Source organism: Candidatus Nomurabacteria bacterium, assembly GCA_016699365.1.
Taxonomy (GTDB): Bacteria; Patescibacteriota; Minisyncoccia; order Phycocordibacterales; family UBA9973; genus CAZLWF01.
Window position 1 is genome coordinate 173,015 of sequence record CP064973.1, and the last position, 111,848, is coordinate 284,862.

134 protein-coding genes and 12 tRNA genes (1 of these 146 cut by a window edge) are annotated in these 111,848 nt (G+C 35.7%); 53 read left to right on the plus strand and 93 right to left on the minus strand.

Features of this window, described 5'->3' with window-relative positions; genetic code table 11:
* From IPJ63_00920 to IPJ63_00930, 3 genes are all read left to right on the plus strand, one after another.
* Positions 1–374, plus strand: partial view of a hypothetical protein gene (locus IPJ63_00920; GenBank protein QQR76816.1) — the 3' portion only. 10 nt of this gene lie to the left of the window's left edge; 374 of the gene's 384 nt are visible here — the last part of the coding sequence; its start codon lies beyond the left edge, outside the window; the stop codon is at positions 372–374.
* Between the two features lie 106 nt (positions 375–480).
* Positions 481–1,014: a hypothetical protein gene (locus IPJ63_00925; GenBank protein QQR76817.1), complete on the plus strand. Its 534-nt coding sequence runs from the start codon at positions 481–483 to the stop codon at positions 1,012–1,014.
* Positions 1,015–1,097: 83 nt separating this feature from the next.
* Positions 1,098–1,805 carry a hypothetical protein gene (locus IPJ63_00930; protein ID QQR76818.1) on the plus strand — a complete coding sequence of 236 codons (708 nt, stop codon included), beginning with the start codon at positions 1,098–1,100 and terminating at the stop codon, positions 1,803–1,805.
* Positions 1,806–1,852: 47 nt separating this feature from the next.
* Here IPJ63_00930 and IPJ63_00935 read toward each other — a convergent pair whose 3' ends face one another.
* From IPJ63_00935 to IPJ63_00980, 10 genes are all read right to left on the minus strand, one after another.
* Positions 1,853–3,142, minus strand: coding sequence for a glycine--tRNA ligase (locus IPJ63_00935; GenBank protein QQR77009.1), 1,290 nt, complete (start codon positions 3,140–3,142; stop codon positions 1,853–1,855).
* 32 nt (positions 3,143–3,174) lie between these two features.
* Positions 3,175–4,251: a hypothetical protein gene (locus IPJ63_00940; protein QQR76819.1), complete on the minus strand. Its 1,077-nt coding sequence runs from the start codon at positions 4,249–4,251 to the stop codon at positions 3,175–3,177.
* 84 nt (positions 4,252–4,335) lie between these two features.
* Complete coding sequence (locus IPJ63_00945; GenBank protein ID QQR76820.1) at positions 4,336–5,121, minus strand: hypothetical protein; 786 nt, start codon at positions 5,119–5,121, stop codon at positions 4,336–4,338.
* 41 nt (positions 5,122–5,162) lie between these two features.
* Positions 5,163–5,747, minus strand: coding sequence for a DNA repair protein RecO (gene recO, locus IPJ63_00950; protein QQR76821.1), 585 nt, complete (start codon positions 5,745–5,747; stop codon positions 5,163–5,165).
* 34 nt (positions 5,748–5,781) lie between these two features.
* Positions 5,782–6,483, minus strand: coding sequence for a hypothetical protein (locus IPJ63_00955; GenBank protein QQR76822.1), 702 nt, complete (start codon positions 6,481–6,483; stop codon positions 5,782–5,784).
* A 59-nt stretch (positions 6,484–6,542) separates the two neighbouring features.
* Positions 6,543–7,205: a hypothetical protein gene (locus tag IPJ63_00960; protein ID QQR76823.1), complete on the minus strand. Its 663-nt coding sequence runs from the start codon at positions 7,203–7,205 to the stop codon at positions 6,543–6,545.
* A 45-nt stretch (positions 7,206–7,250) separates the two neighbouring features.
* On the minus strand, positions 7,251–7,673 hold the full coding sequence (locus IPJ63_00965; protein ID QQR76824.1) for a hypothetical protein: 423 nt from the start codon (positions 7,671–7,673) through the stop codon (positions 7,251–7,253).
* Between the two features lies 1 nt (position 7,674).
* The gene (locus IPJ63_00970; GenBank protein QQR76825.1) at positions 7,675–8,256 is read right to left on the minus strand and encodes an alpha/beta hydrolase; all 582 of its coding nucleotides are present in this window, start codon (positions 8,254–8,256) and stop codon (positions 7,675–7,677) included.
* 1 nt (position 8,257) lies between these two features.
* Positions 8,258–9,334 (minus strand): class I tRNA ligase family protein, encoded by a 1,077-nt coding sequence (locus IPJ63_00975; protein ID QQR76826.1) that lies wholly within the window; start codon positions 9,332–9,334, stop codon positions 8,258–8,260.
* Positions 9,335–9,342: 8 nt separating this feature from the next.
* Positions 9,343–11,685: a class I tRNA ligase family protein gene (locus IPJ63_00980; GenBank protein ID QQR76827.1), complete on the minus strand. Its 2,343-nt coding sequence runs from the start codon at positions 11,683–11,685 to the stop codon at positions 9,343–9,345.
* Between the two features lie 45 nt (positions 11,686–11,730).
* On the opposite strand from IPJ63_00980, the gene IPJ63_00985 reads away from it, so the two are divergent.
* A complete protein-coding gene (locus IPJ63_00985) occupies positions 11,731–11,943 on the plus strand; it encodes a hypothetical protein (GenBank protein ID QQR76828.1) in 213 nt (70 codons plus the stop codon).
* A gap of 258 nt (positions 11,944–12,201) precedes the next feature.
* Here the strand turns inward: IPJ63_00985 and IPJ63_00990 are convergent, their stop codons facing one another.
* Entirely contained in the window at positions 12,202–12,504 is a 303-nt protein-coding gene (locus IPJ63_00990) for a hypothetical protein (GenBank protein QQR76829.1), read from the minus strand.
* Between the two features lie 65 nt (positions 12,505–12,569).
* Here IPJ63_00990 and IPJ63_00995 point away from each other — a divergent pair, with 65 nt between their 5' ends.
* Both IPJ63_00995 and IPJ63_01000 read left to right on the plus strand, forming a co-directional pair.
* The gene (locus IPJ63_00995; protein ID QQR76830.1) at positions 12,570–12,812 is read left to right on the plus strand and encodes a hypothetical protein; all 243 of its coding nucleotides are present in this window, start codon (positions 12,570–12,572) and stop codon (positions 12,810–12,812) included.
* A complete protein-coding gene (locus tag IPJ63_01000) occupies positions 12,809–13,339 on the plus strand; it encodes a PH domain-containing protein (GenBank protein QQR76831.1) in 531 nt (176 codons plus the stop codon). Before IPJ63_00995 ends, IPJ63_01000 begins: the two co-directional genes overlap by 4 nt.
* 33 nt (positions 13,340–13,372) lie before the next feature.
* On the opposite strand, the gene IPJ63_01005 is transcribed toward IPJ63_01000, so the two are convergent.
* The 8 genes from IPJ63_01005 to IPJ63_01040 form a co-directional block, all read right to left on the minus strand.
* Positions 13,373–13,918 carry a hypothetical protein gene (locus IPJ63_01005; GenBank protein ID QQR76832.1) on the minus strand — a complete coding sequence of 182 codons (546 nt, stop codon included), beginning with the start codon at positions 13,916–13,918 and terminating at the stop codon, positions 13,373–13,375.
* Between the two features lie 102 nt (positions 13,919–14,020).
* Positions 14,021–14,716, minus strand: a complete 696-nt coding sequence (locus tag IPJ63_01010) for a phosphohydrolase (GenBank protein QQR76833.1) — start codon at positions 14,714–14,716, stop codon at positions 14,021–14,023.
* Positions 14,717–14,760: 44 nt separating this feature from the next.
* Positions 14,761–16,476: an arginine--tRNA ligase gene (argS, locus tag IPJ63_01015; protein ID QQR76834.1), complete on the minus strand. Its 1,716-nt coding sequence runs from the start codon at positions 16,474–16,476 to the stop codon at positions 14,761–14,763.
* 53 nt (positions 16,477–16,529) lie between these two features.
* Entirely contained in the window at positions 16,530–17,312 is a 783-nt protein-coding gene (locus tag IPJ63_01020) for a hypothetical protein (GenBank protein ID QQR76835.1), read from the minus strand.
* A 91-nt stretch (positions 17,313–17,403) separates the two neighbouring features.
* Positions 17,404–17,997: a hypothetical protein gene (locus IPJ63_01025; protein ID QQR76836.1), complete on the minus strand. Its 594-nt coding sequence runs from the start codon at positions 17,995–17,997 to the stop codon at positions 17,404–17,406.
* Positions 17,998–18,057: 60 nt separating this feature from the next.
* On the minus strand, positions 18,058–19,221 hold the full coding sequence (locus IPJ63_01030; protein QQR76837.1) for a serine hydroxymethyltransferase: 1,164 nt from the start codon (positions 19,219–19,221) through the stop codon (positions 18,058–18,060).
* Positions 19,222–19,299: 78 nt separating this feature from the next.
* Complete coding sequence (locus IPJ63_01035; GenBank protein ID QQR76838.1) at positions 19,300–20,751, minus strand: FAD-dependent thymidylate synthase; 1,452 nt, start codon at positions 20,749–20,751, stop codon at positions 19,300–19,302.
* Positions 20,752–20,848: 97 nt separating this feature from the next.
* Positions 20,849–21,979 carry a 2'-deoxycytidine 5'-triphosphate deaminase gene (locus tag IPJ63_01040; GenBank protein ID QQR76839.1) on the minus strand — a complete coding sequence of 377 codons (1,131 nt, stop codon included), beginning with the start codon at positions 21,977–21,979 and terminating at the stop codon, positions 20,849–20,851.
* A 95-nt stretch (positions 21,980–22,074) separates the two neighbouring features.
* On the opposite strand from IPJ63_01040, the gene IPJ63_01045 reads away from it, so the two are divergent.
* Positions 22,075–22,599 carry a dihydrofolate reductase gene (locus IPJ63_01045; protein QQR76840.1) on the plus strand — a complete coding sequence of 175 codons (525 nt, stop codon included), beginning with the start codon at positions 22,075–22,077 and terminating at the stop codon, positions 22,597–22,599.
* A gap of 76 nt (positions 22,600–22,675) precedes the next feature.
* Here IPJ63_01045 and rplK read toward each other — a convergent pair whose 3' ends face one another.
* The 7 genes from rplK to IPJ63_01080 form a co-directional block, all read right to left on the minus strand.
* Positions 22,676–23,098, minus strand: a complete 423-nt coding sequence (rplK, locus tag IPJ63_01050; GenBank protein QQR76841.1) for a 50S ribosomal protein L11 — start codon at positions 23,096–23,098, stop codon at positions 22,676–22,678.
* 96 nt (positions 23,099–23,194) lie between these two features.
* Positions 23,195–23,743, minus strand: coding sequence for a transcription termination/antitermination factor NusG (gene nusG, locus IPJ63_01055; protein QQR76842.1), 549 nt, complete (start codon positions 23,741–23,743; stop codon positions 23,195–23,197).
* A gap of 27 nt (positions 23,744–23,770) precedes the next feature.
* The gene (secE, locus tag IPJ63_01060; protein ID QQR76843.1) at positions 23,771–23,953 is read right to left on the minus strand and encodes a preprotein translocase subunit SecE; all 183 of its coding nucleotides are present in this window, start codon (positions 23,951–23,953) and stop codon (positions 23,771–23,773) included.
* 128 nt (positions 23,954–24,081) lie between these two features.
* Complete coding sequence (locus IPJ63_01065; protein QQR76844.1) at positions 24,082–24,558, minus strand: hypothetical protein; 477 nt, start codon at positions 24,556–24,558, stop codon at positions 24,082–24,084.
* A 141-nt stretch (positions 24,559–24,699) separates the two neighbouring features.
* Positions 24,700–25,479 carry an SIMPL domain-containing protein gene (locus IPJ63_01070; protein ID QQR76845.1) on the minus strand — a complete coding sequence of 260 codons (780 nt, stop codon included), beginning with the start codon at positions 25,477–25,479 and terminating at the stop codon, positions 24,700–24,702.
* Positions 25,480–25,519: 40 nt separating this feature from the next.
* The gene (locus IPJ63_01075; GenBank protein QQR77010.1) at positions 25,520–25,903 is read right to left on the minus strand and encodes a two pore domain potassium channel family protein; all 384 of its coding nucleotides are present in this window, start codon (positions 25,901–25,903) and stop codon (positions 25,520–25,522) included.
* A 22-nt stretch (positions 25,904–25,925) separates the two neighbouring features.
* Positions 25,926–26,402, minus strand: a complete 477-nt coding sequence (locus tag IPJ63_01080; protein QQR76846.1) for an FKBP-type peptidyl-prolyl cis-trans isomerase — start codon at positions 26,400–26,402, stop codon at positions 25,926–25,928.
* 54 nt (positions 26,403–26,456) lie between these two features.
* Here IPJ63_01080 and IPJ63_01085 point away from each other — a divergent pair, with 54 nt between their 5' ends.
* Complete coding sequence (locus IPJ63_01085; GenBank protein QQR76847.1) at positions 26,457–26,897, plus strand: peroxiredoxin; 441 nt, start codon at positions 26,457–26,459, stop codon at positions 26,895–26,897.
* Here IPJ63_01085 and IPJ63_01090 read toward each other — a convergent pair.
* The 12 genes from IPJ63_01090 to IPJ63_01145 form a co-directional block, all read right to left on the minus strand.
* The gene (locus IPJ63_01090; GenBank protein ID QQR76848.1) at positions 26,880–27,584 is read right to left on the minus strand and encodes a TIGR00730 family Rossman fold protein; all 705 of its coding nucleotides are present in this window, start codon (positions 27,582–27,584) and stop codon (positions 26,880–26,882) included. The genes IPJ63_01085 and IPJ63_01090 overlap by 18 nt on opposite strands.
* A 1-nt stretch (position 27,585) precedes the next feature.
* Positions 27,586–28,413 carry a restriction endonuclease gene (locus IPJ63_01095; GenBank protein ID QQR76849.1) on the minus strand — a complete coding sequence of 276 codons (828 nt, stop codon included), beginning with the start codon at positions 28,411–28,413 and terminating at the stop codon, positions 27,586–27,588.
* Positions 28,414–28,616: 203 nt separating this feature from the next.
* A complete protein-coding gene (locus IPJ63_01100) occupies positions 28,617–28,778 on the minus strand; it encodes a hypothetical protein (GenBank protein QQR76850.1) in 162 nt (53 codons plus the stop codon).
* A 3-nt stretch (positions 28,779–28,781) separates the two neighbouring features.
* Positions 28,782–29,921 carry a hypothetical protein gene (locus IPJ63_01105; GenBank protein QQR76851.1) on the minus strand — a complete coding sequence of 380 codons (1,140 nt, stop codon included), beginning with the start codon at positions 29,919–29,921 and terminating at the stop codon, positions 28,782–28,784.
* 3 nt (positions 29,922–29,924) lie between these two features.
* Positions 29,925–30,095, minus strand: coding sequence for a hypothetical protein (locus IPJ63_01110; GenBank protein ID QQR76852.1), 171 nt, complete (start codon positions 30,093–30,095; stop codon positions 29,925–29,927).
* Between the two features lie 18 nt (positions 30,096–30,113).
* Entirely contained in the window at positions 30,114–30,857 is a 744-nt protein-coding gene (locus IPJ63_01115) for a M23 family metallopeptidase (GenBank protein ID QQR76853.1), read from the minus strand.
* A gap of 41 nt (positions 30,858–30,898) precedes the next feature.
* On the minus strand, positions 30,899–31,564 hold the full coding sequence (locus IPJ63_01120; protein QQR76854.1) for an ABC transporter ATP-binding protein: 666 nt from the start codon (positions 31,562–31,564) through the stop codon (positions 30,899–30,901).
* 1 nt (position 31,565) lies between these two features.
* On the minus strand, positions 31,566–32,843 hold the full coding sequence (locus tag IPJ63_01125) for an ABC transporter permease (GenBank protein ID QQR76855.1): 1,278 nt from the start codon (positions 32,841–32,843) through the stop codon (positions 31,566–31,568).
* Positions 32,844–32,928: 85 nt separating this feature from the next.
* Complete coding sequence (locus tag IPJ63_01130; GenBank protein ID QQR77011.1) at positions 32,929–33,711, minus strand: hypothetical protein; 783 nt, start codon at positions 33,709–33,711, stop codon at positions 32,929–32,931.
* A gap of 117 nt (positions 33,712–33,828) precedes the next feature.
* Entirely contained in the window at positions 33,829–34,947 is a 1,119-nt protein-coding gene (locus IPJ63_01135) for a nicotinamidase (GenBank protein ID QQR76856.1), read from the minus strand.
* A gap of 30 nt (positions 34,948–34,977) precedes the next feature.
* Entirely contained in the window at positions 34,978–36,891 is a 1,914-nt protein-coding gene (locus tag IPJ63_01140) for a hypothetical protein (GenBank protein ID QQR76857.1), read from the minus strand.
* Positions 36,892–36,916: 25 nt separating this feature from the next.
* The gene (locus tag IPJ63_01145; GenBank protein QQR76858.1) at positions 36,917–37,759 is read right to left on the minus strand and encodes a protein phosphatase 2C domain-containing protein; all 843 of its coding nucleotides are present in this window, start codon (positions 37,757–37,759) and stop codon (positions 36,917–36,919) included.
* A gap of 186 nt (positions 37,760–37,945) precedes the next feature.
* On the opposite strand from IPJ63_01145, the gene IPJ63_01150 reads away from it, so the two are divergent.
* The gene (locus tag IPJ63_01150; protein QQR76859.1) at positions 37,946–38,656 is read left to right on the plus strand and encodes a hypothetical protein; all 711 of its coding nucleotides are present in this window, start codon (positions 37,946–37,948) and stop codon (positions 38,654–38,656) included.
* 24 nt (positions 38,657–38,680) lie between these two features.
* Here IPJ63_01150 and IPJ63_01155 read toward each other — a convergent pair whose 3' ends face one another.
* From IPJ63_01155 to IPJ63_01165, 3 genes are all read right to left on the minus strand, one after another.
* A complete protein-coding gene (locus IPJ63_01155; GenBank protein QQR77012.1) occupies positions 38,681–38,977 on the minus strand; it encodes a DUF305 domain-containing protein in 297 nt (98 codons plus the stop codon).
* A gap of 84 nt (positions 38,978–39,061) precedes the next feature.
* Positions 39,062–39,427 carry a hypothetical protein gene (locus IPJ63_01160; protein ID QQR76860.1) on the minus strand — a complete coding sequence of 122 codons (366 nt, stop codon included), beginning with the start codon at positions 39,425–39,427 and terminating at the stop codon, positions 39,062–39,064.
* Positions 39,428–39,497: 70 nt separating this feature from the next.
* Positions 39,498–40,073, minus strand: coding sequence for a hypothetical protein (locus tag IPJ63_01165; GenBank protein ID QQR76861.1), 576 nt, complete (start codon positions 40,071–40,073; stop codon positions 39,498–39,500).
* Positions 40,074–40,222: 149 nt separating this feature from the next.
* On the opposite strand from IPJ63_01165, the gene IPJ63_01170 reads away from it, so the two are divergent.
* On the plus strand, positions 40,223–40,831 hold the full coding sequence (locus IPJ63_01170) for a hypothetical protein (GenBank protein ID QQR76862.1): 609 nt from the start codon (positions 40,223–40,225) through the stop codon (positions 40,829–40,831).
* Positions 40,832–41,034: 203 nt separating this feature from the next.
* Here IPJ63_01170 and IPJ63_01175 read toward each other — a convergent pair.
* The 4 genes from IPJ63_01175 to IPJ63_01190 all read right to left on the minus strand — a co-directional run bounded on the left by IPJ63_01175 (position 41,035) and on the right by IPJ63_01190 (position 43,065).
* Positions 41,035–41,106, minus strand: a tRNA-His gene (locus IPJ63_01175).
* A 52-nt stretch (positions 41,107–41,158) separates the two neighbouring features.
* Positions 41,159–41,713, minus strand: a complete 555-nt coding sequence (locus tag IPJ63_01180) for a cob(I)yrinic acid a,c-diamide adenosyltransferase (GenBank protein QQR76863.1) — start codon at positions 41,711–41,713, stop codon at positions 41,159–41,161.
* Positions 41,713–42,714, minus strand: coding sequence for a vitamin K epoxide reductase family protein (locus tag IPJ63_01185; protein ID QQR76864.1), 1,002 nt, complete (start codon positions 42,712–42,714; stop codon positions 41,713–41,715). Before IPJ63_01185 ends, IPJ63_01180 begins: the two co-directional genes overlap by 1 nt.
* Positions 42,715–42,717: 3 nt before the next feature.
* Complete coding sequence (locus IPJ63_01190) at positions 42,718–43,065, minus strand: 4a-hydroxytetrahydrobiopterin dehydratase (GenBank protein ID QQR76865.1); 348 nt, start codon at positions 43,063–43,065, stop codon at positions 42,718–42,720.
* Between the two features lie 119 nt (positions 43,066–43,184).
* Here IPJ63_01190 and IPJ63_01195 point away from each other — a divergent pair, with 119 nt between their 5' ends.
* Complete coding sequence (locus tag IPJ63_01195) at positions 43,185–43,580, plus strand: hypothetical protein (GenBank protein ID QQR76866.1); 396 nt, start codon at positions 43,185–43,187, stop codon at positions 43,578–43,580.
* A gap of 35 nt (positions 43,581–43,615) precedes the next feature.
* On the opposite strand, the gene IPJ63_01200 is transcribed toward IPJ63_01195, so the two are convergent.
* From IPJ63_01200 to IPJ63_01235, 8 genes are all read right to left on the minus strand, one after another.
* On the minus strand, positions 43,616–44,005 hold the full coding sequence (locus tag IPJ63_01200; protein ID QQR76867.1) for a hypothetical protein: 390 nt from the start codon (positions 44,003–44,005) through the stop codon (positions 43,616–43,618).
* A gap of 36 nt (positions 44,006–44,041) precedes the next feature.
* Complete coding sequence (locus IPJ63_01205; GenBank protein QQR76868.1) at positions 44,042–44,434, minus strand: hypothetical protein; 393 nt, start codon at positions 44,432–44,434, stop codon at positions 44,042–44,044.
* 130 nt (positions 44,435–44,564) lie between these two features.
* Complete coding sequence (locus IPJ63_01210) at positions 44,565–45,515, minus strand: T9SS type A sorting domain-containing protein (protein ID QQR76869.1); 951 nt, start codon at positions 45,513–45,515, stop codon at positions 44,565–44,567.
* A 108-nt stretch (positions 45,516–45,623) separates the two neighbouring features.
* Complete coding sequence (locus tag IPJ63_01215) at positions 45,624–46,664, minus strand: T9SS type A sorting domain-containing protein (protein QQR76870.1); 1,041 nt, start codon at positions 46,662–46,664, stop codon at positions 45,624–45,626.
* Between the two features lie 386 nt (positions 46,665–47,050).
* Positions 47,051–47,134: transfer RNA gene (locus tag IPJ63_01220), tRNA-Leu, on the minus strand.
* A 174-nt stretch (positions 47,135–47,308) separates the two neighbouring features.
* Positions 47,309–47,734 (minus strand): 50S ribosomal protein L19, encoded by a 426-nt coding sequence (rplS, locus tag IPJ63_01225; GenBank protein ID QQR76871.1) that lies wholly within the window; start codon positions 47,732–47,734, stop codon positions 47,309–47,311.
* Positions 47,735–47,862: 128 nt separating this feature from the next.
* On the minus strand, positions 47,863–48,603 hold the full coding sequence (locus tag IPJ63_01230; protein ID QQR76872.1) for an RluA family pseudouridine synthase: 741 nt from the start codon (positions 48,601–48,603) through the stop codon (positions 47,863–47,865).
* A 185-nt stretch (positions 48,604–48,788) separates the two neighbouring features.
* Positions 48,789–48,860: transfer RNA gene (locus tag IPJ63_01235), tRNA-Arg, on the minus strand.
* Between the two features lie 96 nt (positions 48,861–48,956).
* Between IPJ63_01235 and IPJ63_01240 the strand changes: the two genes are divergently transcribed.
* A tRNA-Val gene (locus tag IPJ63_01240) sits at positions 48,957–49,032 on the plus strand.
* 36 nt (positions 49,033–49,068) lie between these two features.
* On the opposite strand, the gene IPJ63_01245 is transcribed toward IPJ63_01240, so the two are convergent.
* The 7 genes from IPJ63_01245 to IPJ63_01275 all read right to left on the minus strand — a co-directional run bounded on the left by IPJ63_01245 (position 49,069) and on the right by IPJ63_01275 (position 52,426).
* Positions 49,069–49,383, minus strand: a complete 315-nt coding sequence (locus IPJ63_01245; protein QQR76873.1) for a hypothetical protein — start codon at positions 49,381–49,383, stop codon at positions 49,069–49,071.
* A gap of 3 nt (positions 49,384–49,386) precedes the next feature.
* Complete coding sequence (locus IPJ63_01250; GenBank protein QQR76874.1) at positions 49,387–49,923, minus strand: hypothetical protein; 537 nt, start codon at positions 49,921–49,923, stop codon at positions 49,387–49,389.
* The gene (locus IPJ63_01255; GenBank protein ID QQR76875.1) at positions 49,920–50,462 is read right to left on the minus strand and encodes a hypothetical protein; all 543 of its coding nucleotides are present in this window, start codon (positions 50,460–50,462) and stop codon (positions 49,920–49,922) included. The genes IPJ63_01250 and IPJ63_01255 overlap by 4 nt, the downstream gene beginning before the upstream one ends.
* Positions 50,455–51,537: a pilus assembly protein PilM gene (gene pilM / locus IPJ63_01260; GenBank protein QQR76876.1), complete on the minus strand. Its 1,083-nt coding sequence runs from the start codon at positions 51,535–51,537 to the stop codon at positions 50,455–50,457. The genes IPJ63_01255 and pilM overlap by 8 nt, the downstream gene beginning before the upstream one ends.
* Before the next feature lie 41 nt (positions 51,538–51,578).
* Positions 51,579–51,911, minus strand: coding sequence for a hypothetical protein (locus tag IPJ63_01265; protein ID QQR76877.1), 333 nt, complete (start codon positions 51,909–51,911; stop codon positions 51,579–51,581).
* The gene (gene ruvX / locus IPJ63_01270; GenBank protein ID QQR76878.1) at positions 51,908–52,336 is read right to left on the minus strand and encodes a Holliday junction resolvase RuvX; all 429 of its coding nucleotides are present in this window, start codon (positions 52,334–52,336) and stop codon (positions 51,908–51,910) included. Before ruvX ends, IPJ63_01265 begins: the two co-directional genes overlap by 4 nt.
* Before the next feature lie 3 nt (positions 52,337–52,339).
* Positions 52,340–52,426 (minus strand) — tRNA-Ser (locus IPJ63_01275).
* A 190-nt stretch (positions 52,427–52,616) separates the two neighbouring features.
* On the opposite strand from IPJ63_01275, the gene IPJ63_01280 reads away from it, so the two are divergent.
* Together IPJ63_01280 and IPJ63_01285 are read left to right on the plus strand one after the other, a co-directional pair.
* The gene (locus IPJ63_01280; GenBank protein QQR76879.1) at positions 52,617–53,624 is read left to right on the plus strand and encodes a hypothetical protein; all 1,008 of its coding nucleotides are present in this window, start codon (positions 52,617–52,619) and stop codon (positions 53,622–53,624) included.
* A gap of 64 nt (positions 53,625–53,688) precedes the next feature.
* Positions 53,689–54,363 carry an SIMPL domain-containing protein gene (locus IPJ63_01285; GenBank protein QQR76880.1) on the plus strand — a complete coding sequence of 225 codons (675 nt, stop codon included), beginning with the start codon at positions 53,689–53,691 and terminating at the stop codon, positions 54,361–54,363.
* Positions 54,364–54,408: 45 nt separating this feature from the next.
* On the opposite strand, the gene IPJ63_01290 is transcribed toward IPJ63_01285, so the two are convergent.
* Entirely contained in the window at positions 54,409–55,566 is a 1,158-nt protein-coding gene (locus tag IPJ63_01290; GenBank protein QQR76881.1) for a hypothetical protein, read from the minus strand.
* A 108-nt stretch (positions 55,567–55,674) separates the two neighbouring features.
* On the opposite strand from IPJ63_01290, the gene IPJ63_01295 reads away from it, so the two are divergent.
* The 6 genes from IPJ63_01295 to IPJ63_01320 all read left to right on the plus strand — a co-directional run bounded on the left by IPJ63_01295 (position 55,675) and on the right by IPJ63_01320 (position 59,470).
* A complete protein-coding gene (locus tag IPJ63_01295; GenBank protein ID QQR76882.1) occupies positions 55,675–56,244 on the plus strand; it encodes a 5'-3'-deoxyribonucleotidase in 570 nt (189 codons plus the stop codon).
* A gap of 70 nt (positions 56,245–56,314) precedes the next feature.
* A complete protein-coding gene (locus tag IPJ63_01300; protein QQR76883.1) occupies positions 56,315–56,884 on the plus strand; it encodes an RNA polymerase sigma factor in 570 nt (189 codons plus the stop codon).
* Positions 56,881–57,378: a hypothetical protein gene (locus IPJ63_01305; protein ID QQR76884.1), complete on the plus strand. Its 498-nt coding sequence runs from the start codon at positions 56,881–56,883 to the stop codon at positions 57,376–57,378. Before IPJ63_01300 ends, IPJ63_01305 begins: the two co-directional genes overlap by 4 nt.
* Entirely contained in the window at positions 57,362–58,093 is a 732-nt protein-coding gene (locus tag IPJ63_01310; protein QQR76885.1) for a hypothetical protein, read from the plus strand. Before IPJ63_01305 ends, IPJ63_01310 begins: the two co-directional genes overlap by 17 nt.
* A gap of 85 nt (positions 58,094–58,178) precedes the next feature.
* The gene (locus IPJ63_01315) at positions 58,179–58,931 is read left to right on the plus strand and encodes a fatty acid desaturase (GenBank protein QQR76886.1); all 753 of its coding nucleotides are present in this window, start codon (positions 58,179–58,181) and stop codon (positions 58,929–58,931) included.
* Between the two features lie 65 nt (positions 58,932–58,996).
* Positions 58,997–59,470 (plus strand): hypothetical protein, encoded by a 474-nt coding sequence (locus IPJ63_01320; protein QQR76887.1) that lies wholly within the window; start codon positions 58,997–58,999, stop codon positions 59,468–59,470.
* Here IPJ63_01320 and IPJ63_01325 read toward each other — a convergent pair.
* The 5 genes from IPJ63_01325 to IPJ63_01345 form a co-directional block, all read right to left on the minus strand.
* Positions 59,467–60,480 carry a methyltransferase gene (locus IPJ63_01325; protein ID QQR76888.1) on the minus strand — a complete coding sequence of 338 codons (1,014 nt, stop codon included), beginning with the start codon at positions 60,478–60,480 and terminating at the stop codon, positions 59,467–59,469. The genes IPJ63_01320 and IPJ63_01325 overlap by 4 nt on opposite strands.
* Before the next feature lie 183 nt (positions 60,481–60,663).
* Positions 60,664–60,738, minus strand: a tRNA-Arg gene (locus tag IPJ63_01330).
* A gap of 63 nt (positions 60,739–60,801) precedes the next feature.
* Positions 60,802–61,062: a hypothetical protein gene (locus IPJ63_01335; protein ID QQR76889.1), complete on the minus strand. Its 261-nt coding sequence runs from the start codon at positions 61,060–61,062 to the stop codon at positions 60,802–60,804.
* An 88-nt stretch (positions 61,063–61,150) separates the two neighbouring features.
* Positions 61,151–61,402 carry a 30S ribosomal protein S20 gene (locus tag IPJ63_01340; protein QQR76890.1) on the minus strand — a complete coding sequence of 84 codons (252 nt, stop codon included), beginning with the start codon at positions 61,400–61,402 and terminating at the stop codon, positions 61,151–61,153.
* Positions 61,403–61,506: 104 nt separating this feature from the next.
* Positions 61,507–63,048, minus strand: coding sequence for a hypothetical protein (locus IPJ63_01345; GenBank protein ID QQR76891.1), 1,542 nt, complete (start codon positions 63,046–63,048; stop codon positions 61,507–61,509).
* Positions 63,049–63,071: 23 nt separating this feature from the next.
* Here IPJ63_01345 and ruvA point away from each other — a divergent pair, with 23 nt between their 5' ends.
* The 3 genes from ruvA to IPJ63_01360 are packed head-to-tail and all read left to right on the plus strand — an operon-like array spanning position 63,072 to position 65,220.
* Positions 63,072–63,710: a Holliday junction branch migration protein RuvA gene (gene ruvA / locus IPJ63_01350; GenBank protein QQR76892.1), complete on the plus strand. Its 639-nt coding sequence runs from the start codon at positions 63,072–63,074 to the stop codon at positions 63,708–63,710.
* Position 63,711: 1 nt separating this feature from the next.
* Positions 63,712–64,647, plus strand: coding sequence for a bifunctional DNA-formamidopyrimidine glycosylase/DNA-(apurinic or apyrimidinic site) lyase (gene mutM / locus IPJ63_01355; GenBank protein ID QQR76893.1), 936 nt, complete (start codon positions 63,712–63,714; stop codon positions 64,645–64,647).
* 6 nt (positions 64,648–64,653) lie between these two features.
* Positions 64,654–65,220 (plus strand): hypothetical protein, encoded by a 567-nt coding sequence (locus IPJ63_01360; protein QQR76894.1) that lies wholly within the window; start codon positions 64,654–64,656, stop codon positions 65,218–65,220.
* Here the strand turns inward: IPJ63_01360 and IPJ63_01365 are convergent.
* From IPJ63_01365 to IPJ63_01375, 3 genes are all read right to left on the minus strand, one after another.
* Complete coding sequence (locus tag IPJ63_01365) at positions 65,217–65,687, minus strand: TrmH family RNA methyltransferase (GenBank protein QQR76895.1); 471 nt, start codon at positions 65,685–65,687, stop codon at positions 65,217–65,219. The genes IPJ63_01360 and IPJ63_01365 overlap by 4 nt on opposite strands.
* 8 nt (positions 65,688–65,695) lie before the next feature.
* Entirely contained in the window at positions 65,696–66,163 is a 468-nt protein-coding gene (locus IPJ63_01370) for a CPBP family intramembrane metalloprotease (protein QQR76896.1), read from the minus strand.
* A gap of 150 nt (positions 66,164–66,313) precedes the next feature.
* Positions 66,314–66,386 (minus strand) — tRNA-Lys (locus IPJ63_01375).
* A gap of 86 nt (positions 66,387–66,472) precedes the next feature.
* Between IPJ63_01375 and IPJ63_01380 the strand changes: the two genes are divergently transcribed.
* Together IPJ63_01380 and IPJ63_01385 are read left to right on the plus strand one after the other, a co-directional pair.
* A complete protein-coding gene (locus IPJ63_01380; protein QQR76897.1) occupies positions 66,473–66,865 on the plus strand; it encodes a hypothetical protein in 393 nt (130 codons plus the stop codon).
* A 2-nt stretch (positions 66,866–66,867) separates the two neighbouring features.
* Positions 66,868–67,428 carry a disulfide bond formation protein B gene (locus IPJ63_01385; protein ID QQR76898.1) on the plus strand — a complete coding sequence of 187 codons (561 nt, stop codon included), beginning with the start codon at positions 66,868–66,870 and terminating at the stop codon, positions 67,426–67,428.
* 479 nt (positions 67,429–67,907) lie between these two features.
* On the opposite strand, the gene IPJ63_01390 is transcribed toward IPJ63_01385, so the two are convergent.
* From IPJ63_01390 to IPJ63_01415, 6 genes are all read right to left on the minus strand, one after another.
* A complete protein-coding gene (locus IPJ63_01390; protein ID QQR76899.1) occupies positions 67,908–68,633 on the minus strand; it encodes a hypothetical protein in 726 nt (241 codons plus the stop codon).
* A 1-nt stretch (position 68,634) separates the two neighbouring features.
* Positions 68,635–69,105, minus strand: a complete 471-nt coding sequence (locus IPJ63_01395; protein QQR76900.1) for a hypothetical protein — start codon at positions 69,103–69,105, stop codon at positions 68,635–68,637.
* Between the two features lie 44 nt (positions 69,106–69,149).
* A complete protein-coding gene (locus IPJ63_01400; protein QQR76901.1) occupies positions 69,150–71,540 on the minus strand; it encodes a hypothetical protein in 2,391 nt (796 codons plus the stop codon).
* Between the two features lie 28 nt (positions 71,541–71,568).
* A complete protein-coding gene (tsaE, locus tag IPJ63_01405) occupies positions 71,569–72,024 on the minus strand; it encodes a tRNA (adenosine(37)-N6)-threonylcarbamoyltransferase complex ATPase subunit type 1 TsaE (GenBank protein ID QQR76902.1) in 456 nt (151 codons plus the stop codon).
* A 62-nt stretch (positions 72,025–72,086) separates the two neighbouring features.
* Positions 72,087–74,324 carry a hypothetical protein gene (locus IPJ63_01410; GenBank protein QQR76903.1) on the minus strand — a complete coding sequence of 746 codons (2,238 nt, stop codon included), beginning with the start codon at positions 74,322–74,324 and terminating at the stop codon, positions 72,087–72,089.
* A 245-nt stretch (positions 74,325–74,569) separates the two neighbouring features.
* Positions 74,570–75,544, minus strand: coding sequence for a hypothetical protein (locus IPJ63_01415; GenBank protein QQR76904.1), 975 nt, complete (start codon positions 75,542–75,544; stop codon positions 74,570–74,572).
* 189 nt (positions 75,545–75,733) lie between these two features.
* Here IPJ63_01415 and IPJ63_01420 point away from each other — a divergent pair, with 189 nt between their 5' ends.
* From IPJ63_01420 to IPJ63_01435, 4 genes are all read left to right on the plus strand, one after another.
* Positions 75,734–77,431 (plus strand): type II/IV secretion system protein, encoded by a 1,698-nt coding sequence (locus IPJ63_01420; protein ID QQR76905.1) that lies wholly within the window; start codon positions 75,734–75,736, stop codon positions 77,429–77,431.
* A 545-nt stretch (positions 77,432–77,976) separates the two neighbouring features.
* Positions 77,977–78,981 (plus strand): Holliday junction branch migration DNA helicase RuvB, encoded by a 1,005-nt coding sequence (gene ruvB / locus IPJ63_01425; protein ID QQR76906.1) that lies wholly within the window; start codon positions 77,977–77,979, stop codon positions 78,979–78,981.
* 319 nt (positions 78,982–79,300) lie between these two features.
* Positions 79,301–79,717, plus strand: a complete 417-nt coding sequence (locus IPJ63_01430; protein QQR76907.1) for a crossover junction endodeoxyribonuclease RuvC — start codon at positions 79,301–79,303, stop codon at positions 79,715–79,717.
* 110 nt (positions 79,718–79,827) lie between these two features.
* Positions 79,828–79,986 (plus strand): hypothetical protein, encoded by a 159-nt coding sequence (locus IPJ63_01435; GenBank protein QQR76908.1) that lies wholly within the window; start codon positions 79,828–79,830, stop codon positions 79,984–79,986.
* Positions 79,987–80,014: 28 nt separating this feature from the next.
* Here IPJ63_01435 and IPJ63_01440 read toward each other — a convergent pair whose 3' ends face one another.
* A complete protein-coding gene (locus tag IPJ63_01440; GenBank protein QQR76909.1) occupies positions 80,015–81,223 on the minus strand; it encodes a tyrosine--tRNA ligase in 1,209 nt (402 codons plus the stop codon).
* A gap of 69 nt (positions 81,224–81,292) precedes the next feature.
* Here IPJ63_01440 and IPJ63_01445 point away from each other — a divergent pair, with 69 nt between their 5' ends.
* Positions 81,293–83,797 carry a penicillin-binding protein gene (locus IPJ63_01445; GenBank protein ID QQR76910.1) on the plus strand — a complete coding sequence of 835 codons (2,505 nt, stop codon included), beginning with the start codon at positions 81,293–81,295 and terminating at the stop codon, positions 83,795–83,797.
* On the opposite strand, the gene IPJ63_01450 is transcribed toward IPJ63_01445, so the two are convergent.
* The 3 genes from IPJ63_01450 to dnaA all read right to left on the minus strand — a co-directional run bounded on the left by IPJ63_01450 (position 83,794) and on the right by dnaA (position 86,709).
* The gene (locus IPJ63_01450; GenBank protein QQR76911.1) at positions 83,794–84,054 is read right to left on the minus strand and encodes a hypothetical protein; all 261 of its coding nucleotides are present in this window, start codon (positions 84,052–84,054) and stop codon (positions 83,794–83,796) included. The genes IPJ63_01445 and IPJ63_01450 overlap by 4 nt on opposite strands.
* Before the next feature lies 1 nt (position 84,055).
* The gene (gene dnaN, locus IPJ63_01455) at positions 84,056–85,153 is read right to left on the minus strand and encodes a DNA polymerase III subunit beta (protein ID QQR76912.1); all 1,098 of its coding nucleotides are present in this window, start codon (positions 85,151–85,153) and stop codon (positions 84,056–84,058) included.
* A gap of 209 nt (positions 85,154–85,362) precedes the next feature.
* A complete protein-coding gene (gene dnaA / locus IPJ63_01460) occupies positions 85,363–86,709 on the minus strand; it encodes a chromosomal replication initiator protein DnaA (GenBank protein ID QQR76913.1) in 1,347 nt (448 codons plus the stop codon).
* Positions 86,710–86,855: 146 nt separating this feature from the next.
* Here dnaA and rpmH point away from each other — a divergent pair, with 146 nt between their 5' ends.
* The 5 genes from rpmH to IPJ63_01485 are packed head-to-tail and all read left to right on the plus strand — an operon-like array spanning position 86,856 to position 88,807.
* Positions 86,856–86,990, plus strand: coding sequence for a 50S ribosomal protein L34 (rpmH, locus tag IPJ63_01465; GenBank protein QQR77013.1), 135 nt, complete (start codon positions 86,856–86,858; stop codon positions 86,988–86,990).
* 5 nt (positions 86,991–86,995) lie between these two features.
* Positions 86,996–87,325 (plus strand): ribonuclease P protein component, encoded by a 330-nt coding sequence (locus tag IPJ63_01470; GenBank protein QQR76914.1) that lies wholly within the window; start codon positions 86,996–86,998, stop codon positions 87,323–87,325.
* Positions 87,303–87,563 carry a membrane protein insertion efficiency factor YidD gene (gene yidD / locus IPJ63_01475; GenBank protein QQR76915.1) on the plus strand — a complete coding sequence of 87 codons (261 nt, stop codon included), beginning with the start codon at positions 87,303–87,305 and terminating at the stop codon, positions 87,561–87,563. The genes IPJ63_01470 and yidD overlap by 23 nt, the downstream gene beginning before the upstream one ends.
* Before the next feature lie 39 nt (positions 87,564–87,602).
* On the plus strand, positions 87,603–88,334 hold the full coding sequence (locus IPJ63_01480; GenBank protein ID QQR76916.1) for a membrane protein insertase YidC: 732 nt from the start codon (positions 87,603–87,605) through the stop codon (positions 88,332–88,334).
* A 2-nt stretch (positions 88,335–88,336) separates the two neighbouring features.
* The gene (locus IPJ63_01485; protein QQR76917.1) at positions 88,337–88,807 is read left to right on the plus strand and encodes a hypothetical protein; all 471 of its coding nucleotides are present in this window, start codon (positions 88,337–88,339) and stop codon (positions 88,805–88,807) included.
* 25 nt (positions 88,808–88,832) lie between these two features.
* On the opposite strand, the gene IPJ63_01490 is transcribed toward IPJ63_01485, so the two are convergent.
* From IPJ63_01490 to IPJ63_01520, 7 genes are all read right to left on the minus strand, one after another.
* Positions 88,833–90,362 (minus strand): YifB family Mg chelatase-like AAA ATPase, encoded by a 1,530-nt coding sequence (locus tag IPJ63_01490; GenBank protein QQR76918.1) that lies wholly within the window; start codon positions 90,360–90,362, stop codon positions 88,833–88,835.
* A 65-nt stretch (positions 90,363–90,427) separates the two neighbouring features.
* Entirely contained in the window at positions 90,428–90,775 is a 348-nt protein-coding gene (locus tag IPJ63_01495; protein ID QQR76919.1) for a TraR/DksA C4-type zinc finger protein, read from the minus strand.
* 55 nt (positions 90,776–90,830) lie between these two features.
* Positions 90,831–91,742, minus strand: a complete 912-nt coding sequence (locus IPJ63_01500; protein QQR76920.1) for a hypothetical protein — start codon at positions 91,740–91,742, stop codon at positions 90,831–90,833.
* Positions 91,743–91,811: 69 nt separating this feature from the next.
* Positions 91,812–93,971 carry a polyribonucleotide nucleotidyltransferase gene (locus tag IPJ63_01505; GenBank protein QQR76921.1) on the minus strand — a complete coding sequence of 720 codons (2,160 nt, stop codon included), beginning with the start codon at positions 93,969–93,971 and terminating at the stop codon, positions 91,812–91,814.
* 149 nt (positions 93,972–94,120) lie between these two features.
* The gene (locus IPJ63_01510; GenBank protein QQR76922.1) at positions 94,121–94,648 is read right to left on the minus strand and encodes an NYN domain-containing protein; all 528 of its coding nucleotides are present in this window, start codon (positions 94,646–94,648) and stop codon (positions 94,121–94,123) included.
* Positions 94,649–94,771: 123 nt separating this feature from the next.
* Complete coding sequence (gene rpsO / locus IPJ63_01515) at positions 94,772–95,032, minus strand: 30S ribosomal protein S15 (protein ID QQR76923.1); 261 nt, start codon at positions 95,030–95,032, stop codon at positions 94,772–94,774.
* A gap of 70 nt (positions 95,033–95,102) precedes the next feature.
* Complete coding sequence (locus IPJ63_01520; protein ID QQR76924.1) at positions 95,103–95,396, minus strand: hypothetical protein; 294 nt, start codon at positions 95,394–95,396, stop codon at positions 95,103–95,105.
* A gap of 259 nt (positions 95,397–95,655) precedes the next feature.
* Between IPJ63_01520 and IPJ63_01525 the strand changes: the two genes are divergently transcribed.
* Positions 95,656–96,375 carry a tyrosine-type recombinase/integrase gene (locus IPJ63_01525; GenBank protein QQR77014.1) on the plus strand — a complete coding sequence of 240 codons (720 nt, stop codon included), beginning with the start codon at positions 95,656–95,658 and terminating at the stop codon, positions 96,373–96,375.
* A gap of 25 nt (positions 96,376–96,400) precedes the next feature.
* The gene (locus IPJ63_01530; protein ID QQR76925.1) at positions 96,401–97,048 is read left to right on the plus strand and encodes a class I SAM-dependent methyltransferase; all 648 of its coding nucleotides are present in this window, start codon (positions 96,401–96,403) and stop codon (positions 97,046–97,048) included.
* A gap of 28 nt (positions 97,049–97,076) precedes the next feature.
* Here the strand turns inward: IPJ63_01530 and IPJ63_01535 are convergent.
* Positions 97,077–97,149, minus strand: a tRNA-Trp gene (locus IPJ63_01535).
* 305 nt (positions 97,150–97,454) lie between these two features.
* Here IPJ63_01535 and xth point away from each other — a divergent pair.
* The 3 genes from xth to IPJ63_01550 all read left to right on the plus strand — a co-directional run bounded on the left by xth (position 97,455) and on the right by IPJ63_01550 (position 99,743).
* Entirely contained in the window at positions 97,455–98,252 is a 798-nt protein-coding gene (gene xth, locus IPJ63_01540; protein QQR76926.1) for an exodeoxyribonuclease III, read from the plus strand.
* A gap of 73 nt (positions 98,253–98,325) precedes the next feature.
* Entirely contained in the window at positions 98,326–98,880 is a 555-nt protein-coding gene (locus IPJ63_01545) for a hypothetical protein (protein QQR76927.1), read from the plus strand.
* 83 nt (positions 98,881–98,963) lie between these two features.
* Positions 98,964–99,743: an HD domain-containing protein gene (locus IPJ63_01550; GenBank protein QQR76928.1), complete on the plus strand. Its 780-nt coding sequence runs from the start codon at positions 98,964–98,966 to the stop codon at positions 99,741–99,743.
* 33 nt (positions 99,744–99,776) lie between these two features.
* Here the strand turns inward: IPJ63_01550 and IPJ63_01555 are convergent, their stop codons facing one another.
* Both IPJ63_01555 and IPJ63_01560 read right to left on the minus strand, forming a co-directional pair.
* Entirely contained in the window at positions 99,777–100,505 is a 729-nt protein-coding gene (locus tag IPJ63_01555; GenBank protein ID QQR76929.1) for an HD domain-containing protein, read from the minus strand.
* A 10-nt stretch (positions 100,506–100,515) separates the two neighbouring features.
* Positions 100,516–100,764 (minus strand): hypothetical protein, encoded by a 249-nt coding sequence (locus IPJ63_01560; GenBank protein ID QQR76930.1) that lies wholly within the window; start codon positions 100,762–100,764, stop codon positions 100,516–100,518.
* A gap of 164 nt (positions 100,765–100,928) precedes the next feature.
* On the opposite strand from IPJ63_01560, the gene IPJ63_01565 reads away from it, so the two are divergent.
* The 5 genes from IPJ63_01565 (at position 100,929) to IPJ63_01585 (ending at position 104,855) form a co-directional block, all read left to right on the plus strand.
* Positions 100,929–101,693, plus strand: a complete 765-nt coding sequence (locus IPJ63_01565) for a hypothetical protein (GenBank protein ID QQR76931.1) — start codon at positions 100,929–100,931, stop codon at positions 101,691–101,693.
* A gap of 69 nt (positions 101,694–101,762) precedes the next feature.
* Positions 101,763–102,215, plus strand: a complete 453-nt coding sequence (locus IPJ63_01570) for a hypothetical protein (protein ID QQR76932.1) — start codon at positions 101,763–101,765, stop codon at positions 102,213–102,215.
* 78 nt (positions 102,216–102,293) lie between these two features.
* The gene (locus tag IPJ63_01575; GenBank protein ID QQR76933.1) at positions 102,294–103,193 is read left to right on the plus strand and encodes an N-acetylmuramoyl-L-alanine amidase; all 900 of its coding nucleotides are present in this window, start codon (positions 102,294–102,296) and stop codon (positions 103,191–103,193) included.
* A 164-nt stretch (positions 103,194–103,357) separates the two neighbouring features.
* Positions 103,358–103,522: a hypothetical protein gene (locus tag IPJ63_01580; protein QQR76934.1), complete on the plus strand. Its 165-nt coding sequence runs from the start codon at positions 103,358–103,360 to the stop codon at positions 103,520–103,522.
* 82 nt (positions 103,523–103,604) lie between these two features.
* A complete protein-coding gene (locus tag IPJ63_01585; protein QQR76935.1) occupies positions 103,605–104,855 on the plus strand; it encodes a T9SS type A sorting domain-containing protein in 1,251 nt (416 codons plus the stop codon).
* A gap of 41 nt (positions 104,856–104,896) precedes the next feature.
* Here IPJ63_01585 and IPJ63_01590 read toward each other — a convergent pair whose 3' ends face one another.
* Together IPJ63_01590 and IPJ63_01595 are read right to left on the minus strand one after the other, a co-directional pair.
* Positions 104,897–106,381 carry a CCA tRNA nucleotidyltransferase gene (locus tag IPJ63_01590; GenBank protein ID QQR76936.1) on the minus strand — a complete coding sequence of 495 codons (1,485 nt, stop codon included), beginning with the start codon at positions 106,379–106,381 and terminating at the stop codon, positions 104,897–104,899.
* Positions 106,382–106,430: 49 nt separating this feature from the next.
* Positions 106,431–106,501: transfer RNA gene (locus IPJ63_01595), tRNA-Gly, on the minus strand.
* An 81-nt stretch (positions 106,502–106,582) separates the two neighbouring features.
* Between IPJ63_01595 and IPJ63_01600 the strand changes: the two genes are divergently transcribed.
* The 8 genes from IPJ63_01600 (at position 106,583) to IPJ63_01635 (ending at position 110,323) form a co-directional block, all read left to right on the plus strand.
* Positions 106,583–106,654: transfer RNA gene (locus IPJ63_01600), tRNA-Arg, on the plus strand.
* Between the two features lie 621 nt (positions 106,655–107,275).
* Entirely contained in the window at positions 107,276–107,650 is a 375-nt protein-coding gene (locus IPJ63_01605) for a YraN family protein (GenBank protein ID QQR76937.1), read from the plus strand.
* Positions 107,651–107,779: 129 nt separating this feature from the next.
* Positions 107,780–108,187, plus strand: coding sequence for a hypothetical protein (locus IPJ63_01610; GenBank protein ID QQR76938.1), 408 nt, complete (start codon positions 107,780–107,782; stop codon positions 108,185–108,187).
* A gap of 119 nt (positions 108,188–108,306) precedes the next feature.
* Positions 108,307–108,377, plus strand: a tRNA-Gly gene (locus IPJ63_01615).
* Positions 108,378–108,607: 230 nt separating this feature from the next.
* Positions 108,608–108,678: transfer RNA gene (locus tag IPJ63_01620), tRNA-Pro, on the plus strand.
* A gap of 92 nt (positions 108,679–108,770) precedes the next feature.
* Complete coding sequence (locus tag IPJ63_01625; protein ID QQR76939.1) at positions 108,771–109,055, plus strand: hypothetical protein; 285 nt, start codon at positions 108,771–108,773, stop codon at positions 109,053–109,055.
* Positions 109,056–109,122: 67 nt separating this feature from the next.
* A complete protein-coding gene (locus IPJ63_01630) occupies positions 109,123–110,109 on the plus strand; it encodes a hypothetical protein (protein QQR76940.1) in 987 nt (328 codons plus the stop codon).
* Between the two features lie 55 nt (positions 110,110–110,164).
* Positions 110,165–110,323 (plus strand): hypothetical protein, encoded by a 159-nt coding sequence (locus IPJ63_01635; GenBank protein ID QQR76941.1) that lies wholly within the window; start codon positions 110,165–110,167, stop codon positions 110,321–110,323.
* A 99-nt stretch (positions 110,324–110,422) separates the two neighbouring features.
* Here IPJ63_01635 and IPJ63_01640 read toward each other — a convergent pair whose 3' ends face one another.
* Positions 110,423–110,695: an HU family DNA-binding protein gene (locus tag IPJ63_01640; GenBank protein QQR76942.1), complete on the minus strand. Its 273-nt coding sequence runs from the start codon at positions 110,693–110,695 to the stop codon at positions 110,423–110,425.
* 139 nt (positions 110,696–110,834) lie between these two features.
* Positions 110,835–111,608 (minus strand): winged helix-turn-helix transcriptional regulator, encoded by a 774-nt coding sequence (locus IPJ63_01645; GenBank protein QQR76943.1) that lies wholly within the window; start codon positions 111,606–111,608, stop codon positions 110,835–110,837.
* Positions 111,609–111,848: the final 240 nt, after the last annotated feature.

Below are 111,848 nucleotides of genomic sequence, written 5' to 3' on the forward strand. Positions count from 1 at the left end.
TACAGGCTCTTTTAATTCCGGCTTTGATCTCGATCGCCATGTGCAGTTGCACAAAAGAAGAGATTATTGTGGTTGGAGACTATGTGTCTCCTGTTGGAGAAACCAAAATCGAACTCGCAGAATTACCTGTGGGCAAGGTATATGGTTACCTCGAAAACCAGAATGGTGAGGAGTTCATGGCTGAATTCCTCGTACCGGACACATTAATAGCCGGTATTGCAGAAGCCCTCCATAACGGAGAAGAGGTGTTGATAAAATATCTCTCCATCGACCAGTCCTATGTAGAGGACGAATCCGGGATGTTCTCGGAGGAGCACGATATAGTGTTGGCCGAAGGCAACCTCGAAGTGTCCAACTTCAAGGTCATCGAGTAAAAATATTTTAGGACATTGTGAGCCGCAGGATTTGTTTCCTGCGGTTTTTTATTTTCTATATAGCAAAAAATTAAACATTGTGGTATAAAAACAAAAAAGTTACTTAATGAAGAAGATAATAACCCTCCTTACGTTTATTTGCTTATTTAGCGAAGTTATCAAATCTCAAAATTCTATATCCTGCCCTACATTTCTAAAGAGTGAAAAGAGCGGGCTCAGTCCATGGCAGAAATATACAGTTAAAACAGGTCTGGTATTTATTGCTGGAGCAAGCGATGGTGTGAGTCAAACACTAGCATTTCATTACGAATATTTTCAAAATGACTTCCCAGATGCTCCACAAAACTACTGGAATCCAGACAGCAGCTGGTATAACAAGTGGGCAAATGGTGACCCCAACCAAGGTGAGGCGTTTCCAGGAAGCTCCACAATGTTCGTCTGGACAACTGACGGATACCATTTATTTAGAACAATCTCGAAGACCTCGTTGGTTTCGGGAATATGTTTTGGAACAGTGGTAAATGTATATGACCAAAAAAAATGGTGGATATATTTAACGGACTTCGTATTATATTCCGTCGCATATTCCGCAGGATTTCATCTAACATACACACTCATGTTTGGTAAACCAACGGAGTAAAAATAAACCACAGAATTTTCTGTGGTTTTTGTTTTCATTGACATTGGAGACGCTCAAGAGTTTAATTAAGAAAAGACTGTATTATGAAAATAAATTTGGTTTTACTTGCCACAATGGTACTACTTCCCTTTTTGGCAAAAAGCCAAAAAGAAGATTCTTTGAAAACAGAAAAAGTTTATATAGATTATACTTTTGGCCATATTCAAAATAGAACTTTTGTTGGATTGAAAAATGACTTTGACAACCAAAAAATATTTTTTGGTGACAATATTGAAGCTTCCTTCGACCTAAAAAATCCGCATTTTGGAATTGGAGCAAATATGATGGTCTATAAAAAAATCGATGCTGTGTTTTTTGAAACAAAAAAAGAGTTTAGTGTAGCACTCGCAACTTTTACTTATTCTCCTTTTATTACAGAAAACTTTTTAATAAGAGTGGGAATTGGTAGTACTTCAAAACAAGATATTGCGAGCTCTTACTCTGCTAGATATCTGATAGATTCTATATTCCCTTCTGGAAGTATATTTTTTGAAGGAAACGCAGTATTACTAGGCGACGACCTAGATTACAACGCGCTAGCCTTTATAGCTAAAAATGGATATTTCGTTGGAGGGTACTATACAAACAACGGAGTGAGTGGAGTATGCTTTGGGGCGATCGAGCAGTGGATGATGTTAAAGATTGTTCTTTGGAATGATCGAATCGAAGGAAGGAACATGTTCTCAAATGCATTCCAACTAGACCTAACTTTCCCACTAGTTAGAAAAACACCTAAATTGATTTACAAATAAAAAAACCCGCATTCGCAAAATTTAAAGCGAAGCGGGTTTTATTTTTTTTATACCAATCTTTCTTTTATATAAGAAACGAGCTCATCTATTGATACACGTTCCTGTTTGCCAGTATCGCGATCACGAATAGTAACTGTGTTCAATAAATCTGGATTTTCACCTAAAGTATCGAAGTCTATAACAATACACCATGGAGTACCAATCTCGTCTTGTCTACGATAACGCTTGCCGATGTTTCCATTGTCATCGTATGCCACTCTTCCAAATTCCTTCTTCAACATACTGAAAACTTCTCTAGATTTATCTACAAGTTCAGGCTTATTTTTCAAAAGTGGCGATACAGCACATACAATAGGAGCAATACTTGGTTTTAATTTTAAATATTCTCGCACTTCTCCATTCATTTCATCTTCTGTGTACGCAGAAAGTAATACCGCTAAAAATGCTCTGTCTGCACCAAAAGAAGGTTCAATACAGTGAGGTGTAATCTTCCCACCCCCTTCTTCATCTATATATTCAAGTTTATGAGTCTTCAGATCGTAATCAGTTCTGTATGCTAAGCCGAAAAGTTCTTTCCTACCAAAAGGATAATCAAACTCGAAGTCTACAGTTTTTTTAGAATAAAAAGCTCTATCTTCATCGCTTACAAGTAGCTCATGAGTTTTTGCTGTGTCTATCCCAACCTCATTCATCCATTCAATCATAGCGCCTTTCCAAAAATCAAAAGTCTTTTCCCAGTCTTCTTCACGAACAAAATATTCTATTTCCATTTGTTCAAATTCACGCTGACGAAAAAGAAAATCTCGTGGAGTAATCTCATTTCGAAAAGCCTTACCTATCTGAGCAATACCGAAAGGAAGCTTTGGATGATATGCGTCTACTACATTTTTGAAGTTTACAAATATTCCCTGAGCTGTTTCTGGACGAAGGTATGATATAGCAGAAGAATCTTCTGAGGCTCCAACTTTTGTTTGAAACATCATATTGAATTGTTTTGGTTCACTTAATTTACCATCACATTCTGCGCATTTTTCTTTATCTTCTATTTGGTCTGCACGAAAACGTCTCTTACATTTTTCGCACTCAACCATCGGATCAGCAAAATTGTCTACATGGCCTGTAGCTTGCCAGACTTCTTGGCGCATAAGTATTGCAGCGCGAATACCATACATATCTTCACGATTTGAAACAAATTTTTTCCACCAAGAATCTTTTATATTATTCAGAAGTTCCGCACCTAAATGTCCGTAATCGTAAGTCCCCGCAAGTCCTCCATACACTTCAGATCCTTGAAACACAAAACCACGGCGCTTGCAGAGCGAAATTATCTTTTCCATCAAATTGTCTTCTTGTTTATTTTCCATATATATTAAGGAGTTACCTTACCCATTCCAGTTATAAAATTATTATCATTATACAGGGCTGTAGTCAATGCAGAGCGAGAACTACGAATTATTGTGTCAGTAAATGAATCTGTACCCGTAAGAACAGTTTCTAGGATAATTTGTGGAGTAGTATCTATCTGACTAGTAGATGGAGTAAGAGCTATTTTGAAAGAACCTTCTCGAATAGTCTTAGTTAGTCCTGTGCCAGATAAAACATTGCCAAGTTTCCATGTGACTGTCCGGGTTGTATCATCGTATATTATATTTTCACTAGCAGGATAAGTAGCTCCAGCATACTTAACATAAGTAGGCAAAACTGCTTTTGCTTCTGCGCCCGTTACATCAGAGGATGAGTTTGTAACTGACCAAGTTATTGTATAAGTAGTCTCCTGTTCTGCGCGAGGTGGCATAGGCCCTGTGTTTACAAAAGGACCTTGAAAATACAGAGCCTTACCCGCAACTTGTAAATCGGTTGCAACCTTAACTGTTCTTTTTTGAAAATTAGTAACTTCTGTAACTAGCCCACCAAGTGAAGGTTGTTTACCTTTTATACTAATCTCCACAATTATAGAAGGACTTTCAAGTAATGTATTCCCGGAATATAGAGGGACAGAAGATAGATCAAATGAAACAGTTCCACTATCTCCAGGCTCAACAGCTACAAATCCGTTTGTAGTGCTTTTATCCCAAATAATTTTATTATTCAAAGAATCATAAAAACCACTTCCAAGAGTCAGTGAATTCTCGTCATAGGCATTGCCTGTTATTTTTGCAGTCATCTCTAGATCAGTAACACGTGTAGGAAGATTGTTTTTCCAATTTATTTCAAATTCAATATCTTTACCGCCAGAAACTATTACGTCTTCTGAGTTTGATCCGTTTATAAACAACTCTGTTTCAAGAAAAGGTTTCTTGATTAAAATGATATGTGAGAGTGATGTATAGGTAACACCTAAAGAAGTTAAGTTATCCGCGGAAGCTTCTCCTACATAAACCCTAAAGGCGCGCTCTTCGCCATCCTGACCATTTAGAGAACCTTTTATAGTCACAGTCTTTTCCATACCAGAAGATATGTCTCCAAGTTCCCAAACATTGTCTAGTGAGGCTGGCGCAGGAGTGGAGTCACTAAATCTAAATCCTGATGGCTACTCAACGCGCATCAGCATATTTTCAGCACTTTTCTCTGCACTGGAAGCAACTTTCATAACTAGGGTTATGTCTTGATTTGAAGCACTCTCTGTAGGAGCATCAATAGATAAAGTTACAGGGGCAGAATTTATTGTTACGGGGAAATTTATATCTTTCACAAAAATTGCACTAGATCCTTGGATTCTATATTCAAGAGAAACTTTTACATCTTTTATACTACCCTGCTCTCCAAACAAAACTACTTTTATATTTTCTCCGTGTGTGCGTCCAGAATCTATAGTACCTATGTTTATTCTAGGCAACCTCACGATATCACTACCAGAAACAGTCGCTCCGCCTTTTGGATATTCAACCAACAAATCTGCGAGTTCAAGAGGTACAGAATTTCTATTTGTAATTTCAATCTGTAAAGATAGCTCTTCTCCGCCTTCTGCAAACGAATTACCTAAAACTACTATATCTATGTTGTCATTTGAAACAGTCGCAGGTCCACCAAAAAGTTTATATCCAGCAAAAACCAAAGACCCTAATAGGACAATTAGAGAGTAGATAAAAATTTTTTTAAAAAAAGATGGTTTCATTGAATCGGTGAGGGAATTTATTTTTGAAATATTAATTTTACTAGAAACAGGATCCGCGTCACTCCCCCAAGTCGGAGATACGGCAAAATCTTTTTTATGCAACACACTAGAAGATTTCTTGTTTACAACAGAATCGTCTTTTGTATATAAGTGTTTTTCAAGCTCATTTAAGCTATTTGGAGCTTCATCTCTTTTATCCATGTAGAAAATTATAGCACAGTGAAGTATGTGTGGTCGATAAATTAGAGATGACTCTCTTTTAGAGCTCGATTGATCTCAAACAATATAGTTTTCTTTTCAAGCTTCTGATAGATTTCTCTGTTTGGATCAAATACATCATCCAAAATTGGAGCAAATTTTTCGACATCACCAATATACCCAAGATGATGAAGAATGCGCAAAACCAAAACCAATTCCGTTTTTTGTTTGTTTTCTATGCTTAAATTTTCTTGATTATAAAAACGTAGGCCAAAAAGTAGGTCTTCAAAAATTTTTTCATTTTTCTCTTCCCCTGCGCACAGGCGTATAACTAAAGAAGCAATTTGTTTTATCGTAGAAAAAGCCTGTAAATCTCTATAAGTATGACTAAAAGACTCTCTAGCAACGGCTGTTGTTACTCTCCATACATCTTTGCCTCTAACAAGATCGATTTCAGCATATGAATAATCCTGTAAAGCATATCGAAGCTTGGAACTCTCCTTGCGTATACTTTGCACCCTTGCACTAATTAAACCCAGCTCACGTGTATATAAATACAAGGTCTTGTTTGATTCACCAAGATTTTTACTACCTAGAATGATTGCGTGGGTGTGGTGTATATGATGCATATATTAGAAAATAATAATCAGACACAGAAAAATATTACCAGGAATTGTATTTATTGTCTGATTCTTCAAAAGTATCTTCGAGCTCTTTATGATGTGTATCTAAAAAATCTGAAATATTATCTTGATGCAGAGTTTCTCTATCGATATATTTTTCTTTGTCTTTCATATCCCCAAAAACTAAATCTTGTTTCGATTTTGCAAGCTCTCCTCTATAAGCTCTTTCAATTTTCTTTGGGTCAGATTTGTTTAGTGTTTTTAAATTTTCTAATCTTTTTGAATGATGCCTCACTTTTTCTCTCCAACCATCATTGCCACTATTAGGAGCCAGTGGTTGCCTTAAAAGACCCAAGTGAGACGCTTCAATCTTGTCCATTTCTGATAAATTATCGTCGGGCTTAATTTCCTCTTCAATTTTTTCTTTTTCTTCAGATCCAGCTTTTTTAGCATTATAAAAAGCCCTGTCATACGGATCATCCATATCAAGATAATGACCTTCAAAATAAAATGCAGATTTTTTCTGTTCAGTGTTTTCCAAACTTACTCTGTCATCTTCAAGTTCCCCTACATAAATATCTGCATTACTATGAGCACTTAGACCTTCCCCATACCTTTTCCAGGAGTCATCTGCTTGGTCATGAACTTCGTCTATTGGAACATATTTATGTTTGTGGTGTTTCGGTTCTGGGTCTTCCTCAGACTGCTCTGGTAGGAAAGACTTTGAGATAAAATTTTTCATATACCTTATTATATCAGTCAAAAAAATAAAGGAAAACCGCTCATAGAGCGGTTTTTTTATCATACACCTATTGGTTTCTGATCTATTTTTTGAGATTTCTTTTCAGCCGGAACTTTGTAGTTCCGATAAATAATTGTAACTACCATTGCTCCCCAGAGAAATAATATAGAAACAAGATCTAAATTGACATACAAAGAGGATTGCAGTCCTAAAAAGTCTACGAACCTAAAAAATAAAATCATAAACAAAAAGAATACAATCCCAGCAGATAGACTTACTTTGTCATAAGCCTTTCTATTTCTAACACCAAATATTCCGTTGGAAGAAAACCTATCAGATACCCATAGTACAATAAAAGACCAAATAAATATTGCGATCCAGACATTGTATTGTCCTTTTGCTAATTCTCGACCAACTTCGTTGGTATAAATAGTATTCCAACCTTTATTGAAATTGTACGACTTTTCGTATCGTATATTCCAAACTTTTTTTGGGAAAATAGGTAATCCTAAAACTTTGGCGTATTCTCGCTCTCTTTCTACAAAAGTTACGACGAGTTGCTCACCTTGATTTTTGAACAAAAATGCTGCATCTTCTGCCGAAATATATTTTGGCTTAGTCCTGATGATATACCTTGGTACACCATATTCAGGGTCCAATTCTGCCGAAGCAGAAGTAACTAAAAACAGAAAAAATAAGAGGGTTGTTACTGTTTTTTTCATAGTACTTTTTTTATCAAAGTACTCTAAAAAGATATGCTTGTCAATCTATTTGGAATCTATATTTATAGGGTGGTATTTGCGCCAGTATTTTCTCCATGGAGTGTAGAGTAGGAATATGAGTACACCAGCGAGCGCTGAGTATGCACCGAGAATTAGAAAATATAAAAACCAGCAAAGTTCTTTCGCATAAAAATAATAATTGAGTTTGTAATAACAGTGTACATCGGCAATACTTGTTGTCTTTTTCTTGTGCTCTTCCCGCTCCTCGAGGCGACTAGCAATAGATGTGTGACAAAATGTGAAAAATACTGCGAGTACACCGAGCCACTCGATCGGACCTTTTCCTGAAACTGCTCCGACAAAAAGCAGAGCAATCAAAACAAAAGCATATTCAACATGGTATGTTCTACATTTAAAAATAGACTTTATTTCTTCGACTGTCCTGATTAGAAGTGGGGTATGTTTCATACTATTTCATCATTTCTCTTAATACATCTAATGCTTCCGGAAGTTCGCGCACATTATCTAATCCTGTAAAATGACCTCGCTCGTGAAGCGTGATAGTTTCCGCATTCAATTCTTTTTCAAGTAAAATTTTATTTTCTGTGAGCAATACATACGGATCATTGTCGGAAAAAATACCTGCGATTTTATCAGTGTGTATACGGATGTGATTGAAACTGATCGGAGTTTTTAACCAAGGTGTCGCAATATCTGGAGATTCTCCATCATCTAGACTCTCTAAGGTGAATACAAACCACGGTGCAATAAGTAAAATACCTCCGATTTTTATATTCTCTGGGAGAGTTGCAATATATCGAAGCGTCGTCTGACAGCCCACACTGTGTCCGACAAAATAAGTATCTTCATCTGGGAGCCCTACTGAATTTCCTAGTGCAGGAACCCAGTCTTCTATTGTCGGTGTATCAGGATGTGGCATAAGAGGCGCTATGACCTCGCAACCCTCGCTTTCCATAGATTCCCTGATCCATTTGAGCATTGACTCATCAGGACTACCACCCCAACCGTGTGCAATTATGATTCTTTTCATATTAGTTTATTCTAATCTTTTCCTCACCATCTCCAAATGTGATATCCGAAACTCCTGCGGTCTTTTTCAAATCTTCTTCAAACCCTTGAACTGTTTCCTTGTATTCATTTGCAAGCGTAAGCTTAATAACATCACTAGGTTTCAAGCCTTTTTCTTTTCGCATGTCTTGGATAGAGCGGAGTAGCTCACGATAGTCTCCTTCACGTTTTAGTTCGGGAGTTATATTTGTGTCGAATGAAACTTCACTTCCAACTTCAACATCTTTTACATTTAGCTCGTCTTTTATTATTTCTACAAACTCAGAAGATAATTTTTCTTTTACAAAGAAAGTAGCGAGTGGCTGTCTTAGAGGAATATTTAATTTTTTTCGAATAGAATTTCCTTCAGTACAAAGATCTCGAACTTTTTGCATCTCTGATATTATTTCTTTATTTATTTTTCCTGCTTTTGGCCAATCACACAAATGAACTGACTCGACATCACTCTCAAGTTTCAATTTCTGCCACATGTCCTCTGCACTAAATGGTGCAAATGGTGCAATAATTTTCGCCAATGTTTTTAATACAACATACATAGTCATCTTTGCTGAAAGTGACCCGTCTTTCAATCTGTCTCGTGAACGGCGAAGGTACCAAGTCGAAAAGTCGTCGATAAAGTCGCGTGTTGCACGCACAGGTTCGAGAAGCTTGAAATTGTCTAGGTTATTTGTTGAAAGTTCTACAAGCTGGTCTAGCCTAGCGAGAATCCATTGATCCAAAACAATTGTTGTAGATCTAACTTCTTTTTCTGCATCTATCTCAGCATCTCTTTCTCGATAAAGTTCATAGAAAGCTAGTACGTTGTATAGAAGTCCGAAGAACTTACGATGAAGATCAAGCACTGTTTTCTCGTCGAAGTTTTTTGAGTCTCCTGGCTGGTTTACAGAATACATCCACAATCTGAGTGTATCTGCACCATACTTCTCTATCATCTCCCAAGGCTCCACGATGTTGCCAAGTGACTTACTCATTTTCTTGCCCTCTGCGTCTAGGATGTGCCCAAGACAGATTACATTCTTGTATGCCTTGCCAGTGCCCATAAGCGCTCCTATGGCGTGAAGTGTATAGAACCACCCTCGAGTCTGGTCGATGGCCTCACAGATGAAATCTGCTGGATAACCACGAGTCTTTTTGAAGAATCCTTTTTAGGCTGAAAAACATTTTTGTCATTTCCAAATGGATAGTTGTCTTGCGCGAAAGGCATCGCACCAGAGTCGAACCACACATCCATAACCTCTTTTACACGCTTGAACTTTTTACCGTCTTTTTCTAATTCAACAGAGTCGATAAATGGCTTATGTAAGTCGAGTTCAAAGTTTTCGTTGTGAGGAAGAGGAGTAAAATCTAATTTTCTAAATTCTCCATTTTGTAAATATCTATATTCGCTTTCTTTTTGAACTATTCTTAAAGATTCTTCTGGTGTATATCCGCTTGCACCAGAAAAGAGTAGCCATGCTGGCCCACCATGTGTGACTATAAGAATATTTTTTCCAGCATATTTACTATCTAGTTCATACAGAAAATTTGTTACTCTTTTCTTTATTTCATTATGAGATTCCCCTCCAGGCATTTTCTTATCGAAATTTTCTGGTATTTTAGGTAAAGCTTTGTGGAATTCTGACCATTTTGTTCCACCAAAATCTCCAGGATTAAATTCTCCCAGCTCATCATGATAAGAAATACTTTTTTCATCTAACCCTAGAACATCTTTTACAATACTAGATGTTTCTTTGGTTCTGATAAATGGCGAAGAAACAATAAAATCTATTTTTTCAGACTTCAACATCTCTGCATATTTTTTTACCTGCAGCTTACCATTTTCATTTATATGGTCTTTTGCATCTTTATTTACACTTATTGAACCAGTTAGATTATTGTCAGATTCTCCATGCCGCATTACAAAATATTTATTTCCACTTTTCTTTGTATATTTCTTGAGTGTATCGACAGAGTCGACAACTATTCGCTCGCCGTCTTCTGCCTCCCATATCGGAAGTGGGGTTCCCCAATACCGCTCACGAGATATCGCCCAGTCTTTTACTTCACGAAGCCATTCACCAAAACGTCCGTCTTTTATATGACTTGGTTCCCATTTAATACTATCGTTTTCTTTAAGTAATTGATTCCTGAGTTTTGACATTCCGATATACCAAGAATCCCGCGCATAATATATAAGCGGAGTTTTGCATCTCCAGCAGTGTGGATATGAGTGCTCGTATTTTTCTTTCTTGAATAGAAGCCCCCGGTGTGCGAGGTCCTTAATGATATCTATCGCAACTTCTTCATCCTTTACAAATCGTCCTGACAGAAAATCCATACCTTCCAAGAAATGTCCATCTTCTTTTACCAAATGGAACTTCGGCATACCGACTTTTGTTCCGAGTTCGAAGTCTACTTGTCCGTACATGACTGCGGTGTGCACCAAACCTGTTCCGTCAGTAGTTGTAACGAAGTCTGCAGAATGCACTTTGTATGCATTTTTCATATCTATATCTTTTGGAGCAAGATTTTTGAAATACGAATACAGTGATTCATATGATAATCCAACAAATGCTTTGCCTTTCAATTCCTCTATGATTTCATATTCACCTTCGACTATAGAGAGTCTTTCTTTAGCAAGAATCAGAATATCGTTTTCTTTTTTTATTTTTACATAATCGATATTCTCCCCCACCGCAAGACCTACGTTTCCCGGAAGTGTCCACGGAGTTGTAGTCCATGCTAGAAAATATGTATTCTCCTGACCAACAACTTTAAACTTTGCAGTCACCGATAAATCTTTGTCATCTTGATATCCTTGTGCGAGCTCATGCGAAGAAAGTGCAGTTCCACAACGTGGACACCAAGGAAGAACTTTGTAGTCTTTGTATAAAAGTTTTTTCTTTTCTGTTTCTGCCAAAATATTCCACACAGATTCGATATATGAATTGTGATACGTGACATATGGATTCTTGTGGTCCACCCAGTATGCAACACGGTCAGTGAACTTTTCCCATTCGTCGATATATTTCCAGACAGATTCACGGCACTTCTGATTGAATTTCTCTACACCATATTCCTCGATTTCCTTTTTGGATTTGAGACCCAGTTCTTTCTCGACCTGGAGCTCCACAGGAAGTCCATGTGTGTCCCAGCCACCTTTGCGACGAACATGGTACCCTCGCATAGTTTTGTATCGAGGTATAGCATCTTTGAAACAGCGAGGTTCGAGATGGTGCAGTCCTGGCATACCGTTTGCAGTCGGAGGTCCGTCGAAGAATACGAACTCCCCTTCTGGAGAATCCTTTGCAAGGGTTTTACTGAAAATATCTTTCTCCTGCCACAATTTCAAAACTGCTTCTTCTCTTAAAGCTGATTCGGATTTATTTGGTTTTTGGTTTTCTTCTGACATATTGACAAATTATATTATAGATGGTAATTTTAAAAAAAATATTGTATGAAACATATTATAAATTTCATCTTTGGCACAATTGGCGGCATAATAATTACACTGCTTATTGTAGGAGTAACAGCTTTATTTGATGATCAAATGAAAAAAGTTCCTTGGGAAGCAGTCCTCTTTGAAGGAATAATAATGGGTATACTTTTTGCCATATCAAGATACTTTAGTGATAAAGATGACAAAAAGAATGATCCACATGTATTCTAAACAAAAAACTCGTCCTAAAATTACGACAAAAGTCATAATTCAAGGACGAGTTTCTTTTTTTATCCAAGAAATCGTGGTACCACCTCGGTTCCCCTTTCGGGCTTATTACAGCTTTTACGGGCTTGCCCGCTGGGGTCTACTTAATTTCTTCCCAGAGCATTGGAGTTGATATCTCCTAATCGCGCTTATACACTTATACTATATAAAATGAGAAAAAATGCAATAAAACAAAACCCCGGAATTCCGGGGTTTTAAATTTCAATTCAATTTGGGGTAAAGCGAACGCCAAGCTATTTCTGCAGATTTATCAGTAATCAATAAATTGTCATTGTTGTCGAAATACAATTCATGCCACAGATCAAACGCATACTCATCATCATCTGAAGCAAGGAATAAATCAAATAAATGCTTTGCTCCTGGTACGCCAACTGGTTTTTTTAAAAGTTCATATTTTGATTTAAAAAATCTTTTTAAATCTTCAGCAGATAGAAACTGAGCTGAAGTTCTTTTAAATTCTTTCTCGAGCTCATCGATTTCAGTCTGTGTGTATAATTTTTCCATAATTCTACGATTTCCGAAACTATATATCCTGGCGCACATTAAGTCAACAGTGTTACAATAGCTACATGGATCTCTTGTCTTTTTCTCAAAATATACTTGGATATATAACTAATCCTGAAAATATAATTTTTGTTTTTTGGGTGATTGTACTTATAGTTATATTTATATCTCTAATTATGATACTTCATTGGAAACAATATGCTGAAAATATATTAGGCGGTATTGTTTTGTTTACTGTCTACGGAATCGGAGTATTTATATTAATCAGTAATATTTATCAAAAATTACAAACATTTATCGGTGTATGAAATTAAATCCTGGAGAAAAGAAAATAGCAGTATTTCGCAAACATTGGTTTTATCTCGGACTAGAGGCTCTGATGTTTGCACTAATCGCAATACTTCCCTACCTGATGGTATATTTTGGTGGGATATACTTCGATATTTCTATCCCCGAGCGGTTTGTGCCTCTGTATGAACTCTTTTATAGTCTGTGGCTGGTGTTTGTATGGGTTGGATTCTTTGTTTCGATCACAAACTATCTACTTGATATATGGATACTCACATCTGAGCGACTCATAGATGTGGAACAGTTTGGACTTTTTTCTCGTAGAATATCTACTCTGCAGATTGATAAAATACAGGATGTGACCGTAGCTGTATCTGGAATAATTGAGGAGATTATCAGTAGTGGAAATGTTTCTGTACAAACTGCTGGTGAAACTCATGAGTTCCATATACCACACGCTCAGAATCCTGAAAAAATGAAGGAGAGAATACTGACTGTAGTTCGAGTAAAAGCCAACGAAATAAAAACTGTTAGAATAGAAAATTAGAAAAACCACCCATTAAAAAGGTGGTTTTATTTTTTAAAACAGAAAAAGTTCGTACGAGCACATAGAGTTGTAACTATGCGTATCGACAACCTTCTGTTGGTCTTCGAACCCGTAGATTATTCTGTAGCCATATGTAACAGGTGTACTGTTAGATGTTATAAGCATGATTGATTTTATCTTGTGGTCGTTTGTGGCGACAAGATTGTATCGGCGTACCTCATGCAGCATATCATTCCAATAAATATGTTTCTGCGGATTGTCTGTGGTCATGGTAAGTCCATCTGGATGACGAGGATTTTCGGTGTAAAATATCTCGTCTAGAGTGGCCATCACAATCTCTTTTTTTATTTTCGCATCTCTTGCAAAGATGGATTTTTTGAAAAAAATAAGTGTGACTATTCCAAAACCAATAGTTGCAATTATAGGCAACAACAACTGCTGTATATTTTCCGCAAGTGTAAAATTATTTAGGGATATACATGTTAAAACCAGGGCTACTAACCCAATGAAAAGGTTATTCCTTTCATTTTTTGTGAGAGGGTTTTTTTCCTCAATCCGAGCTTTTTCGATTTGATTCATTTTTTGTTTTTTTTGGTGAACTTTATCAGTGTTATATTAACACATAATATGATTTTAGTCCAATATTAAAACCGTCTCACAAATGTGGGACGGTTTTTAGGTCTAATATTCTGTTTCTAGGGGTTCTAGCTTTTCATCTATAATACCCCCTTCGATAAGCTCCTCCTTGTAACGCTCCCAGAAGGAACGAAGGAAAGTAACTCTCTTTTGGGCAAGTCTTTTGCCTTCGTTTGTACTCATTGTTTTAGCTACAACAAAAAGTCTTTTCTTAAACAATTCTATGCTTGCACCAACTTTTTCGGTTACTTCACCTGCACACAGAGGATCAAGCGGATTATAAAACGGCCTGTTCATCTCTCCACCAGAACTAAAAGTACGCATAATAGCAAGAGCTCCAACACTTTCAAGCTTGTCTGCGTCTTGTAAAATTGCGGATTCCCAGGTAGATGGTTCAATGCCGTTTGAAAAAGAGCATTCTTGTATGCAATCTTTGACTCTTTTTATTTTTATCTCTGGGTATCCAGGGACACTTTTTAGTAAGACTTCCGCCAAGTCCGCGCTCTTACTAGGTGCAAGATTGTTCCTTGGGTCATCCTTACGGAAAATTACCGAGTCGTGAAAAATAAGTGCGGGGATCAAAATATCATAATCAGTTACTTGTATTGTCTCGCTCTTTGCTATTCGCATTCCGAGGTTAAATACACGCCGCATATGCTCAAGATCATGAGATTTGTCATGTTCGCCTATGTGAGGCATAAGCAATCTAAAACAATCAATCATCAATTTGTTTTTGTCCATTTAAATAACTTTTTTAGAACAATAACAGATTGTGCCGAATTAGTCTACATTTTTTCTGGAGCTTTTATGCCTAAGATATATAAACCGTTCTTTTGAATTGTCGCAAAGGCACTTGTTATCATGACTTTATAGCCACTTGTTTTGTCTGTGTCATCCACTATCTGAGTCTCGGCATAAAAAGAATTGAAACTGCGAGCAAGCTCTACCAAATATGAAGCAATCGCATGTGGAGCGTATTCTTTGTAAGCCATTGCCACAACTTCTGGGAATCTGTACAACAGTCTTTCTATCTCAAAAATACTTTCTGTAGGACTATCGGCGGAAATTTCTATAGAAGCCGTTTTTGCCTTTTCTATAATTGACCTAGCGCGAGCATGAGAATAGGAAAGATATGGCCCTGAATCACCTTCAAAAGAAAGTGATTTATCAAAATCAAAAATTATATCTCTACCTGTCGCTTGTTTTAAGACGGAATATTTCAAAGCTGAAACTGCAATATCATTCACAAGATTTTTGTCTTCTGCTCTGTTACTCTCTTTCATTTTTTCTGCTACTTTTTCTCCAATATCAGAAAGCAAGGAATCCCCCGTTACTACATCTCCAGTACGAGAAGACATCTTACCTGTAGGAAGACGGAGCATCCCGTGGGATATATGTTTGGTTTTTTTGGCTAAGTCTGGAAATACTTGATTCATTGCTTCGAGTAACACACGAAAATAGTCATTGATCTCATTGCCTGTTACTACGATTGATTCATCGTAGCCGTAAGTATCAAATTTAATCTTTGAAAGACCCAATTCTTTTGCTTCGTATGTTGGAAGACCTTGGGAATTTATAAAAACACGAGTATGGAGTTTTGGGTTATATTTCTCGCCCTTAAAAACAATCGCACCATTTTCACCATTTTCAAAAACCCCGTTTTCTATGTTGGACAAAACTATATCTTTACCAAATTCTCCAGTTTTACTTTCAAAGAAATAAAAATCAAATTTTGTTCCAAGCTTTTTATATATCTCTTCAAAATATTCCAAACTCTTTGCTCTTCCAAGGTCATAGAATCTATTTATTTCAGAATCAGACCTATCATATATTTTTTTATTAAAATCTTTGATTGTATTTTTATCCTCTTCGGTATCCCCCTCAAGTTTTGAACCGAGCGCATAGCAAGAACCCAAGAATTTCGCCCAAACCTCGATTGGAGCCTCTTCACTCGGCAAGCTGTCTTTATTTTCAATCATCCCAAAAATTGCTTTTGCTACATGCAACCCTACGTCACCTTGGTAACACGCACGTTTTATTTCTGCCCCATTCCATTCAATTATGCGAGAAAGTGTCTCACCTATTGTATTGCTCATCAGGTGTCCTATATGAAATTCTTTGAATGGATTTGGGTCTGTATATTCTATTATCACCTTTTTACCAGAAAGAGTATCTGTTTTACCAAAATTTTGATCATTAAAAATATGGTCGATTGATTGTATAAAAAATTGATGGGACAAATAAATATTTATAAACCCAGCACCCGCGACTTCTACCCTGTCTATCTCTTTTGGTAAATCAGACTTTATCGAATCGACAATTTCCTGAGCCACTTCTTTTGGATTCTTACCAACCTTTTTTGAAGCAATTAGAGCTATGTTTGTAGAATAATCACCGTTCGACAAATCTGCCGGGTGTTCCCAGTTTATATCTATAGATTCTATCCCCAAGACCGCTACTCTGGCCTTTATTTTTTCACTTAAAACATCTAGTACTACCATAATCGAGATTCTATCATAAAAAAGAAAAAACTCCTGTTATGGGAGTTTTGTTTTTAAAAAATTTTGACTTTAGGCTTGTCCAGTTTTTTCACCACTTCTTCAATATAAGAAGTTTCGTATTTTTGACTTTCTAGAAAAATTTTTATAACAGATACAGGTATTTTGTTCTTGTAATACTTATATCTTTGGTGTTTAATTTTCTGCCTATCAAATAAATCGACGAGCATTTTGCTCAAAGATTCAATTCGCATTCCAGAAGACTCATCGCCATACTGATCTATTTGAATCGCCTCTTTAAACCGCTCGATTGGAAAAGATTTTTCAATTTCTGGCTTGTATACCTCTACTTCCCTATTGTGATGAATCTGAAAAATAGAATTGCCGTCTTTTTTCTCTTCCAAAGTAAAACCTTCAGATAAAAGATATTCATAATACTCAAAGTCTTCACTCAAAAATTTATCGAGTAAATCTTTCAGTATGAAAAATTCAACATTCCAACTATCAAGAGGATTATACTCTTTGTACTTATTCTTGTAGAAAATCAACATCGAATGCGTACTTCTTGCTTCTTTATCAAATCCCAAAAGAGTACTTATATCCTTCAAAATTAAGACCTTTTCAAGATGCTCAAGCAACTTGATACACAGCAAAGCTCTACACATAACTCTATATTTTGCCCTAGAACCCTTTTTCCCAGAGTACAAAATTTCTGTTTCTGTTATAGAGAGTCTGGGCTTACTGGACTCTACTATGGATCTCAGAATTATACTTGCGAGTTTTCTGTCAGAGTCTTTAAGAATTCTCTTTTTTAGAAAGCGTCTTTTTTTTCTAGCCATTTTGTGCTTTTTTTAACACTATACAAGAAACTAGATAAATGTAAACCATTAAAATACAAAATAAAAATCCCCCGATTTCGGGGGATTTGTTTTACTTAACGAGAAATGGAGAAACTATTTCCCAAATATCATCATGAACTTCTTCGACTGATCTATTGGCATTTACAATACTCCAGTTAAATTCTTTGGCTAGATCCAGGTGTATAAGCCGGATTCTTTCAGTTTTTTCATCGTCTGTTTCAAAACGATGCCCCGCTTCTACGCTATCCATAAATCTCTTGCCGTCGAGAAGAACTGAAACTGTGGGCAGGAGTAGGTGCTTATTTATCTCTATCATATGATCCTTATTGAGGCCGTCACCTGTCCCGTATGCAATACCAGTTCCGGTATACATCTCTGCAATCACAATATCAAGAGAGCTTAACATTTCTTTTAGTCTTGGCTCAAAATCAGATCTATTCTGAACATTTAACTCCTGCAAACCAAGAGCAGAAATATTATTAGGATTGCCCTGTTTCAGACACTTATGTATAGAAGGACCTGTCGGCTCAAGACTATAAATCGGATATTTAACATATGCAAAACTCTTGCCTTTGTTAATTAATTTTTCAGTCAAACGAATAAGTTGAGTAGTCTTACCAAGATTGGTCACACCCATTAAAGTAAAAAATATACCTTTCTTCATAAAAGAGCAGTTTTTGTTTCATAGACATTTATACTACAAATAAACAAAAAGGAAGTATTGCTACTTCCTTAAAACTGTGTTGATTTTTTGGGCGATTTTTATCATATCTTTCTCTGTTTTTCCTATCGTAGTTTCGGCTGCTGTGCCGAGCCTGATGCCGGATGGGTCAAATGGTGAACGAAGTTCAAACGGAATTGTATTTTTATTTACAATAATTCCAGTTTTCTCCAAACGCTCGCTCGCCTCTTTTCCTGAAATACCTTTTCCATTCATCCATGTATCAACCAGTATCAAATGTGAATCTGTACCACCAGACACAATCCTCCAACCAAGTTTCTTTAATTCAACCGCTAAAGCTTTTGAATTTTTTATAACTTGTTTTGCGTATTTTTTAAAACTAGGTGTACTCGCTTCTTTTAGCGCTACTGCGATAGCGGCAATCTGGTTTTCATGCGGACCACCTTGCAAACCTGGAAAAACTGCTTTGTCTATTTTTTCTGCGTATTGTTTTTTGGAAAAAATTATTGCACCACGCGGACCCCGCAATGTTTTATGAGTTGTAGTGGTTACAATATCTGCGTATTTAAAAGGACTAGGATAAACACCGCCGGCTACAAGACCTGCTATGTGTGACATGTCCACCAAAAGTAAAGCTCCGACAGAATCAGCAATATGACGAAATTTTTCCCAATCAACAATTCTTGGATATGCAGTAAACCCAGCGACGATTATATCTGGTTTGTGGAGTGCGGCTTCACGTTTCAAATCCTCATAATCTAAAACTTCTTTATCTTTATCTACTGAGTACGGAACTTGTTTCCAAAAAATTCCTGATGCTGAAACCTTGTGGCCATGTGTCAGATGCCCTCCACTTTCAAGTGACATACCAAATATTTTCCCCCCTTTTGGAACAAGCGCAGTATAGACTGCCAAGTTTGCCGGAGACCCAGACAAGGCCTGAACATTCACTCCCCACTCGTCCTTATTTAATTTAAATAGCTTCAAAGCTCGCTCCTGCGCCAATTTTTCAATCTTGTCTATTGTTTCATTGCCTCCATAATACCTTTTCCCAGGATAACCTTCTGCATATTTGTTTGTAAGCTCACTACCGAGTGCTTCCAAAACATCTTTTGAAACATAGTTCTCTGAAGCAACAAGATTGATTACACTCTTCTGGCGCTTTTTTTCTTCTGATATTAGTTTTCCAATCTGTAAGTCTTTCATTATGTTTTAGATATTAGCATGTAATCAAAAAAAGAATAAGTAAAAAATAAAACCCCGAAAATCGGGGTTTTGGTTATTTTATTTTTCAACAATATCATGCAATCCACGCTTCATATCCCATTCACTATCGGACATCTCTACGTGAAGCTTCAAATCTGGAAACTCTCTCATCATCCACTCTGCACATTTCTTTTCCATATTGCGCACGGTCGGATGTACAGCAAGACCAGTGCGAAGTTCCTGCACAAACACCTCTGAAACCAGATTACGGGAGAATTCGCACGGACACTTGTAGCCCATTGGAATAAAATACTGCAAATCAAATTTTGAAATTTGAGTACTGAGTTCGAATACCAACTTTTCAACCTCTCTCAAAAGAGATATGGCACGATCTTTGAGGTTCTCAGGTAACTGTTTCAAGTACCAGTTTTCAAAACCATATTTAATCGTCAACAACGGAATCTCTGTAATACCATTTCGTTGGCGCTGAATATCTCTGAAAGAGCGATAGTCCAAAAGAGTCTTGAAGTGAATATCTCCTAACTTACCCATGACTTTTGGAAGCTCAGTCTTTTTAGGGCGTGCGTCGATGTATTTTTGATATTTCCTGAAGTCCGTCATGTGTACTGTGCCCCACATTTGAAATTCTGGCCAAGTAGTATCGTCAGGATCAAAGTAACATAAATCTTCTGCACACATCTTCCAGTATTCTTCTTGCTCAGGATAGCTTTTCTTCTTTGTGTATGTTGCTGGAAAATTTGATTTCAGAACATTCAAAATATTTTCCGCTATACCCGAAACTTCACCTGATGGATTGTAAACTAACAATCTTTGCTGTTCATCAATCTGTCTCAGGTTCATATGTATTGAAGCATTGGTGCGGGCACCAGCGGGCAAAAATGCCCCGAGGATATCATACATCTTTGCATTAATAGTCTTCTCGTACTGAGCTTTATGCTCCCCATCTGTTTTATCTGAAGGCTTAGGATCCATAGGAAAACGAGCCTTAAGATATTCAGGTAATACCCTGATGCCTTCTTCGTAGAAATCCATCAGCATATCGATGATCATTCTAGTGTTTTCTAAATCAATAGGGTCATAACAACCAAGCTTGGTCATCGCAACATATCTCGTACTAGTTTCCTGTCCACTATAAAGTGGCCAGTTCTGAAGTTGCTTTGCAGCAATCATAGATATGCCGTCGAGATAAATGGTAACAGTACCACAATCTCCGATTGATTTGTCTCCATAATTTACATAGAAACTTTCCATGAAATCACTTGAGCCTTTGAGTAAAACTTTACGCAAATTCACAAACATACCACCGGAACTTCTGGAATTGAGCGACTGAAGCATCGCACTGTCTTCCGGACTTGGAAGATTAAACAATGCCACTATCGCACCCGTATCTGTCTCTTCGGCAGAGATTGTATGCAATAATTTTTCTACTTCTTCACGTCTTTCCTCTGGAACAGACGCGAGTAAACCATCCATTTTATTCTGGACAATTGGGTTGATTTCTTTTTTCATCTATATTTAATTTTGGTGAAATTTGTCTTATTTCTACCTTAATTCTCTACCCAAGTCAACAAAAGAAAATCCGCCCCAAAATCGGGACGGATTAAATTTAAATAAATTGTTTTGCAAGTTTCGCCTTGATCTGGCGAGTATAATTTGAAGGAATCGAATCGTAGTGTATGTTTGGAATCTCAGCCAAATGCTCATACTTGAGTCGAGCAATCGGCTGGCGATGGCGAACTACCATACTTTCAAAGGCTCTTACTTCGAGCGTAAGCGGTCTTCCGAAACCTTTCCCATCTTCTCCAACACCCCAACCCGGATCAATAAATCCAGCATAGTGTGAACGAAATTCTCCGAAACGATCATCGATAGACGCCATCTCACTTGCATAACCAACCGGAACCACAACGTGCTCATATGATGAGAGAATATAGAATTTCCCAACCTGAAGAATAATCATATTATTCTTGCTTTCAACTGTCTTAAAGAAATCTTCTGTCTTGTAGGTACTCTTGATATCGATCACAAGATCTTTATCATTATTTGCGACATATCCAAGTGGTATATCAGTAGAAATGGCATCAATAGTTAAGATGACCGATCTTTGGTTATCTTTGGCTTGCATTTCTTTTAACCCAATTCGATTGTTTGTATTGGGATCAAAAAGTACACCCGGACTCTGCATCAGAGACTCTAATTCAAATCCCCCAATGCGTGTATCGCTATAACAAAGACGTAATTGGTTTAGAGAAATATTCGGATAAAGTTTTATATTAAAAGATTTTGGCTTTATAAGAACCCACAAATCTCCTTTCCATCCTTTTCTGTAAATAGAGTCGTATGGCGATATACAATCAGCCAATAATCTAACATGCAAATCTAATCTACCGGATGTTGATTTAGGATTTGCATATCCATAAACATTTTGAGGCAAATCCAAACTTTCGTTTAATTTTGCAACATATGTGCGATTTACCCTGATGGGTTTATCGATGGAATGTTTTATATAACCGACTTCATTTATAGTTTCCCATACTGTTTTATTCTCGGGAACCTGAAAAGAATTTTTAACTTCATAAATCTCACCGGATATAGACAAGTCAATCGAAGCTGGCTTTATGTTGTCTTTTTTAAGACCAATAATAAATCTGTTTTCAGCGAGCACGCTTAAGTGCTGTGCGGGCAATGCCCCTCTAGAACTTTCAATATTTTTCATCAAATTTACTGTTTTTTTCACATTAACACAAAAGACCCAAATTGCAATTCAATAGTTTTTTGAATGTATACAAAAGATACATTATGTGGTACTCTCAGCCTAAGAAAATATGTTATATGAAAATTACAATCGTAGCCGCGCTACAGAGTTCGGATAATCCGAAACTCAATAGAGGTATAGGCAAAGACAATAAATTACTCTTCAGGCTTCCACCTGACATAAAGCGTTTAAAAAAATTAACTTTAGGGCATCCAGTGATTATGGGTAGATTGACCTATGAATCATTACCGGATGATTTTCGTCCACTTCCTGGAAGAAAAAATATTGTTATAAGTAAAAACCCACAATTTAAACCACATAAAGATGTGGAAGTTGTGGAATCACTTGCTGAAGCGATAAAATATGCGAGCACACTAAACGACGAAGATGTGTTCATAATTGGAGGAGGACAAATCTACAAAGAAGCTATAAATAGCGGGGTTGTAGATCGACTTGAATTAACTCTAATAAAAGGTAAAGAAAAAGCCGACACATTTTTCCCAGAATTTGAGAACTTTGGAAAAATTACGGATTCGTCTTCCTTTCATTATGAGGAAGGTGACCTGGACTACCAGTTCATAACGATCGAAAAAAATAAATAAAAAAAGCAGTCATCTCGACTGCTTTTAATTTTTTATAAAAAAACACCCTCACATTTGTGTGAGGGTGTTTTTTTATTTATATAACGTCGATTCCTGCTGAGCGTGCTGAACCTTCTACGATTTTCATTGCTCCTTCGATATCTTTTGCATTCAAGTCTACTAGTTTCTTTTCTGCAATTTCTCGAACTTGAGCTTTTGTAATCTTTCCAGCTTTTGAAGTGTTTGGTCTTCCAGAACCCTTCTCGATTCCAGCGGCTTTAAATATAAGTCCTGCTACTGGTGGAGTTTTGATTACGAAATCATAAGTTCTGTCTTCGTAAACAGATATTTGTACTCCGACAATGTCCCCAGCCATACTAGATGTAGCAGCATTAAACTTAGTAACGAAGTCACCGATGTTTATACCTGCTTGTCCAAGTGCTGGTCCAAGTGGTGGAGCTGGTGTCGCCTTTGCAGCCGGCACCTGTAGTTTTACTTTTTTGATAATTTTCTTTGCCATAAATGTTTATTTAAATGCCTATTTTTAGGTTTTTAGGCAACCTTGAAGCTAACGCGTAACGGGTTTAGATTAACAGAAAATACGCGATGTGTAAAGCTATAATTTTTTGACCTGAAGGAAGTCTAGTTCAACCGGAGTCTCACGACCGAACATTGAAACTAGTACTTTTACTTTACCTCTTTCATGATCTATCTCATCTACTCTACCTTCTAGATCTTTGAAAGGACCGTCTGCGATGCGGATAATTTCTCCAACATCAAGATTGATGTTGTGTTTTGCAGTTTTATCAACTTCCATTTTACCGAATAGGGCATTTACTTCATCTTGGTTTAGAGGAACTGGGTTTACACCTGCTCCAACGAAACCTGTAACACGCGGAGTGTTACGCACAACGAACCATGAGTCGTCAGTAACTATCATGTCTACTAAAACATAACCAGGATAGACTTTTTCATCCTGCTCAACTCTTTTGCCACCCTTTATTTTTATCTTCTTTTCAACAGGAACAATAACGTTGAAAATCTTGTCTTGCATTCCAAGGGATTCAATACGCTGCATTAGATTACGCATAACAGCATTTTCATAACCTGAATATGTGTGTATTGCGTACCAGTTTCGTGCACCTTGTGCTTCTTGTTTTGCCATATAGTTTAGTAGATATTATTTAAAAAATTAATAAATTAAAATCTTTTGTAGACCGGAAGAAAATATAAAATCAAAAAATCCAAGCAAATATGCAACAAAACCAGATATAACCAAAACTGCAAGTGTATATAAAATTGCTTGGCTTTTAGTTGGCCAATTCACATGTTTTAACTCTGCTTTTGTTTCTCTTAAATAATTTAGTATTTTCATATATTTATCTAGGGTAGCTTAATTGTATAAAAAATTCTTTATAAAAAAACACCCTTCGGGGGGTCGTTTATTTAACAAGTATATCAGACTCTATCAAAATGTAAAGGCCGGAATATTCCGGCCTTTTTTTACAAAACTAGTATAAAATCGGGGTCCAACCAAAGGTGGTTTATAGTGTCCAACCTTTGCTTGTGAGTCCTTCCATCGCGAAACATAAATTCAAAAACATGTTTCAACTTTTCAATATTTTTACATCCATATTGTCCTTCTTTTAGAACAATATCCAAGTTACCAATCTGCTCGACATATATCATCTTGCTGCCGAAATATTTGTTTCTATTTATTTCATCTGCAATTTGATGAACATTCAATGTGCCGAAAAGAACATGCCACAAAATATGTTTTGTTTTTGGAGCATTTCTGTAAAGATTGTTTTTTTGAGAAGTCCCTCCTATAGAACGAGGACGTCTGTGGTGGTCATTGCGACCTGAAACATTAAAAAATTGGATCGTGTTTTGGTCTTTCTTGATTTTGTACGCGATTGCTTTGTCGATCACCTGTCCTTCATAAGGCAAGATGATCTTGCTGGTACTACCTGGTTCCAAATTGAATTATTTTTTTGATTAGAAAATAGCTTGTTTAATCTATTATACCCTGTGACACAACTATTACAAATATGTTGATAAATAAAAATACCCATATAAAAAACCACTATCTACTTTTACGTGGATAGTGGTTTTTTATAATTAACGTATTTCGTAAGTTATTGATACAGAAGAAGTAAATTTATTTTCTCCCAATGGAACCTCTGGGATAGAAGAAGCATCCTTTTCCATAGCCATAAAGCTATCATTACCCATATAATTATAAGGCATCTCTCCATTTTCTTGAAAGCTAACTATTTGAACCAACTTAACATCTAAATCTTTAGCTAAGATTTTTGCTTTCTCTTTTGCTATATCGATTGCGTTAGCTCTAGCAAGTGCTTGAACTGCATCCTCATCATCTATTGCATAATTTGGACCGTAAACGAGAGTCACGCCATTTTCACCAAGAAGAGCGAGCACTGCCCCTGTCATTGAAGTATCGTGCAATTTTACCTCTATGCTTTCTGAGACTGTATAGCCAATTATTTTCTGTTCATTGTATCTACAAGAATAGTAAGTACACGGAACACCACTATATTTAGGAGTAGACGTATATGATGTTGTCTTTATATCTTTATCTAAAATTCCTAAATCTCTAATACTTTTCAAATTAAGAGCTATCGCTTCTGTTGTTTTATCTTGAGCTTCCTTTACTGACTCTCCGTCATTTGTAATTGTAAAATTAATTAGTGCTACATCAGGTATTGCAAAGGCCTCTCCACTCCCAGATACAGTAATCGTAGAAAATGGATTGTTATCACCCCTACCTAGATCTGAAACTGCATCGACAAACTTTACAAAAACAAACAGGGTCAGTACTACTGACAGTATTGCAACACTATTCATCGCAAACTTCTTTTCATCTATATTTAAATTCATATCTTTTTGCGCAAAGCGCTATTAAAATAATAAAAATAATCTAGCTAACAAACTTATCTTTCGTGCTCTGAATTATCTCTTTGGTCTTTTCATAAGGGTCTACTCCCAAAAGTGTATGCATAGCACCCTCTTTTTTAGCATGTGCTGCCAATATGTTTATAAAGCGCAACATGGTTCCTATACCTAAAAATATATAGACCATTGTAAATATTTTTCCTGCAATTGTTGCAGGGGAAATATTATCGGCCCCTACTGTTGAAAGAGTTGTTACAGAAAAATACAAAGAATCTAAGTATGACCATTTTTCAACCAGGTGATAAAAAATCGACCCAGACAATAATATGATCAATAAAAATACGAGAACACTTCTAACTTCACGCTCACGCAATGCATCACGCAGGGTCCTACCAAACCTAACAAACATCAAAATAAAAATTGAATTCATCTTATTCTACAGCGAGCAATTCAACTTCAAAAATCAAAGTTGCTCCACCTGGTATAACACCCGGGATACCACTTGGACCATAAGCAAGATCACTTGGAATTGTAAGAATTCTAGTTTCTCCTACTTTCATACCAGCCACACCCTCGTCCCAACCTCTAATAACCTGAGAAGCTCCTAGGTTGAAAGAAAATGGTGTTCCACGATCACGACTTGAATCAAATTTAGAACCATTTTCAAGCGTTCCTACATAATGAACACTAACTTTACTACCCTCTGTAGCCACTTCTCCAGTACCGACGACTTTAATTTCATAAGAAAGGCCACTTGCTGTTGTGATTTTATCCATAGATATTTCTGTTGTTTTTATATCTGTATTTTCTGGAGCCTTAACGGAGCTCGGGAAAACACGGAAAATTATAATTAATAAAATAATAAAAACTACTATAATTACTATATTTAAAAGCGTTTTTTTATTCATTTAAATAGTATATCCTACCTTTACTGTATATAAAAGCGCATATATAATCTAATTATGATAGAAACAAATACACTAGCTCCAGACTTTTCACTACCAGATGAAAATGGAGAATTTCACTCATTAGAAGAATATAGGGGATCTTGGGTATTGTTATATTTTTACCCCAAAGATGATACGCCAGGATGCACAAAAGAAGCGTGTTCTTTACGTGACCACGCCCTAGATTATGAACAAAATGACTTGATTGTGGTTGGAATATCAAACGACAGCGGAGAAAACCATCAAAAATTTATATCTAAATACAAACTACCCTTCACTCTTCTTTCGGACGAAAAAGAGAAAGTAATAAACATGTATGGAGCCGGAGGTGCACTTGGAACTAAGAGAATATCCTATCTTATAGATCCTGAAGGCATGGTAGAAAAGGTTTATCCAAAAGTTGATCCTGAAAATCACGCAGGAGAAGTTTTAAAAGATCTAGAATCTCTTAGATAACTCCCCTTTGTGTTTTCTGATTGCATCCAACACCTCTTCATGAGTGTCTAAAACCTTATATATATTTACATCTGTTTTATCTATTGCTTCATGCAACTCCAAAACATTTTCTCTTATGAATTTATCCATTGGACCCCAATAATCTGAACCCATCAAAAATATTGGTGCTTTTGGAATTTTATTGGTTTGAGTGAGTGTAAGTATTTCAAAAAGCTCATCGAGCGTACCAAAACCTCCAGGATAAAATATATATGCACTTGCAGCATATGTAAGAGTGGTTTTGCGAGCGGAAAAATTATTGAAACGTACTGCATCAGTTACGTATTTGTTTACATTCTCTTCGTTTTTAAGTCTGATCGGTAAACCCAAGGATATTCCACCCGCTTCTTTTGCTCCCTTGTTTGCGGCTTCCATAATACCCGGACCTCCGCCAGTTACGACTATAAAATCTAACTCATTAACAATTTTATAAGCTAAATCAAGCGCATCTATATAGTGCTCATTTTCTTCAGTAAATCTTGCAGAGCCAAAGAAAGACACAGAATCCTTGTAACTTTCTATAAACTCAAATCCCTGTTTAAATTCCCTATTTATACTACAAAGACGAGCTGTACTCTTGTCATTTCTGCTTTCGTCTAAACATTCAATCTCTATCTCTTCTGGTGTAAGCCATTTATTTTTATCCATTTTATTTTGTCATAGTTATCGCTTCTTTATAAATCTGTTCTGCTAATTGTTTTTCAATTCCAAATTTTTCATGAATAGTCTTTGGATTAAAAAGTATAATATCTTGTGCAAGCATTATATTATTTTTAGAAAAAATATCTAAAACATCCTTGTCTACTGACGGCAGTACAGTAACTGGAAATAATTTGTTCTTTACAATCATATCTTCTAGACTATCACCTTCTGGGTAATTCCACCCGGTAATTTTTATAGACCTACACTTAGCATACCTTACAGCTGTATCCGTAAATTTGGTGTTAGTGATGACCCACATTTTGTGATCAAATTTATTTCTCTCTTTTTTGTTTTCAGCCTCTTCAATATCAAGCAATCTTGCATAAGCATACATAACAACTGGAACGTGTGTACGTATACCTTGCTCATTGTGATATTTAGCTTCAACCAAAAAATGCGTATCCTCTTTTTCTGCAGCAACATCAACCTCATGTTCTATGCACGCACCCTTCATTATTTGATTTAATTTAGTCTTGTAGCCATATGACTCAAGGATTGTGGCAATATATCTTTCAAATATAAAACCAGCTGGACCAAGAGCTGAAACAGCCTTCCGCAGACTATAAACAGCGGCCAGTGTGAGGTCTTCTTTTATTAAGTAAGATAAGGCTTTTCTGTATATATTACTAGTCGTTATGTCTGGGTCAATCTCAGATGATATGGATTCACAAACTGTTTTTGCCAATTCCTTTGGAGCCCCAGAATGCTCTAAAGAAGAACATAATTTTTCTTTATCAAATAATTCTTTCTCCCCTGTAGATTTTATAACTTGCATATTTTGATTATAACCTGCAATAGGAGCATTACAAAAAATATATTTTGAAAAATAATATCTTTATGATAAAGTCTGAAAATCATGGAAAGAATATGGAAAATATTGATGCTGTTTGGACTTGCGATTATATATCTACCGTCTTTTTTAGTAGTTACACACCTTACAGAAACTTGGTCAGATTTACTCGAAGATTCCCTAGGACTCTAAATACCAATCAGAGCGCTCTCGTATAGAGCGTCTTTTTGTTTATAGTAACTATCAGCGGTATTTATAATTTTTCTTTGAGTGTAGTCAATAATAAATGCAATCAAAAGTGCATTTATTATCAAAAGTGCGTATAAAAATGGGCTTTTGCGATTGTGCATATATTATTGATTATTTTCTCTTCTGTCTAATTCTTTTTTTACATATTCTAATTCACTTTGTTTTGCAAATAGATCAAGCTCTAGATCAGTCTTTATATCTTTATATAAAAGTTTGCGTATTTCTTCCTCGTCCACAAGTCCGTTTAGCACACCTTTCAAAATCTGATATTTCATATTTATATCCCACAAATTTTCTGGTCCTCCAGGTTTTTTATCTTCAGCCCATTTTCTATAGGTAGAAGATAATTTCTCAACGGGCATAACAACAAGCATTATGTCATCTACCTCTCTTTCATGCTTTCTCTTAGACTTACCCTTTAGATTCCTCCTTGATCTTTCAACTTGTTTCTTTTTAAAATCTTCTTTGGCTTTATTTAAAGTAAACTGAACACCGATAATTTTATCGTCTTCAGTTACACCTACAGCACGATTGTGGTTTTTTCTTCTGATTAAAAAATCAATTTTCTGCTCTACGTCCTGATAAACATCAGCTTCTTCTATTTCAAAATCTGCACCTTCAATAGAAAGCTTCGCTAACAGGCCTTTGATCATTTTTTCAGCTAAAAAGCCTTCAAACTTATCTTGATTATCTTTGCTTTTTTTAATCTCAAGATATGCCTTTTGTTTAAAAGTATCCGTAGTTGGACTGGTAGATTCATCTAAAATAATCTGCTCATCCAATTTATTTGCAATTTCCCTTTTTGCCTCACTTAAAATATATTTTTTCTGGACACTTTTTGGAACAGAATTATCAAATCCATAAGTTATACCCCATTCACCATCAGTCAAAATATCAGAAATATCTAAAAAAATTATAGTATCTTTACTGTTAGAATAGTAAAACTTTCCCGAATTTTTATCAAAAGAAACGATTCTTGTCTTTTCTAGTGACTCAATTACACCTCCATTATCAAGCTTTCTAAATTGCTTGTGCATTTTGCGCATTATATTCTGTTTTGATTTTTGTATATTTAAAATTTCTGCTTGAACTTCAGCTGAATTTCCTCTTTTTTTAGAAGATTTTTCTATTAAATTACCGGCTTCTTCTTGCAAAAAAACTCTCTCTTCTTTAGAGATCTTTGTTGCAGTATCTTTGGCGTGAGTATTGTATTCGTTTAAAATTTCTTTGAAATTTTCACGCATATATTAACCTAAAATCCCAAGTGTAAGAGCTAGGGTAAAAGATATTCCTAATATGCCTAGAATTGGATGGATTCTGTATAAAATAATAGAAGCCACAACTAGTATAAAAAACTTCACATAACCAACTACTTCTATCGCGTTTATAATAGGAATCAAAAATGATGGTGTATTCATACAAGAATTATAACACAATCATTTGTTGCTATCCCATATCTTTCTCCAGTCTTGTAAATTATCCTTGTGGTTATCGCAAAAAACTTTAAATTCATCTATAGAAACTATATTTGCACTTATGTTTTCACTATTTTTAATACCAAAAATTCTAGCACCGTCGAGTGCAATTATCTTATCTTTGTAACGCAGTTCTATCTGCAAGTGTAATCTCGGGACCATACCGCGAGTATCTCCACTATTACCAACAGTTCCAATAGAGCGCGTAGTCTTGATAGGAATATTTGGATAGGTATGAAAACTCATTTCACGAAGCATTTTTTGATATCTCGTAAATTTAATCTTATTTTTATCCAAGTGCATATAAATACTCCAAAGTGAGAAACCGTCATCGGTCTTTAGGTCTGGATGAGATACCAATACATATTTTCCATTGGTCCTACTAAAACCTGAATATTCAAATATGCCTGGCAATATAGGATAAACTGGTGTTTTGTAATCGGCTAAGATATCTATACCTATATGAAAATAATTGGCTGTGTGAATTATAGGATGAAACCTAAGACCAAAGTGACCAAAATATTCATCTATTTTTATCTGTTTAGTTTTTATAGGATAGCGTAAGCCTATGATTTTAGACAGTCTATTATAAAAATCTTCCCAAAACTCATCGTAAGTGAGGTCGGGAATATAGTGCTCTATCTTGTATTGATAAGACCCTGGTCTTCTAATAATTCTATCTTCAATCGGTGGTAAAACCTGCATAAAAACAGTATACCGCGAAGGAGCCAAATAGCTAAAATTGATTATTCGGAGATAATTTTTCCGTCTTTTAACTTAAAAATCCTGTCTGCCAAATCCGCATACTCAGGTTCGTGAGTAACCATAATGATTGTTTGCCCTTCTTTGTGTAAATCTAAGAAACATTGTAAAACCGCTCTTGATGTTTCTGTGTCTAAGTTGGCCGTTGGCTCATCAGCAAAAATTATTTTTGGATCATGACTTATGGCGCGAGCTATAGCCACACGCTGTTGCTCTCCTCCTGAAAGCTGACTAGGTAGATTATTTACTCTATGGCCGAGACCAACTCTTTCAAGCGCAGCTTTAGCTTTTTCTGCTGCAACAAATGCATCTACACCCTGCATTAGAAGAGGCAGACTGACATTTTCTATAGCTGAAAGTGACGGGAGTATGGCGTAATCTTGAAAAACATATCCCAAGTAATAAAGCCTGAATCGAGTCCTGTCATCGCTAGATAATTTACCTGTATCTACACCATCAATAACAACCTCTCCGCTAGTTGGATGATCCAAAAGTCCCAACTGGTACAATAAAGTACTTTTTCCAGAACCAGATTTACCCGTAACTGCAATAAACTCTCCTTTCTTTACAGAAAAAGAAACGTTATCGAGAGCAACGATTTGAGTATCTCCACTATCAAACTTTTTAAATAAATTTTTTGCTTCAATCATATTATCTTCCAAGTATTGCACTTAATGTATTTTGTCTTATTACAATCCTTGCAGGTATAAAACCAGCAATTATTGTAGCAATAAAAAGTATAAAAGCTCTTATAAGAGTTCCAGAAATTGTAGCCACCAATATTCCATCACTAAATGGAAAATTAATTGGATGAGCAGCAATAAAAGGTTTTAGGAATCCAAATATAATCAACATCCCTAAGCCCACTCCTGCAAAAGAATAAAAAAGCGATTGAAGTACATAAGAAAAAAGTATGGCTGATTTAGTAATACCAATACCTTTTAGTATTCCAATATATCTACGACGAGTGATTGCATTCACAAATATAACAATAAAAATTGTTATTGAGGCAACAGCAAGTCCTATAGAACCTATAACGTTACCCAACAATGCAAATGTAACCTTTATATCTTTCAAAAATTTAGGTTGAGCCTCGATCCATGTTTGAACCCGAGCAACATCACCTACACCACTTGCAATCAAAGCCGCTTTTGCGCTATCAGCCATGGAGGGATCCTCCAGCGACACAACGATCTCGTCTACATTCAAATCTGTTCTACCAATCAATTTTCGCAATTCTGAATCAAGCATGTAAATTCTAGAATCTACATCACCAACTTTCGACAATACAACACCTTTAACAACAAACTCTCTTTGATTACCATTTATGGTCAATTTTACCTTAGACCCAACCGTAGTATCTTTCAAGGTTTGAAAACCTGGTGACTCAACTGGAGTATATTTAAAAAGCAGACTACTTCCTATAAGAATAGAATTACTATCACCTGGCTCTAAGTACGAACCTTCTTCAATCAAAGTTGATAATCCCGTTACCTTATCTTCTTGAATTGGATCTATACCTGCAACCAAACCACTTGCAGAGCTGATAATTTGATTTGGCTCTAGAGTTTGTCGATAATTTTCTTCTACCTTACCCCCTTCAGTATAACGAGCTGTGTGAGCAACGTATCCTGGAAGTGTCTCAATTATCTTTTCAACATCTCTACTTTGTTCGATGTATGCCCTATCTAAAAATGGTGTGATTATAATATCTCCTGTGTAATGTGTTTTATTGGCCTCTTCTGATCCTTGGATAAGCCCAACTAAAATTCCAGAAACAACATTTAGATTTAGAAAAGTTAGGGTCATCACAAACATAATCAAAAGAGTTGTCCATTTGTTTGATTGTTTTATGTCTCTTGTCGCAAGAAAATACCCAACCCGCATTGAAGTTTTAATTTTTTCAAATTTTGTCTGATTTATTTCCATTTATCTCCCTACTATACCAGAAATTTTGATTAGACCTAAAATAAAAACGGCGAATATTTCGCCGTTTTGAAAAAGAATAAAAGAACTATCCACCAAAACCACCCATCGCAGTTTGACTGAAACTGGCGGCATTTTGGCTTGCACGAACTGCACTTTGTGAGAAAAGCTGGAAAGCTTTTCGAATTTCACTTTCAGTATTACCGGGAGTGAGTATCCACTCATCTGGTATCCCCATCTCGCTAAATACTTTTCGAAAATCTGTGCTTCCGTCATCGATCCCCATTGCAGCCACAATGTGATTTTCGGTTTTAAGTAAACTTTCCACAACCGATTTAACACTCTTAGTTGTCTGCTTTTGCGAGTGAACATCTGCACCATCAGTTACAATCAGAGTAATACTTCGAACCGGCGTTCCAGAAAGGGTCTCAAATTCCTCAGCTTTTACAGCCAAAGTTCCCAAAAATACTACGGACTCATCATAAAGAGGGGTTCCGCCATTTGGATTGTAATTTTGACTATCCATCAGGATCGCCTGGTCAATTGGTATCCAAGGATGGAGCATTGTGCCGTTCAAATATCTGGTCAGAGCTAGCACGCCTTTACCTTGTTTTGATTTTTTAACAGAATCAATCACAAGGTTATGACCTTTTCGTACAAGATCTGCATTACCTGCCATTCTGATTGAACCGGAGTCATCCATTAGCATTCCAATGAGTACAACCTCACTTGCATCAACATCATCAATCGATATTCCCATCGCATTTTGAAGCTCTGCTCCCATATCCTGAATATTATTGATCGCATTTAATGCTTCTGGAGAAAGATTCCCTGAAAGTTCGGCTTGTTTCAACAACTCCTCCGGAGTCATTGAATTAATATTTGTTTTCGAGTTCATAAAACTTATTTAATTTTTTGAAATGAACAATTTTTTGATTTTTTTAGGAAGCACATTACAAAATTTATAATGTGCTTCCGTTTTTTTTGATTAACCGAGTAAATCATGTGCAACACCTGGCCAAGAAGCAATATCATCGGTTGATTTAACGATATGCATACCGGAAGCTCTGAAGCGATCCATCGCTGCATTTGCTTCATCTGTAAAATCAGCCAGGAATCCTCCATTCCCATCAGGCACAGCTACCGCACTTGTTCCATCTTCTAAGATGTAAATCTTTTCAGCGAGTTTTGGATTTGTATTCAAAATCTCCTGTAAAATATCATCTATCGAAGATGCTACGCAGTGACTTGAAGCCTGACCGGCAATAATTACAATATCGTCTTTCAATAAATGATCGAGGAATTTTGTATTTCTTTGCAGGTTTGAAGGATTTCCATCAAAACGAGTCAGAACCTCCGGCTGAACTATCGAATAGTTTTCCGAAAGTGGGTGACCACCTTTGATTTCAATCGCAGGTTGGCTTGATCTTGCATACGCATGGAACATTCTGGCTTCGTTTACAACTCCTACAAGAGTGTGGCCAATCGTTCCAATCATGCAGTGTTCAGGCCATAAATACAGTGTGTATTTTTTACGACCACTGTTTGGATCTTTCAATTGTTCACAATAGTAAACACACTGTTTGTACAACCAATCAAGTGATACACCGAGCTCAAGTGCAACGCGTGGATTCGGCATAACAAAATCATTGATCATATTGCCTGCGAGATCCATGTTGATGAGATATTTTTTACCAGAAACTTCTTTTACATCGATAAGTGTGTGCGGATTAAGTTCCATACCATTTTTATCAACAAAAAAGTTGGAGAAAAATATCTGCAAAGGAAAGTGTGTATCGAGCGTAACTGTTGTCTTTGTAATCAGGTCTACGTTTTTATAAATGAATTCAGCGATGCGCTTCGAATCTTCGATAGCACCTACACCACTTCTTCCACCTACATAGAGTGTACCTTCGGGATGACAAAAGTCTCTCTGCGCATCGATCAGAAGTAAATTGATCTTCACTTTGTCGCTGGCAGATGGCTTCAAGTTTACACTTTTTGCAAATTTAAGAGCCTCACTCTTAACTTGTGCCAAATTTTCATTGTAGAAAAAATTGGCTGCATTGTCCGGATTGTAAAATCCGGGATTTTTTACATTTTTCATAAAAAACAATTTTATTTGTGAGAAAAAAAATTACTGTGTACTGATAGTTAATTGCCATATCTCTTTTTTAGACACAACAATTATTCCACCTTTTCCTGGATATAGTTCCGAAGTCGAATCGACAAATGGCGCTGTATCAGGAAATTCTTTTTTAATTTGAATTGTATTTTGTTCTTGCGCTACTCGTACAATTCCTTCTTCAGTAGCCACATATAGAGTGTTGGCAATCGCCAAAGATCCACGGATTCTACCAAGCCATGAACCATCACCGAAAAGCGCATTGGCTTCAGCGAGAATTTTACCTGTCAGGTCGAGAATATATGCACGATTTATACGAAGAGAACCTTCTACTGTAGATATGAAGAACCATATATATTCGCCTGAAAATTCACAATTTACATCGATTATTTTTCCGTTAATTTTAGGAATTGAAATATTATCATTTATTCCGACACCTGTTGTGTTAAAGATAAAAAATCTCTGTATTTCTTCTCTTCTGTAGAAGCCGAAACCAACTCTTTCACCTGCCCATATATGAGTCGCGTCTTTTAAGACCGAACCTATATATGTTCTATTTAGAGAACCAAGGATTTGATCAACTCTGTAAAGCGCACCCCCTTCCGTAAAAAAAATATTTTTGGAATTTGTTGCAACTGAAGGTAATCCGTTTGGGTTATCAATTGCAAATGTATCTTTCGATGCATTTTTTGAAATAATATTTATTTCATTATCTTTTCCAAAAAGAGTTTCTTTGTTAGTAATTCTATATCTAATCTTTTCGATTTCGGATCCACTTTGTACAATTGTCTTATCTTCGCGAACATATGCATTTCCATCATGATATAGATAAATCAAATTTTTACCATTGTAGCCAACCCGAAGTATTTTTCCTGTAGTAGTAAATAATTTTTCAGCCACAACAGAACCTCGTATTGTAGCAATGATTGCATTTTTATGTACCCCAAAACATTCTGGACACATAGACCTTGCGTGAACCGTTCCACACTTTGTGCATGTTGTGAACCTTAGGTTATTTACAAGTTTAAATGGAAACAACCCACGTTCTTTTTTTGCAAAAGTTTTGTTAAAGAATTCAAGCAAATCATCTGGTAAGTACCGATAATTCCTAGCCTTCTTAGGGTATATAACATCATCCTGAAAGACACTGATCGCTTCTATAGGTCTTGTGTGATGAGCAACTTTTGGACCAGATTTTGGTCTATAAACTCCTCCGTATGGATGCACAGAAAGCAGTGTTTGAAAAAACATAACTGTAAATGCATACCAATCAGACATTTCACCATGAGACGATACCTGTACCAGATGGCTTTTCCCATCAGGACATAATTGTGGGTGATTTATAGGATTTGCCAATATACACAAAAGTGGATCGACAAATCTTTCATCAAATGTAGAACTTGGAAAGCTTCCAAATTGATAACTATCAGCATCTATGAACCAAGGTGTTGATTTGTTTGTAATCAAAACATTCAAATCATTGAAGTCTCCAATAATAATATTTTTACTATGGAGGTCTTCTACGGTTTTATGCATTGAAGCAAAAATTTTAATAAGCCATTCTTCTTCTAAACCAAACATATAAGATGCTGGTTGGCTAAAAGTAAAAATTGGCTCAGGATTTTTCAATAAATTCATTGAATAACCCCTAATCAATCCTTTTGTGTCATAGGCCAGTTCGTTTGGAACAACTACATTTTGCGGCAGATTTTTCGGAAATAAGGTAAGCTTAGCTTGATGAATTCTCAATCTGTCTTCTGCTCCTTTTTGAGCAAATACGTTTCCTTGATAATCTATATGATCTTTACGCTTAAAAAGTTTCAAGGCCTTACCATTACCAATATCAAATATATCTGCTTCACCTCCTGAGCCTATTTGTTTTAAGTTTCTTGTCTCAAAATCATGAGAGTTAATAATAATTTTCATAATCACTTTTTTAAATTGTGAATTTTTAGATTCTACGCAAGACTATTAGAGTAGTGTCATCTTTTAGTAAACCATGTGCAATGCGAGGGTGTTTATACCCCGTATCAAGCACTGCTCTTTCACGATTCATCAAAGCAAGTCTACCCCTAACTGCATCAGAATTTTTGAAAAAAATATCTTCTTCCCAAAATTGAGAAATTGGACCAACAAATCTTTCTTGGCCGGGTATTCTTTCATTTTCTGAGGAGATTACGTACCTGAGGCCGTCGCTTGCAATAAGTAAATGCTTCACTTCATCTGTATCGTATTCCAAAACTTTAAATTCTAAATCTTCTCTAGAAGAGATAGAACTATTGGTTAATACGAGACTAGGGTAAGGTGGCGCATTATTTGCAAATGGCCCCCAGGTGACAAGATTGTCGTTTACTGCAGTATATCCATCACCTATTACAAAAACATAAGTCTTATTTTTTGTAACCATAAAACCTACTAATGTAAAAGAGAAATAATCTCTTACTAGGTTTGACATACTATCCCCCATACCTAGAGCAAGTACTCTAAGGTGAGCTAACATATCTTCTCTAACTCTTTTAAAAAAGAGTGGTTCAGATTTACCGACTAAAGTAAATGGATATCTTTTATATTGAGTTATGATTGCATGCATCAATAAGTTTACACCCACATGCGCACCAACCTCACTCGCATAAGCATCAACACTTCCGCACCCGTCAGCAATAATACCGATTGTTATTTCTTCGTCGCTATGTGTCACATAAGCATCTTGGTTATTTTTCCAGCCAGGTCGCCCTGGCATTGTATGGTCTGTACCTGGTACAGAACCACCAGCAATAGAAAATTGTTTTTTCATGAATTTCTTTTTTTTAGTCTTTATATTCAATATTTTCAAAGATCTTTTTTAGTGTATATCCTACACTATACTTAGTGTATAATATACACATATAAAAAGCAAGCACTGTGTGGATAAACCTCCCTACCCCATATTTAAAAGTAGTAGGGGTCGCAAAAACAAGCCGAAAATGATATAAATTAAAATATGAAAAATACAAATCAGTTAGTTATCGGGATCGGAGAGGTTGGGAGTGCAATCTCTTTTATATTAAAATCTGATAAACACGATCCATTCAAAGGAATTCAAGCGCCAAAAAATAAATATGATGTATTACATATTTGCATACCATTCAATCCAAAATTTGCAGAAAGTGTAAAAAAATACCAAAAAGAATTTAAACCGAAATTTATAGTAATACATTCTACTGTTCCGATTGGAACTTCTAGAAAACTTGGAGCAACTCACTCTCCTGTTCGTGGAGTGCACCCACACATGGTCAAGGGTATAAAAACTTTCGTAAAATTCTTTGGTGGTAAAAATGCAAAAGAAGCTGCGGGTCTATTTGGAGCACGTGGTATAAAAACACAAATAACACCAAACTCTGAAACAACTGAAGCACTAAAACTCTGGGATACTACACAATACGGCATAATGATTACACTTCAAAAAGAAATTCATGATTATTGCAAGAAGAATAAAGTTGATTTTGATATTATTTACACACTTGGAAACTCTACTTACAACGACGGGTACCGTAAGCTTGGTAGACCGGAAGTTGCTAGACCATACCTAAAACATATGGATGGGCCAATAGGTGGCCACTGTGTAATACCAAACGCACATCTAATAGATTCTCCTAGTGCACGTGAACTCATAAAGAAAAATAAGGGTTATATGAAAAAGAAAACCGCATAATTGCGGTTTTCTTTTTTGCATATTTTAATACCAAGACTCTAACCAACCCTGCATCATTTCTATCTCACCTGTCTGTGCTTCGATTATGTCCCCCGCTAGATTGATAAGTTCAGGACGTTTTGAAGTAGACAAGACAAGTTCTGCCATATCTATCGCACCCTGATGGTGTACGATCATCTCTTCCAAAAACTCTCGATCAAACTCGTCTCCTGTTTTACCTATAAGACCTGCATTCATTTCATTCATCATGTGATCCATATCCATCATCACATCACCACCAGGCATTCTATGTACACCACCAGTGAGTTGTCTATTACCCATAGTGTCTGCACCCCAGAAAAGCCAACCTATAAAAATACCAACTGCCAAGAAACCTACACTGTAATAATTTTTCATATCTTTAAATTAACTTTTATCAGATTTATAAATATAAAATAGAGCTAGTGGTGCTGCCCAGTTTGCCCATCTCTCTATAAAATCCCAAATTGGTTCACCTACGATAGGGCGAAGTAGCGCTGTCCAAAGACCCCACAATGCCATCCAAAGCAATATTGGTCTAATAGGCTTGATGAGTACTAAAATACCGAGTATTACATCTAAAACACCAACAGCAAGCATAATACTTGTAGCCACTCCGATTTCTACCCCAAGTACCTGTTGAGTCCAAGCTATCCACTGAGCTTTACCTTGTAGAGCAAAAACACCGTGACCAATAAATTCTCCCGCGACACCAATCCTCAAAATCCATTCTATTTTCTTTTGATTAGTCATAAAAAATAAAGATTATTTCTAATAACCTAATTATATCACTTAAGTATTTTTGAAAAATATATTTATGAACTTATTTTAGAGGCTGAACTGAGTATTTAAAATCACTTGGATGTGTTTTGATTATCAAAATCGGCTTTAAAGACTCATGAGATATAAACTGCTCTTCCATTTGACTGGGTGTTACAGGCGAGAAATTTTCTTTTCTAAATAAATATAAGTACCCATCATCCATTACACTACTTAGATCTTGATCTGCAGAAAAAATAGGTATTCTTTTATTGTTTATATACTTTACCCCAGCACCCCAATGTATAGATTTTTTCTGCTCATGTATTTTATCGTTTGAAACAATACTCATATAGATAGCGATTGCTGGTAAATCTGTTGCGTATATGGCAAAATGTTCATTTTCTGGAACACTATTGGCGTCTTTAGCAGGATGAGGCTTGGCTGTTTCAAAAAATTTAGATGATCCATGAATAACAAAACCAAGTGAAACAATCTTCTCTAGAAAATTTTCCAAATCAAACTCTTCTATACTTTTATAAATTTCATCTCTTTCGACAACAGACCCGTCACTGTGCTTTGTTGTCAAATCTTCTAAAAAAGACTGTATTTCAATTTTCTCATTTTTAAAATTTTCCATGTATGTAGATTATATCAAAAAAACTTATAGTTTTTTGTGTTGGGAGAATATTGGGAATCTTTTCCCTACGGGAACAGTATACATTGCAATTATTAAAGATTCATGTTTTAATACATTTAAATTTTCTTAACGTTCTAAATTGAAAAACTATGGTAAAAGCTGCAACAAGCGGTCAGGCCCGTGCTTTCAATGCGACAATAATTTCTCGTATTGACGAAGAAGCCTTAAAACAAATTGATGGTGAAAAATTACAAGAAGCCATCGACAACCCAGAGGGGTTAATTCATAACTTTATAAAGTTTATAAACAATGATTGTCGTTTTTTGACCGGACCACTTATTATTGATCTAAATAGTGAACCTAAGTATAGAAAAGATCAAATCAAAATCAAAAGTCACATATTCTATGACAATTTAACATTTGAACATGGAGGGTTTGACTTGGTTCGAAAGCATAGAGAAAACCAACATATTTCATTATTTGAATACGAAAAACGTATCAATGAAGATCCTTCGTGTAGTGCTGCAAATGCAAATATAATTGATTTTTTTGAAGATTATCAATTCATTCCAATTGTTGCAGAGTTTCTAAAACCATACAAAGGAGAGCGCTTATACCAAATTGGCACGGTATTTATTGCTAACCGTGAATTCGTTACTTTTATATATTGGAACGGAAAAAAGTGGTGTTCTGGTATAGAGAATTTTGATGACAATTGGATCATAAAAGGCTATGTTTTTGTAATCAACTTTTTGTAATCAAAAAATAATTGAGTAGCTATATCACCCAAAAAGGGTGATATTTTTATTGGGAAAGTTTGGGAATCTTTCCCTACGGGAACAGTATACCTTTTCGCTCCAATAAATTGGAGCCCGAAAAGCTTTTCGATTCCCGAACGCAAGTGAAGTGATTCACTTGCTTAGCCCCCAAAGTAAAAAACCGCTTTCGCGGTTTTTTCTTGGGAGGCTATCGGGAATCGAACCCGAATCGAAGGTTCCACAAACCTCAGTGTTAACCGTTACACCATAGCCTCCATAAACACTTGGTGATTAAACCATATTTAGACTTATTTTTCAAGCTAAAATCTATTTATAAGATGGCTTGGTTTCTTCTATACCAGCCTGGTGGTTTGCTAGTCGAGCTATTGCATAAAACAAACTTGAAAGCCTGTTTATGTAGGCACAGGTATTTGGACTTACTTCAATCGAGTTTTCTTTAGCTCTTAAAATAGATCTTTCTGTTCTTCGTGTGATTGTGCGGGCAAGATCTGAAAAAGCCGCTATTTCTGTACCGCCAGATATAAAGAATGTTTTTATCTGGGGCATCATGCTCTCAATATTAGAAATTATTTCCTCACACTTTTTCAGCTTATCTTCTCCGATACTCATCTTGGAGCCAGCGAGCTCAGCTTGAATCACAAACAAATTTTCTTGAACTTCATGAATCAATTCTCCCACTAGTATGTTGTTTTCTTTTATATAAAAATCTTTACACTTGATTTTTAGTATTCCTAAAAAAGAATTCAGTTCATCCACTGTACCAAGTGCTTCAAACACCATGTGGGTCTTGGAAAGCCTCTCCCCGCTTGGAGTTGTAAAAAGCTTACTTGTTCCATTGTCGCCTTTTCCAGTGTAAAGCATTATACTTCTTCTTTATTCTTTCTGATTAAAAAGTGCTCAAACACCTGACTTCCTATTACAGCAATAACCAATAGCGCTATATAGCCCAAAAATAGATCTGCAAATTCTACCTTTACTCTGCGAATTGCTCCAAGTACAAATATAAAATACCAGCTTGTTATAGATATCGCTCCCAATGCAAAAGATAATTTACGAAGTACATGGAGCTCACCAGGCTTGTGTGGATGTGGTTCGTTGAAAGATATGTGCACTAGTCTAGGCTGGATCAATAAATTCAAGAAAAATCCATTTATGATCAATACTCCTACGCCGATCATTTTAACAAAGAATTTTGGTGAGTTATTCAATACACCACTTTCTGGAAGATATAGCCCAAAACCACTAACTACTAATATCCCCAACGCAAACCAAATAACATGTGAAAGGGTTTTCATAATATCTGCTTCTGGTTCTGTAATTCTGTAATTTCTTAGAAATTTAAAAAAGAGAATGTCTGTGATTGTTGCAGCACCTACTCCAAGAGCCATTCCAAAAAGATGAAGTACTATTAGAAGTTTTTTATACGTTACCAATATAGGCAGTAGAGATATTGGTAGGGTCATAAGTGTTATTGAAAAAATCAGTACACAAAGAGTCGCAGAAAAAATACACCATGTGCACCACTGACGCAATACAAAAGCCTGTATTGATATAAGATAAGCTGAAAAAAGAAAAGCTACGAAAGAAACTAGAAGTGACACAACAAAAAATTCTGCACTTGGTGTGTGAGATAGGGCTAAAAACACACCATGAACTATGGCTATAAATGCATAATAAAACATACCTAGCAACTCAACTGGAATACCCATGAAACGTGAGTAATCACTGTGTACCACTGATTCACAACTTGTACGAAGTGGGCAGACAAGAGGTTTTTTCTCGCGCTTTTTAGTGTATATATAAAAAGCCAACAAAAAACCAGTGAAACCAATAAATATTAGTAGAATATCTGCTATATGCATAATTTAAATTTTACCAAAATTTGATACCGCGTCTACACGAGCAGCTACAATAAAATCATTTTCGGACAAACCACCGATCGAGTGAGTAGACAACTCTACTGTTAAATTTTTGTATCCAAAAAGCACTAAGTCTGGATGATGGCCTTCTTCTTCAGCAATATCGGCAATCTTGTTTATAAGGTCCACAGCTTCAACAAAATTTGTAAGTTCGAAGGTTCTTGATATTTTGCGTCCACTCTCATCTATCTCCCATACAGGTATTTCAGTGAGTAATTTTTTGGCTTCAGTTTTTGTAAGCGGTTTCATATCCTTGTCTTCGCAAGGTATACAATGTTTTTTGATTAAACTCATATTTCGATTATATCAGAAAATACTTTTTAGACCGATTTTTATATATTTTTTATTCTTTGACAAAACAAACCAATATGATATAATGTTTACAGTAAAAAGTTCACCTAAAAATAAATTTTATGAAGATTTTGTTAGTTTTTTTATTGGGATTCACTTCCCTTGTGGTTGGTGCCCAGAGCACACAACCTTGGACCTTGTCGTACTCTACGACAGAAGAATTAAAAGATATTTTTTCACTCGGACCAAAAGACAGCATACCCGACACGATGTTCACCGAGAAAAAAAACATCATCATATATGATGTCGCAGAGGAAACAATAAACTTTCTGATTAAGTCCGGTGTAGTTATGGAAACAAATCTCGAAGGAGAGGTGGTATACGCGTCTAAAGAAGGATTCACATACTACTTTGACGAAGACGGAGAAAAAGCTACTGACGGAAAAAAAATCCTGACTACCGAAGAAATCAAGAAATACATGATTCCACTCATAATCGAAGTGGAACATATAGAATAAACAAAAACCACCCTCACTTGGGTGGTTTTAATCTTTTATTCTGATACTTCTATCATTGCTTCCTCACTTTTTGGTCCGCCGTAGTCTATATCTACAACCCCAGGCATTCCGATTTCCCATAAGTTTCCAGCTGCATCACGACAACCTTTTTGACTTCCGTCTTCATTGTAAACACTTGTTCCGTCAATAAAAGATCCGTTAGATAATATGACAGTACAAGTTCCTGTACCACCCCAGAAAATTATTTTTCTAGCATTTGATCCAGGGTTTTCGTCTGTATTTTTTTTATTAAAAAAAGTCTTACCAGTCTGGTCAATTCCACGATTTGTATTATTTGAAAATACAAAATATCCTGAACCGACTATTAAGACCAGTAATAAAACAACTTTTATAGAATTGTATTGTGGGTTTTTGAAAAAACTCATAAATTTAAAAATTAAAAATACTAATAATAAACTTTTTTACTTAATAGACTCTTCTATTATACTAACTTCTTTTGGTCCACCGTGTTCAATAATATCTTCAACTCCAACAGTTCCTGGTGTGACAGTAGTTCCATCTGACAGTAAGCATCCAGTAAAGTTTCCACTTGCATCATACTGACTTGTACCATCTGCCCAAGTTCCATTATCATAAACAACAGTACACTCGCCTGTATTTCCCCATACTATTATTTTTCTTGATTCAAGAGAAGAATCTTGTACTTTATCTTTCTTGTTGAAAAACACTTTACCTGTTTGGTCTACTGATCGATCAGTGTTGTTAGAAAAAACAAAATATCCGGTTCCAACAAAAATGACTAGAAGTAATAGGACCTTTATAGAATTAAATTCTGGATTTTTGAAGAATGACATATATAAAAAATTAAATTAAAAAAATAAATCGACTTATGCTTGTACAGACATCATACTACACAAAACAAATCGTGCACAAGGTAAAAGAAAAACCCCGTATAAAACGGGGGTTTTTGTATATTAAATTTTTTTATTGCTTCAAAATCATCTGGCTGTGAATTCTCATGCCTGCATTGTTATACAGTACCAGAAAATACATCCCTCTGGGTAAATCTCCCAGGTAGACTTTTCCATCATTCACTTGTGATAAAACTTTTTTACCACTCAGATTATCTACTTCTACAAGAGAAGCGGAATTCGATACTATGAATACGAAGTCATTTACAGGATTCGGATACACAGATGGTCGATTTGATATTTCTCCTTCTTTGAAAATATTCCAACTACACTCATCAATCAGAGCATACATGTTTAGTGAATCCATACCTTCATCACTTTCAGCAATCATCCGGACATATATCCCGACACCATCGTATAGTTCCCCATCAAATGTCAATTCAGGCCCTCCTTCATAATCAGGATTTGCCGGAGCAAACTCATGATCCGCTAAAGTGTCGCCCGTGCTTGTCCATACTTGAAATCCAAAATGAGAAGGGGCAAGGTCGGCCCGCATCTCTAGCTGAAGTTTAAGCTCACAATAACCTTCTCCTTCTTGGAAGTTAACATCCACATCGGGTGGGTATGCGTTCGGATTCACGTAATTGAACACTGCAGAATCTGAAATTCCTGTTTCAAGATTCGTCGCCCACAAATGTAGTCTGTAGCTCCATGAAGGATCAGCATAGTCTTCGAGAGTTCGTGAAAATGTAAAAACTTTCTCATCAGTAATAAATGTCTCTCCAGGATCAACAATTTCACCCGCAGGATCTCCTGTATACTTTGTCAGCCACCATTTTATTTCGGTGACTTCATTTCCAGTATAAGTTTTACTTTTAAAGATGAAGAAATCTTCTCCTACTTCAAAGTCCCCCATGCAGATATTCGGATACACATCGGTATCTATATCCTCCCACCAGCAAAACTGCGCTTGGGAGATAAATGGCACTGCAATCATGCATAATACGAAAAACATCTTTCTCATAAACATATTTATTTAAAATGAACTGAATTTGTGAGCTTATATAATACCACATTTTTATTAAAAAAGCAAGTATAAGAAAAACCCCCGTATAAAACGAGGGTTAAGAAATTACTTAATTACCTGTATCTGCTGGCAGAATTTACTGTCATCTTCTGATATAACATTCAGGTAATATGTTCCGGTATTTTGAATATAAAAATCTGTTCTTTGATCTTCGGACCGGTAAACCAATCTTCCATCAACTGAATAGACCCTTATTTCTTTTATTCCGGAAATATTGCTTATATGAAAGTTTCCATCCGATGGATTTGGAAAAATAAGAATTTCTTCTTCTGTCTCCATTTCTTCTGACTCATTGTCTGTGCGTAACAAAGGATTAGAAAACAGACTGGAGTTCAAATGGAAAATTTCATCTTCCAATAAGACCACCTCTCCATATTCTGGCCAAGTGTCATCATTTATTTCTCCTTCCAATTTAGTTTTCACTTTATAGTAGCCCGCAGGAAAGGCAAAATAAATAATCTGCTCTTCCGCACGGGAGGCTACATCTTCCAAGTGTCCAAACGTTGCACTGGCCAAGGCTCCACCCGCTTCCATCTCGCTTGATATAGAAGTAGTGATTTCCATGTCCTCTGTAAAATTTCCACGAGCAACACTGACTCTCGCCAAACCGGGCTGGACTTCATCAACATCTATATCTACATCCGGAAATCCCATTTCCGTCTTACCGCTCTCGCCTTCAAAAGCGTAAGCATAGTAATCGTAGGAACCGGTGTTTGGATAATCGTCATCGATGTCGCAACCAGAAACGGTAAAATTGGTTGAAGTGACTGGTCCACCTGCGAACTTTGTCGCAAACTTATACGAACCATCAGGTATTGCGATAAAAAATTCGACTTCGCCTGACCAGCTTTGTAAATTAGCTGGTAAGTTGTCAGAAATGTTAAATACTTCCGACGCCGGAGCCGATGTCCTTTTCAAGACAAACTGAATTGTTTCGTCCATATACAATTCGTCTTCAAAAGAGACGGTTATATGGTAGAGGCAATCATCTATCTCTGTCAGAACAAAACTCTGGATGGGTGTTTGAGCAGAAATTACCAGCGGCATCGCGAATGCCAATAACGCAATAAAAAAAGCTTTTTTCATAAGCAATTTGTTTGTTTTTTTGAAATGAACTGATTTTTTTAGACTTATATAATAACACATTTTTTGTATTATTGCAAGTACTAAAGTGTTTAACGTTCCCAATCCCTTTTCTGTGACAAAAAGGGTTTTTCCTGTGGTCAGGAATATTTTGTTCGTCGACACTCACAAAATTTCCCGACCCGGACTCGCGATTTTTTAAAAGTCGAAGATTTGGCTATTAGAAGCCCGGGTACTTTTCCACCTCGCTCCGCTCGTACGGAAAAGTCTTTCAAATCTTCACGCAAGCGCAACCCAGTAGGTCATTTTGCTAAATGAGCAGTTTGCTTGCTTCCTAGCTTACAAGCAACAAAAAACACTGACAGTGAGCCAATGTTTTTTGTTGCTTGTGCGCGGGAGAAGATTTGAACTTCCAAGCCCTTGCGGGCGCTACCACCTCAAGGTAGTGCGTCTACCAATTTCGCCACCCGCGCATATATCTAAACAATATAAATAAACTACCCGCATGGCGGATTGCACTACCTTTGTAGTGCGTTCATACTTCCCTCAAATTTCGCCACCCGCGCATATATCTAGAAACCCACTATACAGAAACAAGCATTTTATTTCAATAGATAAAACAAAAACCCTTTCGGGTTTTATGTTTTTTATTCTTCAGATTTTACTTCTACAGTTTCTGCTTCTGGTTCACTTTCTGATTCCTTTTCGTTCATTATATAAGCTTTTGCTGTCTTCATCTTACGGCGAATATCTCTAACTGCTTTTTCACGAACATAGTAGAGTTTACTTCTTCGTGCACGAGCTTGTTTTACAATCTCGATTTTATCAATCATTGGAGAATATAGTGGAAAGATTCTTTCAACACCAACACCGTTTGAAATCTTACGAACTGTAAAAGTCGCACTTGGAGTTGTGCCATGCTTTCTCGCTAGAACCATTCCTTCAAATGCCTGAAGGCGGAACTTGCCTTTATCTTCGATTTTTGACCAAACACGGATAGTGTCTCCAGTCGAAAAACCTAGATTCTTGCGTTCTTCAACTTTTACTGGCGTGAATTTAAATGCTGTTGTCATAATTATTAAAAATTTATTTTGTAAATTAAATATCAGATATTTTCCTTGCTACTTGCTCTACCTTTTACGAGATAAATACTAGATCTCAAGTGAGATTGGGTACGGAGGCAACTTTAGCACGTTTTTTATTATAAGACAAGGGCTTTGGCTGATTCAAATTCTTTGGGTAGAGGTGCTTCAAAAAGTAGATCTTTCTTGTCTGGGGTGTTGAATTTTAGACTTCTAGCATGCAGAGCAAGGCGATTGAATCCTAGAGCGTACGGATGCTCAGGAGAATAGAACGTATCCCCTAAAACAGGATGGTTTTTGTATTTCATGTGCACACGGATCTGGTGAGTTCGCCCTGTCTTAATAACAACATCTAAAAATGAAAAAGTGCCTTCTTCGTTTTTTATCACCCCAAGAACTCTGTATAAAGTAAGTGCGTCACGCTCTACCCCACGTTTTCCGCGACCAGCTTGATACTTTCTAAAATCAGCCTTGCTTCGTGCAATAGGCGCATTTATCATTCCACTTTTTTCTGGGAAAACTCCCCAAACTATAGTTGTGTAGTGCTTCTCCGCTTGTCTATCATGAAATTGTCTTTTTAAATATGAAAAAGATTTCTGTGTTTTAGCAACCACCATAACCCCAGAAGTCTCTCGGTCTAGACGATGAACTATACCAGGACGAGGAATTATCTTTTCTACACCCGCATCCATAAATCTATAAGGTTCCCCTATTTCACTAAGTTCAGGGTGCTCTTTGACAATCATGTCTGCTAAAGTTGTTTCTGTGTTTTTCCCATCACCATGAACCATCAATCCTGATGGTTTATTGAACACAAAAACATGTTCGTCTTCGTAGAGAGTTATATCTTTTAGCTTCATAATAATAGTATACCAGTACGTTAATTAAATCTTTGGTCACGAGTTACTAAGCCTACTGGTATAAGCACACACTCTGCGGACCAAGTACTCGCGACCTCGACTCGGTATTGCTGCGCAATATACCTGTGTCTCACAAAAGCGAAAAAGAATAGAGTAGTTTATTCTTTTTTAAATTCGCGCTTTTGTGCCCCCGCGAGGAATCGAACCTCGAATAACGGCTTAGAAGTCCGCAGTTATATCCATTTAACTACAGGGGCAAATCCAAATTGGACGTGCGCGGATTATAACATAATATTTGCTTTTTTCTAGTAATATTGAAAAAAATAATGTTTTGATGTATTGTTTAAGTTGTCGCGCGATTAGCTCAGTTGGTAGAGCAACCCGTTTACACCGGGAAGGTCGCAAGTTCGAGTCTTGCATCGCGCACCAGAATAAACCCCCTTGCACAAGCAAGGGGGTTTATTTTTATAAAGAAGGGTCAGGTAATATTAGAGGAGTGGACAATATTTCATCTGTTTTTGTTTTTCTATTTTCAAAATACTCCAATACTTTATTTAATTTTTCACGAGAAAGTATTTCAGGGGAGGCTTCTTTTACCACTGGTTTGAAATATTCATCTTTACTAACTTTATTGAAGAAAAAAACACTTCCTGCAAAAATTAAAACCAATAGTACAAAACTAGATACGAGTAAAAATATCCATCCATCAAATTTTTTAGATATTTTTATTGATTGATTATTTGTATCAGTATTTTTATTGTGACTTAAAGTAAATTTCATATTTTATAGCTGTAGGTAACTTATAAGTTTTATGGTTATGTTTACCTCCCAAAGAGAATCTTCTGAACCATCTTCTAAAGTTTTACTCTGTGAAACAAACGCAAAACTCTGCACATCTATTCTATACGGCATATTTTCTATAAGTTTAGAGAATCTAACCAAGTCTGAATATGAGCCTGTTGAGCCAATACTGACAACAACCGAATTACCGTCTTTATCCAAATCTACAGCTTTTATAGAAGCATCTGTATTTGTTATTTCACCCAAAGATTCTAAGTATTCCAAAAAAGCTACTATACTTTTGTCTGTTACGAAATATGTCAGAAGTTTTGCTCGATCTTCTTCTGTAGCAGAAATTGTTTTCTTTATTGTACTTAGTTCAGAATTCTTCTTTACTATCTCCTCTGTCTTGCTCATTATTTCACTAGTTTTTTGTGTGGTATTTTGTATAAGATTTATTCCATACAAGAAAACACCCACCACTGCAAGTATCCCTATTACACTAAATATCAGAAATTTTATATGGGAATTCTTTTTCATATCTGTATTTTAAAACTAACTGAAAAATCAATATCTTCACCCGGCACATAATCTGAAATAGGAAGTAAGACATCTTTAAAATCAGGTACCTCTTCTAGCGAATTAACAAAACGAAGCAAAGTATCCCTGTCTGGAGACTGACCCCCAACTTGGACCATGATGTTATTTTTATCCTGATGGGTAATCAAAAATTCAGTCAAAGATAGCTGAGATGGTTTCAATTTAACAACCGGTAAAATTATTTGATCAACAAAAGACAAATCTTTTTCCTCTAGGGCAATTTTATCTACCTGAACATTTATATCTTTTATAATATCTGAAAGGGTCTCGTCATTTTTAAAACCCTCAGTCGATTTTATACTTTCAAGATTATTCTCTGCTGCTTTTAATTTTGAATTCACAACAACAAAAGATGGAATAAGGAAAATAATTGCCACTAAAAGTAGTATTGTTATAAAAAATATAATAACAACAACGAAACGCATCTTGTAGTTATGTTCTATCAGATTCCTTTGTTCAAATGGAAGTAAATTAATCATTTTCGTAATGTCCTAAAGCTAAGCCTATTGCTGTAGCAAATCCGACAGCATCCCGCGCATTCATAGGGGGGACACCGTGCTTGTATCCACCTACATTTATCCAAGGATTTCCAAGTTCTACTTTCATACGTAGACTTTGTGATAAGTACTCTGACAAACCATTCATGTTTGCATTACCTCCAGATAAAAGTATTTTTTCAACCTGTTTTCTCTCTTTTCCATCTTCGTCTTTGTGTGTCTGCCAATATATAAGATGCTTGTTTATCTCATCTCTTAAAACTGAAACACCGTTTATAAGTACACTAAACAAATCTGTATTATCTTTTGCTTTGTGTAAACCATATGTTCGCTTCATTATTTCCGCTTCAGCAAAAGATATATTGAGGCTTTTTTCAATCATCTTTGTAAGACCGTAACCTCCTATGTCTATAGTGGACGTAAACAAAACTATTCCACCACTAACTATAGACACACCTGTGCGTGTTTCTCCAAAATCTGCAATTAGATAAGTCCCTCCGTCACCCTTTAATACAAGCGCTCTTGCCAGAGCCGCACCTTCAAGTTCAAAAGATAGGGGCACGAGTGATGCTTCGTTAAAAATATCCACATAACTAGAGACCAAGGTTGTCGAAACTGCTGAAACTTGAACATATAAATTATCTTCGCCTTGACCTATTATTTTAAAATCAAAAGTTGCATCAGATGCACTTATTGGAATATGCTCCTCTAGTGATAGCTCAAGAGTATTTCTGATTTCTTTATAAGGGACTATGGGAATAATTTGTCTAAAAGAATATATTTGTTCTTCGGGCAAAGAAACTCTTATGTAGTTTAAATTTTTCTCTTTCTTAAGTTTTTCCAAAATAGAAACCAATTTAATCTGGTCTACGATTTTACCAGAAGAAATCAAACCCGAAGGGATATTGGCTGACCCATACACACCAAGTTTCAACCCGTGCTCAGAGCGAACAAGTTCTACGTATTTAACTGATTGATCAGAAACATCAAAACCAACCGAACGTAAAGTTAAAAATGTTGGTGGTGGAAAAAATGATCTTATAAAATGAGAACGCATGATTTATATTATACGTTATCTTTTATAATTTTGGGAGTATTCTAGTGTGCCTTAGTTCCTACTGGGATAGATTCGTTTGGTTCAAGTAATGAAAAACCGCCATCATCAGTCGAAAGTGCAAAAAGCATTCCATTTGATTCTAAGCCTTTTATTGTGCGGGGTTCTAAGTTCGTAACAAAAAGACACTTTTTACCTACAAGAATCTGTATATCAGGAAAAAATTCTTTAATACCTGAAACAATCTGGCGAGGACCCTCAGATTCAGAAAAATCTACTGACAACTTAAGCAACTTGTCAGTGTCTGGGACAATTTCCACAGACAGTATTTTCCCAACAGAAATCTCTACTTTTTTAAAATCATCAAATGTAATCATATTTTTATATTACGTGAGTCTAAATATCTCTGCAATATTATAGCTGCTGCTTGAGCATCTACGTCGACTGGTCTTATCATCTTTTGTTTTCTGGCATTCAAATTTTCTTTACCTGTATTTTCTGAAAAAACACTAAAAGAACTGAACCTTTCATCCATCATATGAGTGGGTAGATTGAATTCAACCTGGAGATCATCTGCAAATTTTTTTGCTTGAGCAGTTGCTGTAGTGTCTTCCCCGCCAGTATCTGTCGGGAGACCTACAACTATTTCAGAAACTTCACGACCCTCTATTATGTTTCGTATATTATTAAAAGCATTTTTATCATTTAAAATAATACTTTCCGGAAAAGCCAAAGACCCACCATCATCTGATAGTGCAAGCCCTATTCTTTTTGTCCCAAAGTCTACTCCCAAGATTTTCATCTGCGGAGGCGGTGAGATTCGAACTCACGGTACAGTTTCCCATACGACAGTTTTCAAGACTGTTGCCTTCAACCACTCAGCCACGCCTCCAATATACTTATGTATTGTCGCCCTTCGGGAAGCGTGACTGAGTGGTTCGGTCACTTACGTGTACCGACTCGAAATGAAGCAGTTCATTTCTCGTCCATCTCAGCCACGCCTCCAATATACTTATGTATATGCAAGGGCATAATAGCAAAATGACGGCACTAACACAATATAGTATGATAAAAATACCGTTATGAATGAATTTAATGAAAACAATCCAATAAATAAGAAGTCTGGACCAGAAAACAAGGATTACTGGTGGTCTAAAAAAATAGATTCACTTCCATATGAAAATCCTGAAATGTATATACACAGAGTATCCGAATATATATCCTCGGCTGTACTTATTAGCAAAATAAATCTCGGAGGAAAGGATGAGGAAGAACTAGAAGATAATTGGGATATTATAGAACCTCTAATTTGGGAGGAGGTTAAACGTATAGAATCCAGAACACCTGAAAAAATGCCTTTAATGCTTTTAAACCAGGAACTTAGACATCTAAATGAATCCATAGTACAGATGTCAAACCCTATAGACGATCTTGATAAAATAAAAGACAGAGAAGAATATTTTGACAGAACAGAAATAAACAGAGATTTTTCAAAAGAAGTCTCTGGTAAAAAACGCCCGTTAATTGAAAGTTTATTTGACTTAGGCTCTCTAAACGAAGAACACAAAAAAGAAATATTAAAAAAGACTCTTGATAATAAAAAAATAATTTTACTTGGGGGTGGAGATTCAATAAATGATCTGATTACAGAATCTGATATTAAGCCAGCTTCGGTTGTGAATATAGATTCGTTTATAAAATTTGAAGATAAGGAAAAAAATCAAAGAAAAAATTATTCATCCATTGTACTAGGAGCAGAGAGTGAGGAGATAAAAAATTTGAAAATAGAAAAAGCAGATGAAATATGGGCAACATGGTCTGTTCCTATGTATCTTGAAACAGCAAAAGATATTGAAAATTTATTTGAAAATATAGACTACCTTCTTGTACTCAACGGAGTCCTTAGAATTCACCCGTTATATCTTCTTGATTTCAAGAAGGATGGACATGAAATGTTTGATAGAGCAGAAAAATTTGAAAATAGAAAAAGCGCTTGGATAAAAGCTGTGTCTAACTTACTAAAGACTGATCGTTACAATATGTACATCATGAACAACTCAACAATGTTTCTACAAAAAATTTCTGAATAAAACGGAACATTTAGAGTATTAAAATCCAATATGTTTACACCTTGATAAATGCTATAATTAAAGCATGGAAACACTAAAAAACAATTGGACATGGATTCTAGGTATAGCACTCGTGATTTTCTCTCTTGTGTTCTTTTTATCAGCTCGTAATTTCTCTAAACAAGGCTCGTATGTAGAGGTAAAAGGCCTTTCAGAGAGAATCGTAAAGGCAGACACAGCCATTTGGTCCTTGAGCTTTGAGGTTAAATCAAACAACGTAGATACACTATATTCTGATATAGAGAAAAATATAGCTACAATCAAAAAATTTCTTATAGACAAAGGGTTTGAAGAAACTGAGATAAATGTCGCCCCTGTAAATATCTACCAAGACACTTACAGAGATGCTGCATTTAGATACAACTCGACAAACCAAGTCGCAGTCTATACCAAAAAAGTAGACCTAGCTAAGAGCGCATCAAATGAAACTCTGTTACTAGTAAAAGAGGGTGTTGTTTTAAATCAGAACTATATCTCATTTGAATTCTCAGATTTGAATAGCATCAAGCCAGAGATGCTTGCAGAGGCTATAAAAAACGCTCGTGATACAGCTTCACAGTTTGCTGAGAATGCGGGAAGCAATGTAGGCAGAGTAACTCGTGGTAATCAAGGAGTATTCGATATCACTGACAAAGATCCTGGATCTCCTGAATACAAGAAGATTCGTCTCGTTTCAACGCTCCGATTTTTATTGAAATAACATATTCGCAAAATTAAAACCCCGCAGTATTGCGGGGTTTGATTTTTATCTTACAGTGCCGAGATAGTACGGTGGCTCTATGAGTTTATATAATTCACTTCCTTTATCGAGTGACGAATATTGTTTGATTGTATTTTCAAACCCATTTATCTCTATATCATGAGTAAGTTGCAAAGACCCTGCGTCTTCTGGGTTTTTATACAGATAAAGCGCCGCGAGGCCTGATGCAAGATACGCTGGAGACCTTCCATTTTCAAGTGCAATCAATGCAGGCATCATGAATCTTTCTCCATTTTTCGCTTTTCGCATCGGATCTCTTGCAACACGCAGAATTGGATCATTAAGATTTTTATTCTTAAATCTCATCAAAACATTGTCGGCGAATTTTTTTTGATCATCGCTTTTTATGCCGTATCTTGCAAGTACGAATTCAATTTCATTTAGAACTCCGTTTACAAGTGAACGCACACGAGTATCTTCGATTGCCTCGTGTATATACATGTACCCAAAATGAAATCCATAATACGCAATCAGTGCGTGAGTAGCGTTTACTGTGAAAAGTTTCTGCTTCTTCACTGATTCCAGATCCTCAACAATATTTACACCGACAGGTATAACCGGAAAGTCCAAATTTGTTTTTTTGATACAAAGTTGAAAATATTCTTCTACGTTTACTCTCAGAGGATCATCCTCGAGCTCCAAATCACCTGGCAATATAGATACACGATCAATCATACAGTCTGGTGCAAAAAGATTTCGGGTAATCAGTTCTTTTTTAGAATCTTCGAGATTTTCAAAGATCTTTTCTTTCAAAAAAGAACTGTTATGCTCTGTGGCATTTTCGCATGCGACTATAAAAAGTGGGATATTCCCTCTCTTTTCCACCCTATACTCTAATGCTCGTGCGAGCACTGGCGCAATATATGGAATAGACTGCATACCAACCGCAGTCAAAACCAGGTCGGCATCTTTTATGTGCGAGCATACACTTTTTTCATCCTTGCCAGAAATAGCAATTATATTTCGCACTGTTACTTCTTGGGTATTTTCTCCAAGTATCGACATACCAAATTCTCTTCTTGAATTTATTGTTTCAATCAGAGACTGGTTTACATCCACAAATACAGTTTGAAATTCTCTATAAAATACATGTGCGAGCATCCTACCTATAGGACCAGCTCCAAATATTACAAGTTTTCTCATTTATATAATTTTAATTTACTTCTATCTTTGTATAACAATAATAAGGCAATAGAGCAAGAAATTTGATTTTTCTAAGTTTTGTGGTAATGTGCGGACAAATAAAAGAATATGTACATACACAAACACTTGAAACTATACTTGATTGATCAAGATGGAGTACTGGCGGATTTTGAAACAGGTTTTCTAGAAATATGGGAAAAGGTATGCCCAGAAGAATACAAAGACAAACTCAGGGACAGACAGAGTTACTTTCTAGAGGATAGTTTTCCCGAAGAAATGAAGCAAGAAATAATTTCAGTTTACTATCAAAAAGAATTCTTCAAAAAACTAAAACCAATTCCTGGAAGTATCGAAGCTGTAAAACTTATTGAGAGTAGGGGGCACGAAATAATGCTATGCACTGCCCCACTAAAATACGCCGGTCATTCGCTATCAGAAAAACACGAGTGGATTGAAAAACATTTGGGTAAAAAATATACAAAAAAAGTTACCTATGCCTATGACAAAACTATAGTAGGTGGCGACATGCTAATCGACGACAGGCCAGATATCACGGGTCTTCGCGAGGTGCCAATATGGGAACATATAGTCTATGACACCTCCTACAACCGCCATCTGACGGAAAATAAACGAATCCGCTGGGATATGGATAATTGGCAAGAGGTATTGGGAATTTAATCAATAGAGGCTTTTAGCCTCTATTTTCTTTTGGCGTAAAAATCACAAAAAGCTATACTATACGTTATATATGGTAGATAAATCGACAGGTAAAAACATGGACCCAAAAGAACTAATAGAGCTTGCAAAAGCTGGGAATAATGAAGCGTACGGGAAGCTATACGAGCTTTTCTACACACCTATATACCGATACCTATACTTTCGACTTAAAGACAAAGAAGAGGCGTCTGATCTATCTCAAACTGTTTTTCTAAAAGTTTACAAGGTACTAGATACAGTTGAGGTGTCCAAAAATGAACCTCTAGCTTACTTCTACACTGTAGCCAGAAACACTCTGATAGATTACCGGCGCAAGAAAAAAGATCTGTATATATTAGACAATGAAGAAATGCCAGATATCCCGTCCTCTGAAATAGGAATCGAGGAATCGATAGATAGTCAGATAGAATTTGCGGGAGTCGAAAAGGCTATGCAAAACCTAACCGAAGAACAGCGAGAAGTAATCACCATGAGATTCATTCATGATATGTCCTACAAAGAAATCTCTGAAACACTAGGCAAGCGCGAAGATGCAATAAGACAACTCCAATCAAGAGCTCTCAAGATTCTAAAAGAAAATTTAAATAAAAAAGATATATGAAAAACATCGACAAAAACAAAATAGAAAAAACTGATTTAGAAAAAGAACTAAATGAGGTCTTTTCTGTGGAAAATAAAAGCGATGAAAGCATGAGTGAGCTTGTTTCTTTTTTTGAATCTGCTCGAATTTTAGAAAATTCTATTGTAGCCCCAAAAGAAATATTGAACTCAATTTTGGAACAAATACCAGAAAAAGAGATTTTCTACACAAAAGACGCGCACCAGCCTGTTAAAAACTCTTGGTGGAAGATGGGTATGATCTTGGTGCCTAGTGCCCTGCTTTTAACACTAGTGCTAATACCCGAATACCAGCACGCACAAAAAATTGCACTACCTACACAGATCAAAGAACCTATTGTCACAATCGAAGATTCACTGTATAGTATTGAAGATGACTCGGATTTGTTTAAAGAAGAAGGTTCTTTTACCTTGGCTTTAGCAGAAAGTGATATAACGAGTGATTTTAATCAACCATTTTATGAACAAGATATATAAAATAAACATTACAATATTGAGTTTGTTTGCATTGTTCTTTGCTACACAAACTTTTGCGGCAAGCCCTTTCGACAGGACAAGTATTTTTTGCTCCGAGTGGAATGAAATAGATGCAAAAATATCTAGCAAAATCACTGAACGTGAAACTATGTTCGAAACAAAAAAAGAAAACCGTATGACAGATCTAGGCAGTAAATGGACTGAAATAGATGCGAAGCGTGAAGCAAAAAGACTTGAGGCTGATACAGTGCTTTCAACTCAAATAGCTAGTTTAAATACAAAGGCAACAACTGATGCTGAGCGTCAGGCTATAGCAAAATATGAAACATCAGTAAAAAACGCATTGGAGACTCGCAGATTAGCGATTGATGAAATAATACAAGACTATAGAAGCAACATAAACATAGCAATAGAAAATAGAAATGAGATAGCTGGAAGTGCTGTGGATGAATTCAAAAATAGCGTTAATTCTGCAATAAGTGAAATCAGTATACAGTGTGAAAATGATGTATCAACTAGAGATATTCGTGAAAATCTAAGATCAGCTATGGAACAGGCTCGTGAAAATCTAAAAAATACAATAAAATCACAAGACCCTAAAACTTCTATTGAAATGTATGAAATAGAAAGTGCAGAGAAAATGAAAATTATCCAAGAACAATTCAAAAACTCTCTAGAACTTGCTCGCATAGAACTAAAACAAGCTTTCGAGTAAAACCTTAAAATCCATCACGCTCGTGAGGGATTTTTTGTTTACTATGATAGACTAGCCCTCAGATAGAACTTTTAAACAAAAACGTATGGAAATATTGAACGACATTTTACTTGTCTTATTTATTTTTATTTTACACTGGGAGTTATCTTTGGCAGTACAAAGTATTTTTATGCACAGGTACTCAGCGCATAAACAATTCGAAATGAAACCTGGTGTAGAAAAAATTTTCTGGGTTATGGCTTTTTTATTTATGGGGCCGTCTTACTTATCAGCGTATGTATACGGAGTCTTACACAGACTACATCATGCGTATTCAGACACAGACAAAGATCCTCACCCAGCAGACCTATTCAGTGGCCCATGGGGACTTTTCAAGCTCATGTGGCGAACCAAGGTTATATATTCACAAATCTCAAAAGGAATATATCCTGTAAATGAAAAGATGAAAGAGGGTGTACCCGAATGGAGGAGGTTTGATAGATTCGCAAGTTCTTGGTGGTGCAGGCTTGCATGGGCAGGAATATATATATCCATATACATATGGATTGATCCGCCGATTTATTGCTACTTGCTAATACCCTTTCACCTAACGATGGCACCGGTACACGGAGCAATCATAAACTGGTTTGCTCATAAATACGGCAAAGCTCCAAACGATACAGGAGATTCATCAAAAAATCTTTTTGAAAATGATATTCTGATGGGCGGAGAAGCCTATCACAATGACCACCACAAATTTCCAAGTCATGTAAATTTTGGTGCCCATGGACAATTTGATCGTTATTATAGATACATAATTTTTTTAGATAAAATAGGAATTTTAAAAATAAAAAATTAGTTTTTAAGCCCGGAATACTCCGGGCTTTGTATTTTTTTATATTAGTTCATGCTAAAATTTAAAACATGGATGAACAGGGTAAAGTTAGTGCAACCTGGCAAGCACTTGAATATGAATACCGTGAAAGAAAAGTAGACTGGTATTGGGCTCTTGGTATTATTGCAGTCTCTACATGCATTGCGTCTTTTATTTTCAAAAATTATCTTTTTGGAATTTTCATAATACTCGCAAGTGTAAGTATTGCTATTTTTAGTGTAAAAAAACCTGATTTAGTAACTTATACCATAGACGAAAAAGGTATTCGCATTGGAAGTTATTTTTTCCCATACCACAAAATCAAAGCTTTCTGGATTGGTGAACACGAAAGCCACAATGAACTCATAATACACATAGACCGGGCCATACTCCCCCACATTACGATATTGATTCCTGAAAATGTAGACACCGACGGACTAAAAGAATTTTTATTGAAATATATGAAGGAGGAAGAGCTCCATGAACCAGGACTTCATCGGATTTTAGATAGGTTGGGGTTTTAAAACTTACAAACAAAAATCTTCGGATAAATATAAGCTCCTACTACCGTTGAGACCTTCAGGTCAAATAATTTAATGATCTTAAACTTTGACTTATCAAGTATAGACGTCAAAAGTTTATGCTCCGTTGTATACACAACAAGTGTTCCTTTTGAGTTTAAAAATTCTTCGCTATATTCTACAAAACATTGATATAGCTTTTTCAAATCTTCATCTTTTGAAATTTGCATACCAAAAGGCAAATCAGACGCAATAACATCAAAACTTCCTAAGTCTGGCTTGTTGAAAATATCAGCTGTTTTTAGTTGTATTAGTTTTATAAGTCCAGCCTTCTTGATATTCTCAACTGCCAATGCATTACTCTTTCCATTACTATCAAATCCGACAAGTCTTAGATTCTTGTTGATCAACCCCGCTTCAATGAGAAGAGTTGCGCTACCAGAAAATATGTTTAAATATGAATGGGCAGAATCAAGTTCGCAAAAACTATTCATTGCATAAGCAACAGTAGGATTTAGTCCACCTTTAATATTTTCTACTCTATAATCTCGAAGAGTTAAGGGTCGTGAAGTTAGACGTACTCCTACTTCCCATGAACTATTTGCCTTACCTATAAATATATCTAAATCAGCTTCATTTTCTGAGGTTAGTTTGTAGGTTTGAATAATAAAATCTTTGATTTCTTTAACTTCTTTAGAATCAGATCCAGCACAACTAAGTCTGAATGTTTTAAATTTATCAGTACTTCCTTTCAATACAATATCGATTATTTCCCCCAAAACTGATTTGTGTTTAGAAATAAAATATGGGTTGAACTCATCACTCCTTTTAATCACATAAATATTTATAATACTTTTCAATTCCGTCAGAATTTTAAAATCACTACTCAAATCGAGATATATTTCTTCATCCCCTTCTTCATATATTTTAAGTTTTGGATATCGAGACATTTCATGCAAAACCACCTCTTTCAGTCCTGATATAAAAGTCACTTTTATTAGCATATTGTTCATGAATTTCTATAGTATCATTTTAAGAAACCACCTCAAACGAGGGTTTTTGGTGGTCACGAATATTTTACTCGCCGTCGCTCGTAAAATTTCTCGACCCCGCCTCGCGGTTTTGCATACTTGCAAAACATCACTGCGCCCGTCACCAATACTAAAAAGACTGGAGCAGTCCAGTCTTTTTAGTATTGGTGACCCCGCCAAGAATCGAACTTGGATCACAAGATCCGCAATCTTGCATTCTATCCGTTGAACTACGGGGCCGTAGCAGATTGCAATATACTGTATTTTCGTTGATTTGTAAACCAAAAACACCTTTCGGTGTTTTTATTCTCCCTTCGCCCAAGATTTGAGAGCTTCGTATTCTGCTTCACCACAAATAGTTTTGCCTGAGTCTGTGTTTATGAAAAAAGGTACTCCTCCGCAGACACCCTTATCGAGATCTTCAAGCTTCTTTAGATTCTCTTTGTTGTGCCAAACTTCTATTTTTTCTACTTTTATTCCCTCTTCTTTCTCAAGCTTTTCTACCACAGTATGCATATGTTGGCAGTGTGGACACTCCTCTCCGTAAAAATTTATTAGTGACATATTTCTTTTGTTTAATATTAACTTACCTAGTGTATCGCAAAAATAAATTTTGAGCCAGATAGCAAAATTGCCCCGGAGGGGGCAATTTTTACTTTGTGATTTTTGATAGACGAGCTTTCTTGCGAGAAGCGTTGTTTTTCTTGATAACACCGCGCTTCATAGCTTTGTCGATTGCAGCGTATGCAACAGGTAGCATTTTCTTCGCATCGGCTTTCTTGTCCTTTGCTAGCTTTTCTACACGCTTGATTGTGTCTTTCATGATCTTTGTGCGTCGGTCATTTATAACCTTTTTGCGCTCTGAACCACGAAGTGCTTTTTTTGCTGATTTTGTAATTGGCATCTTTTAGATTGAAATTAATTATACTTTTGAACAAGAGAGCATCGAGACACAACACTTTTCTTGTGCTAATACTATAGCAAAAAATGAATTTTTGTAAAGAGTGCTCAATTCTTGTTTTCTCCTGACACATATAGACTATTTGCATTTTCATCTGTCCATTCGATATCAAGATGAACTTGGCCTGTTTTGTCATACCTTGCTTTCATATCTTTTACACTAGTAGGAATTTTAGGTGCCACAACTTCGGCATTGTAAGTTCTTGAAAAGTTATCGATTAGCCCCTTGTCTGCTCCAGTAGAGCAAGATATCAGAGCAATCGTAGGTTTTTCTACAAAAAACTTCTCTACTTTTTTAACTCCTTTGCCTAAAAAATCATGTTTGAAAATATAATTTTTATCTGACTTTCCTACATGTGGCGCAATATGGCTACCGAGATTGAGCAATTCTCTCTGACCATGCCCTCCCAAGATTAGATACGAAACTTTGTTTTGCTCGCCATATTTTTTATCACATTCCAAAAATATTCTAGCCACATCATATTTACTAGAAGCTTCATATATTCTCATTAGATGTTTGTTTTTAGTGTCCAAAAAGACATTATACAAACTGTTCCCAATATGATTAAAGGCTCCATTGTAGTCAGAGCGTGGAAATATTACCAAACCATAAGGGGCTTGGTCTTCTTGATGATCCAACTGAGATACGAGCATGTCATATGAATATCTTCTAAATTCATGGATATTGTATTTTTCATTCAATTCTTTTACTCCACCAGGATACACATTCTCAACCAGGCTCATCTCGTCTAAATTTTCTCTTATACTTCCGTATTGATAGTTTAGACCTTCTGCAAAACCTTTCTTGGTAATACCGAATTCTTTTTCAAAAAGATTGTTAAGTAATTCAAACACCTTTTTCTCAACAGATGTCCTGCTCTCACGTCTTAATATATTTTCAAAAGTTATATAATTACTCTTTTTTATTTCTTCTTCTAAAAAAGCATCTATCTTTTCTTTTGCACCACCTCCCTCTTTTTGGTACATCCTAACTAGTAAAAATGCTGTACCACCTGGGTCATCACTATAATGATAGAAGGCGGTAGATATATTGTCTCTATAATTAAACAAGGCTTTTTCTGCCAGATCCATATAATTTGCCATACCTCCACCATATCTTTCAATCATGGAGAAAAAAGAAAACAAATCATTTGCTACCAATACTGGATTCCCGATTCTGTCTAGTTTTATATCTATGTTATCAAAATCATACCTATCGCTGTTTTTGTATAGGTCCTCCTGTAGACCATGAACAATAGTCCCGATATGTCTGTATATCTCTTCTAGGTTTTGGTCGTACTCGGGTGAATATCCAAATGTAGGTATTTGAGTATAGATAGAATTTATATACCGGATTGTTTCCATTCTATGATTCTGGTTACTCAAAATTTTATTTATGTCTATGCTGTGAATATTGTTTACAGCTTTTTCTATTTCTAGTCTCGTGTCAAATATTTTATCTGAAACAATTTTTTCGGGGTTATTGAGTAAGCTGTAAATTCGCAAAAGATTACTCTCGATTTCGGAGAAATTTTTTTCTAGATTTTCTGTTTGATTTTGACCAAAAGATGAATAGCTTCCATTTTCCATAATATAAAGTATATGTTCAATATATGATTCTGGCAATTTATTCTTTCTTTTTAAAAAATGAATCTTTAAGTTATACTGGGAAAATGATTGCAAGACTAGAAGGTTCGGTAATAGAAGCGAGCGAGAAATGGGTTATTTTAGACGTAGCTGGAGTTGGCTACAGGATTTACTGTTCTCCAGAAACCCTGTCTATTGTCACCAAGAAGGAGTCTATAGCCCTCTACACATACCTGTCAGTGCGCGAAGACGCTCTAGATCTATATGGCTTCATAAGCTCAGAAGAACACGACTTCTTTGAGATGTTGCTCTCTGTGTCAGGCATTGGACCCAAGTCTGCTCTCGGCGTGCTTTCAGCTACAACTATAGACACATTGAAACAAGCCATCGGATCAGGCGACACTTCATATCTAACTAAAGTTTCTGGTATTGGACGAAAGACTGCAGAAAAAATCGTGATAGAGTTGCGCGATAAACTTCGCGCACATGTAAATGTAAATGATACCCCAGGAATGCTCCGCGCAGAAAGTGATGTTGTAGAAGCTTTGAAGTCACTTGGGTATTCACAAAACGAAGCTCGCGACGCACTAAAGGAAATCGACAGTAGTATATCCGGCACAAGTGCCCGCATAAAAGAAGCCCTCAAGATTTTAGGAAAAAAATAAAATGCCAGAACTCCCAGAAGTACAGACCACAACCATGGGTCTATCAAAAGTACTCCCAAAACTCACAATCACAGATGTGTGGAGTGATTTACCACGCATGAAAGTAACAAGAAAAGATTTTGTGGGAACAATAAAATATCTCCCATATTTCAATGAATTCAAGAAAAAAGTCGTAGGGCAAAAATTTATTTCAGCAGAACGTCGAGCAAAAAATATTCTCATAAATATATCTGGTGGAAATACAATTTTGGTCCACTTGAAAATGACTGGGCACCTCATGATCGGTAAATACAAATATGATAAAAAAGAAAATTCTTGGTCACCTGATGAAAGTGAGGAGAATTTGGCTTTGTCGGATTCATACAATAAATTCATCCATGTAGTTTTTTCACTTTCAAACGGCAAACATCTAGTTTTTTGCGACTCTAGAAAATTTGGCACAGTGAAGATGATAGAAACTAGTGATGTACACACTAAAAGTCACATCTCGAAACTAGGCCCGGAACCACTCGAAAAAAGTTTCACATTTGAAAAGTTTATTGAAACATTGAGTGTGAAACAAAAAGGGAAAATAAAACAAGTTTTAATGGACCAGGCAGTGATCGCAGGTATTGGTAATATTTATTCAGATGAAATGCTTTGGCTCTCAGGTATTCACCCACTTTCTGTTGTCTCCAAAATACCAAAACCACAAATGAAACAACTTTATGTGGCAATGGGAGAGGTATTGAAAAAGGGCATAGACTTCGGAGGAGACTCTACGAGTGATTATAGAAATATAGAAGGTAAAAAAGGTGCGTTTCACCATCACCACAATGTATACAGAAAAAAGGATGAGAAATGCGGCAAGCGCGGATGCAGCGGCAACATAACCCGCATAGTCGCGAGCGGACGAAGTGCACACTTCTGTCCTAAGCATCAAAAGGTGTATAATTAAAAAATCATGGATGGAATGAAAGAACTAAAATGGTTTGGGAGCCTACTAGCAGTACTATTTTTAGCATGGTTTATTAGTGGTGGCCCAGAGAGATACGATCTAGAAAATGACAAGCCGTTTATAAAACCACCTTCTCCACTCAACACAGGTGAAATATATGGACCAGAAAATACAGCTGTAAATCCAAATACTCCAGTTGGCTGGAAGTCTGTTTCAACAAAATACTTCTCTGTTGCACTGCCTACTGATTGGGCTTTCAATGAATCCGATTCTAGTGTATGGAATTCATACAGAGGCGAATTTACAAACGGCAGCTCAACAATCTTTTTTGAATACGGACCATATGCAACAATACCGGTTCCAACAACAGACGATCGTCACACATTTACATATGAAACAGTTGCTTCGTACTATGCGACAATGATAAAACCAACAGGCTTCATGGGAAATACGACTGGCATGTTCATAGACCGCGCCCCAGCACTAGAAAAATTCTCCATCTCGGGATACAACCTAAACCCTAGTGCTCAAAACACAGCGTTTTCTATTTTTAGAACTTTAGAATTCTATTAGACTCCGAGTATTCTAAATAGTGCAATTCCAGCTGAAACAGAAACATTCAGAGATTCCTTGTTACCCTGCATTGGGATTTCGGCTATGATATCTGAAATATCTAAAATATTTTTTGATATTCCGTCTGTTTCAGAACCCAATATGAAAACCACCTTTTCTTCGGGTGAAACTTTTTTATAATCAGTAGAATTTTCTGCGAGCTCAATCGCGATTATCTGATATCCATCTTTTTTAAGCTTTTCTACCTCAACCAGAGTCTCATTCGCATGTCTCCAAGATATTGTTTTCTCTGCACCGAGAGCAGATTTTGCTACTTTAGGATTTGGTCTTCCAAAGCGATCAATCGGATCTGGGGTTGTACCAGAAAGTATTATTTCCTCTATTCCTACTGCATCACATGTACGGAAAATCGCACCTACGTTTTCAGCACTGCGAATATTGTCTAGGATTAGGATTTTATTTTTCATAGATAGCTTTATTTTTTAAAATATTTATTAAAAACATTAATTAATATATTGTGTGCATAGTGTACAATCACCGCCATCCATATAGTTCCTGTCCACAAGGTAATCATACAAGCTATTGGCCCAAAAATTATTCCAGTATATAAAACTTGATGAATAGTATCTTTTTTAGATTGCCACTTATGATTTTTCAAATGCCATAGACCAAACAAAATGGAAGATATAAATACTGACCAAACTACTGGAAGTACGTACATCAATCCGAACAATACAATACCTCTAAAAATTATTTCCTCGTAAGCACTAGAAAGGAAAGTAGAAATTCTCCATGGATATTTCTCCCAAGTAAAACCGGTTTCTTTATACTGTTTTCTCTGAATACTTAGTGTGAGTATGAACAAAAGACAAATAAGTGCTATTTGTATGGCTGGTGTAAAAGAGTCTATTTGTTTGAAACTCAATGATTCGAGAATGATCATATTTGTTTGAATTAGTGGGAATCTTTCCTTACAGGAACAGTGCACCTTTTCACTCCAATAAAATTGAAGCCTGAAAAGCTTTTCGATTCCTACACGCAAGCAAAGCAGTTTGCTTGCTCGGGAGGACAAAGCCTCGCTTCGCTCATTTTGTCCTCCCGGTAGGAATCGAACCTACGACCCTCTCCTTAAAAGGGAGCTGCTCTACCGACTGAGCTACGGGAGGATTTAACTTATTGAAAATAACATATTTATAGCTTTTCGGCAAATATTTTTCTTTTTAAAACCAATCAAATATGTTACAAATAATACATGAAACCAAAAACAAAAATAATCATCGCAGTGGTACTTGGTATTTTAATACTAGGATTTACAAGCTTTTTTATAAGATCAAAAGATTCTGTAAAAATCCCTACTCCACAAGAGGCCTTGGCGCAATGCCTAAAAGACAATGGCGCAAAGTTTTACGGTACATTTTGGTGTCCTCATTGTCAAAAACAAAAACAAATGTTTGGAAGATCTGCTTCAAAACTACTCCCTTATATTGAATGTTCTACTCCAGACGGTAAGGGTCAGCTCCAAATATGTACAGATAATCAAATAGAAGGATACCCTACTTGGGAATTCTTGGATGGATCAAGACTTACTGGGGAAATACCTCTATCTACACTCGCAGATAAAACTGGTTGTGTAGCACCAAATTAAATATGTCTATAGAAACATTCAACATAATAGCGACCATCGGGTCTATGCTTATAGGGATTTTTGGTATAACCGCTATTTTTCTATCTTTTTCAAACAAGAAAACACAATTTAGTGCTTTTGTTTCAAAAAAAGCTTATTTAATTGGCTTTTTGATTACACTTGGTGCGGTTATTATGAGCCTAATATATTCTGATATATACAAATACCCTCCTTGTGTACTATGTTGGTACCAAAGGATATTTATATACCCTCAGGTTGTTTTATTCGGACTTGCTATGATAAAAAAGTATCCAAAGTTTTTAGTAGCTCAAATTAATTTGGCACTAACTACAATTGGAGGTGCATTTTCTCTATATCATGTGATTATTACATACACGAACTTCAATCCGATCCCTTGCCCTGCTGCTGTATCATGCACTCAAAGATTCGTATTTACATTTGGATTTTCAACTATTCCACTAATGGCAATGTTTCTATTTGTTGGTCTACTGGGTGTGTATTTTATGCTTAAAAGACAGAGTGATTCTGACTTATCCACAGATACTAAACAAAAGACTTTTTAGTTGTGTATAATATATAGGAAGCACATAAAAAATTGCACCCAAGATTTCCCATTTAGGGATAAATATTTAAGGGATAGCAAAAAAATATCGAAACAGTTCATTATGTACGGAAATTATTATTATCCGTACCGGTTCTCAGTTTTTCTGTTCTTTAGGATAGGAGAAAGGGTCTCATGCATGTTGCGTAAACTTTACGCGCCATACACGAGGCCCTTTTTTTATTGTCTTTTTTAAATACCTTTAAAATCCCCAAAGGGTATTTTAACTTTTTATAATATAAGCCAAGGCGAGGGCCCAAAGGATTTTGAGTTCTTAAATAGCCTTACGCAGGCGGGTAGCCGAGCAGAGCAAAAATCCAGCAGGATTTTATGCGTGCTTTTTAAAAGTGATGGATAAAATAAAAGTTTTCCAGAAACTAAAGTCTGTATAACCACATACATGATATGGGTTACAAAAAAAACAAAAACCCTTGCGGGTTTTTATGCCAAAGCCTTTAATATAAATAGTTCCAAATCTTTATCTAAATCCCTATTCCCACTTCTAGCCTCGTGATATATATGATTGAGTGATTCTAGGAAATAAGATAGTTCTATGTCAGAAAATTTATTTGTCATAGAGAGCGCTTTTTTATGGACAAATGGTGATAATTTTGTACTTTCAGGACTTAGTTTGTTTTGTTGTTGTTTATAAACAATCAAAGCATTTTTAATGGCCCAAAAAAGAGCAGGTATTATCTCCTCTGCAGAAACATTGTCATCTCGCATTTTTCTAAATATAATCCAAGCATTTTTCTTATCTCTAGAACCAAAACTATCTGTAAAAGAAAATATAACTGGTTTTTCTGCGACTTTCTTTTCTGTTTTAAAAAATTCTATTTCTGCATTTGCATGCTCCAGGTCTTTTAAAACTGGTTTTTTTAAATCAGTTTCCACTATGATAAACAAATTTTCTGAATCAGACATTTCAGAAATCTTTTCCAAAACAAAAACACTTTTTTCTTCATTGTCTATCGAGTGTTTTAAAACCAAGGCTGTTTTGCTGCCAAATAAGTTAGAGCAATAAATTATAGAAGATAGAGACTGTGGAGATATGTCACTATCTGAAAAGTACTCAATATCAAATTGATCTTTTTTCAACTTTTCTAAAAAACGCTCAAGTGCTTTTGTGCGTTTTTCTATATCATTACCATAAAAAACATGTAGCATACTAGAATTTCACTATTTTTTTATAATCTTCGTATGCCTTACCATACTTTTTTTCAAGAATTTTTTCTTCTTGAACTACGAATATATATCTTGTCACCAAGAAAGTTACCATTGCAGTACACACAATGATTACAGAATTTGAAAGAAAACCAAAACCTAAAACAAGGAGCGCAAGCCCCATATGAGTAGGACTTCTGAGATACACATATGGCCCCTTGCGAAATTCTTTTGCGGTTAAGTTTTCTGGGTCGAGTCTGTGTTTTTTTGTTCTATCAGAAGTCTTTTGAGACCAGAATATTAGAACCGTAGCAAGTATTAATAGTAGAGGGCCTATAGAAACCAATGTAGAAGACATAACTCTAAGTGGGTATAAATAGTCCAAAAAAAGACCTAAAACCAACGCTGTAAAGTATGTTAGGTAGGAATGGGCTAATATTTCATGAACTGTTTTTGGGACTATATTTTTATTCATAAAAAAAGTGTAGCACGGGTGGTAATTTTGTGAAGTCTTTTTGATTATTTCATCTCTCCCCAATTTTTTCCTACAGATATATGCACGTCCAATGGAACAGATTTTTTATCTTTCAGAAATTCATCAGGTATCACATTTTTCATAGCTTCTATAACTATTTTCTTAACTTCTTCTATTTTTTCTTTTTTTACTTCGTACATCAACTCGTCATGAACCTGAAGTATGAGTCGGGCTTCGTTTATAAGGCCATTTTTTTCGAGTGCATCATGAGAATTCTTAATAGCAATTTTTATTATATCTGCAGCAGTCCCTTGAATAGGAGCATTTATAGCCATACGTTCTGCCATTGCTCTTATAAAAGGAATCTTAGATTTCAAACCAGGAAAATATCTTCTGCGACCAAAAAGTGTTTCTGTATAACCTTTTTGCTTTGCTTCTAAAATAACAGAGTCTAGGTAGCCTTGTATACTAGGAAACTCTGCAAAATAATTGTCATAAAACTTTTGAGCTTCTGCTCTATCTGTTCCAAGATTTTCTTTCAAGGCAAGTACGCCCATGCCATACAAAATACCGAAGTTTATTACCTTTGCTCGTCTGCGCATTTCTGATGTTACTTCTGATTCCTGAACTCCAAAGACTCTCATCGCAACAGCAGAATGTACATCTCTATTTTCTACAAACACATTGCGCAAATACTCATCACCAGACATAAGTGCTGCTAGGCGTAGTTCTATTTGTGAGTAATCGAAAGAAACAAGTTCATATCCATCTTTCGCAACAAAAGCGTTTCTTATATTTTTACCGAGCTCAGTTTTTGTTGGAATATTTTGTAAATTTGGATCCTGTGAAGAGAATCTTCCTGTGGTTGTACCTGCCTGTTTAAACTTTGCGTGCAGTCGTCCGTCCTCTGAAACAAGAGATGGAATCGTGTCTATGTACGTAGAAAGTAGTTTTTGTAACTCTCTATAAAAAAATATTTCATCTATTATCGGACTGACCCCGCGCAATTTTTCTAGTTCACTCTCGCGGGTAGACCGAGCACCACCTGCGGTTTTTTTCATCCTACCTGTTTCCGGGATCAGCTTCATTTCATCAAAAAGTATTTCACCTAATTGTTTTGGAGAATTTATATTGAATTCCCTGCCTGCATATTCCCATATTTTCTTCTCATGTTTTTTCAATTCAGTATGGTATTTGTCTGAAAGATCTTTTAAATAAAGAGTGTTTACCATAACCCCTGTATCTTCCATTTCTTTTATTATAGGTACGATCGGCAATTCAATATTTTCATAAACATATGAAAGTCCTTCTTTTTCGATTCTGTCCAAAATATTTTTCTTGGCTTCTTGTAAATTTTTTGCTCCTCCAAATGACAGGATATCTTCTTTTGGTGCATCGGCAATTTCAGAATTCAACAACCAATACGCTATACGCAAATTTACTTCTTCGTTCGCGGGAATATCTTCTGAAAAAAGTGGTTCATTTTTAAAAGTAGCACTATCTGCATAACCAAGCACTGATCGAGCCCTGGTAGTTAAAGACTTAAATTCAAATTCGCGAAGTGTATTTTCAACTAAATCTACATCGATTGATTCAATAAATTTTTTCTCAGGCAATTCAAATTTAATCGGAGCATCTCTTCTTATTGTTGCAAGAGTTTTAGAAAAAATTGCTTCTTCTTCACCTTCTTTTATTAGATTAGAAATTCTATCCGAAAGACCTGCATTTTTTAATACATCTGAATCTTTTTTAAGGTCTTTGTACATTTTTTCAAGTGTTCCAAATTTCTGAATCAATATTTCAGCAGTTTTTTCACCTATGCCTTTTATTCCAATAATATTGTCCGATGGATCACCGCGCAGACCTTTGTAATCAGGTAAAAATTCAGGACGAAAACCAAATCGCTCAAACACTTTTTCTTCATCGTATAGAATCGTATCGTTTATGCCTTTTTTCAAAGTGAATACTTGCACGCGCTTGTCGTCCACAAGTTGCAGTGTATCCATATCTCCTGATGCGATCACGATGTCTATTTTTTTTTCTTTTTTAAGAGTCTCGGTTATTGTTCCAAGCATGTCGTCCGCTTCAAACCCAGGAGCATCGTACATAGGAATCGAAAGTGCTTCAAATATTTTTCTAGAACTTTTTAATTGCGCGACTAGAGCGTCGTCTGTTTTTGCGCGACCAGCCTTGTAATTGTCATATGCTTCGTGGCGGAAGGTCTTTTGTGGTAGGTCATAGCAAGCAACTATATAATCAGGCTTCAGATCAGTAATGATCTTGAAAAGCATAGTCAGGAGGCCGTATATAGCTCCTGTAGGCTCACCCTTGGACGAAGCGAAGTCTGGGAGGGCATGATAGGCACGGTGAACAATCGCGTGTGTATCAAGCAAAATAAGCTTACTTCGAGTTGATTTATCAGTCTTTTTTGGCATTTGTAAGCCAATTATATCATTAAAATACTTATTGTTTTGAGATTTCTATTTCTCTAATTCTTTCTCCTTTGTGTAAGATTTTTACATGAATAGCACTTTCGGGAATTATTCCACTTACCTTCTCTGGCCACTCAATCAAAATTAAGTTTTTATCATTTTTTAATATTTCCTGCCAGCCAAGAGTTAACAGCTCTTTTTCATCTTCTATTCTATAGGCGTCAATGTGTATCAAATGCTCAAAAATCTTACCGAGTTTTTTATCATCAATTTTGTATATTCGCATCAAAACAAATGTTGGCGATAGAACATCTTCTTTGATACCAATTCCGCGTGCAAATGCCTGTGTAAGTGTGGTCTTACCTGCACCAAGCTCTCCTGAAAGCGCTACAAGTGTCGCGGAATTATTTTTAGCGCTTTGTTTTACTATATCTAAAAGCTCGTCAGCAACTTCTTTTATTTCATCAATCTCAAATACTCTTTTCATAAGACGGATTCTAGCATAAACAAAACCCACTCTCTAGGAGTGGGTTTTGTTTATTTACTTCTTTAGTTGAAGTTTGGAGTTGGTCTACGTGTATATACTCTGCGTGCTAGATAAACTAGTGCAAATATAACAAGTATTAACAGCAACCATCCAAGTAATGTATTCGGGAAGAATCCAAGACCTGAGAAGAATGCCAAACCTAGAAGCGGATTTCTACTTGTAGAAACACGATTCATCTCGTATGCAATAGCTTCTTGCTGAGCGCCTTTCGGGTCAGTATAAACTAGACTTGCAGTTGTAACGAGCAACTCACCTAGGCGCGCACTGTTTGCGACAACCCCTTGAATGTAGAACGTACCGGTCTGATTTGGAATAAGTGTACCGAGTTGTATTGTTAGGGCGTGGTCAGCAAGTGAGTAATCACCTATTGAAGAATTTCTAAAGTTAATATTTTGTGGGAACAGAACACGAAGTGTTGCGTTTTGAAGTGTCTTTCCACTTATATTTTTGTAGATAAGTGTGTAGTCTACTATGTCTCCCATATAAACGTTTTCATATCGAGAGTCGATAGTAAGCATAATGTCTCCATTACCTGTACCTGTAGAGATAGTTGTACCTGTGTTGATAACAACTGGAACTACTGGAACTGAGTATGAGAGTGTTCGGAATGTTAATACTTGTCCGTACTTCAATGTTCCATCATCTGCACGAACTACAGCTCTGTAATAATAAGTTGTATTAGCAACTAAGCCTGTAGCAGTATTGAAGTATGAGAGTGTTGAATTAGTACCAAGTAATTGCTGTGATGAGTATAGACCCATGTAAGTTGTTGGTCCATATTCAAACCATCCTGTAGGATTATCGTTTGATGTGTTGTAAACGAATCCAGAAAGTGTTGCAGATGTCTGTGTGATAGATGTAGCACTAACAGTAGAAACTGTTACGTTTGAATAATCAATATCTGGATTATCATTGTCGTCACTATCTGTAGTGAAACTCATGATAGATCCACAATCTTCTCCTAGATCACTTTCAGCACATGCGCGATAGTAATAGTCTTCATCTTCATCCAAACCAGTGATAGTCTCAGAAAATTCTTCTGTATCATCACTTGATATTGAACAAGATACATTTTCAGTTTCATCCAGGTCGTCGATTGCATCATTTGTACCCCATTCAAACCAACATGAATCAACTGAATCATCATTTGCATCTACTTCACCTCGAAGCGTTGCAGAGTCTTCATCCACGTTGTCTTCTGAAAGAGTAGTAACACTTGGTTCTTGGTCAGATCCTGTGTCTTCTGTGCTTGTTTCAAAATGTAGAATAGATCCACAATCTGTACCTTCAGCATTTTCAGCACACGCGCGGTAGTAATAATCTTCACCATCACTTAGACCTGTAAGATTTTCAGAAAATTCTTCTGTATCATCGTCGCCGATTGAACATGATGCATCTTCTGTATTGTCTAGGTCGCCAACTGCATCATTTGTGCCCCATTCAAACCAACAGTTATCTATACTGTCTCCGTTTGCATCAGCCTCACCACGCAATACTGCAGAATCTTCATCTACATCAACTGCTGATAGTGTAGTTGTATTTGGTGCACTTGCATCATCACCTCCATCATATGGAGATTCTGAATCATCGTAGATACTGTCACAACTTGGATCATCCATGTCTGTATATCCATCTCCGTCGTTGTCTTCATTGTCATCACATTGTGCATCTCCGTCATCAGTGTTTCCACTAACTTTGAATTGAACACGTAGGTGACCTTGACTAGACCATCCTGGTGCAACTGAACCAATGTTTATTCCACTAGAAAATAGTGAGGAGTCACTGATCGCAGAACCAGTAGTTGTTTGGTTTGGAAACCAAGTAGCAGAGTTGTCGATGTATGTTAGAGATTGTGAACTTGAAAGTGAAACACTAACAGAGTCTGAAAGACCTCCGTATCCATCGGCAGAGATACTACCAGTAAATGTATGTGAAGTACCTGTTCCAGTAGATTCTGGAGATACTTTCAATTTCACATTGTTTGCTGTTGTATTGCCAGTGTTGTGGTAATAAATATCAAAAGATATTGTCTCACCTGCATCTGCACTAACAGTAGTAGATATCCAATTCGTACCGTTTGGATAGTCTGAAACGTTCATGCCACGGAAAGTAGCATAGTCTTGTGGGTCATTGTTGAATGCCACAAAAGCAGCTGCCTCTGTAGGAAGTGCTGCAAATCCTAGACCTAAAAAGGCTAGAAAAGAAAATGTGTATGCGATTTTTTTAATAAAGTTTTTCATAAATTTGTTTTTTAATCTCTTAATAATCTCTTAATACGACAACTAATAATAGGTATTATATAACATTTTAGCTTAAAAGTCAATAAGATTCCCTTCCACCCATATTCGGGAGGATTTTTGATAGGAGATCTATATTAAACTGCTCAACTACATGTTTTAGGCCTCGATTCTAGCATAAACCAAAATCAAGAACTAAAAAAGTAGTACGACCTGACTGTCAGGTCGTACAAAAACATTACTGCAAATTAATCAGGGAATCCACCACCTACATCAACCGGACCACCAGTAATATCTACAGGGCCACCTGGACCAATGGGGTTTCCACCATTGATATCAACCGGACCACCAGTAGGACCACCGTAGTAAGTCCCACCAGATGAAGATCCGCCACCAATCCATTGATTGATAAGATAGCCTGCAGCAACACCAGCCCCTGCAGCCAAAACATAGCCCCATGGAGATGCTTTTTTGCATTCCGGGCAATCATCGGTTTGGTGTGTAGGACCTGTGGTGTAAACCACTGGAGGTTGCTGATAAACAACCGGTGTAGGGGGTTCGTAGCGTGGTGCAGGAGGTTGATAAACAACCGGCGCAGGCGCTGAAGCGTCTACTGCATTGTCTGCAGCAGGTTGAACTGCTAAAGCAGTTGCATTACCACCATTACCATTACCATTGTTGTTTCCTGCAACAATATAGATGTTTATCGGCTGACCAGCGTTTGCTGTTACTGTTTCTTTTTTAACCACACCTGTTGAAGGTTTATGGTTTAAGAATTCCTTTTCGGGCAAAAGGTTTTTACACCAATCACTCCAAAGTGGTTTTCCGTTAAAAGTCCCAGCTTTTTCGTCAGTATAATTTGCCCTGAAATCAGAATATTTCATACCACCACTCTCGGCATACGAAACCAATCTGCTTCCTTCACTAAACACAACTGGCTCAACTGAGCAAACACGCATTGCTGCGAACAGTTCAGCGTCTGTTGTAATAGGGTCAAATCCCCAAGCATAATACTCAATCGCCCAATTAAGGACTTTTTTGTATTCTGCTTTAATTGTTTCAACCGGAAGATTGAAAATCCCGTCAGGATCTCCTTTATCCAAAGCAGTAATAAACTGCTCGTTTGAAACCTTTCCACACATTTCGCTCTTCAGTACAGGTTGTCCTGCTGAGAGGATAAGTGTCATTTGCAATAAAACTAAAAATAACAATGTTTTTTTCATATCTTTCGGATTTTAGCGTTTCAGAAATATTTTCTTCATCTTATCACATTTAAGGCAGATTGTCAATCCCACAACAGGACACTGCCGCCTTTTGGTCTGTTTAATAAAGAGCGGGTTTTAAGCTTTGTTTTTAGCCCAAAATCCCTTGTTTTTCTTCTTATTTGCCGATTTTGGTGTATTATTATTACAATGATTCAATTTGATGAAGATAAGCAAAATAAACGACTTGAAGACCTTAAATACCAAGAAGAGGAGGACTTGGTTCGTATTCTTTCTGCAGCTAAATACAATATTCCCTATATAGATCTATCTACAACAACTATTGAGAACGAGGCCCTTCGCATTGTTCCTGAAAAAACTGCTCGTGCAGTTGAAATTGCGCCATTCAAAGTGCTTGGAAAAAATCTACACATTGCGGTTAGATCCCCTGTTAGAGATGACTTATCTCAAGTTATTGAAGATATAAAAAGTCAAAATTATAATCCAATTTTATATATGGCTTCGCTTGCATCGTTAGAAAAAGCTTGGTCTAGATATGGAGAAATATCTTTTGCATCTGTGTCACGTACAGGTGGATTAGATATTTCAGCAGAAGCCCTGCTAGATATTGCAAATAAAGTTCACAATATAGATGATGTTGCAAAAACAGTAGAAGATGCGTCGACTGACAACAAAACCCATAAACTATCTCACATGCTTGAGATAATACTTGGTGGGGCTATTGCTATAAAAGCATCTGATATACATATAGAGCCAGGAGAACAAAATGTCCAAGTTAGATTTAGGTTAGACGGTGTTTTGCAAAACATACTTACATTCCCCCACGAAACATACAAGCTTGTAAATTCTCGTATAAAACTTATATCTGGACTGAAGCTCGTAATAAAAAGTGTTGCTCAAGACGGTCGCTTTAGTATATTCCAGTCTGATGGGACTGAGATATCAATGCGTGTTTCAATTATCCCTGGAGCATATGGTGAATCAATTGTAATGCGTATACTTGATCCAAAATCAATTCAAGTAAAACTAGATGAGCTTGGAATTCCAAAAAAACTTCTATCTCTTATGGAAAATGAGATTGCAAAACCAAACGGACTCATACTTATCACTGGTCCAACTGGATCTGGTAAAACCACAACACTATATGCATTCCTGCGAAAAATATACTCTCCAGAAATAAAAGTTATTACAATCGAAGACCCTATAGAATATCACCTTGCTGGAATTACTCAAACACAAGTTGAAAAAAATTATACATTTCTAGAAGGACTCCGTTCTGCACTTCGCCAAGACCCAGACGTAATAATGGTTGGAGAAATTCGTGACTCTGAAACTGCAAAAATCGCAGTAGAATCAGCTCTAACCGGACACTTGGTTTTCTCTACACTACACACAAACAATGCAGGTGGTGTGATCCCTCGTCTTATAGACCTAGAGGTAAACCCAAAAATTCTTGTGTCTGCACTGAGACTTTCTATTGCTCAGCGTCTTGTTAGAAAACTTTGCCAGAACTGTAAAGCAGAAGATGTTCTATCTCCTGAAGACGAAGTTTTAATTAGAAAAATTCTCACTGGAATAAATACAGAAGGTAAAAAAGTAGAAGAATTTAGCATTGACCCAAACCAACCACTGAAAATATGGAAAGCTGTTGGTTGCGACAAATGCAATAAAACTGGATACAAGGGGCGTATGGGAATATATGAAGCAATTCAGACTGATGAGTCTATAGAGAAAATAATTCCTGAAAATCCGAGTGAGCGCGAAATAAAAAGAGTTGCTCATGCACAAGGAACACTCGACATGAAGGAGGATGGAATAATAAAAGTACTTACTGGTATTACAAGTTTATCTGAAGTGAAAAGTGTGGTGGAGTTGGATGAAGAATAAAATTTAATCTCAGAAAATCCCCAAAGGGGATTTTCTTTTTATTTTAATTATGGATAAAAAAGGGTTTTCCAGAAACCAAGCTCTGATTAACCGCAAACTGAATTGAAGTTATAAAAAGAAAAAACCCACTCTGTGGGTTTTTTCTAAAAGTTTTTTAAAATAAAAAAAGAATACAAATCTCTAAACAATCCTTAAAAGGCTAGGCCTAGTAAGTAACATATTTTTGAAGGATGGCTCCAGTGGTCTATAAATAGTACCAGAACGTCCTACGCAAATACATATAGAAATTCATCTGATTGCTTAGAGATTTATATCCTCTTTAGTAATTGAACGCTTTATAAGTATACGTATACTTATGCACTTGCCTAGACACAAAAAATATCGTCTTGTGGACATTGTGTGGACAACGGTGCAAAAATAAAAAGCCCTATATTTAATCGGCTTTTATATGCTTCCTGCACGACCTAGATCGTTACAACTGAATACATCTTAGCATATTAGAATTTTTTTGTCAACTACCAGGCTTATAGGGTATACTTACAGGCATGGAAGATAAAATCCAAAATACAGACACTAGGCTTGATCTAACACTGCGGCCCAGAAACTGGGAAGAGTACATAGGCCAAGAACAGATCAAAGAAAATTTGAGGATTTTACTTACAGCAGCAAAGGAAAGAAACCACCCAGCGGAGCATATATTGTTTTATGGGCCACCTGGACTTGGAAAAACAACACTTGCACATCTAATAGCAAAAGAAACTAATAGGCAAATAAAAATAACATCTGGCCCAGCCATAGAAAAGGTTGGTGATCTTGCTTCTATACTTACAAATCTTTCTCCTGGTGATATTTTATTTATCGACGAAATACATCGACTAAACAAAATGGTTGAGGAGGTTCTATACCCTGCTATGGAATCTGGGATACTAGATATCATAATAGGTAAAGGTCCATCTGCTCGCACAATACAACTTGATCTGCCTGCATTTACACTTATCGCAGCAACAACTCGCATTGCATTACTATCTGCTCCACTTAGATCAAGATTCTCCGGAGGAACATTTAGATTGGAATTTTATAAAGAAGAAGAGATATCAAAGATAATATATAGATCTGCAAAAATACTTGGAGTAACACTAGACGATGAGGCTGTATCTGAAATTGCAAAAAGAAGTCGTTTTACACCTCGCACAGCAAACTATTTTCTAAAAAGAGTTAGAGATTACGGACAGGTCCATAAAAAAGATTTGGACAAAAAAACTGTTTTTTTAGCACTTTCTCTACTTGGTATAGATGAACTTGGTTTATCAGAAGTAGATAGATCTGTACTCACTACTATTATAGAAAAATTCGACGGGGGGCCGGTTGGTCTAAATACAATTGCAGCAGCAACAAGCGAAGAAGACGCAACCATAGAAGAGGTTGTAGAACCATATCTAATACAAAGAGGTTTACTTGATAGAACACCACGAGGAAGAGTTGCTACAAAAAAAGCATATGAACATTTGGGTTTTGAATATAAAGAAATAGATCAGGGTAAGTTGATATAAAAAAATAGAGAGTTTCCCGTTTCCAGAAAACCCTCATTTTGTTCAAGTATGAAAAGAACAATTTTTTTCAAAAAAGAATTTATTCTTTTTTGAAATTATTTTAAATTTAAGAACTTTTTTATAAAAATCTTCAACCTCCACGCCTTCTTTAAGGGCGCTTCGGTTGAAGAATCCCCATGAAAACACACCCTGTAATCTAACAGGATGTGTTCAAATTGTCAATTAGTAAATTTGGTATCAATAAATCATAATCTATATATGAGAATATTGGGAATAGATCCGGGTTTTGATCGATTAGGAATAGCTATAATAGATAAAAATGAAAAAGGAAAAGAATCCTTGGTGTATTCAGAGTGTTTTGAGACAAATAAAAAAGATTCTTTCTCGGAAAGACTTTTTTGATTGGAAAACAGGTCGCTTTTTTAAATATAAACCAGAATATTTAAGTATTGAAAAATTATATATGACAGTTAATCAAAAAACAGCCATGAATGTAGCTGAGGCACGTGGCGTAGTCATATATGAATCACAAAAATCCAATATTCCCATATACGAATTTACTCCTATGGAAATAAAGATGGCGGTAACAGGTTTCGGCAAGGCCACAAAAAACGATGTAGCAAAAATGGTCCCTAAATTAATAGTTTTAGAAAACAAGAAAATGAAAGATGATGAAATAGACGCTATTGCAATAGCCCTAACCCTGTCTGCAACAATTAGATATAGAAATATGTAAGTTATCCACAAAATGAGTATTTTTTTCTTGCAAAGACAAATCGCATTTGATAAAAATACCTGAGGCACACAAGTGGTGTGATCTAATTTATAAATTTAAATTAATTGTACATGTACGACGAAGAAAAAGACTTAAATGAAGAAGACCTTCTTGAGGTGTTAGGTGGAGATGATGTTCTAGATGACACAGAAGATCTTCTATCTATAGATGATGTTATTGCTACAGAAGACGGGGGAGATACTGAAGAGGAGGAAGACGAAGCATATTAAAAAAATAAAAACCCACAAGCGTGGGTTTTTATTTTTTCTGGACAGTTATGTGAATAAATCTTTTTTTACCTATTTTTATAGCACCATCACCCTCTACTAGTGTTTGAGGATCAATTATTTTTCTTTCTTCTGTGTTTACAAAAAATTTTATTGCACCCTCTTCAATAAGCCTTCTGAATTCTGATTTTGAAGATACCATGCCGTTCTTGATCAAAATATCAACAAGAGGCATTTTTATTTTTACAGTGACTTTTTTTATATCTTCTGGTATTTCTCCTTTACTAAAAGTGTTTTCAAAACTACTTTCAGCTTTTTCTGCAGCTTTTTCTCCATGATAAAAACTTACTATTTCTCTTGCGAGTATTTTTTTATATATCATTGGGTTTGCTCCATCTGAAACAGCTTTTTTCATCTCCTCTATTTTATTCATTGGAACTCTTGTTACGAGTTCAAAATATTCAAATATTACAGAATCAACAATAGACATTATTTTTCCGTACATTTCATTTGGGTCTTCTCCAATTGCAATAAAGTTTTGTAAACTTTTCCCCATTGGTCTTCCGTCACTTCCAACCAAGAGCTTCATTATTAAAGCAGATTGTGGTTTCATGGAAAAAGATTCCATAAGTCTTCTCCCTGCTAAAAGGTTGAAGGTTTGGTCTGTTGCTCCAATCTCTACATCGCACTTTATTGCGACAGAATCATATCCTTGCATAAGTGGGTATAAAAATTCATCTAAACCTATTGGTTTTCCAGAATTGTATCTAAGTAGAAAAGTTTCTCGGTCAAGCATCTGAGATACAGTAAATTGTTTTGTTAGATTTAAAACATCTTTAAAAGTAAGTTTTTTAAGCCAATCTGAGTTGTTTCTAATTTTTGAAGATTCTTTTATGATTGTTTTATAAAACTGCTTCTCCCAACCTTTTTGATTTTTTTTTATTTGCTCTTCGGTTATGTCTGCTCTCATATCAACCTTATCAGAATGATCTCCAACCAGCGTTGTAAAATCACCCACAATTAAAGTTACTTTATGTCCTAGTTCTTGAAAATCCCTAACTTTTCTATGTAAAACAGAGTGCCCCAAATGTAAAAATGCTCCAGTTACATCTGTACCGAGTTTTATATGCAGTTGTTTACCGCTCATTAATTTATTTTTTAGATCTTCTTTTGTAAAAACCTCATGAACTCCGCGGCTTAATATTTCATCTATTTTTACTTCATCTACTATAACTTTCATAGAAACACTTTATCATATTTGGGTGTTTTTGTCTTTATGTATATAGATATTGTGTTATGATTGCTAAATATGAATAAACTCCATATAAATCATAAAAAAAGAAGTATTTTATTTATAACCGCGACATTTTTTGTGCTCTTTTGTTCTATTGGAGCGATTTGGCTTTCTAGTATAGAGTTACCAGACTTTAAGTCTTTTGAGGAGCGTAAAATTGCTCGATCTACAAAGATATATGACAGAACCGGTGAAATTCTATTATATGACGTACACCAAGACTTTAGACGAACTGTTATACCTTATGAACAGATGGGTGAGAATGTAAAAAACGCAACTATAGCAATAGAAGACTCTTCTTTTTATGAACACAATGGAATTAGACCTACATCTATTATTAGAGCAGTTATTGCTAATATTTTTAGTGGAAATTTTTCACAAGGAGGTTCTACTATAACCCAACAGGTAATAAAAAATACTTTACTTACAACAGAAAAGACAATAACTAGAAAATTCAAAGAATGGATTTTGGCTATAAAACTCGACGGGGTTATGAGTAAAGATGAAATATTGGCTGTTTATCTAAATGATGCTCCTTATGGGGGAAGTATTTATGGAGTACAAGAAGCTTCAAAAACGTTTTTTAATAAAAATCCTATAGATCTTACATTGGCAGAAGCTGCTTATTTGGCTGCAATACCAAAAGCACCTACTTATTATTCACCTTTTGGACAACATAGAGATAAATTAGATGCTAGAAAAAATACTGTTCTTTCTAGAATGTTGGAAATAGGAATGATAGATGAGACTGCTTATCAAACAGCAAAAGAAGAAGTCGTTGAATTTAAAATATCAGAAGGTAAGGGTATAAAAGCACCTCATTTTGTGTTTTTTATAAAAGAATATTTAGAAGAACAATATGGACAAGATATTGTAGAAAATGGAGGCTTAAAAGTTATTACTACACTAGATTATTCTCTACAAGAACAAGCCGAGGAGATTGTTAAGAGAAATGCTCTAAAAAATGAAATTGATTGGAATGCTAGTAATGCGAGTATGGTTGCAATAGATCCCAAAACAGGCCAAATACTGGTTATGGTTGGCTCAAGAGATTATTTTGATAAAGAAATAGATGGGAATTTTAATATAGCTACAGCACAAAGACAGCCAGGGTCATCATTTAAACCTTTTGTGTATGCAACAGCATTAAAAGAGGGATATACAGCAAATACAGTTCTTTTTGATGTCCCAACTGAATTCCAAGGTGGTTGTAATGCATACGGAGTTGCTTTATCTGGAAATAGTCAGTCAGATTGTTACAGCCCGGACAACTATGATGGTAAATATGTTGGGCCTATAAATCTTAGAAATTCACTTGGTCAATCAAGAAACGTTACCTCTGTTAAGCTTTTGTATTTAGCGGGCGTACAAGACTCTATAACAACAGCTAGAACTATGGGTATAACAACACTCACAAATGCTAGTGTTTATGGCTTAACGCTCGTACTGGGAGGCGGAGAGGTTAGTTTACTTGATATGGTCTCAAGTTATGGAGTTTTTGCAAATGAAGGTATTAGAAACCCTTACAATGGAATATTGAAAATAGAAGATCATGATGGGCAGGTTTTAGAAGAATTCAAAGAAAACCCAACAAGTGCGCTTGATAGTAATGTAGCACTTACTATTTCAGACATATTGGCAGATAATGTTGCAAGAACACCTCTTTTTGGCTCAAATTCATTTATGGTATTCCCTGGTTATGAAGTAGCAGCAAAAACAGGTACCACAAATAACAATAAAGACGCATGGTTAGTTGGATACACACCTTCTATAGTTGTTGGTGTATGGTCTGGAAACAACGACAACACTCCTATGAAAAAAGGATCTTCTATATCTGGTCCAATGTGGCATGAATTTATGAATATAGCTTTAAAAGCTATTCCTCAAGAAGATTTTGAAAAACCTATAATCGAAAATGACCCTAGTGTATTGAAACCAATACTTAGAGGTGAGTGGATGGGTGGAGAAAGTTATACAATCGACACTATATCAGGTAAATTAGCTACAGAATTTACACCCCAAGAAACAAGAAAAGAACTTGTAGTTACAAATGTTCACGATATATTACACTGGGTAAATAAAACTAATCCTAGAGGACCTATACCAGAAAATCCTAGTGATGATTCACAATACATACGCTGGGAAACAACAGTGCAAGATTGGTGGATAAAAAACAAATATTTATATAACAGTGTTTCTATAGATGAAATACCTACAACCTATGACAATATACATACAGAAAAAAATATTCCTGAAGCATCTTTTATAAATCCTAAAAATGGTGTTCAATATTCTCAAACACTACCTTTAAGTGTAGGTTTGGATTATAAAGGAAATTATTCTTTTCAGAAATTTGATATTTTTATAGATAATATATTTTTAGGATCTAGTACTACAAAAGATTTTACATTTATACCTTCAGAAAATAATATCTCAAAAGGAAATCACAATTTAAGAGTAGTTGTTTATGATACTGTTTACAATAAACAAGATTTATCTATTTCTTTAGATATAAATTAGTTTATATCTAAAACTTCAATTTTGTAATTCAAATCTTTAATATTAGATAGTATTTTATCTTTTTTTATTAAAATTTCTTGTTTTCTAATAGGGTTTGTCTTAATAAATAAAATTTTGTTTTTTATACTTATTTTCTTTTCAGATATTTCAATACCTGTATTTTCTTTAATTATATTAGATATGTTTAATAAAAAAGCATTGTGTGCTACAGCTGGTCCTAGTCTTTTTAATAAAAAATCTCCAATATTATTGAACATTTTATCTATTCATAGGCATAACTAAATATATAAATGTTTGATCACTACCACCTTTTATAATAAGAGGTTTATTGGTTCCATTGAATTTCAAAGTTATACTATCTTGGTTTATAGATTGAAAACAATCAATAATATATCTGTAATTAAAACTCATAGAAATTGATTCACCTTCTATAGTCGCATCAATTTTAGTTTTATTTTCTCCTATATCATTATTTCTAGCATTCAATTCACATATTTTATTTTTAGGATCTATATTGAAAGTTATTTGATTAAATTTATCAGAAAAAATATTTGATATTTTTAAAGCATTTAGGAAATCTTGTCTCAATAAAACAACTTCTGTTGTAAAGTTTTTTGGAATTATTTGTTTATAATCTGGGAAAACACCATCTATTATTCTTGAGGTTATATAAATACCATCAAAAATAAAAGATATTTGATTTTTACTAATAACACATTCTACATCCTCGTTTGTAGTCTCAAGTATTCGCACTATTTCATTTATATTCTTAAAAGGTATAAGAATTGGGGAAAAATCTGTACTATGTTTTGATTTTATCTTTTTTTCTGCAAGTCTGAATGAGTCTGTGGCAACAAAAACTAAATTTTCATCCTCAGAATATATATAAACACTAGCCATTTCAGGTTTTATATCAGATGTTGAACAACTATAAACAACAGCTTTTATACCTTCAACTATTTTCTTTGAATTTAAAGTGTGTTTATCCCCAGAAACAACAGGTATTGTTGGAAAATCCTCATATGAGCTAGATTTAATCAATAATTGGTTATTTTTAGTTATTATTACCAAATTATCATTTTCTTGTTTTAGTTCTATATCTTCATTGTCTGAAACTGTTGAGAAAATCTGCGATAAAACATCACCTCTTACAGCTACAACACCTTCTTTGTTAACCTTTACAGGAATATCAACCTCTATACCTAAACTTAGGTTTGTTGATCTAAACTTAAGTGTTTTACCAGAAGCAATTATAAGAATAGAACTTAAAATAGGTAAAGTTAGATTTTTACCTGTAATTCTCTCTGTTAATTGGATTGCTTGTTTTATTCTTTTTGCACTAGTAGTTATATTCATAGTATTTTTTATTTATTTAATTAAATACTTATATTAGTCCTGTGGATATGTGGATATCTATGTTTTATGTTGGTATATAAAGTAATTTTGAATTTATTTATTATATTTTTAAGTTAATTTAAATTCATTTAATTTTATATCTAACAATAAACTAAACTTTATATATACTTATTAATTATTTATGTACACATTTCAGATAGTTATTAACATTATTTAAACATAACTCTTATCTGTTCTAATTCTTGTACAAGAGTTTGGTTTGTTTTTAAATCTTCTTTTATCTTCAAGAATGAATGTATAACTGTTGTATGATCCTTACCGCCCAATTTTTGACCTATTAGAGGATATGAAACATTAAAATCCTCACGAAGAAGATACATTATCATCTGTCTGGTTTTAACAATCTCTTTTCTGCGTGTTTTTTCATAAACTGTAGCTTCATCTATATTGTAAAATTGAGTAACAATCTTAACTACTTCATCTATAGAAACACTTTTCTTAGGTCTAATGTTGTTTTTTATTAGATTTTTAGCTTCTGTTAATGAAATCTCTTTATTTTTCAACCTAGTTTGACAAACAATAGCGTTCAAACTTCCTTCAAGTTCTCGAATAGATCCATTTATAGATGAAGCTATAAAATCTACAACATCGTCATTTATAGGAACACCCTGATCTCTTACCTTGGCTTTAAGTATAGCTAGTCTTGCTTCATATTCTGGCTCACCTATATCAATAATCATTCCAGCTTGGAATCTAGACTTCATACGATCTTCTAGACCAGGAATATAGTTTGGATGTTTATCTGAAGAAAATATTATTTGTTTATTGTTCTCGTAGAAAGTGTTAAAAGTGTGGAAAAGCTCTTCTTGGGTCTTTTCCATCTTCCCTACAAACTGAATATCATCAATTATTAAAACATCATACTTCCTATATTTCTCTTTGAAAGAGTTTGCTTTATTTGTTTGAAAAGAAGTTATTAAATCTGTGGCAAATTTTTCAAGGGTTATGTAATGTACTCTTTTTTCAGGGTATTTTGTCTTTATTGTGTTCCCTATTGCTTGAATTAAGTGTGTTTTACCAAGCCCTGTTCCTCCATATACGAAAAATGGGTTATAACTTGTTCCTGGTTTACTTACAATAGCTTGTGAAGCAGCAAAAGCTAATTCATTGAAACCTCCAACTATAAAACCATCGAATATATACCTAGGGTTTAAATTATCCTCTTTGTTTATATAAAGATCTGCTAAAGGCAATTCTTTATTTAACATAGATTTTTGTTCAACCTCTTCTATTTTTTGTCTTATATCGTGTTTTACTATTACAAATTCAACACCTCGAACATGTTCGGAGTGATTCATAAGAGTTTTTAATATCAATTTATGGTATTTATTGAAAAGCCAATCTTTAACAAATTCATTAGGTACTCCAACATAAGCAGTTCCCGAATCTTGTTTAGTAATAGAAGTATTTTTAAACCAAGTGCTGAAATTAGCCCTAGAAACAGACTGTTCAATCTCAGATAGGCATGTTTCCCAAAGTTGTTTATTTTCTCCCATATGTTTAGTTAGTCTATTATAGTCTACAGATACATAATAAAAAGCCCTTAAATAAAACTAGAATTGTGTATAAACTGTTAATAATATCTAATAAAAAATAAAACAGATTCTTGCCGAAAAAAGCCTTTTAATGTATGATGCAAGGCATGTCACAAACATACCAACCAAAGAAGAAAAAGAGAGCCAAAACTCACGGTTTTCGAAACAGAATAAAGTCAAAAAACGGTAAAAAAATACTTACCCGAAGACGTCAAAAAGGCAGAGCAAAGCTAACTGTATAGTAGTAATGTTTCCTAAATCCCAAAAGATTTCAAAAAAATCCCCTATTTTCAAGGAAAAATCAGGTTTTTTTGGTCTTTATAATAGAATTACTATCAAAAATAGCCTTAATTTAAAGGCCAAAATAGCTATTGTTGTATCTAAAAAGGTTTTAAATAAAGCTGTAGACAGAAATAGATTAAAAAGAATAATATATCACTATTTAAGGCCTAAAAATAAGGATATTTCTAATAAAGAGATCGTTATTTTCATAAAAGGCCCAATACCAGAAAAACCTAGTGTTTTACTAGAAGATATAGAAAAAACCCTTATAAATGCACTTAAAAAAGCAAAATAAAGATAGAATTATCAATATAATTATTGATTTTTATCAAAAATATATATCCCCCGACACTGGCTTACCTCATAAAATAGGCTTAATAAATAGACCTGTATGTGTTTTTAGCCCTACTTGCTCAGAATATACAAGAATAGCAATTATTAAACATGGTCTGGTAAAAGGCTCTTTTCTAGGCCTAAAACGTATACTACGTTGTCATCCTTGGCAAAAAAAACACTTTGATCCAGTTCCATAAATAGATTGCAATTTCAGTGTTTATATATACAATTGACTAATGCTATCAAATATTTGGACAACTATATTTTACGAGCCGTTATATAACGCACTCGTATTTTTTACAGGCACTTTCGGAGGTATAGGACTTGCTGTTATAACTCTTACTCTAATAGTAAAGATTATAATGTTCCCTCTTACAAAAAAATCTATATTAAGCCAAGCAAAAATATATGCACTAAATGACGATATAGAAAAAATAAAGAAAGACTATCCAGATAAAACAGAACAGTCTAAAAAAACACTAGAATTATATAAAAAAAACAATGTAAACCCATTTTCTAGTTGTTTGGTTATATTAATACAATTACCTATAATCATAGCTCTATACCAAGTATTTCTAAGAGGGATAGAATCTAGTACTGGGGTTCTATATTCTTTTGTTCATATACCAGAAAACCTATCAACTATGTTTTTAGGTATAAATCTAGAAGAAAAAAGTATTATATTTGCAGTTCTTGCTGGTATTACACAATTTATACAAATGAAAATTAGCACATCTATGATAAAACCAGCGGATCCAAATGATGTTTCTTTTAAAGGTCAATTAGCAAAAAGTATGCAATTTCAAATGAAATACATATTACCATTCTTCATAACCTTTGTGGCCTACAGTGTTTCTGCTGCAATAGCTCTATATTGGGTTGCTAGTAATATTATTACAATAATTCAAGAGCTTATAATTAGATCAAGGGCTGGTTTGATAAAAAAAGAAGATCTTTTGAAGATATAAAAATGAAACCGGATGATTTAAAAAAAATAATAGGAGAAATTATAGAATTAATAAACATCCCTTTTGATGAAGTAGATTTTTATTTAGATGAAGAATCTGGGGTTTATTGGTTTAAGATAAAAACCAAAGAATCTAAGCTTTTAATAGGTAAAGATGGTGAAACTCTAAAGGCTATAAACTATCTTTTCAGAAAGATTGTGGAATCTAAAAATCCAGAAAATATACAGTTTTTAAATGTTCTAATAGATGTCAATGATTATCAAAAGAACAGAATAGAAAACATAAAAACAATAGCTCATATGATGGCAGAAAGGGCAAGATATTTTAAATCAAGCGTAGAAATAGACCCAATGAGCTCTTTTGACAGAAGAATAATACATACATTTTTAGAAAATAAATCAGATATAAAAACAGAATCTACTGGAACCGGACTGAATAGAAGAGTTGTAATAAAATACGTAGGAAATATATAACATAAAACACCGATCTGTCGGTGTTTTATGTTATTCTTGGGCGATATTGTATCGCTTCTAATATATGTTTACTATCAATTTTTTCACTATCATCTAAATCTGCAATAGTACGAGCAAGTTTTAAAACCCTGTGATACGCGCGGGCGGATAAATTTAATTTACTTGCCGCTTGATTTAAAATACCCTCAACATCTTTTTCTAAAGAAATATATTTTGATATATCCTTAGCTCCCATGTCAGAATTTCTGTTTATCTTTTCATTCTCCCCACTAAACCTAACAAACTGCTTTTTATAAGCTTTTTCTACCCTATTACGAACAGATTCTGTATTTTCGGATAAATCATTTTTACTATTTAATTTATCGTATTCAATACTTCCAACTTCAACCCAAATATCAATACGATCCATTATTGGTCCAGATAATTTTCTTTGATACCTGGCTATATCCCCCGCCGTGCAAACACACTCTTTATTTTTTGATCCTCTGAAACCACAAGGGCAAGGATTCATTGCTGCAATAAGTATAAAATTTGAAGGGAAAATAGCGGTTCCTTTTGCTCTAGATATTGAAACAAAATTATCTTCAAGTGGCTGTCTCAATGATTCTATGACTCTTTTATCAAACTCTGGAAATTCATCCAAAAAAAGAACCCCTCTGTGTGACAGTGTTACTTCGCCTGGTTTAGGTGTAGCTCCCCCACCAATAACTGAAACATAAGAAGATGTGTGGTGAGGTGATCTAAAAGGGGCTTTTGTTATAACAGGTGTTTTTAGATTTCCTGCAATTGAATATATGCTAGTTATTTCTAGTGCTTCGTTTTTTGAAAGACTCGGTAATAATGATCTAAAAGCTCTGGCAAGCATTGTTTTTCCGGTTCCTGGTGGTCCATACATAGCTATATTGTGCCCTCCACTAGCTGCAATCTCCAGTCCTCTTTTCGCACTTTCTTGACCTTTTATATCTGCAAGATCAACAGAAGATTCATCATTTATATCCTCTATCGGAGTAATAGGTTCTTTTATTATGGATACGTTTTTATCTGTAAGGTGTGTAATCAGTTCTTTCAATGTAGAAACCCCATAAATATCAATACCTTCTATTAGAGCTGCTTCTTTTGCATTTTCTTTTGGAACATAAAGCTCTTCAAAACCTTCAGATTTGGCCAACATAACCAAAGGTAAAACACCTCTAATAGGTAAAACATCCCCATTTAAAGATAATTCTCCTAGAAATATTTTTTTATCAACATTAAATGATATATCCTCACTCGCCAAAAGATATCCAAGAGATATAGCAACATCAAAAAAAGAGCCCTCTTTCTTTGTATCTGCAGGAGAAAGAGAAACGACAATTTTTTGATTTTTGCTTTTAGGAGATGTAAAACCAGAGTTTTTTATAGCAGAACTTACTCTGTCTCTAGCTTCTTCGACTGCCTTGTCAGGTAGTCCTACAATTGAAAAAGCATGTAAGCCACTTGAAATATCAACTTCTACATTTACAAGCTGACCTTTTAGTAGATTTATTTGTGCTGTATATACACGCGCAAAGGACATTTATTAATTTTAAAATCATTTTTTAAAAAAGTAAACAAAAAAACGCGATATATCGCGTTTTTTTGTTAGTTATTTATGTGTTTTATACAAGTTGGAGCAGCTGCGTTTGCTTCTAATCTTTCTTTTTCTATATCTTCTCCACAAACTTCACATTTACCAAAACTACTTTTCCCGATTTTACCCAATGCATCCTCAACATCATGTAGGCGATTTTTCAACGTATTCACCAAAGCTGTTTTTTCTTCATAATCCTCAGTCCTGTCAGCTCTGTCGTTTTCATCTGCTTCAGGTACTGATTCTTCTGGAATCGCGTCCCAGTCATTTGTTTCAGGGTTTCTAATAGCACCTAGTCCCTTTAATTCGCCCAATAAATTTGCTTGTTCGCCCTCTAGTTTTTCTTTAAAATATTTCATATCTATTTTCATTGTGAACGTATAATAACATGCTTAAATTTAATAGTAAATCAACCTATTTTCCAAATCCAGCATCCAGTCTATTTATAATCTCCGTTACTGTTTCTACAGATTCTGTTATAAGAATTGAATCGGTGTTTATAAATACATACATAAGCACAGGTTTTCTATCTTTATCATACAAAACCCTGGCATCTCTATTTTCGATTACAATGTCATTAAACTTTTCAGAAAAAAGATAATTATTTTCTCCGCTTGGTGTTATGCCAAGTATTCCATAAAAATTATCAAACATTTTATTCTCCCACTCAAGCATTCCTGCCAGCGCAGTTTCTCTAGATGTTGTTTTTAATATCAAGAAGAACTCACTTTCTGTTTCTCGGGTATGTATCCCAAACATATAACTGTTTGTTAGTGCTCTAATAAAATACCCTTCCACATCTCCTTCCATTTTTTTTATTAACTCTTCTATTGTTATAAGTCTGCTCCCAGTATCTGTAGGATTTGTGAATATTATATTAACAATACCATTCACCCTGTCGCGCTCTTTTAGAACAGATATAGAATCAGAAAATTGTTTTGAAGTTAAAACATCTTCCACCCTCACTTCTTCTGTTGATTCAGAAACTATTATAGATTGAATAACTGGTTTTTTGTCTACAACAACAACCTCGTTCTTTTTACTTAAAAATGCATAAAATACAATACCTACTCCAAGAAGTATCATTAGCACACTTCCTATTATTAAACCTCGGTTTTTTTTAGACACTGGAGAAATATTTTCAAAATCAGATTCTTTCTTTTTATGTTCAGCCATGGCTATCTTTATTACCGAACCCTGTTGGTCGTTTAAAGCTTTTGCCATATCGCTCGCATATGTCCTTATTGTTTTTAGGTCAGAATAAGAACCTGTTTGTGCAGGGTCTTTACTCAACTCCTTTTTTATTTCGAGTGGATTTATTTCCATTTACCTAATAGTATCTTATTTTATTCAATTTAAAAACCAGATAATTTATCTGGTTTTTAAATTGATTAGTTATTCTTTTTTAGGTTCAACAGGAGGATATGGGTTTTTTATAAAATTTCTATCAGCTTCTTTTATAGATAAGCTTATTCTTCCTCTTTCCTTATCCACTCCCACAACCTTAACTGGAACCTCCATATCTTCTTTCAAAACATCAGTTACCCTGCTTACTCTAAATGGGGCTATTTCTGATATGTGTACCAATCCTTCACCTCCGCCATTATTGAATGAAACTATTGCACCTACTTCTATTATTTTTATTACCTTAGCTGTGAATGCTTCTCCGACCACATATTCGTGCGTCATCGCTTCTACTATATCTCTCGCTTTTTCTGCGGCACCATTTTTTCCTGTTAAGAAAACTGTTCCGTCGTCTTCAATGGTTATTTCAGCTCCAGTATCTTCGCGGATCTTATTAACTGTTTTACCACCTCCTCCAATAACCATACCTATTTGATCTGGCTTTATTTTTGTTACGAGAATCTTTGGGGCATTTGGTGAAATATCAGATCTAGGTTTTTCAATTGTTCTGTTTATTTCTTCAAGTATTGTTTTGTGAGCAGCCCTTGATTGAGTTAGAGATTCCTTCAATATTTTTACTGGAACTCCATCCAATTTTATATCAAGCTGTATTGCTGTTATTCCATTTTTTGTACCAGCAACCTTGAAATCCATGTCTCCATAATGATCCTCGGGTCCTTGAATATCAGTAAGTATTTTGTACTTAGTGCTGTCTTCTGCAGATAGCATCAATCCCATTGCTATACCAGCAACAGGAGAAGATATCGGAACACCTCCATCCATCAGCGCTATCGAAGATGCACAAATTGAGGCCTGTGATGTTGATCCATTTGACGCCATAGATTCAGAAACAACACGTATTGTATATGGAAAGTCTATTTTATTTGGAATAACAGGAGTGAGTGCTTTTTCTGCTAAAAAACCATGACCCATTTCACGACGATTGATTCCACCCAATCTACCTGTTTCACCGGCTGAATATGGAGGAAAATTGTAATGATGCATGAAACGTTTTTCACCTTTTACTTCCATTCCATCTTGAACGAAAGCATCGTCTGGTCCCCCCAGTGTTAACACTGAAAGTACATGAGTTTCTCCTCTGTAAAATATTCCTGTTCCGTGTAACACACTTGATACACCTCCTGCTTCACAGAATAGGGGTCTAACTTCATCCATACCTCTTCCATCAGCGCGTTTATTTTTGTTGATTGCACCATCATGCAACTCCTGGTCTACTTTGTCAGAAAAATAGTCTTTTGCTATTGATACAACATCCTTATTTTCATCAGCGCTTCCGTATTTTTCATCGAGTATTTTTATCCAAGTGTCTTCAAGTTCGTGAATTGTCCTTTTGCTATCTTTGTTGAACAAGCTTGCCTCCATCTTGTCTTCTATTTGGTTGTGAAACATATCTACTATTTCTTGTGGAACAACTGGTTCAGAAAAAAACTTCTTCTCTTTGCCGATCTCAGAAACAATTTTTTTCTGGAAAGATTCAATTTCTGTTATATGCTTCATTGCTAAATCAAGTGCATTCCCAAGCTCTGTTTCACTAACCTCACTTGCCATTGCCTCAATCATTGTTACATGAGCATCTCTACCACATACAGTTAGATCAAGATCATATTTATTGTCTCCATCTGGTGCGATATATAGATCAACCCCCACATCCTCTGTTCCTTTTGGTTTTCCAATGTGCACACATCCCACAGGTCCACGCCATGGTATATCAGAAGTGGCTATTGCTAGTGAGGCCGCATTTACTCCAAGTATTGTTGGGTCTGATTTTCCAACCGCAATAACTGTTACGATTACTTGAACTGCATTTTTAATATGATGAGAAAAAAGCGGTCTAATAGTTCTATCTATAACACGTGACGCAAGTATCGCCTTATCTGAAGGTTTGCCTTCGCGACGAGTAAATTGGCTTCCAAGAATTTGCCCAGACGCATAGAACTTCTCTAGGTACTCAACTGTGAGATTGAAGAATCCTGGATTATTTTTGCCATCTTTACCCATGACTGCTGTAGCAAGCACGACCGTGTCTTCGCATTTGAGCATGACTGAACCATGTGCTTGGTCAGCCAAATCGGAGAATATTGCTACGATTTCCCTGCCTGCAATATTCAATTTGTATTCCTTTTTGTGCATATATTTTTTATGAACACCTCCAAACTTTAGTATGGAAGCAGGCGCGCTTTCATTACTACATGTCTGAAGATATTCTGTTATTTTCTAATATATTTAGACTAACAAAACTTTGATAAAAAACAAAAGCCCTTTCTGAGGGCTTTTGTTTTTTATCTTCTCTGTCTTCCTAGACTTCCGATAAGATATTTTCTTGGGTTTTCTGATAGATCCATAAAGTCGTCTACTGCTTCCTTTAGTTTCATTGAAGATGATTTACCAAATGATACAACTTCTACCTGTACACCAGAGTGTATCTGTAGATATTCTACAAGTGGTACATAGTCTCCATCACCAGATACGATTATCACTGCATCAAGTTTTGTAGCCATAGTGATTGCATCTACTGCAAGGCCCACGTCCCAGTCGCCCTTTTTAGCACCATCAACGAATATCTGGAGATCTTTGGTTTTTGTCTCAATGCCCATTTTAGTAAGTGCGTCAAAGAAATTTTTCTCGTCCCCTGCTTCTGTGTTAATTACATATGCAATTGCGCGCACAAGCTTGCGACCTCCTACTGCGTCTTTTAATATTGCACCGAAGTTTACACGTGCTTTGTATAAATTTTTTGCACTATGATATAAATTTTGCGTATCAATAAATACTGCTACGCGCTGTTCTAAGTGTTTAATAACTGCCATAAAATGTTTTTTCTAATTGTAATAAAATATTCAATGCTCAAAGTTTGCTACATATAGTGTAGCAGAATGTATATAAATAAGGAGTGTATAAAAAATATCACTCGATTTCTCGAGTGATATTTTTTATTCTTTTATCTTTTTAACAGCTGCAGCGTGGCGTGTCTTATCTTTCTTCTCGAGGTATTTAAGATGTGATCTGCGGTCTCCAACCATTTTGATGAGTCCTCGTCTTGAGTGGTCATCTTTCTTGTGTTTTTTAAGATGAGTTGTAAGTTCGTCAATAGAAGCCGATAGGATAGCTATCTGCACTTCTGGTGAACCAGTGTCCTTTTCATGAACCTGGCTCTTTTTTATAACTGTTTGTTTTTTCTTTACTGTAAGCATTGTGGCTATATAGTAGCATATTTATCTATAAATTGCAAGCCCCCGAGGATATCGGGGGCTTTTGGCCATTTTAGGCTGGTTCTTTGTCCTCATACACACTGGAATCCATAAAGATCATTTGTCCTATGAACAACAGGGCAAGTCCAATATCTCTCCATGAGTTATTCCTACGAATCATTATTAGCGCAGAAACTAAAACCGTAAAAAGAGACAAGCTTATACCGGAAATCCATCCAAAATAATTTAGCAGGAGGTATATAGGATAAAAAAACAAGGACAATATGAGTATTCCTTTCAAAGCACGTATGGTGAATTGAATAATTATAAATAACCAGTCCAAAATAAAAACAAATATTTTTTTCATAACAAACAATTTTCTCTATTAAATACGAAAAGTCTCTAAAAGTCAAAAATGCTATAATTTGAACATGTCTGAAGTCGAAAATCTAAAACGTCAATTTTTGGAATATATGGAAATTGAACGTGGAGCAAGTCTTAATACTGTTTCAAATTACGATAGATACTTGTCTCGGTTTTTTGAGTTTATAAAATCTGACAATATAAAAAACATCACAGATGATTCAATTCGTGAATACAGACTATATCTAAATAGGCAGCCAGGTATGCATGTTCGTGGGCAGTCTAGCTCTACAATGAAGAAAAACACTCAAAACTATTACTTAATAGCGCTTCGAAGATTTCTAAAATACCTGATGAAGCGCGGAATTAGTGCAATATCCCCCGATGCAATAGAGCTCGCAAAGATCAAGGAAAGACATCTAGATCTTATAAGTGTAGATGAGCTAAACAGACTCTTGAAAGCTCCAGACACAGAAGAAATCGGTTCTCTTAGAGATCGTGCGATATTGGAACTTTTTTTCTCGACAGGTCTTCGCTTGTCAGAGTTATGTTCTTTGAATCGAGATTTAGATTTATCTAAAGATGAATTTTCAATTCGAGGTAAAGGTGAAAAGGTTCGTGTGGTTTTTCTGTCCGATACTGCAAAATCTGCAATACGTGCTTATTTAAAAAAGCGCGTTGATACAGATGAGCCAATGTTCGTTCAGCACGCTCGCAATAAAGGTCAGGGTGGTGGACGTTTAACACAAAGGTCAATTGAAAGAATTGTAAAACACTATGCAATAAAGGCCGGTATTTCCAAGAAAGTTACTCCGCACGTAATACGTCACTCTTTTGCAACAGACCTACTCTCAAACGGCGCTGATATTCGCTCTGTGCAGATGATGCTTGGGCATGCAAATATTGCTACAACTCAAATATATACACACGTAACAGACAAACAACTTCGAGATGTACACAAAAAGTTTCATTCAAAGAAATAAGTTGGATGTTGTATGATATAAGATAATGGACTATAAAACACAAAAAGAATATTTCGAGCGTGCGTATCGAACTGGTAGCGATATCTGGACTCACACCCCATATGATTTAAAAGGTAAGGATCTAACACCCTACTTACCACCAAATGCGATGATTCTTGATTTAGGAAGCGGTCGCGGGAGATTCCCTTTTGAATTAGTAAATCTAGGATTTAGGGTTATTGGTCTTGAATATGTAAAAGAAATAGTTGATAAAAATAACGAAGAAATAAAAATAAATAAAATATCTGACAAAATCAGATTTATAGAAGGAGATGTTTTAGATGTACCTTTTGCAGACAATAGTTTTGATGGTGTTGTAGATTTTGGATTACTTCAGCATTTGGATAGAAGTGACTGGCTAACCTATATGCAAGAATCTTTAAGAGTTTTAAAAAGTGGAGGTTATTTTTTACTAGTTTTATTATCAAAAGAAACAGAGCAGTATTTAACATGGAATCCTAAAAAAGATTTAAATGGAGACTTTGAAAACGAAGGTGTTTTATATCATTTTTTTACACTAGACGAATTGATAAAATTATTTGGCGACAATGCTACTCTAGAGCATCAGAAAATTGATTATATAAAAGACAAAGAAAATCTTGCGTATATAGTCACCTTGTTTCGTAAAAAATAAAACCCAAGAACAAAGTTCTTGGGTTTCGCGCGAAAGGTGGGACTCGAACCCACGACCCTCGGTTTTGGAGACCGCCACTCTACCAACTGAGCTACTATCGCTTATGTTTATTTTTTACATTTTTGAATAAAAAAGGGCCGGATTCCGAAGATTCCGACCCATATTGTTGTGGCATATAGATCTTTCGATTTATATGTTGCAAGGTCATCTTGACCAGCACGTTTGCTTCGGGAGCGAACGAAACTAGCTACTCAGCTTATAAGGCAGCGAAACCCATATCAAGCTGATACCTTGCGCACAACAATTTAGTTTACAGAACAGGCTAAGAGCTATATTATTCCTGAGTTACTTTTTTGTCAATATATACCAAAAACGTGAGTTTTGTTTTTCCTGATATAATCATTTTATGAAAATTATAAGTTGGAATGTAAATGGTATCAGAGCAGTTCACAAAAAAGGATTGTTTGTTCCGTTTATAGAAAAATACAAGCCAGATATTATCTGCCTACAAGAAACAAAAGCACAAGAGCACCAATCAGAAGTTGATCTGCCAGAATATGAAGAGTATTGGAATTCAGCCGAACGTCCAGGTTATAGTGGTACAGCAATTTTCACAAAGATAAAACCAATAAAAATAATTAATGGTATTCCAGATAAAATAGCAAAAAAGTTTGGGTTAAAAGATGATTTATACGGAGATCCAAATTCTGAAGGTCGTGTAATTGCTGCTGAATTTAAAAAGTTTTTTGTAGTTACTGTGTATACACCAAATTCAAAAGATGACCTATCGCGTATTCCTCTCCGATACAAAAAATGGGATCCGGCATTTCTAGCTTTCATAAAAGAACTAGAGAAAAATAAGCCTGTTATATTTTGCGGGGATTTAAATGTTGCTCACACTCCCCTCGACCTTGCTCGACCGAAAGAGAATGTTGGTAAAAAAGGTTTTACATCAGAAGAGAGAGAAGGAATAGATAAAATAATCAAAGCGGATTTCATAGATACTTTTCGTATTTTTAAAAAAGATTCTGGTCATTACACATGGTGGAGTCACTTTGCGGCTGCTCGAGCTAGAAATATTGGTTGGCGCATAGATTATTTCTTTGCTTCTAAAAAACTTGTTTCAAAAATAATTTCAGCAAAAATATTAGACGAACAAATAGGTTCTGATCACTGCCCTATTTTACTCGAAGTAAAAGACTAGTTTTATTTGACATTTAGCTTAAAATGTGATATTGTATATATTCACAAGTTCATTTCACAAAAAAATTATACATATGCATTCATGGGACAAAAATGTTTTGTTTGATTGGGACTGGTTAATGTATGGTGCTTCTGGTAAAGAAGTGTACCGCACGCTAACCGATTTTTTTGAACAGCAGCAGAAGCGAGCCGAGAATCGCAATGGTTCTGTTCCAGCACCAAAAAGTGATGGGCGAGATAAGTTCAAAAACACCCTCGGGAAACACGTTTATCACCCAAGGGTGATGAACAAGCTTTCATACCTAGAACAAGATGAGATCGACGATCTCTACCTGGAATATGCAGGTACTGCAATGACCGAACATATTAAACAAGTCAGAAAAGAATGGCTTAAAATGTCCGAGCAAATGCAAGACATCGCTCTCGCTGAGCAGATTGAAGCTCTGTATGAATACCCCACAAAGGTTTCAGACAAAGCGGAATATCTACGAATGCAATTTTATGCATTCCCGCTCGCCGGACTTTTTGGTCATACAAAAGAGGTTGTAAAAAACTTGATCGAAAAAGATGTTTCCTGGTTAGAGCCTCTTGAGGTTGTGATTCAGGAAAGATCTCGAGCCACAGTGTGAAATAAAAACCCCTGACTAGTTCAGGGGTTTAAATTTTGCAATATTGTAAATACCATGTTAATTTCAAGAAAGAATTGTAAAATATGCAGACAAAAGAACCAAAGTATTTTCGTATTCGCGCAAACGAAGAGAAAATCAAATTCATTATTGAAAAAACAGATATCTCAGCTGAGATTATTCTAAAGGCTCAGAAAGTTGCCGTGCAAAACCCATATCATGGATTTGGTCATGAGCTCGGTGTGACTGAGAGTGGGATTATGATCGCAGAAGCATGTGGTTGCAATAGATATGACATAAATACTATTGCCTTAGCTCTACTCTTTCATGACGCTGATCATAGAGGGATTCACAATCCAGAAGATGAAGAACGTGCTGCTATTGCAATGATGTCTTCTCTATCAAAAAAGGATTTGAAGATTTGTGGAGTATCACCTATTCTTGCTCAACAAAGGATTCGTGACTTTATACTCTCTACCAGATTCTCTGTTCATGGGAAATCTGGAGACTTGGGTGTGTGTATTGTTCAAGACGCAGACATTGCTTCTATTGGAAGAGGTCCGGAGTATTGGCTCTGGGCAACTATGGGGTTGGTCGATGAATTCAACAATCAACATGAAAAACCCATAACACCTTTTAATTTTATTCACACAGAGCAGGTTAAGTTCCTTGAGGTTTTAGAAAGTTCTTCTATCAATGGAGAAATATTTCTCACAAGTGGAGCTAGAAAAATATTCTACGATCCATACGAATCCCTTGAGATCATGCTCTCTTGGCCAGAGGAAGCTATAGATTGGGCATATTCTGTTCGCTTTGAAGATCTGACCTTCGAAGAATTCCAAGAAGGATTAAATAAAATAATATAAAAATAAACCCGCAAATATTTGCGGGTTTTACTATTACCAATCACACAATTCTCCAATTTCTTTCCACTTCTGGTCATCCTCTTGTTGTAATCTTTTTTCTGAATCTCCTACTGTTTCAATTTCTAGACGCTTACATTCAGTAGTAATTTTATGTAAAAGTTTTTCCTTAACACCATCTACTCCATTAATTTTTCTGAAAAGTGGTAAATATACTTCTTTTGTTTCTTCCAAAGTTCTCTTACTTTTTTTGATAACCGCTAAAGTATCTGATCCGCTTGTCCTAAGGTTATGAAGTCTATCTATGGCTTTACAACGAAGCACTTTTTCTTCTTTCATAATATTCGACAGATAGTACTCCCCTGTTTCTTTTTTAACGAAAAATCTAATACCATCAACTTCCGGTTTTGTAAGTGCGATCACTATTTCTGCGACATTTTCGTTAAACATTCTACTGATACGATATGTTGCAGTGCTTACAAAACTATCCCAACCTGCGGTTCTGTTGCCAAATATTGGAGAATCTTCTCCTGCGTCGTGCAAGAACAATGCGCATATTACATCTCTGTCATACCAACCAAGTTCATCAAGAGCGATAATCACCAGGGCTCTAGGGTGCTCAAAATATCTTTCACCGCTATCACGAGTATGAGTTCTGTGAGCTTCTTTGGATACATCATATGCAAGCATAATCATGTCGACATCGAAGCTACTCGCACTATGTCTTTTCAATCTTTCAATAAATGTTTGTCTGTTTTCTATCATAATCTGTTTTTTAATAGTTGAATGCTCTAAATTCATTTAATTGACTTTCCATATCCTTGGACAGGTTGTAGACTTCCATGACTTTTTGCATGTTTTTGCCATTGTATTCACTTTCCACTTCCTTAACATTTTCGTTACTTTCTACAAATACAGGATAGTCATCATGGTCAAATGTGTCACAAACAACCACGAGGTGAGTTGCTCCTTGTTCGATTCCTCTTAAGAACCATTCTCTGATTTCGTTTTTTGTAGTCGCCATAATTATTTAGTTTTAAATGAAATGAATCTACCTTGACTATACAGACTCGAAATAAAAAATGTAATAGATTTTTTACTATTTTTGCTCACTAGTATATAGCCCTTTACTTATTGACAAAATACACGTATTTTAATAGGATTAAATTGTAAATAGAATTTTACAATATGAACTATACAAATGAACTAATTCGCATAGGACTCACCCGAGAGCAGGCTCTCATATATGAAGTACTACTCGCTTCTCCTCTTTTACCTGTACGCAATATTTCTAAAAATGCTGGTGTGGGCCGCGAGCTTACTTACTATGTACTAGATCAACTCACTATTCTCGGCTTGTGTGAAAAAGTGGAACATGTCGGCAAGGTAGCACTATGGCGCGCAAAGCATCCAGAGAGTATCAAAAAAGTTGCCGAAGAAAAGAAACTTCTCGCAGATGAAGCAAGCTTAGCTTACGGAAAAGTCATCGAGCACCTTGTAAGTGACTTCAATACCCTTCACTCTCGTCCGCATGTAAAATTCTTTGAAGGTTTCGATGGACTCAACGAAACATATGCTGATATTTTAAAAAATGCAAAAGAAGTTTTTGTATTCCGCTCCCTATATGATCATGAGAACTCTGAACTTCGCGCGCTCGTAAGCGAGCAACTAAAAAAGCAGTCCAAGGCTGGGATTCGTTCGTATGTGCTCACTCCAAAACTAGAGCATATGTCTAATGTTGTATATTCGCATGATTTAGAGCGCAACATAACTCGCAAAATTATTCCAAAAGATAAGTTTGTTTTACCGGCATATATCTTGATCTACAAAGGTAAGGTTAGTATCACTTCTGTTAAAAACAAAGACTCGATGGTTACAACACTTATTGAAAACTCAGATATTGCAGATACATTTCTGACACTATTCCAATTTATGTGGGATTCCATTGAATAGCTTGACATTTTTATATATTTATATTATAAAAAACAAGTAAATAAATAAGTTCATCAAAACAAAATAGATATGAGAAGAAATTTTTTCATTTTCACACTGCCTTTGTGGCAGACAGCTATTTGCTTAATATTTGTAGCTTTATTTTTTTCACCCATAGAATCAATGCCGATTTTACTCATATCTTCGGTACTGTGTTCTGTATGGTTTATACACACAAAGCTTTCTCTCTATAAAAAAGAAACAGAGGCGAAGTCTGTGTCGACTAAAAATGACTACAAAAGGTTGGCTTTTTTGACAACAAGCTCGTTTTTTCTTTGGCTTGTTGTATTAAACTCTGTGGGTTTTTTGGTTAACAAAATCAATCCGCAGGCACAAAACATTACTCTATTCGCAGAAGATGCAAATATGAGTTTGGTTTTGTCGTTCCTGATATTCCCGCTTATTTTTATAAGTACATCTATGATGCTAGTTTATTTACATTTAAAAAAACCAGCACAAAAGTTGGAAACAATAAAATCTTGAACAAAGACCCGATAACGGGTCTTTTCTTTTTATAAAATTAGTTGATACACTACAGTTAGAACTTTTAAAACTACATATATGAAAAAAATTATTTTTTGTGTAATGTGTGTAGTTTTATTACTACCACTTTATGCGCAAGACTTTGTAATTCACGATGAACTTAGTCGTTTCAACAAAGATGCCGTTCCTCGTGAAAAAACTATTGGAATCATAAATCATGACACCCAAGGAGATTGGCCCGGAACAAGAACTTGGGTTCAATGTCCAAACTATGGCCCACCGCTTACAAATTACTTAATCAACCGTGCGGGTAGGATTGAGTTGATATGTGATGATTGGCGAGAAGCTGATCATGCAGGAGATTCTTATTATGCGGGTGATACTGGTGTATCCAGATTTTTTATAGGAATTGAATATGTTGGTTTCTACAATCTAGAACTTACTCCCATCCAAGCTGCTGCAGGTAAATGGCTCAACGATTCCCTTAAAAGAAAGTATCCAGATATTATTGATGAGCGTATACTCCCACATACTTTTGTAGCCTGTTGGTATCCAAATGACCCAAAGAATCCTCATCCTGGATTTTATACTCGAGGCAGAAAAAGTGACGGGATTCGTTTCGTGGAGCCCTATTGGATGGACAAACTTGGCCTCAAAGCAAAACCACTTTATGATATTGACCAGGTTATGAGTGATAGTGTATATGCAAGCGATGCATTTAATAGGAAATGCTACGGTAGGACATTTTCTAAGTCAGATCTACTTGCAATACGTAAGTCATTAATTCCAGATAGAGACACTGCTTTGGCTCTTGCTTCTATTGAAGTACTTCCAATTGAATGCATACCAGTAAATGAGTATTTAGGATATATTGTTTTACCAAATAATATCAAAAGTATTTATTACGAACATCAATTCCTTTATCCATCTGGAGATGCGGTCTTGTCTAGAAATAAATTTTTTAAAAAAAGATCTTAACCCGACTCATATGAGTCGGGTTTCCTTTATTTTACAGGCTTTTTAAGACTTTTGTCACAAAATAACACTTGATTCGTCATATATGCCAGATGGGTTACGAATATATGCTTTACCTATCTCACCAAAATTAAATCTTTTTTCTAACTTTAAACCAAAATTAAATTATGAAAATTATTGCAGCACTTAGCATTGCAGTATCTGGATTCGTTATTGCAGCAAAAACAGGAGAATACCTTTTTGCAGTAGGGTCTATATTGGTAGTACTTGTTCTCGGCTTCCATGAAGCTTGGGAAAAAACTTCACCAAAGAGCGACAATAAATACGCTTAAATCTACAAACCTCGATCATATGGTCGAGGTTTTTCTTTGATAGATTTTATTTTGTGAGATAATTTTAAAAAAGCTATTTGAAATGAAAAAAATACTTATATTTTTATTTTTTATATTTCCTAAATTTATTTTTGCACAGAACTTTGTTCCTGTATGGGAAGACACCTATCTTCCAGATCAGGAAGCTGGTTGTTATGTTTCATCTTTGGATTTACAAAATGAAACGATTTTTATCGGACGGTACTGTGGGGCAGAAGACGAGATTGTTTTTGGAGATATTTCCTCAGAAGAGTGGATGGAATGTGATATTCCCGACTCCCTCGGAGAGATTTCTTCTGGTGGTGTAATAGAGGGTGTGTTCTACGTTTATACAGAATCAAACTGGATACTGTCAGTAGATCAGTTGTGTGAAACGGAGGTGGTCGCCAAGAGTGATGGCTGGGCCAAAATATTTTCCGAGGACGACACCCTTTATGTCTTCGGCTCTAGTGTCTATATAGACGATACCTTGTCCCCTCCTTTTGTTCACTCTTTTGTTCCTGCGACGAACACTTGGGAGTCATTCCCAAATCCAGAATCTGAATCTGTGATCGGTCTGACAATTTTTCAAAACAAAATGTTTTGCGTTGGACTAGATGATGGGATTCAAAAGATTTTCCAACTAGACGATTCTCTTTGGAATGTCGTTTATGTTTTTCCAGAAGATGAGCATTTCGTTTCTTGGGAACCTGTCGAAGATAGGATTTATGTTTCCTCGACTAACTTCGCTCCCCCACTTGAGTACGGAATATTTTCTGAATTCAAGGACGGAGATATGGACTCGTTGTTTTCAAGTGATGGAAATATTCTCGACATTTCTGCGAGCGACTGCTTTGTAACTGTTGTTGGTAATTTTACAAATTTTGGAAATTGCGATGCAGAGAACCTGGCGATGTTTGATCGATCTACAAAAGAGATTGTTCAGACTGACCGCGGACTTGATGGAAATGGATATGCCGTAGTTGAAAGCGACGAACTATTTTATGCAGGCGGTGCGTTCACCTATGGAGCAGATATTTATTCACCCGGAATAATATCTCTTCCCTCTTGTTATGAAGTTGGTATCGAAGATATTTCAGAAAACGAGATAAAGATTTTTCCAAACCCAGCAACAGATTTCCTTTCAATAGAAAACGGTGTTGGAAAAGTTGTTAGAGTATTTTCTTTATCAGAGGAAATATATTTGATGGCAAATGAAATTGAAAATAGAAAAGTTTTCGATGTTGTGAATCTTTCATCCGGAACTTACTATGTTTTGATTGAAGGAAAAGTTTTTTCTTTTATAAAAATATAAAAGTTCTACCCACTCAAAAGCGCCCCACCGGAGCGCTTTTTTTACTTTTTTACATTATGTTTTTTGTGTATTTCCCCAAGCTCCTTTTCTTCTGCCTCATCTTTTGTTTGTTTTGCTTTCTCTCCGAGTTTTTTCAATTCTTCATCTGACAACTCGTTTAGCTCCCCTACTCTCTTGTCCAAGTATTCACGTGTATTTTTTTCTGGTTCATCGAGCACTTCTTCGAGAAGTGAATTTAGAATCCAACCCATGCGAGGTCCTGCTTTTACACCAAGTTCTTTCATTAGAATATTTCCATCCACTACAAGTTGCGATACAGATATCGGATCACGAAGTACTTGCTCGATCATCGCATGATATTTACGCAATCGATAAGGAGCCTCAACTTTTGCCATACCAACACGATCGCACTCGCGCACATTCATAAGAGTCCAGATATTTTCTACACCTACATTGCGCACAACTCTTCGTACAGCAGAAAGTGTAATCTGTTCTGTGTCAGAGAAGAACATGTGATATCGCACAAGACTCGTTACAAGCTCGATTGTATCTTTCGGAAACCTCATCCGCTCCATTATCACGCGTGCCATACGAGCACCGACGACTTCGTGTCCATAGAAGGTATAAGCTTTCTTGATCCCCTTTCTTCGAGTCTTTGGCTTTCCGATATCGTGAAAGAGCGCAGAGAGTCTGATCTCAAGTGGCCATCCTTTGTCAGCTGAATGCTGGAGAGCCTGTAGTAAGTGTTCGTATACGTCGAACTTGTGTGCACCTCCTTGCTCACAACCAATCCCCTGTTCAATTTCTGGAATTATATATTTGAGCATGCCAGTTTTTTGAAGCATTGCTATTCCAACAATTGGTTCTGGTGACATGATTATTTTTATAAATTCATCACGGGTTCTTTCTGCAGATATTTCTGAAATACTTTGGGCAGTTTCAACAATGGCTTGTAACGTATCGCTTTCGATCGCAAATCCAAGTTCACAAGAAAAACGAATTGCTCTAATCATGCGTAGAGCGTCCTCAGAGAACCTGTCTGAAGAATTACCAACGGTGCGTATAGTTTTGACCTTTATGTCCTTTATACCCTCAAAAAGGTCAATTAATTGGCTTTTAGATGGGTTGTAGGCCAGTGCGTTGACCGTGAAATCCCTTCTGGATAGGTCGTCGTTTATATTTTTGCTAAAGGACACAGTATCTGGATGTCTTTTGTCTGAATACTTACCTTCAGTGCGGTATGGTGTTATTTCAATTTGCTTAAGTGTCTTATCTTCTGTATTTTCTAGAATAATCGCAACAGTACCGAAATTATTTTCGTATACAGTTTTTTCATATAAAGGAATTATTTCTTCGGGTACTGCATTTGTGGTTATGTCCCAATCTTTTGGTTTACGATTTAACAATAGATCACGTACACACCCACCAACAAGAAAAGCCTCAAAACCTGCTTTTTCTAAGGTATTCATTACTTCCAAAATTTCGCTTGGAATACTTTCATTTTTTATTGTCTTTTCAGGGCTCATTTGAGCTTTTTAGTTAGTAAACATAAGTTTATTAACCTATTGTATTTTGTGCGGGATAGGAGAATCGAACTCCTGTCTCATCCTTGGCAAGGACGTGTTCTACCACTAAACCAATCCCGCAGCGGTTATTGATATAAAAGAGATTATAACAGCAAAAGCTTATTTTGCAATTTGTTATATAAAGCTTATACTGACCTTACTGCACCCATAGTGAAATGGATATCATACCGGTCTTCGGAACCGTTGTTGGGGGTTCGAATCCCTCTGGGTGCACATGCGAGGAGGACTATTGTCCGACGATTCATGTACAAGGCGCAGAGATACTTCAAGTAGCAACTTGAAGTATCGAGCCAGGGGCGCGAAATTTTCTGCGCGACGGCGAAGAAAATATTTGTGACCACTAATGACCAAATAGAAACCAATGTCCTTTACACCCTGTCTTTTACACACAAAAAACCCTTATTTTTCAACAAAATGTGGATAAGTGTGTGTACATAGTTCATAAAGGACAGGTTGTTGGTATAAAGGAAATGGGCGTATATCGCTATTTTAGCTTAATTTATAAGGGTTTTTATCTAGATTGACTGCAATAATGCTTTTTTGTGTCTTATAAACAGCCTATATGTTTCACGTGAAACATATAGGCTGTTTATATATTAAATTAACCTTTTTTGTTACACATGAAACAAGAAATATCATCCTTTTGTATGTAAGCACACCAATTTGTGTTTTATTTTTCCAATTGCACATAATTTGGTTTCATGTGTAACAACGAAATTTATAAATAGCTAATCTTGTTTTTGTTTCATGTGCAACGTTTATATGTAGGTGTATTTACATACTTTTGTTTTTATAATCTCTGTGTAACAATAAAAATACTGTTACACATGAAACATGCCTAAAGTATTTACTTCAAAATCTCAAAAGAAAGGTGAATTGGGAGAGGATTTGGCCTGTAGGTTTCTCATGAAACATGGTTATTATATTGTGGAGCGTAATTACACACGAAGACTTGGTGAAATAGACATAATAGCCGAAAAATACGGCGTGATTCACTTTATAGAGGTTAAATCAGTCTCTTTTTATGCAACCATTAGGCCTGAAGAAAATATGCATCCAATGAAATTAAAGAAAATATATAGGACAATAGAGGTTTATATCCAAGAGAGGGGTATAAAGGACAAAGACTGGCAACTCGATCTAGTGTGTGTCCTTTTGGATGAAGTGGGGAAGAGGGCTAAATTTAGAGTTATTGAAAATATTGTTTAATTTAAAAATAGAAAATTATTTTTATAAAACTCCACGCAATTTAAGTGTTGTCAAAAAAAATAAAAGGTGTAATATTTACTTTGTTCTTTAAACCAATTTAATAACACACAAAAAAACAGCGATCTGATTATGAGTAAAACCTCAGCCCACTTCTTGGAAATGGAAAAATTTCTAAGATCGAAAATCATCCAAATGAAAAAAATGGGTGATGAACAAAAAGACAAAGAATTCAAGGCCCTAGCTATGGGAATTGAAGAAGCTGTTGAAGGTCCAAATATGCGGAACTTCAGTCACAGCTTTCATTTCTCAAAAGCGGTAAATGCGGTAATCCATCGCAAGGATTTGAATCCACTTTCTCTCGAAGCGACTAAAATTCGTACCGAGGTAAACCTAAAATACAAGCCCGATAGCCTTTCTCCTACAGAGAAAATTGCGATTGAACTTGTATTGGCTCTGTTAACTTTTTACATACTCGGTAAATACACTGAGTGGGTTGAAAGATTGTTTGAGCGTGCGAATGAAGAGGCATTTGCCTAAAATTTTAAACCCTGGGTTACCGGGGTTTTATTTTTGCAAAAAAATGATTTTGGTGTTAATATCGCATAGTATTTAAGTGCTGTAGAAAAGCGGGCTTGTCCGCTACAGCTTTAACAGAAGCGGGATTAGTTAAATGGTATAACTTCAGTTTTCCAAACTGAAATCAAGGGTTCGATTCCCTTATCCCGCACATAAAACACACGGCTCGGACGCGAAAGCGTTCGGGTCTTTGTGTTTTACTGCGGTAAGGGAATCGAAAGACGGAGACGGTATACAAGACGAGCGAAGCGAGTGCTTGTCGCCGAGTCGGGGTCGCAGAATTTTTTGTAATAAAATATCTGTGACCGATTCCCTTATCCAATACAAACAAACTTGAAAATTAAGGATATCTCGGCTATACTGAGCGCTCAGGCAAAACATCGGGGTGTAGTATATCGGTAGTATACTTGTTTTGGGAACAAGAGGGCCGGGTTCGATTCCCGGCACCCCGACAAAGAATAAAAACGGCGTAATGCCGTTTTTATTCTTTGTTATCAAACAAATAGACTGTAACAGAATAATTATTTAGGTATATAATCTAGATATGGAAAATATGAATCCACCAGAGGGTGAAAAAGGGAGAGAAAGATTTGTTATTGGTAGTATTAGAAAGTCTCCAATAGAAGAACAAAATAAAATACTCGATGATATAAAAAAAAGAATCGAGAAAAGCAAAGAAGATAAAACAAAGAAAAAAGAAGGAGGACAAAATGATCCAGAAGGCTCACCAGATGAAGATGAACAAAAAATTATTCCCGGAGAACAAAACAAAGAGCCATATTCAAATCCACCAGATAATCCAAATGAAAAAATAGAAAAAGAACCTTAAGAAGGTTCTTTTTCTATTGCTTGCAATTTACTTTAGATAAGAGTAAAAATAACCAAACACTTGTTCAATGAGAGTTAAAAATTTTTGGGATTATAAATCTTATTTTTCTAGCTTACTTTTTTGGAGTACGGTGCGCCGCAATATTTATAGAATATTGTGGCGTGTAATCTTATTTTTCATCCTGTCTTTTTTTGGAGCTTGGATACTAGTTGCCTTGTATGGTTTTTTATTTGAAAGAGGGGAGTACGATCTTTCCGTTGAAACATTTAGTCTACTTTCTCCAGATGCATCAAATTATACAAGTGGGGACCCTGAGACAGACATGATTGTAAACTATTATGCAGGTAAACAAGATATAAGCAGAGAGTGGAAGATCATGCAATTCTATCAAGACACTTTATTTAGACTTGAATTGTCTATCTACGGAACAGGAAAGGTAAGAGATAGTATCAAAAATGTAATAAAAAAAATCGAGTCTATGTCGTACGAGGAATTTGATATTGATTTGATAAAGAGAGGTATTGATATAGAAGAAAGATTTCATTTTGCGCCTGATAGCCTAAACAGTACGGCAACATATCAAACAATATGGAAAATATATTTATCGCTTGGTGCGCCCAAGTTAAAATATTGTCCGAACTCGAAGTCTTTTCCAATGCAGTACGCAGATGCTTTCTATGACCCAATAAATAATAGAATATTTTTGTCCAAACTCTTAGAAAGGAATGGAGATTCTTTGAAGGTCAATAGATATTATTGCTATACGTGGAACCCTGACCTTTTCTTGGAGGAGCTTGGGCACGCAAAGCAGTTCAAAGACAAGCCTGCGAGCTCACTGTCAAAATACTTATCTGGAATGGCAAACTCTAGGTTTGTATCTTTCTGGTCTTTTGTTTCTTTTGAGAAAAACAAAGATTGGAGCAGTGCATATAGTTTGGAATATATCAGAAGAGGTTCATTTGAACGAGAAGCTCATTTGGAATTGGGAGGGTTGTATAAACAGATGTTTTATTCTGTTGTATTTTCTACTCCATATGAAGATATTTTTTATTAGAAAAATCCACCAATTTATTGGTGGATTTTATTTTTGTTTGGAGTATAGTCTAGATATGGAAAATATTTTAAATACTGAAAGTCAAAGTTCTCACGAAAGCTCTATTCCAAATACTGCTCCTGACACTAGTGGGCAAAGATATGATGGGGGAGAGCGCGAAAGTCATCGCGACCATACTCCGTCGAGTGCACCAAGTACTCCAGAACAAAAATAAATACAAAAGAAAAAACCCGGGGATAGGACCGGGTTTTTTCTTATATATACATATACATTTAAATTTTCTAGACCTGCCTGCGCAGGCAGGGAAAATCTATTATTTAACTGCGTCCTTGAACGCTTTTGCTGCACGAAACTTTGGAACTTTTGTAGCAGCAACTTTTACTTGCTCACCTGTCTTTGGGTTGCGAGCCATACGAGCTGCACGATCTTTTACAGAAAAGATTCCTAGACCTGCGATTGAAACTTCACCTCCTTTTTTCAAAGTACCGATGATTGCGTCAATCAATCCGTCTACGATTTCTTCAGCCTGCACTTTTGTGCCGCCAACTTTTCCATGAACCCATTCAACCAATGCTTGTTTATTCATATATAGTTTTAGTGGTAACTAAGTGGTAATAAACGACCCGCCTCAAGATCCCCGCCATGAGGGAATCATTATGCGCTTGTAAATAGTATAGCTCCCACTCAAATTTACGCAAGCAGGTAAAGGGATTTTGGGGTTTTAGCTACTTTGCCTGCTCCCAAGCAATTTTATACAAAGATTTTAGAAGCGAAGCTATCTTACTGTTTTTGATAGTTATTGAATGCAGTCCACTATCCCAAACAGTAAAACAAGCAGTATCTCCAAATATAGATGCTTGAACTTCTGGGTTATATATTTCCCTTGGAAGAGAGCGAACTTCTCGTCCTTTGCCGATTGCGTCCAATTTTTCACTGTCTGTCATAGGAGAATCTGGCATCAAAATCATGGATTTTATACCTTTTTTCATACGTAATTTACGGTAATCAGCCAATCTGTCACGAGCAACAGTAAATTTCTCCGGATCTCCACCTAGTCGTAACACTTCGCTATGTTTTCCTTCTAGAGAAGAATAAAAAGTTTTCACAAATCCGTCTTCTCCATGAAGTTCTTCGACCACTATAGGTTCTTCGCCTTTTTCTGTAGCAAAAATAGCATTTAGTTCTGGAAGTGTTTGTTCTAAGATACTTTTTCTTTCATTTAGAATATTTTGATCAAACTCAACAAGAGATCTAATCCTTTCTGGGGTGTCTATATAAAAAAGTCTTCGTTTGCCTTGCTTGTGCACTAAGACAACTCCACGTTCAATAAGTTCTTCGGTTGCTAGGTGGACACTTGAACGAGGAAGACCGACTGATTTTGCGAGATCTTGAATAGACAGAAGTCCTGCACCAAGTAAGCTAGAGAACACTTCAACTTGTGTCCTGTCTAAACCCGCTTTACGAAGAGAAGATTTAAATTCTTGAGATAATTGTTTCATAAAATGACAGAAATCTTTGACAAAATATTATTAAATCCAACAAAACCCATTATATACTTGATTTTACTGGAATACAAGTAGTATAAATCATTGACATTTAACTTCAGTCGTGTTACACTATCTCCAGATAAGTTCGATGAAGAAATCCAATCGAGGTGAGATTACCGGAAGTTGCGTGGTTGCCATTTCTGGTAACCTCCCTTCGATTAGGGAAAAGATTCACGTTGAATAGATTGCTCA

Coding starts and splice junctions, on each gene's coding strand:
- IPJ63_00925 (QQR76817.1), top strand. CDS start 481: ATGAAGAAGATAATAACCCTCCTTACGTTTATTTGCTTATTTAGCGAA.
- IPJ63_00930 (QQR76818.1), top strand. CDS start 1,098: ATGAAAATAAATTTGGTTTTACTTGCCACAATGGTACTACTTCCCTTT.
- IPJ63_00935 (QQR77009.1), bottom strand. CDS start 3,142: ATGGAAAAGATAATTTCGCTCTGCAAGCGCCGTGGTTTTGTGTTTCAA.
- IPJ63_00940 (QQR76819.1), bottom strand. CDS start 4,251: ATGGAAAAGACTGTGACTATAAAAGGTTCTCTAAATGGTCAGGATGGC.
- IPJ63_00945 (QQR76820.1), bottom strand. CDS start 5,121: ATGGATAAAAGAGATGAAGCTCCAAATAGCTTAAATGAGCTTGAAAAA.
- recO (QQR76821.1), bottom strand. CDS start 5,747: ATGCATCATATACACCACACCCACGCAATCATTCTAGGTAGTAAAAAT.
- IPJ63_00955 (QQR76822.1), bottom strand. CDS start 6,483: ATGAAAAATTTTATCTCAAAGTCTTTCCTACCAGAGCAGTCTGAGGAA.
- IPJ63_00960 (QQR76823.1), bottom strand. CDS start 7,205: ATGAAAAAAACAGTAACAACCCTCTTATTTTTTCTGTTTTTAGTTACT.
- IPJ63_00965 (QQR76824.1), bottom strand. CDS start 7,673: ATGAAACATACCCCACTTCTAATCAGGACAGTCGAAGAAATAAAGTCT.
- IPJ63_00970 (QQR76825.1), bottom strand. CDS start 8,256: ATGAAAAGAATCATAATTGCACACGGTTGGGGTGGTAGTCCTGATGAG.
- IPJ63_00975 (QQR76826.1), bottom strand. CDS start 9,334: ATGGGCACTGGCAAGGCATACAAGAATGTAATCTGTCTTGGGCACATC.
- IPJ63_00980 (QQR76827.1), bottom strand. CDS start 11,685: ATGTCAGAAGAAAACCAAAAACCAAATAAATCCGAATCAGCTTTAAGA.
- IPJ63_00985 (QQR76828.1), top strand. CDS start 11,731: ATGAAACATATTATAAATTTCATCTTTGGCACAATTGGCGGCATAATA.
- IPJ63_00990 (QQR76829.1), bottom strand. CDS start 12,504: ATGGAAAAATTATACACACAGACTGAAATCGATGAGCTCGAGAAAGAA.
- IPJ63_00995 (QQR76830.1), top strand. CDS start 12,570: ATGGATCTCTTGTCTTTTTCTCAAAATATACTTGGATATATAACTAAT.
- IPJ63_01000 (QQR76831.1), top strand. CDS start 12,809: ATGAAATTAAATCCTGGAGAAAAGAAAATAGCAGTATTTCGCAAACAT.
- IPJ63_01005 (QQR76832.1), bottom strand. CDS start 13,918: ATGAATCAAATCGAAAAAGCTCGGATTGAGGAAAAAAACCCTCTCACA.
- IPJ63_01010 (QQR76833.1), bottom strand. CDS start 14,716: ATGGACAAAAACAAATTGATGATTGATTGTTTTAGATTGCTTATGCCT.
- argS (QQR76834.1), bottom strand. CDS start 16,476: ATGGTAGTACTAGATGTTTTAAGTGAAAAAATAAAGGCCAGAGTAGCG.
- IPJ63_01020 (QQR76835.1), bottom strand. CDS start 17,312: ATGGCTAGAAAAAAAAGACGCTTTCTAAAAAAGAGAATTCTTAAAGAC.
- IPJ63_01025 (QQR76836.1), bottom strand. CDS start 17,997: ATGAAGAAAGGTATATTTTTTACTTTAATGGGTGTGACCAATCTTGGT.
- IPJ63_01030 (QQR76837.1), bottom strand. CDS start 19,221: ATGAAAGACTTACAGATTGGAAAACTAATATCAGAAGAAAAAAAGCGC.
- IPJ63_01035 (QQR76838.1), bottom strand. CDS start 20,751: ATGAAAAAAGAAATCAACCCAATTGTCCAGAATAAAATGGATGGTTTA.
- IPJ63_01045 (QQR76840.1), top strand. CDS start 22,075: ATGAAAATTACAATCGTAGCCGCGCTACAGAGTTCGGATAATCCGAAA.
- rplK (QQR76841.1), bottom strand. CDS start 23,098: ATGGCAAAGAAAATTATCAAAAAAGTAAAACTACAGGTGCCGGCTGCA.
- nusG (QQR76842.1), bottom strand. CDS start 23,743: ATGGCAAAACAAGAAGCACAAGGTGCACGAAACTGGTACGCAATACAC.
- secE (QQR76843.1), bottom strand. CDS start 23,953: ATGAAAATACTAAATTATTTAAGAGAAACAAAAGCAGAGTTAAAACAT.
- IPJ63_01070 (QQR76845.1), bottom strand. CDS start 25,479: ATGAATTTAAATATAGATGAAAAGAAGTTTGCGATGAATAGTGTTGCA.
- IPJ63_01075 (QQR77010.1), bottom strand. CDS start 25,903: ATGTTTGTTAGGTTTGGTAGGACCCTGCGTGATGCATTGCGTGAGCGT.
- IPJ63_01080 (QQR76846.1), bottom strand. CDS start 26,402: ATGAATAAAAAAACGCTTTTAAATATAGTAATTATAGTAGTTTTTATT.
- IPJ63_01085 (QQR76847.1), top strand. CDS start 26,457: ATGATAGAAACAAATACACTAGCTCCAGACTTTTCACTACCAGATGAA.
- IPJ63_01090 (QQR76848.1), bottom strand. CDS start 27,584: ATGGATAAAAATAAATGGCTTACACCAGAAGAGATAGAGATTGAATGT.
- IPJ63_01095 (QQR76849.1), bottom strand. CDS start 28,413: ATGCAAGTTATAAAATCTACAGGGGAGAAAGAATTATTTGATAAAGAA.
- IPJ63_01100 (QQR76850.1), bottom strand. CDS start 28,778: ATGCACAATCGCAAAAGCCCATTTTTATACGCACTTTTGATAATAAAT.
- IPJ63_01105 (QQR76851.1), bottom strand. CDS start 29,921: ATGCGTGAAAATTTCAAAGAAATTTTAAACGAATACAATACTCACGCC.
- IPJ63_01110 (QQR76852.1), bottom strand. CDS start 30,095: ATGAATACACCATCATTTTTGATTCCTATTATAAACGCGATAGAAGTA.
- IPJ63_01115 (QQR76853.1), bottom strand. CDS start 30,857: ATGCAGGTTTTACCACCGATTGAAGATAGAATTATTAGAAGACCAGGG.
- IPJ63_01120 (QQR76854.1), bottom strand. CDS start 31,564: ATGATTGAAGCAAAAAATTTATTTAAAAAGTTTGATAGTGGAGATACT.
- IPJ63_01125 (QQR76855.1), bottom strand. CDS start 32,843: ATGGAAATAAATCAGACAAAATTTGAAAAAATTAAAACTTCAATGCGG.
- IPJ63_01130 (QQR77011.1), bottom strand. CDS start 33,711: ATGACTCCGGAGGAGTTGTTGAAACAAGCCGAACTTTCAGGGAATCTT.
- IPJ63_01135 (QQR76856.1), bottom strand. CDS start 34,947: ATGAAAAATGTAAAAAATCCCGGATTTTACAATCCGGACAATGCAGCC.
- IPJ63_01140 (QQR76857.1), bottom strand. CDS start 36,891: ATGAAAATTATTATTAACTCTCATGATTTTGAGACAAGAAACTTAAAA.
- IPJ63_01145 (QQR76858.1), bottom strand. CDS start 37,759: ATGAAAAAACAATTTTCTATTGCTGGTGGTTCTGTACCAGGTACAGAC.
- IPJ63_01150 (QQR76859.1), top strand. CDS start 37,946: ATGAAAAATACAAATCAGTTAGTTATCGGGATCGGAGAGGTTGGGAGT.
- IPJ63_01155 (QQR77012.1), bottom strand. CDS start 38,977: ATGGGTAATAGACAACTCACTGGTGGTGTACATAGAATGCCTGGTGGT.
- IPJ63_01160 (QQR76860.1), bottom strand. CDS start 39,427: ATGACTAATCAAAAGAAAATAGAATGGATTTTGAGGATTGGTGTCGCG.
- IPJ63_01165 (QQR76861.1), bottom strand. CDS start 40,073: ATGGAAAATTTTAAAAATGAGAAAATTGAAATACAGTCTTTTTTAGAA.
- IPJ63_01170 (QQR76862.1), top strand. CDS start 40,223: ATGGTAAAAGCTGCAACAAGCGGTCAGGCCCGTGCTTTCAATGCGACA.
- IPJ63_01180 (QQR76863.1), bottom strand. CDS start 41,713: ATGCTTTACACTGGAAAAGGCGACAATGGAACAAGTAAGCTTTTTACA.
- IPJ63_01185 (QQR76864.1), bottom strand. CDS start 42,714: ATGCATATAGCAGATATTCTACTAATATTTATTGGTTTCACTGGTTTT.
- IPJ63_01190 (QQR76865.1), bottom strand. CDS start 43,065: ATGAGTTTAATCAAAAAACATTGTATACCTTGCGAAGACAAGGATATG.
- IPJ63_01195 (QQR76866.1), top strand. CDS start 43,185: ATGAAGATTTTGTTAGTTTTTTTATTGGGATTCACTTCCCTTGTGGTT.
- IPJ63_01200 (QQR76867.1), bottom strand. CDS start 44,005: ATGAGTTTTTTCAAAAACCCACAATACAATTCTATAAAAGTTGTTTTA.
- IPJ63_01205 (QQR76868.1), bottom strand. CDS start 44,434: ATGTCATTCTTCAAAAATCCAGAATTTAATTCTATAAAGGTCCTATTA.
- IPJ63_01210 (QQR76869.1), bottom strand. CDS start 45,515: ATGAGAAAGATGTTTTTCGTATTATGCATGATTGCAGTGCCATTTATC.
- IPJ63_01215 (QQR76870.1), bottom strand. CDS start 46,664: ATGAAAAAAGCTTTTTTTATTGCGTTATTGGCATTCGCGATGCCGCTG.
- rplS (QQR76871.1), bottom strand. CDS start 47,734: ATGACAACAGCATTTAAATTCACGCCAGTAAAAGTTGAAGAACGCAAG.
- IPJ63_01230 (QQR76872.1), bottom strand. CDS start 48,603: ATGAAGCTAAAAGATATAACTCTCTACGAAGACGAACATGTTTTTGTG.
- IPJ63_01245 (QQR76873.1), bottom strand. CDS start 49,383: ATGAAATTTACTTTAAGTCACAATAAAAATACTGATACAAATAATCAA.
- IPJ63_01250 (QQR76874.1), bottom strand. CDS start 49,923: ATGAAAAAGAATTCCCATATAAAATTTCTGATATTTAGTGTAATAGGG.
- IPJ63_01255 (QQR76875.1), bottom strand. CDS start 50,462: ATGATTAATTTACTTCCATTTGAACAAAGGAATCTGATAGAACATAAC.
- pilM (QQR76876.1), bottom strand. CDS start 51,537: ATGCGTTCTCATTTTATAAGATCATTTTTTCCACCACCAACATTTTTA.
- IPJ63_01265 (QQR76877.1), bottom strand. CDS start 51,911: ATGATTACATTTGATGATTTTAAAAAAGTAGAGATTTCTGTTGGGAAA.
- ruvX (QQR76878.1), bottom strand. CDS start 52,336: ATGAAAATCTTGGGAGTAGACTTTGGGACAAAAAGAATAGGGCTTGCA.
- IPJ63_01280 (QQR76879.1), top strand. CDS start 52,617: ATGAATGAATTTAATGAAAACAATCCAATAAATAAGAAGTCTGGACCA.
- IPJ63_01285 (QQR76880.1), top strand. CDS start 53,689: ATGGAAACACTAAAAAACAATTGGACATGGATTCTAGGTATAGCACTC.
- IPJ63_01290 (QQR76881.1), bottom strand. CDS start 55,566: ATGAGAAAACTTGTAATATTTGGAGCTGGTCCTATAGGTAGGATGCTC.
- IPJ63_01295 (QQR76882.1), top strand. CDS start 55,675: ATGTACATACACAAACACTTGAAACTATACTTGATTGATCAAGATGGA.
- IPJ63_01300 (QQR76883.1), top strand. CDS start 56,315: ATGGTAGATAAATCGACAGGTAAAAACATGGACCCAAAAGAACTAATA.
- IPJ63_01305 (QQR76884.1), top strand. CDS start 56,881: ATGAAAAACATCGACAAAAACAAAATAGAAAAAACTGATTTAGAAAAA.
- IPJ63_01310 (QQR76885.1), top strand. CDS start 57,362: ATGAACAAGATATATAAAATAAACATTACAATATTGAGTTTGTTTGCA.
- IPJ63_01315 (QQR76886.1), top strand. CDS start 58,179: ATGGAAATATTGAACGACATTTTACTTGTCTTATTTATTTTTATTTTA.
- IPJ63_01320 (QQR76887.1), top strand. CDS start 58,997: ATGGATGAACAGGGTAAAGTTAGTGCAACCTGGCAAGCACTTGAATAT.
- IPJ63_01325 (QQR76888.1), bottom strand. CDS start 60,480: ATGAACAATATGCTAATAAAAGTGACTTTTATATCAGGACTGAAAGAG.
- IPJ63_01335 (QQR76889.1), bottom strand. CDS start 61,062: ATGTCACTAATAAATTTTTACGGAGAGGAGTGTCCACACTGCCAACAT.
- IPJ63_01340 (QQR76890.1), bottom strand. CDS start 61,402: ATGCCAATTACAAAATCAGCAAAAAAAGCACTTCGTGGTTCAGAGCGC.
- IPJ63_01345 (QQR76891.1), bottom strand. CDS start 63,048: ATGGAAAATGGAAGCTATTCATCTTTTGGTCAAAATCAAACAGAAAAT.
- ruvA (QQR76892.1), top strand. CDS start 63,072: ATGATTCTGGCAATTTATTCTTTCTTTTTAAAAAATGAATCTTTAAGT.
- mutM (QQR76893.1), top strand. CDS start 63,712: ATGCCAGAACTCCCAGAAGTACAGACCACAACCATGGGTCTATCAAAA.
- IPJ63_01360 (QQR76894.1), top strand. CDS start 64,654: ATGGATGGAATGAAAGAACTAAAATGGTTTGGGAGCCTACTAGCAGTA.
- IPJ63_01365 (QQR76895.1), bottom strand. CDS start 65,687: ATGAAAAATAAAATCCTAATCCTAGACAATATTCGCAGTGCTGAAAAC.
- IPJ63_01370 (QQR76896.1), bottom strand. CDS start 66,163: ATGATCATTCTCGAATCATTGAGTTTCAAACAAATAGACTCTTTTACA.
- IPJ63_01380 (QQR76897.1), top strand. CDS start 66,473: ATGAAACCAAAAACAAAAATAATCATCGCAGTGGTACTTGGTATTTTA.
- IPJ63_01385 (QQR76898.1), top strand. CDS start 66,868: ATGTCTATAGAAACATTCAACATAATAGCGACCATCGGGTCTATGCTT.
- IPJ63_01390 (QQR76899.1), bottom strand. CDS start 68,633: ATGCTACATGTTTTTTATGGTAATGATATAGAAAAACGCACAAAAGCA.
- IPJ63_01395 (QQR76900.1), bottom strand. CDS start 69,105: ATGAATAAAAATATAGTCCCAAAAACAGTTCATGAAATATTAGCCCAT.
- IPJ63_01400 (QQR76901.1), bottom strand. CDS start 71,540: ATGCCAAAAAAGACTGATAAATCAACTCGAAGTAAGCTTATTTTGCTT.
- tsaE (QQR76902.1), bottom strand. CDS start 72,024: ATGAAAAGAGTATTTGAGATTGATGAAATAAAAGAAGTTGCTGACGAG.
- IPJ63_01410 (QQR76903.1), bottom strand. CDS start 74,324: ATGAAAAACTTTATTAAAAAAATCGCATACACATTTTCTTTTCTAGCC.
- IPJ63_01415 (QQR76904.1), bottom strand. CDS start 75,544: ATGAAAAAAACATTGTTATTTTTAGTTTTATTGCAAATGACACTTATC.
- IPJ63_01420 (QQR76905.1), top strand. CDS start 75,734: ATGATTCAATTTGATGAAGATAAGCAAAATAAACGACTTGAAGACCTT.
- ruvB (QQR76906.1), top strand. CDS start 77,977: ATGGAAGATAAAATCCAAAATACAGACACTAGGCTTGATCTAACACTG.
- IPJ63_01430 (QQR76907.1), top strand. CDS start 79,301: ATGAAAAAGGAAAAGAATCCTTGGTGTATTCAGAGTGTTTTGAGACAA.
- IPJ63_01435 (QQR76908.1), top strand. CDS start 79,828: ATGTACGACGAAGAAAAAGACTTAAATGAAGAAGACCTTCTTGAGGTG.
- IPJ63_01440 (QQR76909.1), bottom strand. CDS start 81,223: ATGAAAGTTATAGTAGATGAAGTAAAAATAGATGAAATATTAAGCCGC.
- IPJ63_01445 (QQR76910.1), top strand. CDS start 81,293: ATGAATAAACTCCATATAAATCATAAAAAAAGAAGTATTTTATTTATA.
- IPJ63_01450 (QQR76911.1), bottom strand. CDS start 84,054: ATGTTCAATAATATTGGAGATTTTTTATTAAAAAGACTAGGACCAGCT.
- dnaN (QQR76912.1), bottom strand. CDS start 85,153: ATGAATATAACTACTAGTGCAAAAAGAATAAAACAAGCAATCCAATTA.
- dnaA (QQR76913.1), bottom strand. CDS start 86,709: ATGGGAGAAAATAAACAACTTTGGGAAACATGCCTATCTGAGATTGAA.
- rpmH (QQR77013.1), top strand. CDS start 86,856: ATGTCACAAACATACCAACCAAAGAAGAAAAAGAGAGCCAAAACTCAC.
- IPJ63_01470 (QQR76914.1), top strand. CDS start 86,996: ATGTTTCCTAAATCCCAAAAGATTTCAAAAAAATCCCCTATTTTCAAG.
- yidD (QQR76915.1), top strand. CDS start 87,303: ATGCACTTAAAAAAGCAAAATAAAGATAGAATTATCAATATAATTATT.
- IPJ63_01480 (QQR76916.1), top strand. CDS start 87,603: ATGCTATCAAATATTTGGACAACTATATTTTACGAGCCGTTATATAAC.
- IPJ63_01485 (QQR76917.1), top strand. CDS start 88,337: ATGAAACCGGATGATTTAAAAAAAATAATAGGAGAAATTATAGAATTA.
- IPJ63_01490 (QQR76918.1), bottom strand. CDS start 90,362: ATGTCCTTTGCGCGTGTATATACAGCACAAATAAATCTACTAAAAGGT.
- IPJ63_01495 (QQR76919.1), bottom strand. CDS start 90,775: ATGAAATATTTTAAAGAAAAACTAGAGGGCGAACAAGCAAATTTATTG.
- IPJ63_01500 (QQR76920.1), bottom strand. CDS start 91,742: ATGGAAATAAATCCACTCGAAATAAAAAAGGAGTTGAGTAAAGACCCT.
- IPJ63_01505 (QQR76921.1), bottom strand. CDS start 93,971: ATGCACAAAAAGGAATACAAATTGAATATTGCAGGCAGGGAAATCGTA.
- IPJ63_01510 (QQR76922.1), bottom strand. CDS start 94,648: ATGGCAGTTATTAAACACTTAGAACAGCGCGTAGCAGTATTTATTGAT.
- rpsO (QQR76923.1), bottom strand. CDS start 95,032: ATGCTTACAGTAAAGAAAAAACAAACAGTTATAAAAAAGAGCCAGGTT.
- IPJ63_01520 (QQR76924.1), bottom strand. CDS start 95,396: ATGAAAAAAATATTTGTTTTTATTTTGGACTGGTTATTTATAATTATT.
- IPJ63_01525 (QQR77014.1), top strand. CDS start 95,656: ATGCATGTTCGTGGGCAGTCTAGCTCTACAATGAAGAAAAACACTCAA.
- IPJ63_01530 (QQR76925.1), top strand. CDS start 96,401: ATGGACTATAAAACACAAAAAGAATATTTCGAGCGTGCGTATCGAACT.
- xth (QQR76926.1), top strand. CDS start 97,455: ATGAAAATTATAAGTTGGAATGTAAATGGTATCAGAGCAGTTCACAAA.
- IPJ63_01545 (QQR76927.1), top strand. CDS start 98,326: ATGCATTCATGGGACAAAAATGTTTTGTTTGATTGGGACTGGTTAATG.
- IPJ63_01550 (QQR76928.1), top strand. CDS start 98,964: ATGCAGACAAAAGAACCAAAGTATTTTCGTATTCGCGCAAACGAAGAG.
- IPJ63_01555 (QQR76929.1), bottom strand. CDS start 100,505: ATGATAGAAAACAGACAAACATTTATTGAAAGATTGAAAAGACATAGT.
- IPJ63_01560 (QQR76930.1), bottom strand. CDS start 100,764: ATGGCGACTACAAAAAACGAAATCAGAGAATGGTTCTTAAGAGGAATC.
- IPJ63_01565 (QQR76931.1), top strand. CDS start 100,929: ATGAACTATACAAATGAACTAATTCGCATAGGACTCACCCGAGAGCAG.
- IPJ63_01570 (QQR76932.1), top strand. CDS start 101,763: ATGAGAAGAAATTTTTTCATTTTCACACTGCCTTTGTGGCAGACAGCT.
- IPJ63_01575 (QQR76933.1), top strand. CDS start 102,294: ATGAAAAAAATTATTTTTTGTGTAATGTGTGTAGTTTTATTACTACCA.
- IPJ63_01580 (QQR76934.1), top strand. CDS start 103,358: ATGAAAATTATTGCAGCACTTAGCATTGCAGTATCTGGATTCGTTATT.
- IPJ63_01585 (QQR76935.1), top strand. CDS start 103,605: ATGAAAAAAATACTTATATTTTTATTTTTTATATTTCCTAAATTTATT.
- IPJ63_01590 (QQR76936.1), bottom strand. CDS start 106,381: ATGAGCCCTGAAAAGACAATAAAAAATGAAAGTATTCCAAGCGAAATT.
- IPJ63_01605 (QQR76937.1), top strand. CDS start 107,276: ATGCCTAAAGTATTTACTTCAAAATCTCAAAAGAAAGGTGAATTGGGA.
- IPJ63_01610 (QQR76938.1), top strand. CDS start 107,780: ATGAGTAAAACCTCAGCCCACTTCTTGGAAATGGAAAAATTTCTAAGA.
- IPJ63_01625 (QQR76939.1), top strand. CDS start 108,771: ATGGAAAATATGAATCCACCAGAGGGTGAAAAAGGGAGAGAAAGATTT.
- IPJ63_01630 (QQR76940.1), top strand. CDS start 109,123: ATGAGAGTTAAAAATTTTTGGGATTATAAATCTTATTTTTCTAGCTTA.
- IPJ63_01635 (QQR76941.1), top strand. CDS start 110,165: ATGGAAAATATTTTAAATACTGAAAGTCAAAGTTCTCACGAAAGCTCT.
- IPJ63_01640 (QQR76942.1), bottom strand. CDS start 110,695: ATGAATAAACAAGCATTGGTTGAATGGGTTCATGGAAAAGTTGGCGGC.
- IPJ63_01645 (QQR76943.1), bottom strand. CDS start 111,608: ATGAAACAATTATCTCAAGAATTTAAATCTTCTCTTCGTAAAGCGGGT.